Consider the following 115,343-nt stretch of genomic DNA (forward strand, 5'->3'; position numbering starts at 1 on the left):
ATGTCATAGAGGCAAAAAATGAAAACACAGAGGGACGCAATCAAGACGATCCAGTAGAGGTTACGTTGCAGCGCAAAAACAGCCTCCCAGAACAGGGGGCGCAGTATGAAGAACCATATAAACGGACCAAACAGTCCGAACACAAGTATTGCAGCAATGCCAATTACCATAACCAGCACTTGCTTGAGGGGGGACATTCTCATGACATGAACTCACTTGTATAAACGGGAAATGACGGAAAGGTGGAGACGGCAAACATGGCCGGGTATGGCTTGACGTAGAGTCGAGTGGTTGGGCTTCTCAGGCGGACGGGCTCCAGCCCATCGGGCAGTATCTGATGGAGCGCGGGACATTGCAGGGTCAGCAGGGTCAGCAGGGTCAGCAGGGTCAGCAGGCGACGGGAGGATAACAGCGAGGAAAGCATGACAGGGAATCCGTGGCTAAAGGCGGGTTCGATCATGCACAGGATTGCGAAATCGGGAAATTGCCCTTAAGGGTAGAAATGACGCTGGGCGTAGTCCTTTCAACACCGATAATAAAAAAGCCCGCCAATGATGGGCGGGCTTTTTGTTTGGCTGAAGACTAAAGGATTAGTCGGCTTTTACACTGTGCGGGCCGCTGCCATGCACCAGCACAAACAACAGGCCACCGGCCATGGAGATGTTTTTCATGAAATGGATCATCTGATTTTGCGCCATGTCTGGGCTTGCTGCCCAGAAATCATGAAACAGGAATGCGGCTGCCAGGGTGAACAGGAACAAGGCAACAGCGGCCAGACGTGCACGGTAGCCGACGACGATCAGCAAGCCGCCACCCAGTTCAATGATAATGGTGAGGATGGTCACCAGGTCTGGCAGCGGCAAGCCTTTGCTGGCAATGTAGCCGGAGGTGTCAGCAAAGCCGCCGATCTTGGAAAAGCCAGAGAGGATGAAGATCAGCGCGATGAGGATGCGGCCGATCAATGGGCCGTGGCGATGTAGTGCTTGCATGAGAAAACTCCCTTAAAAGTAAAAAAATAAAAACCGAATGCTTCTGAAAATGGCCTGACTCACCCAGCTGAGGCTGAGTCAGGCAGTGCTAACACGATGGATAAACCGAGCGTATTTCTTATGCCAGGCGGCCTTCGCGATAATCGTGAATTGCCTCAAAAATCTGCTCCTGAGTGTTCATCACGAAGGGGCCATATTGCGCGATGGGCTCCTTGAGAGGACGACCCGCGATCAACAACAGACGCGTAGATTCAGACGCTGCAATGACAACGCCATCGCTGTCGCTCGTTGTCTTGAGTATCGCCATGCGCTGCTGTGGCACCTGACGTTCGCCAATGAGCGCCTCACCGCGATACACATACACCAGGGCATTGAACTCGGCAGGTATGTGCTGGGTAAAGCGTGTGCCTGCTGGCAAATGTACATCCAGGTATAGGGGCTCGGTGGTGTCACGCTGGATGGCACCGGCAACGCCGTGGCTTTCGCCGGCAATCACCCGCACCGTGACGCCATCGGCCGTGGTGAACTCCGGAATCTCGTCCGTTTGAATATCCCGGTAGGCGGGGTCCACCATTTTGTCCTTGGCGGGCAGATTGAGCCAAAGCTGGAAGCCTTCCATGGCACCTTCTTCCTGCTCTGGCAACTCGGAGTGAATAACGCCCTTGCCAGCCGTCATCCATTGCACACCCCCAGGGGCGAGCAGGCCTTCGTTGCCAGCGCTGTCCCGATGGCGCATGCGGCCTTGCAGCATGTAAGTCACGGTTTCGAACCCGCGATGGGGGTGATCAGGAAAGCCGCCGATGTAATCTTCCGGCTGATCGGTGCCAAAGGCATCCAGCATCAGGAAAGGGTCAAGCCGGCGTTGCAGGTGTTGCGTCAGCACGCGCGTGAGCTTGACCCCGGCGCCATCCGACGTGGCTTGGCCGATCACGATCTGCTCAATCGCTCTTGGCTGTGTCACGACTTCGTTTTGCAATGCAACGTCAGGTCTTGTGCTCATGGTTGCTCTCCTTTTTATACGATTAAATATGCCTTAGGCAGGGACCAGTTCTTGCAGTTGGCGATAAGCAGTATCCAGCGCGGCTTTTTCCGCGTCCGGGCCCATGGCCAGGCCTTCGGCATGAATGAATTCGACATCGCGCATGCCCAGAAAGCCCAATACCACTTGCAGATATGGCGTTTGGGTATCGGCAGGTGTATTGCGATAAATGCCGCCGCGTGCCAGCACCACATAGACCTTCTTGCCGGTCAGCAAGCCTTCAGGCCCATTGGCGGTATATTGAAACGTCACCTGGGCGCGCGAGATGGCATCAATCCAGTTCTTGAGTTGCACTGACACCCCCAGGTTATACATGGGTACGCCCAAGACCACGATATCGGCGGCCTGGATTTCGCTGATCAGCACATCATCCAGCACGACACGGGCTGCCTGCTCGGCATTGCGCTGGTCCGCAGGCGTGAACAAGGCCTGCAGCGCTTTTTCGTCCAGGTTTGGATGTGGGTTGCGGCCCAGGTCACGCACCGTCAATGTGGCATCGGCATGCTGGGCGAGCAAGCGCTCCACCAGGGCATTGGCCAGATGCGTGGAGTGTGAACCGACCGTACGGGCGCTGGAATTCACTTGCAGAATGTTCATGATGATCTCCTTGGTTAATGTGAAATGACGATGGAGACACTTTACATATTCCCAAATAATTGATTAAGTCGTTAAAATGGATATTATTGTTCCATCAATGGAAATATAAAATGAAGCTGGAAGCCAATGACTTGCTATTGTTTGCCCGTGTGGTGGATGAAGGAAGCTTCAGCCGCGCGGCTGACCGGCTGCATATTCCGAAATCCACCCTATCGCGCCGCATGGCGGCCCTGGAGACGCAACTGGGCGAGCGCCTGTTGCTGAGAACCACGCGCAAGCTGACCGTGACCGACTTTGGCAATGCCGTGTTGGCGCATGCGCATCAAGTAACAGCCGAGGTAGAAGCCACGCTGGCATTGACGCAACACCGGCAGGTTGAGCCCAGTGGTCGCCTTCGACTGTCAATGCCGGGCGATTTTGGGATCGACATCCTGCAGCCCCTGCTTGCCGAGTTTGCCATGCGGTATCCAACAATTTCGCTGGAGATGGATATCTCGCCACGGCGGGTGGATCTGATCGGCGAAAATTTTGACCTGGCGATTCGCATGGGCGATCTGCCAGACGACACATCGCTTGCAGCACGTCGCATCGCCACATTTGAAACCGGCCTCTATGCCGCACCGGCTTATCTCAAAAAACGCGGCACACCGCATGAACCAGAAGCGCTGATGGAACATGACGCACTACACCTGCTCACCCGGCGCGGTGAGCCCGCGCTATGGCAACTCAAACGCGATCAGGCGCAATGGCAAGGCACGCCCATCGGCAAAGTATCCGCCAATTCGCCTGCGGTACTGGTGCGCATGGCGATTTCGGGGCTGGGTATTGCCATGCTGGGTGAGCCGTTTGCGGAGCCTTACGTCAAGGCGGGGGAACTGGTGCAGATACTCGAGGACTGGCAATTACCCAGCGTTACGGCGTGGGCCGTTTTTCCTGGCCGGCGCCTGATGCCCGCACGCACCCGTGTTTTTCTTGACGCGCTCATGGCACGCTTTGCTGCGGCGGACTGCGAAAAGCATAAACGTTAACGCGAGAACGTGACGGCCACGCTACCAAGCTGATGGGATGAAACATGTGCAAACGCATGCGTTTCGAGCAATCTCAAGATACCCATGCCCGGCCAGTCACTTAAGCACACTATCCAGTATTCATCCGCGTAGTTATCCACAGAAATTGTGGACTAGCCAGCAGACTGGAGATGGCCTCAATGCCGCTGCCCATCAGGCGTTGCGTATACCCCCTCGCAACAAAAAAGCCTCGTCAGGTCTGACAAGGCTTTTTTTGAATCGGCGCTTTGGTAGCGCCTGAATAGAACTCGGAGCGCCGCTTTAACCGTATTTGCGGAACTGGCCTACGACTACACCAAAGATCTCCAGATTGCCTTGCGGGCGAATCACGGGATAGGCTTTATTGGCGGGTAGCAATACAAACTGGCCTTTTTCGCGGCCCAGTGTTTTCAGGGTGAATTCATTGTCCACAATAGCCACGACGATATCGCCCACATTCGCCACCTGCCGTTTTTCCACAATCACCACATCATCCGGCACGATGCCCGCATCAATCATGGAGTCGCCCTTGACGGTAATCAGCACAGTTTGCGAGGGGCGCTCGATCAGATAGTCATCAATGCTGAGGGTGTCGTGGCGATCACCACTGGCAGCAGAAGGGAAACCGGCCTGCACGGTACTCTCAGCCAGGATGCGCTCGAAAAAGCGCTTGCCGGGCTTGAGCCGCCGATCAGCAGTGGCATCAAGAAAGCCTTGCAGCTTGAAGCGGGCGACTAACGCTGTCACCGCGTTTTTTGATTTGAAACCGAGCATGTCTGCAATCACCGAATAGGATGGCAGGGTTTTATGCTCGGCGTAGTAGTCCTGGATGCGACCCAGGTAGTCAATATCGTTTCCCATACGCGTTACCATAATGTACGAACGTACACAAAGTCAAGCGTCACGTGTTTGCTCAATCCGCTTAATTGGCACGATAAGGTGCACGCTCTTCCAGTTCATCCTGGTATTGCTGCATATTGCTGGCTTCCATGGCGACAAAGCGGCGAATCGCGGATTCAAACTCCGGATTGGCAATGCGGTGAAACGAGCAGGTGGGCCGCGGCATGAAACCTCGCGCCAGCTTGTGCTCACCTTGCGCGCCTCCCTCAAAAAACCGGATGTTGTGCTCCAGGCAGAATTCTTGCGCCTGATAATAACAAAGCTCGAAATGCAAACCAGGTATGTAGGTCAGCGCTCCCCAATAGCGGCCGTATAAAGTATCGCCATCATATAAATTAAGCGCCGAGGCGATGGGCTTGCCATCCAGCTCGGCGATGATCAGTAACAGGTGCTCCGGCAGTGTGTGACCAATCTGCTCAAAAAATGCACGCGTCAGGTAAGGCGATGAACGATGCTCGTGGTAGGTATTGACGTAGCACGCATAGAAAAAATCCCAATCGGCAGGCTGAATATCCCGCCCCTGCAAGCGTCGGCAAACCACTCCAGTGCTGAGGATTTTCTTGCGCTCCTGTTTGATTTTCTTACGTTTATCGTGCGACAGCTGGCTAATGAATTCGGCAAAATCGCGAAACCCCTCATTCTCCCAGCGGAACTGTACGCCATCTCGCTGCATCCAGCCTTCTGCCTGTAAAGCCTCTGCTGAGGCCTGATCAGGAAACAGGATGTGACTGGAAGACAAGGCATTCTGCTCCATCTGCTGTTGCACGATCCTTGCGAGCAGGCGCTGAACTTCCTGCCGATGACTCAGCAGACGCGGACCGCTAATGGGAGTAAACGGGATCGCTACCAGCAGCTTGGGATAATAGCTGAGTCCATTCTGCTCATAGGCATTGGCCCAGGCCCAATCAAATACATACTCACCATATGAATGCTGCTTGAGGTAGAGCGGCGTAGCGCCTATCAGTTTGCCCTGCTCATGAACCGTAACGGGATAAGATTGCCAGCCAGTATCCTCGCCCACACACTGGGTATCCTCCAGCGCGCTGAAGAAGCGGTGACTGAGCAAGGGTGAGCCATCCGTCAAAGCATCCCACTCTTGCGCTTTGATCTGCGAAAAGCTGGTCGCTATATTCACTTCTATCGTCATAGCACTCCAATCACATGGCCAGGTTTACAGATGAAAGAGAGATATGGCGTGCAAGAGTTCATCGCCATATAGTGCAAGATGACATAAAAAAGCGGCTGATGCATCACATCAGCCGCCCCACCTGTCGTCAATTCACGACAATGTTTCATACCCCATTAAAATACACATACACATCAATGGGATAAGATGTGTAAAAAAACGACAGCCTATTTCTTCTTGCTTGTTGCGCTATCGACACCATGTCCAATGACTCCGCCGATGGCTGCGCCGCCCACTGTCCCAAGAGCACTACCGCCCGTGAGCACAGCCCCTGCTACGCCGCCAATACCCGCGCCGACGGCAGCGTTCTTTTGCTTGGTACTCATGCCTGAGCAGGCAGTGAGCACACCGATAAGCAATGTACTGATGACCAATTGTTTAGTAGCAACCATATTAATTCTCCTTATTACACGATCAATCAATCCTGAATAAAACCGCTTTATCCAGGTACTGCTGAATGACTATATGCAAGGATGATGCCAATAAAAAATGCCATTTAAATTCATACATTTAAATGGCATTCGCAATTAGAGCAGGAAATGATGGCTTATAGAGCGCGCTTTCGGCTATTCACCATGGCGCCTTTTTCCTTTACTTTGGGTGAGGATAGCACCTGCGCTTCCTCCCTGACCACCGGGATGGGACGTTGCTGGCGCTCAATGGCTTTGGCCTGCGCAGACTCCAGCTCTTCCATGGTAATCACGCCATCATTATTTGCGTCTACCTGACTGAAATGACGAGCAATCTGCGGCAGCAGTTCAAAGGCTTCAATACGGGAAATGGCACCGTCGTTATCTTTGTCTGCCTGGTCAAAGCGTGCCTGCAGGCGCTGATGCATTACCCGTCTACGCTCTTCAATCTGAATATGGGCAGGATCTACCGCACGGGAATATTCATACAGATCGCGGCGCAAGCGCATGTTTTCTTCGATGCTGATGTTGCCGTTTAAAGACTTGGCAGGGGCACTGTTATCGGGGGCAAGTACGAGGGAAGGTTTGGGCGCATCATCGTCTGCATTGTCGTTCGCATCCTTGGGAGCGGCGTACAAGACATCCACAGCGCCAATCATCAGGCAAGCAGCAATCGCAACATGCACACAACCAAACCGGGAAACCGATGAGATAGACATCATAGGATTGAAAAATCAGGCCGGACAGGCGCGACAGCCAGACGCCCGACAAAGATTGAAATCAACTACATTCATTGTTCCATTTCTCCACTTCTTGGGGGAGCGTTAATAGCCCCTCGCCTGATTCTGCAAAACATATTGCTTTGAGTGTTGGTGCGCTTGAGAATTCCGCATATTATTATTTGGTACGGTAGCCGTGATTATAATGAAGCAGGAATGTAAATCGAGTGTTTCACTGTGCAGCCCGAATGTAACAATTTGTGACAAAAATCACATTATATTCCCAAACCGCTAGCGGCTAACCGTATAATATTCCACATAATAAATCTCGCGACCCCAGACCATATATTGCTATGAACGCCATGCAAACCAACCCAAAAAAAATCCTGATGGTTGACGATGATCTCCGCATGCGTGAGCTGTTGCAACGCTACCTTAGTGAACAAGGCTTCAGCGTAAAAACCGTCTCCGATTCAACCGAGATGAATACCGTATTGAGCAGCGAGCATATTGATTTGCTGGTGCTTGACCTGATGCTCCCCAGTGAAGATGGTTTGGCCATCTGCCGCCGCCTGCGGGCTGCGGGCAGTACCATGCCCATCATCATGCTGACCGCACGCGGTGATGAAGTGGATCGTATTATTGGCCTGGAAATGGGCGCGGATGATTATTTGCCCAAACCATTCAATCCGCGTGAGCTGCTGGCACGCATCAATGCCGTCATGCGGCGCAATGAGCGCCCTGTGCCCGGCGCCCCCGCCAACAGCACAGAAACCATCAGCTTTGGCGAATTCGTGTTTGACCCATCCACACGCAGCCTGCTTAAAAATGGTGAGCAGATCACGATTACCAGTGGTGAATATGCCCTGCTTAAAGTGTTTGTGGATCACCCGCGCCAACCTTTGTCGCGCGATCGCCTCATGCAGCTGGCGCGTGGCCGCGAGCTGGATGTGTTTGACCGCAGCATTGACGTGCAGGTCTCGCGCCTGCGCCGCCTGATTGAAGCGGACCCTACACACCCCCGCTACTTGCAAACCATGTGGGGTTTTGGCTATGTGTTCATCCCTGACGGCGAAACCATCAAGCATTAATCAGGGCCGTGCCTTGATTGCTGCTTGCCACGACTGTTTATATTTCAATTGAGATTATTCCCGCGCACCCTGCTGGCCAGGGCCATGCTACTGATTGCCATTCTGCTGGTAATCGGCCAGTACGCCTCACTCAAAATCTTCGATTACTTCGAGCGCAAACCACGCGCCACAGCAGTTGCGCTGCAAGCAGTAACCGTCGTGAACTTCACTCGCGCATCGCTGCTTGCCGCTCATGAAAATCGCCGCCTGGCGCTTTTATCGGAGTTGTCGGGCAAGGAAGGCGTTCGCATTTACGCCGCAGACTTGCTGGAAGAAATCGAAAAGCTGCCGGATGATCCGGTGATTGCGCTGATAGCCGCCAAGATCAAGGAAAAGCTGGGCAATGAAACCATTGTGGCGGTGAATCATTTCGGCATCCCTGGTCTGTGGGTGAGTTTCACGATTGGTCAAGATGATTACTGGGTGGTCATTCCACGCATACAGGTGGATAGACCCTTCCCATGGCAATGGCTGGGATGGGGGGCGCTGGTCATCCTGCTTTCCCTGGCAGGTGCCTATTTGCTGGCCGCGCGCATCAACCGCCCTCTCAGCCTGCTAATCCGTTCAGCAGATCGCCTGCGTAAAGGTGAGCAACCGCCCAAGTTGCCAGAGGATGGCCTGGATGAGCTGAGCGATGTGAACCATGCATTTAATGACATGATGGAAGCCTTGGCCCGGCTGGATTCCGAACGTACCTTGCTGCTGGCCGGGGTTTCGCATGATTTGCGCACCCCGCTGGCCCGTTTGCGCCTGTCAGTGGAAATGCTGCCAAATGAACTGGGTGACAGCCTGAAAAACGGCATGATTCAGGACATCACGGACATGGATAACATCATCCACCAGTTCCTGGATTTCGTACGCGGGGTGGAGGGCGAACCGACGCAGATGATCGATATCAATGCCCTGCTGAAGTCGATTTATGATCGCCATACCCGTGCGGGCCGCCGCATGATCTTGCGACTGGCACCCACGCATCTGATACCGCTGCGTCCACTTGCCATGCACCGGCTGTTGGGCAACCTGATTGATAACGCCTTCAAATACGGCAGCAGCGAAGTCTCGGTTGAAACCAGAATCACCGCTGGCACCATTATCCTGAGCGTGCTGGACAATGGGCCTGGCATTCCTCCATCGCAGATCAGCCGCCTGTTGAGACCTTTTGAACGTCTGGACACCGCACGTGGCAATGAGAGTGGCAGTGGCCTGGGCCTGGCCATTGCTGACCGTATCGCCCGCCTGCACAAAGGCCATCTTGAATTGATCAACCGTCAGGAAGGCGGGCTCGAAGCACGCCTGATATTGCCTATCGTCAAGAATGTGGCAAATTAATTCTTATAAGCTCATGCAGGGCGATTAACGACTTGTCGCAAATCGCCTGCAGCTACTCTGCCGGGATCAGTCAGTTTTACCTTCAAACCACGCCAGCTTACTACGCAAACCAACGACACCGCCGATAACGATCAACGAAGGCGATTTCAGATGCGCCTCCGCGACCTTGGCGGCCAGATTCTGCAAACTTTCTGTCACCACGCGCTGACTGGGCAACGTCCCGTGCTGAACGACCGCTGCAGGGGTATCTGCAGAAAGGCCATGGGCAATGAGCTGCTGGCATATCTCTGATAACGCGGCCAGGCCCATGTAAATCACCACGGTTTGCTGCGGCCGCACCAAAGCCGTCCAGTCGAGGTCGACCGTACCATCCTTCAAGTGCCCGGTGGTAAAGATGCAGGTCTGGGCAAAATCACGGTGTGTGAGCGGGATCCCGGCATAGCTTGCCACGCCCGATGCGGCTGTCACACCAGGCACCACCTGGAAAGGAACACCATGCGCCATCAGGGTTTCGATCTCCTCACCACCACGCCCAAAGATAAAGGGATCCCCCCCCTTGAGGCGCAACACGCGTTTACCCTCTTGCGCCAGTCGTACCAATAATTCATTGATCTCCTCCTGCGGAAGGGTGTGCTGATCACGCGCTTTGCCCACATACACCAGCTCGGCATCACGCCGCACCAGTTCCATGACTTCCGGACTGACCAGCTTGTCATACACACAGACATCTGCCTGCTGCATCAGGCGCAAGGCACGAAACGTTAGCAAATCAGGGTCGCCAGGACCACCTCCGACCAGATAGACCTCACCACGAGGAGCATGGGCTGGTTGTTCAAGTTTTTGCACCAGCGCAGCTTCGGCTGCAAGCTCCTGCCCGGCAAGCACTTGTTCCCCTATGGGGCCTTGCAAGACATCCTCCCAAAACATCCGACGTTGCTGGGTAGTAGGAAAATGCTGCTTCACGCGCTCACGGAATCGCGCCGCCAGCGTCGCCAATCGTCCATAAGTCGCTGGCACCATGGTTTCAATCTTGCTGCGTATGCTGCGCGCCAACACCGGCGCAGCGCCACCGCTGGAGATGGCAATGACAATTGGCGAGCGGTCGACAATCGATGGCATGGTAAAGGTACACAAGGCAGGCGCATCGACCACATTGACCGGGATGTTGCGCGCCTGCGCTTGCTCCGACACCGCCTGATTGACCAGCTCATCATCGGTCGCGGCCACCACGAGGCGGGCGCCATCCAGCTGTTGTGGGTGAAAAGTCGCGGCGGTATGGAGAATGTCTCCCTGAGCAGCCAAGGCCTGCAGCTCAGGGTATAGATCGGGGGAACACACCTCAACGGCAGCCCCCGCTTTACGTAGCATGAGCACTTTGCGCGCCGCCACTTCACCGCCGCCAATCACTACGCAGCGCTGTTGCTTGATATTCATGAAAATTGGGAGTGCGTCCATCCCGCTATTTTACACGCGGGCCCTGCCTGCCCGTTTCAATTTTTCTCACGGATGCATCATGAAGCAGGACAAATAAAGGCAAAACATCATCGTAAAAGCCCGTCACCATCAGTCTGTTGACACTGTATTTCCTAAAAAACAGCCCAAGGGGTTTTGTTGTAATAAGAACCATTCTCATTATATAATCACTGCATACATCAACCATTCGATGGTGCAGCAAAGACTGCTCGCCATTAACTGCACCAGCCAGCGATTGCCAGCCCGTGCCTCACAGGAGGACACCATGCACGCCCGGCAGGATGCCATCATTGAAGCTTTTAGCCGCATGCGGCGCGACAGCGGTTTACGCCATAGAGAAATTGCCGCCACCCTGGAAATAAGCGAGGGGGAGCTGATCGCCGCGCATTGTGGCCTGGACACAGCCAGCTCCGATAGCGATATGCAAGCGACACGGTTACGGCCAGATTTCCCCCAGATCATCGCCGCGATTGAACCCTTGGGTGAAGTCATGGCACTGACGCGCAATGAGAGCTGCGTGCATGAAAAATCCGGTATTTATCGCAAGGTCAGCCATCAGGGCCCCGTCGGCCTGGTATTAGGCGGCAGCATAGACCTGCGCTTGTTTTATCAGCAGTGGCGCCATGCATTTGCGGTGGAAGATCACACCAGCAAAGGCTTGCAACAAAGCCTGCAGTTTTTTGATGTCACCGGCACAGCTGTGCATAAAGTCTTTTTGAAATCAGAAAGCCATGCTGCGGCATACGCCCTCTTGATCCAGCAGTTCCGCGCAGACGATCAGTCAGGCGGCATGATCGTGGAGGCCGCCCGTCCATTGGCTGTCGCGCTGGATGACAGCGATATCGACATTGCCGGTTTTCGGCGGGACTGGGCTGCCATGAAAGACACGCACGAATTCTTTGGCTTGCTGAAGCAATACAAGCTGACACGCACACAAGGGCTGCGCCTTGCGGACCCAAGCTTCTCCACAGCGGTGGCTCCCGATGTCATTACCCGCTTGCTACAGTCTGCTGCCGCGGAAAATGTCGCCATCATGGTGTTCGTCGGCAACCCCGGCATCATCCAGATTCATAGTGGCCCGGTGCGCAATATCAAATTGATGGGCCCCTGGATCAATGTGCTCGACGAAGACTTTAATCTGCACTTGCGGCAGGATCTGATCGCCAACGCCTGGGTAGTACGAAAACCCACGGAAGATGGCATCGTCACCTCGCTCGAATTGTTTGATGCACAGGGCGAAAATATCGCCATGCTGTTTGGGGAACGAAAACCCGGCAAGCCTGAGCTTGAATCCTGGCGTGCCTTGATCAACGACCTGACGGAAGCAACATGCAGCGCATGATCTCGGCACATCAGGAAGGGCAGGAAGGGCAGCCAGCCCTGCCATCGCGGCGGGCACATCTGCAACAATGGCTGGGGCTGGGCGCAATCGCATTTGCCGGGCTGCTGCCCCGCAGCGTGCATGCCGCCAATCAACGCCTGGTATGTGTCGGTGGTGCACTGACGGAAATTGTTTACGCATTGGGGGCATCTGCCGACTTGGCGGGCGTCGACACCACTTCGCTTTATCCACCGGCTGCACAGGCACTGCCCAGCGTCGGCTATGCGCGCACCCTGTCCGCCGAAGGCATTCTGGCGCTCGCACCTTCCATGTTGCTGGCAACGGAAGATGCCGGACCACCCACCGTCATTCGCCAGATCGAAAACGCGGGCATTGCCGTGCATGTACTCGCCGCCAACCATCAGTTTGAAGGCTTGCTGCAGCGCGTACAAAAAGTGGGCGAGCTCACCGGCCATGTACGTGAAGCCACCGAGCTGCAAACCCGCCTGCGCACTGAATGGCAACTGGTCCGAACGAATGTTGAAGCGCATTCAGCGGCGTCGCCTCGCGTGCTGTTTATTCTTTCGCACTCCATGTCGCAGGTCATGGTGGCCGGACAAGATACCAGCGCAGATGCCATGTTGCGCTATGCCGGTGCCAGGAATGCCATGCAGGGCTTCACTGGTTTCAAGCCGCTGACGCCGGAAGCCGTGATTGCGGCACAACCCGACATTATCCTGTTAACGGACCTGGGCCTGAAAGCCGCAGGCAGCAAAGCCGCGATTCTCAAGCTGCCAGGCCTGGCGCAAACACCTGCCGGGCGCAAGCAGCGCATCGTCAGCATGGAAACCATGCTGCTGCTCGGCTTTGGCCCGCGCCTGCCGCTGGCGCTGAAAGAGCTGGACCGCTCCCTGCAATCTGCCATGCAGGCAGGATAAGGTGAAAGCCGGCGTCTTCAATCATGCATATTTCATCTGCGGTACTCCCCAAAATACCCCACCGGAATTTTCCAGAAATACCACAGCGAAATAGCGACTTATGCCATCCGGATACCCACCATGCCTGCACTCCATGGGCGACATGGCCGCCCTAGATGCTGAACTTTTCTATGCATATGCATGACGAATATAGAGTAAAAATCGATGCAAGCTGCACAACGGATAGTCCGGCGCGGGCATGGCATAAGGCTGAACGATTGATCCGGGCCTGAGCAATGCGCATTCCCTTTCGCTCAACCCCAAGCGCACACTGGGGTAACAAATGGCATGTAACGTTGCTGCTCGCCACCACCCTGTTGGCACTGGCAATAGCAAGTTCCATCGGCGCTGTGCCCATAAGCTGGCGCGATTGGCTGCCCCCCCTGCATGGCGAAAACACGGGTAATAGTTATGTCCTGTGGGAACTTCGCCTGCCAAGAACCCTGCTCGCCCTGTTGGCGGGCGGCATGCTGGGGGTAGCGGGTGCGCTGGCACAGGGCCTGTTTCGCAACCCTCTGGCAGACCCCGGTTTGCTGGGCGTGAATAGTGGCGCCGCATGTGCGGCCGCCCTGACCATCGTTTTCGCAGACAGCTTGCCTTGGGGGTTGCCAGCCGGACTGCGCCCATGGTTGTTGCCATTGGCCGCATTTGCTGGCGCGCTGCTGGTCTGTTTTACGCTGGATCGCGTGGCGCGGTGGATTACGCCGGGCTCCATCGCGGGATTACTGCTGACGGGGATTGCCCTGAATGCCATCGCAGTCGCTGTGCTGGGGCTTTGCACCTATTTGTCGACGGACGAACAGCTGCGCAGCCTGAGCTTCTGGACCTTGGGTTCACTGGCGGGCGCTGGCTGGACTATCGTCGGAGTGGCGCTGCTGATGCTGCTGATGGCGATCTGGCAAGTACGCAGGCTGGCCCGTGCGATGAATGCACTGGCGCTGGGAGAAGCCGCGGCGGCGCATATCGGAATAGAGGTAGCGACATTGCGCTCCCGCACCATTTTGATCGTGGCCCTGCTGGTCGGCGCCACCGTGGCATGGTGCGGCATGATCAGCTTTATCAGCCTGATCGCGCCACATCTGGTACGCACTTTGCATGGTTCAGACCAGCGACGAGTTTTACCCTTGTCCATCTTTGTTGGCGGATTACTGTTACTAATCGCCGATACCTTGGCAAGGACACTGGCAACACCTGCTGAAATTCCGGTGGGCATCTTTACCGCCCTGCTTGGCGGGCCATTTTTTCTGATGCTGCTTAATCAAACACGTGAACGGATAGGATGAACCCAGCTACCATCAACCTGATCAACCAGCCACTCCTGGTCATGGAGTCAGCCAGCCTGCGCCTGGGACGCCATCACTTTGGCCCTTATACCTTGACCTTGCATGCGGGCGAGCGCGTGGCCGTGCTGGGCCCCAGCGGCGCCGGCAAAACCACCCTGCTCAAGCTGGCATCGCGTGAGCTTCATCACTCTGGTGGCCATATCAGCCTGCTGGGGCGGGATATCCGGCATTACAGCCTGCGCGAGATGAGCCGTCGACGCGCTGTGCTGGCGCAAACCACCCATGTCGCCTTCGGCATGCAGACCGAGCTGGTGGTGTCTCTGGGCCGTGCGGCACTAGAGATTGACCCGCACCTGACCACCATCGTGCACAACGCCATGCAACTGGCGCATGCCGCCCATCTGGCGGGACGCAAGATGGATCAACTATCCGGCGGCGAGCAGGCCCGCATTCATCTCGCAAGGATATTTGCGCAACTATGGGATATAGAACAAGGGCTGGTGATGATGGATGAACCACTGGCGGCGCTGGACCCCGGCTTGCAAGGTGAATTGCTGGACAGCATGCAAAGTTATGCCGAAGCCCGCGGGCATGCCCTGCTCGCCATCCTGCATGACATCAATCAGGCCCTGCATGCGTTTGATCGCCTGCTGCTGGTCAACAATGGCCAACTGGAAAGCCAGGTAAAAGCCGATCTTCACGCGCTGCCCGCCCTGCAATCGCTATATGGCATCCACCTAGGCAGTCTGATGACGCCCGATGGTCAGGCCGTGGTTTACCGCAAGAAGAACGCTGCTCTGACAGCACGTCCGCAGGCACACAGCCATCTGAACAGCTGAGTGTATGCCTGCTGCCATGACCTTGATTGGCATTTAGCCTTGGGCTGGGCTACAATTAGGCCTTAGCGTACTGTTTTTTTAAGATATTTTGCACCGAAACCTCCAGCTCTCCCCCCTTGTGCCGGCCATGCGCACATCCTCTGACTTGCGGTTGCCCACGCAATCATGAACACGCCAAAAAAAGTTTTCATCAAGACATTCGGCTGCCAGATGAACGAGTATGACTCGTCGCGCATGGCCGACATGCTGAATGCGGCCGATGGCATGCAGCCCACCGATAATCCGGAAGACGCAGACGTCATCCTGCTGAATACCTGCTCCGTGCGCGAAAAAGCCCAGGAAAAAGTATTCAGCCACCTGGGCCGTTTCATTCCGCTCAAGGAAAAGAACCCCAACCTGGTTATCGGTGTCGGCGGCTGCGTTGCCAGCCAGGAAGGCCAGCATATTGTCGATCGCGCACCTTATGTCGATGTGGTATTCGGCCCGCAAACGCTGCATCGCCTGCCGGAGTTGATCGCCAATCGCCGCAGCAGCGGATTGTCACAAGTGGATATCAGCTTCCCCGAAATCGAGAAATTCGACCACCTGCCCCCGCCACGCGTGGAAGGGGCGGCCGCGTTTCTCTCCATCATGGAAGGCTGCAACAAGTATTGCAGCTTCTGCGTGGTGCCTTATACCCGTGGCGAGGAGTTTTCGCGGCCATTTGAAGATATTCTGGTGGAGGCCATCCAGCTGGCGGAACAAGGCGTCAAGGAGATCACCCTGCTGGGCCAGAACGTCAATGCCTATCGCAGCACCAGTGCCGATGGCACGGCGGCAGACCTCGCCATGCTGATTGACTACATTGCCGAAATCCCGCAAATTGAGCGCATACGCTTTACCACCTCGCACCCCAATGAAATGAGCGAAGCCCTGATCGATTGCTTCGCCCGCATTCCCAAGCTGGTCTCGCATCTACACCTGCCGGTGCAAGCCGGATCCGACCGGGTGCTGATGGGCATGAAGCGCAATTACACTGCGCTGCAATACAAATCCATCATCCGCAAGTTGCGCCGGGCGCGTCCGGATATCTGCATCACCTCCGACTTTATCGTGGGGTTTCCGGGCGAATCCGAACAGGACTTCACCGCTACGCTCAAACTGATGCAGGATGTGGGCTTCGACTTCAGCTACAGCTTTACCTACAGCGCACGCCCCGGTACGCCCGCCTCCTATCTGCCGGACGACACCAGCGAAGAAACCAAGCTGGAGCGGCTCAGTCGCCTGCAGGAACTGAATGAAGCGCAAGGCAAGGCCGTGAGCGAATCCATGGTCGGCAGCGTGCAGCGTGTGCTGGTCGAAAGCCTGTCCAAAAAAGACAGCGGCGAACTGGCAGGCCGCACCGATAACAACCGTATCGTCAATTTCCCCGGTGACGCCAAGCTGATCAACCAGTTTGTCCATGTAAAAATCACCCAGGCCATGCCGCACACCTTGCGTGGAGAATGCCTTGCCTAAGCGCCTCCTTGCCCTTTTAACTGATGCACCTATTGCCCCTTGGGCGGTCACCCCATAATGGACATTACCCTTAGCCCCGAAGACAACCTGCGTCTTGCCAACCTGTGTGGCGCGCTGGATGAAAACCTCAAGCAGATCGAAGACGCCCTGGATGTTGGCATCGCGCGCCGTGGCGCGCATTTCCGCTTCTCTGGCGAGCAAAGCAATGTGCGCATTGCCGCGCAACTGATCGAAAACTTTTACGATCGCGCCAGCAAACCCGTGAGCCTGGAAGAGATACAGCTGGGGCTGGTCGAGATAGACCGCATGAAGCCGGAAGATGTACAAAAGGAAATGCCGGTGCTGATGACGCGCCGTCAGGATCTGCATGGCCGCACGCCGCGCCAGGTCAGTTATCTGCAACAGATTCAGGACTTTGACATTACCTTTGGCATTGGCCCGGCAGGTACGGGCAAAACCTATCTGGCGGTGGCCAGCGCAATTGATGCCATGACCCGTGACAGGGTGAAGCGCATTGTTCTGGTGCGTCCGGCGGTGGAAGCAGGCGAGCGACTGGGCTTTCTGCCAGGCGATCTGGCACAGAAAGTCGACCCTTACCTGCGCCCTCTGTATGACGCCTTGTACGACCTGGCAGGCTACGATACGGTGAACAAGATGTTTGAACGCGGTGCGATTGAAGTGGCCCCGCTGGCATACATGCGCGGTCGCACCCTGAACCAGAGCTTCATCATTCTGGATGAAGCGCAGAACACCACGCCGGAACAAATGAAGATGTTCCTCACCCGCATCGGTTTTGGCACCAAAGCCGTGATTACGGGCGATGTCACCCAGATCGACCTTGGACGCGGCCAGAAGAGTGGCCTGGTCGAAGCCAAGCAGGTGCTGAAAGACGTGCGCGGCATTGCCTTTACCCACTTCCTGTCGGAAGACGTGGTGCGCCATCCGCTGGTACAGAAGATCATCAATGCCTACGAAAACTTTGATAGCGAGCGGCACGCACAGCCGCATGACCCTGACCGTCGAGGGCGTTCCGATGCCTAGACTGGCCATGGATGTGCAGATAGCCAGCGATGCGGCGGATATTCCCGCAGAGCGCCTGTTTCGCAAATGGGCGCGTGCCACCCTGCGCGTTGACACGGAACTTGCTTTAAGAATCGTGGATGAAGACGAAGGCCGTGCGCTCAACCACGATTATCGTGGCAAGGATTACGCCACCAACGTGCTGACCTTCCCGCTGACGGAAGAGCCCCACCTGATGGGCGATATTATTTTGTGCGCACCGGTGGTTGCCCGCGAAGCTGCGGAACAAGGCAAACCGATAGAAGCACATTACGCCCACCTGACCGTGCATGGCGTACTGCATCTGCATGGCTACGACCATGAAACCGAACCGCAGGCCGAGTTAATGGAAGGCCTGGAAACAGAAATCGTCACAAAACTCGGCTACAGTGACCCTTACGCCGCCGAAAAAACAGAATTGACAAAGAAAGCAATCGCCTAAGATGGCCGAAACCGACAAACCACGATGGCTGGAACTGATCAGCAACTTTTTGCTGCGCGAACCGGAAGACCGTGAACAACTGATCGAGCAGCTACACTCTGCCTACGAAAAAAACCTGCTGGATGCGGATGCCCTCTCCATGATTGAGGGCGTGCTGCAAGTCTCCGAAATGCAGGTACGTGACATCATGATTCCCCGTTCGCAGATGGACGTCATTGACATCACCGATGCGCCAGAGAAATTCATTCCCTTTGTGATCGAAGCCGCGCACTCGCGCTTCCCGGTCATTGATGACGACAAGAACCATGTCATCGGCATTCTGCTCGCCAAGGATTTGCTGCGTTATTACGCTGGCGAAGATTTTGACGTACGCGACATGCTGCGCCCCGCGGTCTTCATTCCAGAATCCAAGCGCCTCAATGTCTTGCTGAAAGAGTTTCGCAGCAATCGCAACCATATCGCCATCGTCGTGGATGAGTACGGCGGTGTGGCAGGCATGGTCACCATTGAAGACGTGCTGGAGCAGATCGTCGGCGACATTGAGGACGAATATGACTTTGATGAAACCGAAGACAATATCATCCGCGATGCGCAGGGCCGTTATCGCATCAAGGCTCTCACCGAAATAGCCGACTTCAACGAAGCCCTGGGCACCCAGTTCAGCGATGAAGAGTTCTCCACCATCGGCGGTCTGGTCGTCAGCAAGTTTGCCCATCTGCCCAAGCGCGGCGAGCAGATCAGTTTTGATGGTTTGCACATCACGGTCTTGCGCGCTGACAGCCGCCGCCTCCACTCCATGCTGGTAGAGATTCAGGCAAAACCCGAGGGCGTGATCGAGTAAGCCAAGCCATTGAATAAGCTTGGAATTGATGCATGGAACCAAGCGCAAAAAAACATCTCATACCCTTTGAGGCTGTACCACATTTTGAAGGGGATAGATCATGAAAACCTTGTTTCTGGCACTGATGCTGGGTATTGCGGGGCAGTCTGTTGCAGGAGTTGCGCAAGAGCCCAACCCAAAAGCCCCGAGTCCCGCCACAGGGGACATTGCCGTTACGGAAAAAGAATTCGTCGCGGGCATTTCCGGTGTCGACAAATCCAAAATCGTGGAGCAGTTTGGCGAGCCCAGCAAACGCGACGATATCACCAACCCTGATGGCAAGGTGATTGCTTCCGTATGGCATTACCACTATCTGAATACCGATGAAAAAGGCGCCTACTACAAGACTACCGAATTGGATATCGTAGACGACAAGGTCGTCATGGTAGTCTTCATGAATCATGATGGCGAAAGCAGCCCGGCAGTTTCACCGGAAGCCCCTCCAGCCAGGTCGACGGATTCCGATATCTGAGTGCCGGAAATACTGGCGAAATGCTGACTTAATTTTAAGTCTCCAGATATTTTTACCGGCATTACAAACAACAAGCCCCGCAATGCGGGGCTTGTTGTTTGTGGCATGTAGCGAACCCTGGCAGCGCAAGGTACGCCAGCAAGCTATTTTTTCAGCGAATCGCGAATTTCACGCAACAGCAGCACGTCTTCTGGTGTCGGTGGTGCATCAGGCGTCAATTGATCGCGGAAGCGATTCATTTGTTTGACCAGCAGGAAAATCACAAACGCCAGAATCACAAAGTTAAGTGCCACGGTGAGAAAATTACCATAGGCCAATAACGGCACACCAGCGGCCTTAAGGGCGGCATAGGTCGGCGGCACGCCAGCCGGGGCATCGGATAACTGGATAAACATATTGGAAAAATCGAGCTTGCCAACCAGCATGCCCACCACTGGCATGATCAGGTCACCCACCAGTGAGTCGACGATTTTGCCAAAGGCGGCGCCGATGATCACACCCACCGCGAGATCCATTACATTGCCGCGCAGGGCAAATTTCTTGAATTCTGTCAAAAGGGCCATGCGTGATTTCTCCTGTTGTGAATATGAAAAGGGATGTTTTTGACTGCTCTTTGACTCGAATATAGGGGCTGCCACGGTGAGCTGTCAACCAGACGGCACCAGATAATTCAGCTTCCTGCTGCCGGTTCAGCCGTCCGCCATCAGGTATACTGGCAGCCAATTTCATCTCTCTGCACTCACGACTTTGCTTACCCTATTCAAGCCCTTATGGGCCAGACATGTGCTGGCCATCCTGCTAGGCGCATCTACCGTCATCGGCTTTGCTCCCTTTTATATTTACCCGGCTGGTGTACTGTCACTCGCCGGATTTTTCTACCTGGTAACCACCGCGGCACATGGTCGACAGGCCGCAGGGCTGGGATTCACCTACGGCCTGGGATTGTTTGGCGCTGGCATTTACTGGATCTACATCAGCCTGCATGATTTTGGCGGCATGCCATTCTGGATGGCCGGGCTGGCCACCTTCCTGCTTTGTGCATTCCTGGCACTTTTCCCGGCAATCGTCGCTGCACTCGCACGCAGTCGCCCAGCGCACCAAGTGCTGATTGCACTGCCCCTGCTATGGGCCCTTTCAGAATGGGTCAGAAGCTGGATATTCACTGGCTTCCCATGGCTGAGCATAGGCTATACCCAAGTACCGGACAGTCCGCTGGCAGGCTATGCGCCGATTATCGGCGCGTATGGTGTATCACTGGTGGTGGCGCTGCTTGCCAGCCTGCTGGTTAGCGTGTACTTGCATTCGGCCCGCAGGCGCATGGGCCTCGTTCTGATGGCCGTACTGATAGGCTGCGGCTTGGCCCTGAAAAAGATCGAATGGAGTCAGCCTGAAGGTGAACCCGTGAGTGTCGCCTTGCTGCAAGGCAATGTTTCGCAAGATAAAAAGTGGAACGAGGAGGAAGTGCTACGCAGCATGCGCCAGTATTACGATATGGCACTGGCGAGCCAGGCCAGACTCATCATCCTGCCGGAAACGGCCCTAGCCGTCCTGCTGCAGCAAGTCCCGCAAAACTACCTTGATGGCCTGAAAAAGCATGCCCAGAGCAATGGCGGCGATATTCTGCTTGGGTTAGTGGAATACGAGCACGAGCAGTACTACAACAGCATGATGAGCGTAGGCCGTGCCGATACCCAGTTTTACCGCAAATCGCACCTGGTGCCGTTTGGCGAATTCATTCCCTTGAAACGGGTATTCGGCTGGATCTACCGTGACTGGCTCAACATGCCGCTGGCCGATGTGGCCCGTGGCGGACTGGATCAGCAACCCATGCAGGTCGCCGGTCAGCGCGTGGCCGTCAATATCTGCTACGAAGATGTGTTTGGCGAAGAAATCATCCGCCAGTTGCCGCAGGCCAGCGTGCTGGTGAATACCAGCAATGACGCCTGGTATGGCGAATCCATTGCGGCGTACCAGCATTTACAGTTCTCGCAGATGCGGTCCATTGAAACGGCACGCATGATGCTGCGCAGCACCAATACCGGCGCCACCGCCATTATCAACCCCAAGGGCGAAGTGCTGGCCCATGCCCCGCACTTTATCGCGACGACACTTGAAGGTGAGGCGCAAGGCTATGTGGGTACAACCCCTTATGTGCGCTTTGGCAACTGGCCCTTGCTCATCCTGCTGGCGGGCAGTCTCGCTCTTTTGTGGGGCCGTAAAACCAAGTAGAATTAGCGGTTATTTGCCTTGCATGCAGGCCGTTAAAAAAACATGAAAATCGGCCCGGCCAACACTGTCTGGCAGCGCACTGGCTGCCGGATCATTCACCAAGATTCAGAAATGGAAATATGCTGACATTTCAACAGATTATTCTCAAGCTGCAGCAATACTGGGATGCCCAGGGCTGTGCCTTGCTGCAACCTTACGACATGGAAGTCGGCGCGGGCACCTCGCATACGGCCACCTTCCTGCGCGCCCTGGGCCCTGAGCCCTGGAAAGCCGCCTATGTTCAGCCCAGCCGCCGCCCCAAGGATGGCCGCTATGGTGAAAACCCGAACCGCCTGCAGCATTACTACCAGTTCCAGGTCGTGCTTAAACCTGCACCTGACAATATTCTGGAGCTTTACCTGGGCTCGCTGGAAGCCCTCGGTTTCGATCTCAAGAAAAACGACATCCGTTTTGTGGAAGATGACTGGGAAAACCCGACACTGGGCGCCTGGGGCCTGGGCTGGGAAGTCTGGCTGAATGGCATGGAGGTGACGCAATTCACCTACTTCCAGCAAGTCGGCGGCATCAACTGCAAACCGATCACGGGTGAAATCACCTATGGTCTGGAGCGTCTCGCCATGTATCTGCAAGGCGTGGAAAACGTGTATGACCTGGTCTATGCCAAAGGACTGCATGGTGCCCGCGACCTGTCTTATGGCGACGTGTTCAAACAAAACGAAGTCGAGCAATCGACTTACAACTTTGAGCACAGCGATGCCGACTTCCTGTTCACCGCGTTCAACGCCCACGAGAAGCAGGCGCAACATCTGATGGAACATCAATTGGCGCTGCCCGCCTACGAGCAAGTGCTAAAAGCCGCCCATACCTTTAACCTGCTGGATGCGCGTGGGGCCATTTCGGTCACGGAGCGCGCTGCGTACATCGGCCGCATCCGCAATCTCGCCCGTGCTGTCGCCGCAAGTTACCTGGATAGCCGCGCCCGCCTCGGCTTCCCCATGGCCCCAAAAGCATGGGCAGATGAAGTATTGGCACAGTTGGATAAGAAGGCCGCCGCATGAAGCAGAATCTGTTAGTTGAATTGTTTGTAGAAGAACTCCCACCCAAGGCCCTTAACAAGCTGGGTGACGCATTCTCCACCACCCTGTTCGAGGTACTGAAATCGCAGGGCTTGACCAGCGAGACATCGCAGGTCACGGCCTATGCCTCGCCGCGGCGCCTGGCAGCGCATATCAGCGATGTGGTCGCCAAGGCAGCGGACAAGTCCTTGTCCCACAAACTGATGCCTGCCACAGTAGGCTTGGACGCCAACGGTAAGGCCACGCCCGCGCTGCTAAAAAAACTGACCGCGCTGGGCGCGGATGAATCCGCTGTCAGCCAGCTCAAGCGTGAGCACGACGGCAAGGCAGACATTCTGTTTCTGGAAGGCACTGCCGCGGGCGCGACCCTGAGCGAAGGTCTGCAGAAAGCGCTGGACGAAGCGCTTGCCAAGCTGCCTATCCCCAAGGTGATGACCTACCAGCTGCAAGATGGCTGGACCAGCGTCAATTTTGTACGTCCCGCCCATGGCCTGGTGGCGCTGCATGGCAGTGAAGTCATCCCGGCCAGCGTGCTCGGCTTGCAGTCTGGCAACACCACGCAAGGCCACCGTTTTGAGGCGAAGGTCAGCCCGGTGACGTTGCGTCACGCAGACCACTACGCCGAGCAATTGCACACCGAGGGCGCCGTGATTGCCAGCTTTGCTGAGCGTCGCGCCGAGATCCTTCGCCAGCTCACAGCCGCTGCCGCCAAGGCCGGTCCCCAGTTAACCCCCATCCAGGATGACGCCTTGCTGGATGAGGTCACCTCACTGGTAGAGCGCCCCAATGTCTTGCTCGGCCAGTTTGAAGACGAATTCCTGCAAGTACCGCAGGAATGCCTGATTCTGACCATGAAGGCCAACCAGAAGTACTTCCCGCTGCTGAGTGCCGATGGTCAGCTGAGCAACAAATTCCTGATCGTCTCCAATATTTCACCGGAGGATGCCAGCGCCGTCATCGGCGGCAATGAGCGCGTAGTGCGCCCCCGTCTGGCCGACGCCAAGTTCTTTTTTGACCAGGATCGCAAGAAAACCCTGGAAAGCCGTCTGGCTTCGCTGGATAAAGTGGTTTACCACAACAAGCTGGGCTCGCAAGGCCAGCGCACTACCCGCGTTGCCAGCATTGCCAGCGCCATCGGCCAGCAACTGGGCGGTGACGCACTGGCAAGCAAGGCCGCGCAGGCAGCACGCCTCGCCAAGGCCGATCTGGTAACGGACATGGTGGGTGAATTCCCCGAGTTGCAAGGCATCATGGGACGCTACTATGCGCAGCATGAAGGGCTGGACAATGATGTTGCCTACGCGATTGAAGACCACTACAAGCCCCGTTTTGCTGGCGATGAATTGCCGCGCAATCAGGTAGGCGTGGTGGTGGCGCTGGCGGACAAGCTGGAAACGCTTGTCGGGTTGATTGGTATTGGTGAAAAACCCACAGGTGATAAAGATCCTTTTGCATTACGTCGGCATGCGTTAGGTGTAATACGATTACTGATTGAAACAAACCTGCCTCTCAAACTGAATGAGCTTTTAACTATTGCTTATGATCAACTTGTAGGCGTTGATGCCCTACAAAATATTACTCAAAATAATGGGGCAAGCTCGACAACATTCTTCGCCCCAGAGACTCCTTCGATCCTTGCTGGCTTTATTTACGACCGCCTCTCTGGCAGCCTGCGTGAACAAGGCTATAGCGCGCAGGAGGTCGATGCCGTGCTGGCGCTTGAGCCACAGCAGTTATCCGATATTGCCAAGCGCCTGGAAGCTGTAAGAGCGTTTGCGGCCCTGCCCGAAGCCGAAAGCCTGGCCGCTGCCAACAAGCGCGTTGGCAATATCCTGAAAAAAGCGGAAGGCGATGTGCAAGCCAGCATTAATCAATCACTGCTTGTCGAGCCTGCCGAGCAGGCCTTGGCGCAAGCACTGGCCAGTGTTACGCCGCAGGCAGATGCCGCCTTTGCCGCCGGGGATTACCGTGCATCATTGCAGGCATTGGCCGCCTTGAGAACGCCCGTCGATGCGTTTTTTGATGGTGTCATGGTGAATGCAGAAGATCCTGCCCTCAAGGCCAACCGTCTTGGCTTGCTGGCCAGCCTGCATCAGGCCATGAACCGGGTGGCTGATCTGTCCAGACTGGCAGGCTGATCATGAAACTGGTGATCCTGGACCGCGATGGCGTGATCAATCACGACTCACCGCACTTCATCAAAAGCCCCAATGAGTGGATTCCCATTGCGGGCAGCCTGGAGGCGATTGCGCTGCTGAACCAGAGCGGATTCCGCGTCGCACTGGCCACCAACCAGTCCGGGATTGGGCGTGGGCTGTTTGATATGGCCACCCTCAATGCCATCCACGACAAAATGCACCGCAGCCTCAGCCAGCTTGGTGGGCGGGTTGATGCCTTGTTTTATTGCCCGCATGCGGCAGAAGCAAAGTGCGATTGCCGCAAGCCTAAAGCTGGCATGCTGGAGGAAATCGGCCGTCGCTTTGGCATGGATCTGAAAGGTGTGCCCTGCGTGGGAGACTCCCTGCGTGACCTGCAAGCCGGAGTGGCGTGCGGTTGCCAGCCCATCCTGGTGCGTACCGGCAAAGGTGAAGCTACATTGCAAGCTGGCGGCCTGCCAGAAAATACCTGGATTTGCGCGGACCTGGCAGAGGCGGTTCAACGCATCATCGCTGAAGACAAATAAATGCTCGTTCTGCGCTCCTTACTTTATACCCTGGGCATGTGGCTGCTGACGCCTATCTATGCTTTCATCGCCATCCTGACATTCCCGTTGCCGCCCATCTGGCGCTATCAAATCATCTCGGGCTGGGCTCGCAGCATGCTCTGGTGGCTGCGCGTCACTTGCGGCATCCGCTATCGCATCATCGGTCAGGAAAATATTCCCGCGACCCCCAGTATCATTCTCGCCAAGCACCAGTCAGCGTGGGAAACCCTGGCCTTCCAGCAAATATTCCCCCCGCAGGTCTGGGTGCTGAAGCGCGAGCTGTTGTGGATCCCCTTCTTCGGCTGGGGACTTGCCATGACATCGCCAATTGCCATCAACCGTTCGGCCGGTCGCGAAGCGCTCAAGCAAATGGTAGCGCAGGGCAAGGACAGACTGAAAAAAGGCTTCTGGGTAGTGATTTTCCCCGAGGGCACACGCATGGCACCCGGTAGCAAGGGCAAATACCATATAGGTGGAGCTTGGCTGGCGACGCATACGCAAAGCAGTGTGGTACCGGTTGCGCACAATGCGGGGACACTCTGGCCCAAGAACTCCTTCATTAAAAAGCCTGGCATCATTACCGTCCATATTGGCCCGGCCATTGCCAGTGCAGGTTTAAAACCAGACGAGCTGAACCAGCGCGTAGAAGCCTGGATAGAGTCCGCCATGTCGGAGCTCGCTGCCATCAATGCCTGAGCTAGCCTTGGCCGACGGCACTCGCTTGCCCTATGAACTCAAGCGCAGCACCAAGCGGCGTTCCATAGGACTGCGTATCAGCGAACATGGCCTGGTTGTGTCCATCCCGCAGCGACTCAGCCTCCGCGAACTTGAAGCCCTGCTTTACAGCAAACGTGACTGGATACAACAAAAAATCCGGCAGCAGGCCGCCGCCAAAGTCCCCGCCCTGAGCTGGCAGAACGGCGAAACGCTGTTGCTGCTGGGCAATAGCCTGCCGCTTTACCTTGCCGCAGACAGCCGCAATCGCGCAATCAGTTGCGATGGTAACCGCATTGATGTCCGCCTCACCGACATCAACGATACCGCCATGATCAAGCGCCGGGTAACGCAGTGGTATAAGCAACTGGCCCTTGTCGATTTCAGCCGCCGCACCGAATTACTGGTGCAGAAACTAGGCCTGCCTATGCCACCGATTGCCTTGTCCAGCGCACGCAGTCGCTGGGGAAGCTGCAACTCCAAAGGTGAAATCCGGCTGAATTGGCGACTCATTCAGGCGCCGCCCCATATCATCCAGTATGTGATTGCGCATGAATTGGCGCATCTCAAGGAAATGAATCACTCTGCCCGTTTCTGGGCGATTGTCGCGCGGCTATTCCCCAGCTACCGCGATGCTGAAGCAGAGTTAAAGCAGCTTTCGCGTCAACTGCATCGCATCGATTAATTCCACCCTCACTTAATTGTTGCAAATATGATGCAACAATAATATGATGCCGCTCATGCAACTGACAAAATTTACCGATCTTGGCTTGCGGGCGCTCATGTATGTGTCACAAAGCACGCATACCCGCATGGTCTCCATTACTGAGCTGGCCCAGCAGTTGAATGTGCCGCGCAACCACCTTATCAAAGTGGTGACTTTCCTCAACAAGACCGGCTGGATACAGGCGACGCGCGGTCCCGGAGGCGGCTTGCGCCTAGGCATGGATCCCGCCAGCCTGTCATTGGGATTGGTCGTGCGTACCCTGGAAGGAAAACAATCCCTGGTGGATTGTGCACAACCGCCCTGCCCTTTGGCCGGCAGTTGTGGCCTGAAGGGTGTGCTGGATGAAAGCCTGGATGTCTTTTACCGGCATCTGGACACCTATACATTGGCGGACGTCACCCCCAAACATACCAGTGAAATTATCGTGCGCTTGCAACAGAAACACCTTCAAACCATGACCGCATAAGCACATGGAGCAGCACCCCGGGTTATCCCGGTTTTTTAATAGCCACATTGTTTCATTTAAAATACAACATAAGGAGTAATGATGCTTTCAGCGACCGCCAGACCCTATATTGACGCCAGCGTACCGGTACTTCGCGAGCATGGCCTTGCCATTACCACGACGTTTTACCGCAGCATGTTTGCGGCACATCCTGAGTTGACCAATCTGTTCAACATGGGAAATCAGGCAAATGGCACGCAGCAGCAATCTCTCGCTGCAGCGGTCTTTGCCTACGCAGCCAATATCGACAATGCCGATGCCCTTGCTCCCGTTGTGAGCCGTATTGTGCACAAGCATGCCGCTGTAGGATTAACGCCTGACCATTACCCTATTGTTGGCGAACACCTGCTGGGGGCCATCAAAACCGTGCTGGGGGATGCCGCCACCCCCGCCCTGATCGATGCCTGGGGAGAGGCATACTGGCTTCTGGCCAACCTGCTGATTGATGAGGAAAAGAAACTCTATGCCAAGAGTGGCGCAGATGCTGGTGCACTCACCAGACTAAGGGTGGTGAAACGCGTACAGGAAAGTGCGGACATCGTGTCCTACCACTTGCAAACCGAAGATGGTCTCAGTCCGGGCCCATTCCTGCCCGGCCAATACATTACAGTGGAAGCTCATCTAGATAAGGAGCGGCGTCAATTGCGCCAATACAGCCTGTCGGATTCGCCGCAACAACCTTGGTGGCGTATCAGCGTAAAACGCGAGATCGAAAATGCCGGCAAACCGGAGGGTACAGTATCCAACTGGCTGCACATGCATATCACGGAAGGTGATTTTATCAACGCCAGCAAACCATTTGGTGATCTTAAGGTAGATTTGTCTGCTAGGAAGCCCATTGCATTGCTGTCGGCAGGGATTGGCATCACCCCCATGCTATCCATCCTGAATACCTTGCGCGACCTCGGGAGCACTCGCCAGATATTGTTCAGTCATGGCAATCGCGGAACAGAACAGCATATCCTGCAAAACGAACTGGAAGCCGCAAAACGTCGACTTCCTGGTTTAATTGTCGAGCGTTTTTACCAGACGGGAAATGCCATATCGTCAGGCGATGAAATGCGCCCTACTGCAGCGTGGCAACCGTTCTTGGCTGAGGGTGAGTTTTACTTGTGCGGACCTGCCGGATTCATGCAACAGCAACGGCAGCATTTGCTGGATGCAGGTGTCAGCGCTGATCGCTTGCACAGGGAGGTATTCGGCCCGGAGTTATTGGAGCATCTGCTTTGATGTTGATAGGCACGGAAGACTAATGTAAAACGCCAGCTTGAAGCTGGCGTTTTACATTAAAAGAATGGCTTGAGATCACCCGAGCGACTAAGCCTGATATCGAACGCTCAGTTAAGCGTAGCCCAAGCCCGGTGCATGCAAGGGAATGATGTTGGCGACAGTCGAGGTCTCCTGATGCGCTTCGCGCAAACATTGCTTGGCGCAACTGGCGCAACGGCCACATTCTGTAGCTACGCCCAGCTCATGCTTCAAGTCTTTAAGATTTTTTGCCCCGGCACGGGCTGCTTGAAAAATTTGACGCTCAGTTACCGCACGACAAACACATACATACATATAATTTAGGCCGACTGTATATCAGTTAAAATAAATTGAGAACCATTATCATTCATAGAGCAATGCGTGTCAATATAGTTCCAAGTGACTGACATTTTTGGACAATAAAAAACCGCAGACAGGCTGCGGCTTTTTATTCTGCGACATCGTCAGTACTAATCGGATTCGATATGCGCCTGCAGGTAATTCGGCAAGCTGACATCTGCAATCAGCGTTTGCTGGGTTTCCAGCCAATCAATCGCTTCTTCGCAGTGCTCCAGCAGATCCTGCAGCAAATCACGGCTGACATAATCCTGCATCTCTTCGCAGAGGGCGATCGCTTCAATCAGCTGCGGACGCTGAATGTCCTTTTCGTACTTCAGATCGCCATTCAGACACTCCACCACGTCTTCGCCAATCAGCAATTTGCCAAGATTCTGCAAATTGGGCAGGCCTTCGAGAAAAAGGACGCGCTCAATCACCTTGTCAGCTTCCTTCATCACGCGGATGGACTGCTTGTATTGGTAATCGTTGAGCTTTTCCAGACCCCAGTTGCGAAACATGCGAGCATGCAGGAAATACTGATTGATGGACGTAAGCTCGTTCTTGAGCACTTTGTTCAGTATTTCAACGACTTTCTTGTCACCCTTCATCTTCTGCTCCTTAACGCTCAAACCGCACCAGATGACTTCATCTGGCTCTGCAGGTAGTTTTCCAGACCGACCAGATTGATCAGGCGCAATTGCTGTTCAAGCCAGTACGCGTGGTCCATTTCGGTATCATCCAGTTGGGTCAGCAGCATGTCGCGCGTGACATAATCCTGTGCTTTTTCGCATTCCGCCATTGCTTTTTTTAGCGATCCCACTACATGGTATTCCAGGGCCAGATCGGACTTGAGCATCTCGGGAATAGACTTGCCGATGTTCAGCGGGTCGCGCTTTTCCAGATTGGGCTTGCCTTCGAGAAAGAGGATGCGCTGAATGATCGCGCGTGCATGGGAGCGCTCATGTTCGGATTCGTGCAAGCTTTTATCCGCCAGTTGCTGCAAACCGAAATCCGCATACATCTCGCCATGAATCAGATACTGATCGACCGCAGTCAACTCGCCCGCGAGCAAGTCATTCAGTATGCCGACTATTTTTTTATCACCTTTCATACCAACCTCCATTCCAAATTTGCATCATGCAAAGCATGACATTGGGGTGGATGATAACGTAAAAAGCTTAAAAAAGCACTCGGAAAAATTCACTATCTTATTGTTTATAAATGGGTTTTGTAACAATAACACCAATAGCAATCATTCCTGCTAAGATCGCGATGCATATTATCCGGCCAGAATGGGGGACGAGCCAATGATACTGCAAGCGTATTCTGAGCCGCGCTACCGCAAGCGCAGGGCATTGAGGACGACGATCAAGGAGCTGACAGACATACCGATCGCAGCCATCCATGGCGATAGCAGACCGCTGGCGGCAAAAGGCAATGCAACCAGGTTATATGCCAGCGCCCAGGCAAAATTCTGACGGATGATCTGGATGCCGAAACGGCTGATTTGCAAAGCATGCTCGATTTCAGGCATATGCTCCGTCAGCAGCACAATATCCCCACTGGCTCTGGCCATTTGTGTACCGCTACCCATGGCAATGGAGACCTGCGCGCCAGCCAGTACAGGCGCATCGTTGATGCCATCCCCTACCATGACCACCACTTCGCCCTGCTCCTGCAATGCTTGCAGGGCTTGCAATTTCATCGGCGGCGACATTTCAGCGCGGCGGTCTGTCACGCCCATTTCATCGGCAAAATAATCCACCGAGGCCTTGGCGTCCCCACTGAATATCGATACCCGCAGGCGTTGATTTAGCAGGCGCTGTATCAGCAGGTCCGCCTCGGGACGTGGCTGATCCGCCAGCACAAATGCGGCCAGCAATTGACGACTGTCACACAGCCACACTATCGAAGCCCCTGCGGGATATTCATCCAGTGGCAATTGGATGCCTGCTGCGGCAGGATTGAGGCGCACATTGCCCAAACTGTAGCGCTCACCCTCGATCTCACCCACCACACCTTGCCCGGGAATATTGGCACTATCGGTCACCGTCAATAATGGCTGCGCGTGAATCGCTTCAATAAAACTCCGCGCCAGCGGGTGTTCAGAGCTTTTTTCCAGGCTGGCTGCAATCCGCAGGCAAGATTGCGCGTCCATGTCGGCAAAGCATTCCGTATGCACCAGCACGGGCTTGCCCATGGTCAGCGTGCCCGTTTTGTCGAAGACAAAATGCGTTGCCCGGGCCAGGGTTTCCAGCGCATGTCCACGCGTGAACAGCACCCCACGACTCACCAGATGCGAGCCTGCGGCGGCAAATGCAGCAGGAGCCGCGAGTGAAAGTGCACAAGGGCAACTCACCACCAACACCGCCAGTACAATATCCAGCGTGCGTTCAGGCTCGATACGCCACCAGATCCAGGCAATGAGAATAACGGCCAGCAACAGAGCCGTTGTAAAGTAGGCTGCAACACGATCAGCTACATGCGCCAGACGCGGTTTCTCGGCTTGCGCACGGTCCAGCAAGCGGGAAATACTCGCCAGCATAGTGTTTTCGCCCACACTGGTCACTTCAATAACCAGCGGGCTTTCATAATTGATACTGCCCGCGTATACGGTATGGCCAATGGTTTTATGAACTGGCTTGCTCTCGCCACTCAGCAGAGACTCATCCGCACTGCTTTCACCTTCAATGACCACGCCATCGGCCGCCACCGACTCTCCTGGACGCGCCAGTATATGGTCCCCGGCTTTCAGCTCGACCACCGGAACGACTTCCTGTTCCTGTCCGCGCAAACGCGTTGCCATGGCGGGAGCAAGCCTGAGAAGGTTTTCAGCCGCCTCTATGGATTTAAGCCGGGCATTGCGCTCGAGATATCGGGTAGATAACAAAAAGAAAATCAGCATAGTCAGTGTGTCGTAATACACAACCCCATGCCCCTGCAAAGTCGCCCATATGCTGCCAGCAAACCCGGTCAACAGACCTAATACAATCGGCACATCCATGCCCGGGCTGCGGTTGGCCATACTGCGCCAGGCAGCCCGATAAAATGGCCACGCGGCATAGGTCATGGCCGGTACGCTCATCAGCAAGCTGAACCAACGCAGAATCTGGGCAGTAGCAGGCTCCAGGCCCTGTGCAGGTCCTGCGTACAGGGCCACGGCGATCATCATGACCTGCCCGGCTGACAGCCCGGCCACCGCCAAGCGACGAAAATCGCGTTTCTTCTGCTGCTGGCGGACGTCATCCTGCTGCTGGGCACTGAAGGGATGGGCGTGATAGCCCAGCTTGCGGATTTCGGCGAGGATTTCGCTCAGATGAATCTTGGTATCGTCCCAGCTGATGCGGGCCCGTTGCGATGCATAGTTGAAAGAAACCGCATGCACACCAGGCAGTTGCTGCAGATGGCGCTCATTCAGCCAGATACAGGCGGCGCATGTTATGCCCTCAATGATGAGAGCAGCCTCCTTCAGAGAGTCAGCGGCTTCATGCACAAAGCTTTTTTGCACATCGGGATGATCATAAAGGGCAAGCTTGCGCAGCTCATCGGGAACCAGCTCTTCGGCAGTTTTGGGAAGCTCGGTGCGATAGCGGTAATAGTCCTCAAGGCCATTGTCGACAATGGAATTCGCCACCGCCTGGCAGCCATGGCAGCAAAGACGCCGACGCGCGCCCAATACATCAAGTGTATAGCGCTCGCCCGTCATCACGGGCAAGCCGCAATGATAGCAATCCACCACGTCCGTCATACGCGCAGCTTAATCGCCATCAATGTAAAGGGTTTGCTGCTTGATGTAGGTATCTTCACCATGTTGGATATAGAGATCCAGTATCCATCTGCCCGAGTCATTCAAGGTCATGGTCGTCTGGTAAACGCCAGGACTGACCTCGGACAGGGAAAATTTCTGATCATCACGGCTATTGGCCATGCGCCACAAGCCCATGGTCACTTCAGCACCGGCAATGCCTGTGCCTTGTGCATCGTCAAGTTTGAGGGTGATGACAGATGGAGTCTTGCTTCTCATGGTATCCCACCCCTCAATACCAATCTTCCAGCCCAGATGACGTTGCTGCTCAAGTCTGGCAAGGTGCGGTTCGTAGAGTTTGTTGCGATCATGCGGAATGAGGCCAGGAAAGGCAGTATGCACCGTTTCATTCGCAGGATGCGGCAAAAACAGGTTACTGATGCTATCTGGCAAGCCACGGCTGGAAATGGATAACAGCACGGCATTCAGCACGACCAGACCAATAAAAAACCCGATGATGAGTCGCGGTGCCCAGTGCAGCTTCTGCTTTTTCTGCTGCATGCCGCCAAATACCATCAACAAGCCAGCATTGGCCAGATAAACCGCAAAGTGGATCGCCAGGACATCCCCCCCGGTCCAATGCTGCTGGCTATACGCAAGATACAACAGGAACGGCAAGGCGCCACTCAGGATACCCGCCCAGAAATTGGGCAAGCCCAGGCGTCGACTGACAAAAAACAGGACGGCCGCAAGGAGCAAGCCACCAAACAGGGTTTCCGTCATGGACACTTGCGGCAGAGCAAACAAATTCACGGCTAAACTCACTTACTGTTGAAATTGGTAGGAAGAGTGATGGTTTCTGCCCCAGCGGTCTGCGGCTGGATGACAAAGTTGAAGGTTTTGGTGCGCTCGGCCAGTTCATGCTCAAGATTGACCTTGGCATTCACCGTCAAATCCTTGCCTGCACGTACATGCACTTGCGGGATATTTCCCATATCGAGCGCATCTGCCGGTATTCCGCTAACACTGATCTTGTATATCTCGTCGTGCTCGGTCTTGTTGACGATATGAATCTGGTAACGATTACGGAAGCTGCCATCAGACAACATGATGAACATGGGCTGCCTTACCTGTTGTACAGACACTTCCACATTGGTACGGGTGCCGATATTGTAAAAAAGCGTCCCGGTCATCACTACAATAGCGACGGCATAGCCCAGCACTTTAAGGCGCTTCCACTCCAGGCGGGGCGCATGTGGCGTTGCATCTGCCAGGTTTTTCTCGGAATCGTAGCGGATAAGACCACGCGGATAGCCCACGGAATCCATGATGTTGTTACAGGCATCAATACACAGGCCGCAAGAGATGCATTGATATTGCAAGCCATTGCGGATATCAATACCGGTCGGGCAAACCTGCACGCAGAAGCCACAATCAATACAATCACCATGGCCTTTGGCCTGGCGTTCTTCGCGGGTTTTCAAGCCAGCGATGGGCAGCGTGCGACCTGCAAGGCCTTCGCCACGCTTGGCGTCGTAACTGACTGCCAGCGTATCAGGCTCATACATCACGCCCTGAAAGCGCGCGTACGGACATGCCAGCGTACAGATATTTTCACGTAACAGGCCAGCAGCCACATAGGTAGTCACTGTTAAAGCAGCGACCGTAATATAGGCGGCATCTGCGGCATGCCCCGTAAACAGGTTGACCAGAAAATCCGGGGCGTAATTGAAGTAGGCGGCAAACGTGAACGCCGTCCAGAAGGAAATCAGCAACATCAGGAAATGCGAGGAGCCTATCTTGAGGATTTTTTCCGCATTCCAGGGCTGCTTGTACAAGCGGAGCCGTGCCGGACGCTCACCCTGGATGGCCTTTTCCACCATGATGAAAAGATCAGTCCACAAGGTCTGAAAACAGAAATAACCACACCAGGCACGGCCGATCAAGCCAGTAGCAAAAAACAGCAAGGCAGCTGCGATGAACAATAACATTGCCAGCCAGAAAATATCCTGCGGGTAGACAATCAGATCAAAAATAAAAAACCGGCGGGTGCTCAAGTCAAACAGCAATGCCTGACTGGGAGAACTGGCCCGCTCCCAGGGCATCCACGGCAACAGGAAATAAACACTGTAAGCGACGATCATGACCGCAGTCTTGAAGTTACGGTACTTGCCTTTGACCGAGCGCGTAAAAATCGGAATATGCTTGGCGTAGAGGGCAGATTGACTGGCTTTGCTTGCTTCCATGGCTGTTTCTGACTCGCTTTGAAAATAACCGCTAAAAAACGACAAAGGCCCACATTAGGGCGTGAGCCTTTGATTAAGTTGCATCGTTCAGATTGTACTTGGTGTAAAACGTACTACTTACCGCCACCCAGACTATCGTGTACATACACCGTCAACAGTTTGATCTGCTCAGGCTTCAAGCGGTGATCCCAGTTTGGCATTACACCACGATCCAGACCACCAGAAATCACATGTTTGACAGCGTCCAGCTTGGCCGCTGCATCCTTGGCAGCAGGCACATCAGCCCATAACCAGATTTTGTCGGTCAAGTTGGCAGAGCCCAATTCGACGCGGCCTTTGGCATCGGCGCCATGGCAATAGTAACAAGCGGCCGAATCGCCCTTGAAAATATTGGCACCGGCAGCAGCAGCGGTTTCATCATGGGGTTCGCCAGACAGGCTCAACACATAATTGGCCAACTGGGTGATCTGCTGGTCATTCAATACTTCCTTGAAAGGAGGCATGTAACCACGACGGCCACCCACAATTGTGGTGTGAATCTGGTCATACGTACCGCCATATTGCCAGTGGTCATCGGTCAGGTTAGGCGAGAAGCCGACTTTACCCTGACCACCAGACTGGTGACATGGTGCGCAGTTATCCGAGAACAAGGTCTTACCGGCCGAGTTAACGAACTGCATCAGGTCAGCATCCTTGGATACGTCTTCATAAGAAGCACCCGCTACCTTGTCGAACCATTTCTTCTGCTCGGCTTGTTGCTCATTCATCTCATGCATGAACTTGGAGCGCATGTTCCAGTGCGTGGTTTTCTCGACTTCCTTACCATCGACTGTCGTAGCCGTGTAGGTGATGCTGTTCCAGCCAGGAATACCTTTGGTGTAGGTATGCCCAATCGGCCAGGCTGGGTAAAACAGCCAATACACAATGGTGAATACAAACGTAATGTAAAACCCCCATACCCACCAGTTAGGCAATGGATTGGTAAGCTCCTGAAGATCGTCGTCCCACACGTGTCCTGTGGTGGTCGGTGTCTTGATTTTGTCCTGACTCATGATTCGTCCTAATTAAATCTAATCGTCTTGCAGAGGAATGTTCTTGAAGTTTTCCAGCTTCTCGCCGCGGGAGCGGCTACCGTAAAGGTAGACCATGACCCCGCAGAACAAGACAAAGAAAATCACCAATGAAACCGGCTTGGTATTCTCAAACTTGGTAAACCACATCAACCATTCCATCATGAAGCCTCTTGCAGTCTATTAACGGAATTTAACGAAGTAATCGTCGTCGTATTTCTTGAAGTCGACCATGGTACCCAGCACCTGAAGGTAAGACACCAGGGCATCCATTTCACTCAACTTGCCAGGATCCGTGTCGTAGTTACCCAACTGGGCCTGCGCGACCAGATTCTTTTCAGCATCAGGAATATGCAGACTCTTGGCAACGTCTTCACCGAAGTCTTTCACATTACGGTCATATTCTGCCTGTGTGAGAGAGTAAGGCACGCCAGTCGTACGCAAGGCTTTCATGCGCAACTCGATATCGGAGTAATCGAGATCGGTCTTCAGCAGCCATGGATAGTTAGGCATCACAGACTGAGGCACCAGCGAGCGAGGTGCATTCAAGTGCTGGGTTTGCCAGTCATTCGAATACTTGCCGCCAACACGGGCCAGATCAGGACCAGTACGCTTGGAACCCCATTGGAACGGGTGATCGTACTTGGACTCGGCAGCCAGTGAGTAGTGACCATAACGCAGCGCTTCATCGCGGAATGGGCGAATCATTTGCGAGTGGCACAAATAGCAGCCTTCACGCACATAGATATCGCGACCACGCAGCTCAAGAGGGCTATAAGGACGAACACCCTCTACATTCTCAACCGTTTCCTTGATAAAAAACAGGGGAACAATCTCAACCAGGCCACCAGCACTGATAGCCAGCATAGTCAGTACCAGCAGGATGCCTAGGTTGCGCTCAATATTATCGTGTTTCATTTTGACTCCAATACCCTCTATTCCGTATTAAGCAGCCACTGGGCTGACTTCAACCTGTTGCTCGGTACTGCCTTTGCGGATGGTTTTGTACATGTTGTAGCACATCAACAACATACCGCTCAGGAAGAACGCACCACCCAATGCACGCATGACATAGAAAGGATGGGCTGCCGCAACAGATTCCACGAAGGAATACTGGAGGTTGCCGAAATCATCAAACGCACGCCACATCAGACCCTGCATGATGCCGGAAATCCACATGGCAACGATGTACAGAAGAATACCGATAGTCGCCAGCCAGAAGTGCACGTTGATGAGCTTTTGGCTATACATCGGGGTATTCCACAGGCGTGGTGCCAGGTGGTACAGCGAACCGAAGGAAATCATGGCTACCCAGCCCAGAGCACCGGAGTGCACGTGACCAATGGTCCAGTCGGTGTAGTGCGACAAGGCGTTCACATCCTTCAGGGACATCATTGGGCCTTCGAAGGTGGACATGCCGTAGAACGACAGCGCCACAATCAGGAATCGCATGACAGGATCAGTACGCAGCTTGTCCCAGGCACCGGACAGCGTCAGGATACCGTTAATCATACCGCCCCAGGATGGCAGCAACAGCATGATGGAGAACGTGGCAGCCAGCGTGGATGTCCAGTCAGGAATGGCCGTCCAGTGCAAATGGTGCGCACCGGCCCACATATACAGAAAGATGATCGCCCAGAAGTGCAGCACTGACAGACGATATGAGTAAACAGGGCGACCAGCCTGCTTGGGCACGAAGTAGTACATCATGCCGAGGAAGGCAGCCGTCAGGAAGAAGCCCACGGCATTGTGACCATACCACCACTGCGTCATCGCATCCTGCGCGCCAGAGAACAGGCTGTAGGATTTCATGGAGAACAGGCTGATAGGCACGGCCAGGTTATTAAAGGTATGCAGCAAGGCAGTTGCCAGGATGAAGGCGAGGTAGAACCAGTTGGCAACGTAGATATGAGGTTGCTTGCGCTTCATCAGGGTGCCAACGAAGATGATCAGGTAAGTTACCCAGACAACTTCAATCATCAAGTCGATCGGCCATTCCATTTCCGCATATTCACGGCCCTGGCTATAACCCAGCACGTTACCCAGTGCGGCACAGACGATAATGGCCTGCCAGCCCCAGAAGGTAAAGCTTGCCATGCCATCACTGAACAGGCGCGCCTGACAGGTACGCTGAACCACATAGTAAGACGTAGCAAACAGCGCGCTACCGCCAAACCCGAAAATCACAGCACCTGTGTGTACAGGACGCAAGCGACCAAAGGTAATGTAAGGAATATCAAAATTGAGGAAGGGATAAGCCAGTTCCGAGGCGATATACACCCCGACAAACATACCTATCGCACCCCATACCAACGTCATGATGGTGAATTTGCGAATAACATCGTAGTTATATTGTTCGCTCACTGCACTCACATTGACGCCAGAAGTTGCGACGCTCGCCGTTGCCATTACTACGTCTCCCGATCAAAAACCGCTAAAGTAAAGAGTTGCGATTATATTCTGTAACAGCTTTACAGAACAACATAAAAACCCTTTTTACTACATGAGTTTTCGCACATTCATATTCCAGACTTGTGCAGATTCGCTGAAAGTTCACTCGCCAATGCACTTTCCACTAGCGTGACAGGCGTCACAAAAAAGCAACACCTGCCACACACGGACTCATCTATTTTTTTATAACTTAGAACTTCTTGCCGAAACCTACGCCGACCACCCATGGATTAATATCCAGGCTGTCAATTTTGGTCCATTGATTACCGCTACGCATTTTCACATCCGTGTCCATCCAGATGTATTTGACATCGGCATTGATCAGCCAGCCACCTTCCAGATTAATATCAAAACCGGCCTGTAATGCTGGCCCTACGCTATCGCGGTCAATCTTGATCTTGGTTCCATCCGTGGCTCCTGAAGAAAACTGCAGATTGCGATCCAGAATGGCAGTGTAATTCAAGCCAGCACCGACATAAGGATCAAATGTCTGATCAGGCCGGAAATGCCATTGCAAGGTCAGGGTAGGTGGCAGCAAGTTGACCGAGCCCAGCTTCTGGTTGCCGATCACACCAGCCGAATCGCCATGAACACTCACATCGTGGCGCGTACCCAGTGCCAGAATCAGTTCGGCAGCGATATGCTTTGTAAAGTAATAAGAGATATCCAGCTCTGGAATAGTATTGCTATCCACCTCAAGCTTGGCACCTGGGCTCATTACATTCCCTACATTACTATTTACTGTGCGCCCTAATTTACTATCTTCGTTAGGACTGACATTCACCGCCCGGGCACGGACAACCCAGTCACCAGCCTCGGCCATCGCGGCCACAGGCGTCATTAATGCCAGCAAAGAAACCAGAATTTTTTTATGCATGATAATCCCCTCTTGAAATGACCATAAAAAGAACATGGGTTAACTTTACACGCATTAACCATATTTTAAAAGTGGTTTATACTTGACCATAATGCTCGACTTTAGCCATGCCACTGGCCTATGCCCCATCCTCCATGACCTTTCTTTAGCCGAAACCCCTACATGGCGCCGATTTCGGCTATTCAAATACAAGGGCTTGCGATTACAATGATGCTTTTAATAGCTTTAGTATTGATGGAGAACTGAAGATGTCGATGGCTGACCGTGATGGTCTAATTTGGTATGACGGCAAAATGGTGCCATGGCGTGAGGCAACCACGCATGTTTTAACCCACACACTGCATTATGGGATGGGGGTGTTTGAGGGCGTGCGCGCATACAAAACTGATAAAGGCACAGCCATTTTCCGCTTGAAAGAACATACGGATCGCCTGTTTCGTTCCGCGCATATTCTTGGCATGAAAATGCCTTTTGACAAAGCGACTGTTGTTGAAGCGCAAAAAGCAGCTGTACGTGAAAACAACCTGGAATCCGCCTACATGCGCCCGATGGCATTTTATGGTGCTGAAGCGATGGGCATTTCAGCCAAGACATTGTCTACACATCTGATCGTCGCTGCATGGAAATGGGGCGCCTACATGGGCGAAGAAGCCCTGCAAAGCGGCATTCGCGTCAAGACATCATCCTTCTCGCGTCATCATGTCAACATCACCATGTGTAAAGCCAAGGCAAATGGCAACTACATGAACTCCATCCTGGCGCATCAGGAAGCCGCCGCTGACGGCTATGATGAAGCCCTGCTGCTGGACGTGGATGGTTTCGTTGCCGAAGGTTCGGGCGAGAACATCTTCATCGTACGCAATGGCAAGATTTACACGCCAGACCTGACCAGTGCGCTGGAAGGCATTACGCGCGACACCATTGTGCAGTTAGCTGCCGAGCTTGGTTATACCGTGATTGAGAAGCGCATTACCCGCGACGAAGTCTACTCTGCTGACGAAGCGTTCTTCACTGGCACCGCCGCTGAAGTTACGCCTATTCGCGAGCTGGATAATCGCGCGATTGGCTTAGGCAAACGCGGCCCGGTTACCGAGCAACTGCAGAAGATGTATTTTGACGTGGTTACCGGAAAATCCGCCAAGCACATGGATTGGCTCACCATCGTTTAAAGCAACAGAGGGAACATCATGGCATACGAAGCAAAAGAGATTGAAGTCACGGCCAGCGATCTGCCGCTGCACTGTCCTACCAAGGAAGTCTCGTTGTGGTGTTCCCACCCCCGCGTATTTCTCGACATCACCGCCAGCGGCCAAGCCATGTGCCCATATTGCGGCACCAAATACAGACTGAAAGCGGGCGAAGCTGTCGCCCATCATCACTGAGATTTGTTGGCCATGCGCTTAATCTGGCAAGCGCATCACGTCAACGGATGCACCCCATAACAGGCTGATCACTGACTGTGCTGATGCAGTATCCGCATTACTCCAGAACTCCGTCGCACCGGACTCAACTGCCAAACTATCGACAAGCAGGTTTGCCTCCCGCAAGCGATATTTGAGCTGGCGGGCCACGGCGGCTCCTGTATCGATAATCACCACATCCGGCCCGGCAATATCTTCAATCAGCGGTCGCACGAAGGGATAATGGGTGCAGCCAAGCACCAGCGTATCTGCGCCGGCATCCAGCAAGGGGTGGATATACCTTTGCAATAACTGCCGCGTTGCAGCATCTTGCAACTCCCCTCGTTCAATACACTCCACCAGGCCAATACACGCCTGTGTTTCCACCCGCACCTGACGGCCATAGCTTTCAAGCAAGGCGGCGAACTGCGCACTTTGCAAGGTGCCACTGGTTGCAAGCACGCCGACCACACCTGAGCGTGTAGCGGCGGCGGCGGGTTTAACCGCGGGTTCCATACCGATAATGGGTATCGCATAGCGCCGTCGCAATTCCCCGATGGCCGCGGCCGTAGCCGTATTGCAGGCCACCACCAAGGCCTTGGCCCCACGCGAGATGAGGAAATCAGATAATTGTATGGAACGATCAACAATAAACGCCTGCGACTTGCTGCCATAAGGCGCGTGCAAGGAATCTGCCGCATAGATAAGAGACTGCTGCGGCAGCACATGCCGAATATGGGCAAGCACCGACAAGCCGCCGACGCCGGAATCAAAGACCCCAACCGGGATATCCTGACCAGCAAAAGATAAGGTAGCCACCACAGTAAAATTAAGTCGTAAAAAATAATGAATCGCGCCAGTGTAGCCGAACTTGCAGGGGCATGGCACAGTCATTCAGCCGCATGTACTACAATTCAGCCTTCTTCAGGAGATCATCATGGGCAATCGACTTAGTAAAATCTACACACGCACCGGCGATGAAGGCGACACCGGCTTAGGCGACGGCTCACGCATTGCCAAGGATAGTCTTCGGGTACATGCCATGGGCACCGTGGATGAGCTGAATGCAATTATCGGCATCCTGCTGACCGAATCACTACCCGCAGACATTACGCCTCACCTGACACGCATCCAGCATGATCTTTTTGATCTGGGCGGTGAACTCTGCATTCCCGGCCACAGCATGGTCAAGCCAGAGCGCGTGGATGCTCTGGAAAAAACACTGGATACCCTGAATGAAACCCTGAGCCCGCTCAAAGAATTCATTCTTCCTGGCGGATCGCGCGCTGCCGCATATTGCCACCTGGCGCGCACAGTATGCCGCCGGGCTGAACGTGAGGTGGTCGAGCTCGCGCGCACTGAGCAAGTCACACCGATTGCGCGTAGCTATCTCAACCGGCTTTCAGACCTGCTTTTCGTGCTTTCACGCTATCTGAATAAAGAACAAGGTGTAAATGACGTTTTATGGCAGAACGATAGCCGCTAATAAAACCTGGACTGACCGGAAAGCCCGACGCATGTGTTGGGTTTTTATTTTGATCTTTATATTCACTTAAATTATAAAATTATAAAAACAAATTATTTTTTATTATTAAACAGAATTGGTAAAGTGCGCAGCATTCGATTCATCTTTGCTGGAGCATCATCATGCCATCACCGTTTCAAACCGCCCTCCCTGCCGATGTCGTACAGGAAATCCTGCGTGCAGTAGAGCAGCTTCGCTTTGGTGCTGTCGAGATCACGGTACACGACGGCCGTGTGACTCAAATCGAGCGCCGTGAAAAAGTCCGCTTCAGTAACGAATCACAAAAATCCAAGCCTACTGCAACTGCAGCGGCCGCAATCTAGTTAAAAAATCTCGATGACCTGACCGGACCGCCGGAAGCAATACATTTACAGGGGATCATCATGCAATTCAAAATCAACAAAATCACTTCCGCACTTCTTGCTAGCGGTCTCTTACTGGCCACGCACAGTGCATTCGCTGCCGATCCAGAAATCGAAGCATTGCGTCAAACTATTTTAGACCTCGATCAAAAGATCAAGGTCTTGGAGCGTAAAAATGAAATCGCTGCAGAAGAAGCTGCCGCCAAAAAGAAAGAAACACCCGTCGTCGTAGCCGGACCAACTGGCTTCGGCATCAAGTCGGCCGATGGCCAGTTTGAATACAGCCTGAAAGGCCTGATCCAGCTGGATTATCGCCAATTCGACAACCCGGACCATACCACCAACGCCGATGACGGTTTTACCGCACGCCGCATCCGCCCGACATTTCAGGGCACCCTGTTTGGCAAATATGATTTCCGTTTTACACCTGAGTTTGGGGAAACCGACAACACCAACACAGGCACCGGCAATATCTCACGCGTGATTGATGCTTATGTGGATGGTCGTTTTGACCCGGCATTCAAAATCCGCGCTGGTAAATTCAAGCCATTTGTTGGGCTTGAACGTCTGCAAGGTGGCGGCGACATCAAGTTCATCGAACGCAGCTATGTCAGCAATAACATCCTGCCTAATCGTGGCCTCGGCACCTCAGTCTATGGCGACTTGCTGGATAGCAAGTTGAGCTACGCTGTGGGCTTTTTCAACGGCACAAATGATGGTGGTGAAGAAACCACCCGTGTGGATGCGAATAGCGACAAGGATTACACCGCGCGCGTTTTCACCACACCCTTTAAAGGCAGCGACAGCGTACTGGAAGGATTGGGATTCGGTGTAGCAGGCACATACACCAACTCGTCTACCGGCACATTGCCCAGCTACAAAACGCCATCGCAGCAACTTAACTTCTTCCAATACACCACGGGCACCGTGGGTGACGGCACGCGCGTACGTGTATCGCCTCAGGCGTATTACTACTACGGCCCGTTCGGCGTGATTGCTGAATACGCACGTGTATCACAAGAAGTCCGCAATGCCGCTGGTACGGTGAATGACACCTTGAAAAATGACGCCTGGCAAATCGCTGCCTCGTGGGTATTGACCGGGGAAGATGCATCCTTCAAGAGCGTAAAACCGAAAAACCCGTTTGAAACCGGTAAAGATGGTTGGGGCGCATGGGAACTGGTTGGCCGCTATCAGGAAAACAATATTGATGGCAGCGCCTTCAACACGGCATCAGGTAACCGTTTCGCCAATCCGCTGACAAGCGCAAAGGAAGCCAAAACCTGGGGCATCGGCTTGAACTGGTACCTCAATCAGTGGGTACGCCTGGCAACCAACTACGAACAAACCAAATTTGAAGGTGGCGGCGGCGGCACACTGGCCAACATCCGCGACCGTGAAGACGAGCGCATTCTGTTCAGCCGCTTGCAATTCCAGTTTTAACCAGACAACTAGAGAGACAGGAAAAACCAATGAAAACAATTATTCATCATTTGCGTAGCGCTGCGGTAGCGCTTGCCCTGGCGGCACCTTTGGCGGCATCGGCGGCGGATATCAGTCTGCTGAATGTATCTTACGATCCGACACGCGAACTGTATCAGGACTTCAACGCGGCATTTGCCAAATACTGGAAAGCCAAGACCGGCGACAATGTCACCATCAAGGCTTCGCATGGCGGCTCTGGCAAACAAGGTCGTGCCATCATTGATGGTCTGGAAGCTGACGTTGCTACCCTGGCACTGGCGTATGACATTGATGCGCTATATGAGAAAGGCAAGCTGATCCCCAAGGATTGGCAAAAGCGCCTTCCCCACAACAGCTCGCCCTACACATCCACCATCGTATTCCTGGTGCGCAAGGGTAATCCGAAAAACATCAAGGATTGGGATGACATTGCACGCCCAGGCATCTCGGTCGTGACCCCCAACCCCAAGACTTCTGGCGGCGCACGCTGGAACTACCTGGCGGCATGGGCCTATGGTCAGCGCAAGTTTAACAACGACGAAACCAAGACCCGTGAGTTCATCGGCAAAATCCTGAAGAACGTGCCGGTACTGGATTCCGGTGCACGTGGTGCCACTACCACTTTTGTTGAACGTGGAATCGGCGATGTCCTGCTGGCTTGGGAAAACGAAGCCTTCCTGGCACAAAAGGAACTCGGTCCGGACAAGTTCGAAATCGTGGTGCCTTCGCTGTCCATCCTGGCTGAACCACCTGTCACCGTGGTCGACAAGGTAGTCAACAAGCGTGGTACCCGTGCCGTGGCTGAAGCTTACCTGCAATATTTGTATACCGAAGAGGGTCAGGAAATTGCCGCCAAGAACTACTACCGCCCTACCCTGGAATCGGTGGCCAAGAAGTACGAAAAGAACTTCCCCAAACTGAATCTGGTAACGGTGGATAGTGAATTCGGTGGTTGGCAAAAAGCGCAGAAAACGCACTTTTCTGACGGCGGTACGTTTGACCAGATTTACCTGAAATAAACACACTTCCAATATCAGGGGCCTTCCGGACAAAATTCGGTGGCCCCGTTTCAACAGGAGACTCTCACCATGAGTACAGCATTGATAGTAGGCGGCGACCAGATAGACGGCATCAAGCAAGTGCTAGCCCAACACGGCATTACCCGCATTGACCATTGGTCAGGGCGCAAGGTCGGCGATGGCAAGAAAACCATCCCACACAACACAGAACTCATTGTGCTGGTCACCAACTGGATCAGCCACACCTTTACCCACAAAATCAAGCAGACGGCAGCCAAACGCGGCGTGCGGATTGTCTACACGCCCAATGGTCCGGCTGCTCTGCAGGCCAGATTGGAAAAATTGAATCTAGACAACTTGTCGGAGGGCGAATGTCCATCCGACAAACATCACTGGGCCATCGCAGCCTGATCACGCCCAACGCAGCACCCCCGGACTGTCTTTTACTGCCGCAAAGGAGGCTCCCATGACCATCAAAGCCATTAATGTGCGCAACCAACTACGGGGGCGCATCGTTGAAATTCTCACTGGGCCGGTATTATCCGAAGTGGATATAGAAACGGCTGGAGGCATTGTCACGTCGGTGATTACCACCCGTTCAGTCACCGAGCTGAATCTGCAAGTGGGAACAGAAGTGCTGGCGCTGATCAAAGCCACCGAAGTTTCCATCGCCAAGATATAAATCTCAGCCTTTAAATTAAAGAAAACAAAAAGCCGATGGCAATATGCCACCGGCTTTTTTGTTTTGCTGCTTGAATAGCTGAGCTGGAGAAGCTTGCCTAGCGGGTACGCGCCAGCTTTTGCAATACATCCACCATCACATCGACTTCCTGAGCGGTGTTGTAAAACGCCAGCGATGGTCGCACCGTTGTTTCCACACCAAAGCGACGCAGAATAGGCTGAGCGCAATGATGCCCGGAGCGCACCGCAATCCCCTCTTCGTTCAGGGCGGCACCGACTTCCTCACTCTTATACCCAGGCAAACTGAAGGACAACACGCTGGCTTTTTCACGGGCGGTACCAATCAGGCGCAAGCCCGGCACCTTGCACATGGCGGCCGTGGCATACACCAGCAAGTCATGCTCATACCGTGCAATGTTGTCGATACCCAAACGCTCTACATATTGCAGCGCCGCGCCCATGCCCACCGCATCGGCGATATTGCCCGTGCCAGCTTCGAACTTGGCGGGCGCTTCGTGATACACGGTTTTTTCAAAGGTGACATCCTGAATCATATTGCCGCCACCTTGCCATGCGGGCATCTCGGCCAGCACATCCACTTTGCCATACAGCGCCCCAATGCCCGTCGGGCCAAACACCTTGTGACCAGAGAACACGAAAAAGTCACAATCCAGGGCCGTCACATCACTACGCATGTGCGATACAGACTGCGCACCATCCAGCAGGACTTTTGCCCCTGCCGCATGGGCCATCTGGATCATTTCGCGTGCAGGCGTCACAGTACCCAGTGCATTGGAAACCTGGGTGAATGACACCAGCTTAGTACGCGACGTCAGCAGCTTCTGGTATTCATCAAGCAATACCTGACCGCTATCATCCACGGGGGCCACACGCAGCCTGGCCCCGGTTTCCTGACATAACTGCTGCCAGGGCACAATATTGGCATGGTGCTCCAGATGTGAAATCAGGATCTCATCTCCCTCGCGCAGATGTTTCTTGCCCCAGGTTTTGGCCACCAGATTAATCGCTTCGGTCGTCCCGCGCACAAACACCACATTATTGACCGAAGGTGCGTTGATGAATCGACGCACTGTTTCGCGCGCCTCCTCATACGCATCGGTAGCGCGCGCGGCCAACGCATGCGCGGCCCGGTGAATATTGGAGTTTTCATGCTGGTAGAAATACGCCAGGCGGTCGATGACCACTTGTGGCTTTTGCGTGGTCGCTGCGTTGTCCAGCCAGATAAGTGGACGGCCATTTACCTGCTCACGCAGGATAGGAAAATCCTTGCGTACCAGATTCACATCAAAGGGAGGATGCGCCGAAGGTGCGACCCCGCCACCCGCTTGCGCGCCTGGATTCAGTGAGCTGACCGAAGCACCTTGCAAAAAGTAATACGGACTCACCGCTGGCTGCGCGCTCGCAGCGGATGTAGGCGTGCTCAATGATGTCAACAAATCCTGCAGATCGCTCGCATAGGGAATCTCAACGTTGCCCAGCAAACGACTGATCTCCAGATCACCGCCAAATGGCACGCTCAGAGCGGGTTGATATTGCCCGCCACTTACTGTCGCCGCAGCACTGGCAATATCCAGCTGCGGTGGCACCAAGGATGGATCCGTTAACTGAATGCTTTCGAGTCCGACCGAAGAGGCATGCGGATGCGACGTCACTGGAGCAGTTGGGCCCGGTGAGCCGGAACGAATACCAGCGGCCTGGCCTGAGCTGTCGGGCAAAGCAGTGGTGGTGTACACATCGGGCGTACTGCTGAAAGGCGCTCCCGCAGGAAACCCCTCGGCATAGAGCTCATTGGCAATACGTGCCAGCTCGCTCACATCCAGGTGTCCGGACTCTGTTGCGGCCCGGCCAACCGCCAGACCTGCCGCCATGCGGGGATGCTCCCCCGGCAAAGCCGCCAGAATAGCTTCCGGCTCAAAGGCCGAAAGATCGTTGAAATTACTTGTAGTCATAGTAGTTGTCCACGCTGACATTCTCCAGCACGGCAATCGCATCATCGGTCAGAACAGCGACCGAGCAATACAAGGACACGAGGTAGGAGGCAATCGCCTTGTGGTTGATCCCCATGAAACGCACCGACAGGCCCATGCTTTGCTGACCTGGCAGATTAGGCTGATACAGACCCACCACGCCCTGACGGCTTTCACCCGTACGCAACAGCAGAATATTGGTTTTACCCTTGGTGACCTTCAGCTTGTCGCAAGGAATCAGGGGAATACCACGCCATGTCAGGAACTGCGAGCCAAACATGGAAACAGTCGGTGGAGGCACACCACGGCGTGTACATTCACGACCAAAAGCCGCAATTGCCTGTGGATGGGCCAGGAAGAAGGCTGGCTCTTTCCATACCTTGCTGATCAGTTCGTCGAGGTCGTCTGGTGTTGGAGCGCCAGTGCGGGACTTCACCTTTTGCGAGTCAGCCACATTGTTCAGCAAGCCATACTCGGCATTGTTGATCAGTTCGCTTTCCTGACGCTCTTTGACGGTTTCAATGGTGAGGCGCAACTGTTCACGAATCTGGTTGTGCGGGCTGCTGTACAGGTCGGATACGCGGGTGTGTACATCGACCACGGTATTGACGGCGTTCAGCACATACTCACGGCCCCACTCTTCGTAATCAACAAAGGTCGCAGGCAACTCGCGCTCATCCTTGTTGGAGCAATCCACTTCAATCGCATTCGGATTCTTGGCCTTGTTAACGCGATAGATACCAGCTTCTACAGGCACCCATTGCAACAGATGCACCAGCCAGCGGGGGGTAATCGTGCTGAGCATGGGCACCGTTTTGGTGGCATTGGCTAGCGTACGTGCTGCGACATCGCCTAATGCCGTTTGTCCTTGATGAATATCCGCCATTTAAATCTCCTGTGTAGTGTGGTTTAGGTGTTGCAAGGGGTAAAAAAAGGCCTAGCCGTATTGGGCAGGCCCGGAGGGATTAGCGCCTGGAGTGGCATTGGCGGCCATCTGGCCTTCAGGCAGAGGCAGCACACCGCTGCGCATTTGCGCCTGGGTGATGTTGCTGCCTGGTGGCACGCTGTGGGTCAACCAGACATTGCCACCGATGGAGGACCCACGACCGATGGTAATGCGGCCCAGTATCGTCGCACCGGCATAGACGACGACGTCATCCTCAACAATGGGATGGCGTGCATTGCCTTTAATCAGCACACCACTTTCATCGGCAGGAAAGCGTTTTGCGCCCAAAGTCACTGCCTGATAAAGCCGTACGTGATTACCGATGATGGTGGTCTCACCGATCACCACGCCGGTGCCATGATCGACAAAGAAACTGTCGCCAATCGTGGCGCCGGGATGAATATCAATACCAGTACGTGAATGGGCAATCTCGGCAATCATGCGCGCGACGAGTGGCACGCCCAGTGTGTAGAGTTGATGGGCAAGACGATGGTGAATGATGGCGGTGATGCCTGGGTAGCATACGAGCACCTCATCGACACTGCGGGCAGCGGGATCGCCCTCATACGCCGCAAGAATATCGGTATCCAGGGTTTGGCGTATGCCGGGAAGTGCAGCAGCGAACTGGCTGACGATGCCACGCGCTGAAGGCGCTTCGTCATCCGTCTTGTCAGACTCAAGAGAAGACGCAAATGCCAGCTCCAGCCGAATTTGCGTGTGCAGGTCCTTTAATGCGACATCCAGAGTGTGGCCGACAAAATAATCGAGACCGTCTTCTTTCAAATCGGGCAAGCCGAGACGATTGGGAAACAAAGTGGCGGCCAGGCCATCCACAATCGCTTCGAGCGCTTTGCGCGAAGGCAGTTTGGGCGGGTTTTGCCTGCGCTTGCGATTCTCCAGCGCATTCAGCCGCACGGTACGAAGTGCGTCCACAATACTGGCAATATCCCAATCAGCCTCCGCTTGAGGTGCTGTCAAATCCACTGCATCGGTCATCTCGTTATCCCCAAATCGGCGGCCCTAAAAACAAAAAAGCCAGCGGCCTCGGTTGAGGCGCACTGGCTTCCGGTTGTCCGGTCAGCAACTGGCTATAACAATCAGTTATAAGCTAATTCTATTTAGTTATTTAAAAAACCGCAAGGTTGCATGAAGTAAAGCATGGCTAAAAATGCATTGTTCCACGGCAACTCAGGTAATTTATAATAAATATTATGAATATAAATATATTTTTATATTCTTTTACATTATTTAAATGCCTGCTTATCATGGCGTCCATTCCTAACTTATTCATCTACGGAGCCCGCATGTTGAAGCGCATCGCCATCATTGCCCTGCTGTTTACCCCATCCGTCTGGGCAGACACCTCAATCCTGAATGTTTCTTACGATGTGACGCGCGAGTTTTACAAGGACTTCAACCCGGCCTTTGCCAGTTACTGGAAACAAAAAACCGGTGAAACAGTCACCATCAACCAGTCGCATGGGGGCTCCAGCAAACAGGCACGCGCCGTTGCCGATGGACTGGAAGCAGATGTCATCACCATGAACCAGAGCAATGACATTGATATTCTGTACGAACGCGGCAAGCTGATCCCCAAGGATTGGCAAAAACGCCTGCCTTATAACAGTTCCCCGACTGCCTCCACCACAGTATTTCTGGTGCGCAAGGGCAACCCCAAGAAAATTCAGGATTGGAACGATCTGGTAAAACCCGGCATTGCCGTCGTGGTGCCCAACCCCAAAACCTCGGGCAATGGTCGTTACAGCTACCTTGCCGCCTGGGGATATGCCGTGCGTAATGGCGCGGACGAAACCAAGGCCAAGGAATTTGTCGGCAAGCTGTTCCGCAATGTGCCGGTGCTGGATACCGGCGGCCGCGGTGCTACCACGACCTTTGTGCAACGCGGCATCGGTGATGTGCTGCTGACCTTTGAAAATGAAGTGTTCCTGATTAAAAAGGAGTTGGGCAATGATCAATTTGATGTGGTGTATCCGTCATCCAGCATCCTCGCCGAGAATCCGGTAAGCGTCGTCGACAAAGTCGTCAACAAGCGCAATACCCGCGCAGTTTCTGAGGTCTACCTGAATTATCTGTATTCGGAAGAAGGTCAGGAAATCGCAGCGCGCCATTACCTGCGCCCCAAGCTGGAGAGCGTGGCTGCCAAGCATAAGACCGACTTCAAGTCGATAGACCTGTTTACGGTAGAAGAGGTATTTGGCGGCTGGGCCAAAGCACAGAAAACGCATTTTGCAGATGGCGGCATCTTTGACCAAATTTACGCAAAATGAAGGAGCATCAATATGAGCATTCCCACACAAGATCTGAGTTACCTTGAAACCCTGAAATCCCAGCTGCGCGAATCGCTGCATCTGGACCTGGACGATTATGGCCTGGACGAGCTGTCACGCGGCGAGTTCAGCAATACCTTCCTGGGTATTCAGTTGCACACCGCCTTCCAGCCGATTTATGACAGCGAAGCGGGCGACCTGTTTGGCCACGAAGCTTTACTGCGCCCCTCTTTGGGTGGCGTACAGGAAGTCAGCCCGCACTTTGCGTTTTACTACGCCGAGCAATCAGGCAAGCTGGTGAAGTTTGACCGCGTCAGCCGTACCTTGCACGTGCTGAATTTCCGCCAGCTACATGCCGAAAACGGCCTGTTGTTTTTGAATGTGCATACCAAGCTGCTGGCCAGCGTGAATGCCCATGGCAAGGTGTTTGAGCGCATTCTGCACAGCAATTCGGTGCCGACCAACCGCGTGGTGATTGAGATTCAGGAAAGTGCGGTTGATCAGGAAAAGCCCCTGGTGGAAGCCGTGGAAAACTACCGCGATCGCGGCTACAAGATCGCGATTGATGGCTTTGGCAGCAAGCATTCCAATCTGGACCGCTTGTGGACGCTCTCCCCTGATTTCGTGAAACTGGATATCCAGTTGATTCAGGAAGCGGAACGCAACCCACGCGTACGCAAGATCATCCCCAAACTGCTCGGCATCATCAGCGACCTGGGAGCGCAACCCGTGATTCAGGGTATCGAAACGCAGACGCAATTCGATATTGCCATTGAATCGGGCGCCAGCCTGTTGCAAGGTTACTTCCTAGGCAAGCCAGTGACGGCGAAGGAACTGCAACCCGTGTCGGTATTCAAGCCCAGCATTCGCGTCGCGGCCTGATTATCTTGCCTTACCCAGTTTACATCTCCTCCTCAGTCCGGGACGCATGCATGGCATGCCCCGGTCATTTTTCACCGCTCCTTTTATAGCAATTCAGTTATATAAATATAAAAACATATTATTTTTAATATATAAGGAATTTTGCTACATTGGCGCCCGATTACCGCACTTTAATGCATCTATTAACTGACGAAAAAATGGCGAAAAGACACCACGTTCTACCTGGATTCAACCTCTCTCTCGGCTACACCATCCTCTATTTGAGCCTGATTGTGCTGATACCGCTGGGAGCGGCCTTCCTGAAAACCACAGAACTCAGCTTTGCCGAATTCTGGACCACCGTCACGGCACCACGCGTGCTGGCCTCCTACAAGCTGACGTTTGGCGCCTCCTTGATCGGTGCCTTCATCAACGCGATATTCGGCCTGCTGACCGCCTGGGTGCTGGTGCGTTACACCTTCCCCGGCAAACGCCTGGTGGATGCGTTGGTCGATCTTCCCTTCGCACTTCCGACAGCCGTCGCTGGCATTGCGCTGACAGCGATCTATGCAGGCAATGGCTGGATAGGTTCATTGCTGGAACCGTATGGCATCAAGGTCGCCTTCACCCCATTGGGTGTGGTCGTCGCCCTCACCTTTATCGGCCTGCCGTTCGTGGTGCGTACCGTACAACCGGTGCTGGAAGATCTGGAAGCCGAGACAGAAGAGGCCGCTGCCAGTCTGGGCGCCAACCGTTGGCAAACCTTCCGCAAGGTAATTCTGCCTGCAATCTGGCCTGCGCTGCTGACCGGTTTCGCATTGGCCTTCGCCCGTGCCGTTGGCGAATACGGCTCAGTGATTTTCATCGCAGGCAATATGCCCATGGTGTCTGAAATCACTCCGCTGATCATCATCACCAAGCTTGAGCAATACGACTACACCGGTGCCACTGCGATTGCCGTGGTCATGCTGGTGATCTCCTTCATCCTGTTGCTGGCCATCAATGGCTTGCAATGGTGGAGCAGCCAGCGCAACGCCAAATCCGCCGAATAACCCTTACATAGCCAAAGGCAAAGCACGCATGTCTTCTACTGTTTCCAATCTGGGCCACTACCAGGCCAAGGTCGCCCGCAGCCGCGCCACCTCTGAACCGGCGTGGATACGCTGGTCATTGATCGCCATTGCACTGGCATTCCTCAGCCTGTTCCTGTTCATTCCGCTGGCAGCGGTGTTTACCGAAGCCCTGCGCAAGGGGTTTGAAACCTATATCGCGGCCCTGGTCGAGCCAGATGCGCTTTCCGCCATCAAGCTCACCGTGATCGCTGCGGTCATTTCCGTCCCCTTGAATTTGGTATTTGGGGTAGCCGCCGCCTGGGCGATTGCCAAATTTGATTTCAAGGGCAAAAGCGTGCTGATCACGCTGATTGATCTGCCGTTTGCCGTATCGCCCGTGATTGCCGGTCTGATCTATGTATTGATCTTTGGCCTGCAAGGCTGGTTTGGCGAATGGCTGATCGATCATGATTACAAAGTTATTTTTGCCATCCCCGGCATTGTGCTGGCCACCGTTTTCGTTACTTTCCCGTTTGTGGCACGTGAGCTGATTCCGCTGATGCAGGCGCAAGGCAAGGAAGAGGAGGAGGCGGCTCTGGTACTGGGTGCCTCCGGCTGGCAGATACTATGGCGTGTGACTCTACCCAATATCAAATGGGGTCTGCTGTATGGTGTCATCCTGACCAATGCCCGTGCCATGGGCGAGTTTGGCGCGGTATCCGTGGTTTCCGGCCACATCCGCGGCCTGACCAACACCATGCCGCTGCATGTCGAGATTCTCTATAACGAATACAACTACGCTGCCGCGTTTGCCGTGGCATCGCTGCTGGCCTTCCTGGCGCTGGTTACCCTCGCCCTGAAAACCTTCATCGAATGGCAGTCCGCCCGCAGCGCACGCACTAACGAACAATCTTCTGAAGAATAAAAGAGGCCGCAATGAGCATCGCAATTCGCAATATCCATAAACGCTTCGGCAAATTCCATGCCCTGAACAACATCAACCTGGATGTTCCTACCGGTGAACTTGTGGCCTTGCTCGGCCCGTCCGGTTGCGGCAAAACCACGCTGCTGCGCATTATTGCCGGCTTGGAAGCCGCAGATGAAGGCAGCATTCTGTTTCACGGCAGTGATGCCACCAGCCGCGATGTGCGCGAACGTGAAGTGGGCTTTGTCTTCCAGCATTACGCCCTGTTCCGCCACATGACCGTCTTTGAAAACGTGGCCTTCGGTCTGCGCGTACGCCCACGCAAAACACGTCCATCCGAAGCAGAAATCCACCGTCGCGTGCATGCCCTGCTTGAGCTGGTACAGCTTGACTGGCTGGCTGGCCGCTATCCACCCCAGCTCTCTGGCGGTCAGCGTCAGCGTATCGCGCTGGCCCGCGCCCTTGCAGTGGAGCCCAAGGTACTGCTGCTGGATGAGCCCTTTGGCGCGCTGGATGCCAAGGTCCGCAAAGACTTGCGTCGCTGGTTGCGTCGCCTGCATGACGAACTGCACATCACCAGCGTATTTGTGACCCACGACCAGGAAGAAGCGCTGGAAGTCGCTGACCGTATCGTGGTCATGAACCAGGGCAATATCGAGCAGATCGGCAGCCCGCAGGAAGTGTATGACAAACCGGCCTCGCCTTTCGTCTACAAGTTCCTGGGCAACGTCAACCAGTTCCATGGCCGTGTGCACGCCGGCAAGGCGCATATCGATACGCTGGCGCTGGATATCGACGGTCATCACGAAACCGACAACACGCCTGCGCATGCCTTTGTTCGCCCACATGACATTGAAGTGCTACGCGAGCGCGGCACCCAGCCCGCATTCAGCGCCGTGGTCAACTATATCAATGCAATCGGCCCACTGGTGCGCATCGAGCTGCAGCGTCAGGACAACCAGAGCATCGTCGAAGCCGAGCTGACGCGCGAACGCTTCCGCGAGCTGGCCTTGCAACAAGGTGAAGCGGTGTATATCCAGCCGCGCAATGTCCGCGTGTTTCTGGATGTGCCAAATTAAACACCCCAGCTAAACACCAGGCCTGACAGCACACGCCAACCAGACCACTGGAGGCTAGTACGCAAGTACTAGCCTCTTTTTTTTCGAGTCGCGCTATCAAAGCCGACCGCCTATAACACCAATCAACAGGGAATCATCATGCAAAAACAACAGCAGGTATTCAACAAGGTATCGTCCGCCTCTTCGTCTTCTTTACTTTGGCTGGCCCTGGGCGCCGCCATTCCGCTTCAAGCCCATGCGACCGATGGCTATTTTTCCCATGGCTATGGCGTCAAGGCCCAAGGTGCGGGCGGCGTTGGCATTGCATTGCCGCAAGACACCTTGAGTATCGCGGCCAACCCGGCAGGCCTGGCAGCCATTGGCAATCGTCTTGATATTGGCGCCACCTGGTTCAGACCAGTACGCGATGCTGAAATCGAGGGCAGCCCAGCCCCCATTAATGGCAAGTACGATGGCAACGATACCCAGAATTTTCTGATCCCGGAGTTTGGATACAGCAAGCAGCTGAATGACACCACCACCGTCGGTGTCGCCCTCTATGGCAATGGCGGCATGAACACCGACTACAAAAATGGATTCCCCCTGTTCAACAACACCGGCAGCCGGGTAGGGGTCAACTTCATTCAGGCCTTCCTCACCCCCGCCATCGCCTGGAAGCTGAGCCCGACGCAATCCGTGGGCATCGGTCTCAATCTGGCCTATCAGCGTTTTGAAGCCAAGGGCCTGCAAAACTTCGCCAACAGCACCTTCTCTTCATCGCCAGACCATGTCACCAATAAAGGCGCAGACAGCGCCTACGGCGCAGGCCTGCATCTTGGCTGGCAAGGCAAGATCAACGACCAGGTAACCCTGGGCGCGCATTACCAGACCCGGACCTACATGACCAGATTTGACCGCTACGCAGGTCTGTTTGCCGAGCAGGGGGATTTTGACGTCCCTGCCAGCTTTGGCATCGGCATTGCCGTCAAGGCCACCCCAGCCCTCACCCTGGCAGCCGACATCCAGCGCATACGCTACAGCGAGGTCGATGCCGTTGGCGCCAGCATCGCCAACTTCTTTACAGCGCAACTAGGCACGGACAATGGCGCAGGCTTTGGCTGGCAAGATGCCACGGTGTTCAAACTGGGAGCGCTGTATGCCTATAGCGAGCAACTGACCCTGCGCGCAGGTTACAACCACGTCAACCAGCCTATCCCCAGCAGCCAGACCTTGTTCAATACGCTGGCGCCAGCGGTGGTGGAAGATCATGTCTCCCTCGGCGCCACCTGGAAATTTGCCAACAGCAGCGAGCTATCGTTCAGCTATACCCATGCCTTTGAAAACGAGATCAAGGGCAGCGGCTCCATCCCGGCGGCGTTTGGGGGTGGCGACGTCAATCTCAAGATGTACCAGGATTCGCTGGGGCTTGCTTACAGCTGGGCCTTGTAAAAGCCTGGACGAAGGTGTGCGGACAGATGGCGTGCTTTGGCCTAGAATAGCCGCCATCCGCCGTCCCTTTATTTAGGAACCCTCATGATAGCCTGGGCAAACTTCACCCCTGTCCCCGCCTTTGTTGGCGGCTTGCTGATTGGCGTGGCCGCCGCCATGTTAATCCTCCTCAACGGTCGCATTGCCGGGGTAAGTGGCATTCTGGGTCGCCTGCTGCAAAGCTGGGGCAAGGAAAGCGCCTGGTCCGTGGTGTTTGTTTTGGGCCTGGTATTGGCGCCGTGGTTTTACAGTCTGGCAGCCCCGTTGCCAGAAGCACAGATAGAAGCAGGTCATGCGCGCCTCATCATCGCCGGTTTGCTGGTCGGCATAGGCACACGCCTGGCTTCTGGCTGCACCAGCGGGCATGGCGTATGCGGGCTTTCGCGGTTGTCACTGCGTTCACTGGCGGCAACCATTACCTTCATGCTGGCAGGCATCGTCACTGTGTCTGTCGTTCGCCACCTGCTGGCATAAGCTTTCCTGACGGGACAACCACCATGCGCTTATTGACCGCGTTTGTTTCCGGCCTGATCTTTGGACTGGGCCTCATCATTTCCGGCATGACCAATCCGGCCAAGGTCATCGGCTTCCTGGATATTTTCGGCCATTGGGATCCTTCGCTCGGCCTGGTGATGGGCGGTGCCATCCTGGTCGGCGTGTTTGCCTTTACCTATGCAAAATCCCGAAAAACCAGCCTGCTGGGCAACACCATGCAGCTCCCCACCAACAGCACCATTGATAAGAAACTGCTGGGCGGCAGCCTGCTGTTCGGCATCGGCTGGGGGCTGGCAGGCTACTGTCCCGGCCCGGCCATTGCCAGCCTGCTGAGTGATTACACTCAACCGCTGATTTTCACCACCGCCATGCTGGGCGGCATGTGGATCAGCAGCAAACTTTCCTGACCGTCTTCCGTCCTGCCATACCGGCGCGCAGGAATTAGCCTGCGCTGCCAACATATCCGCAACACCTTAGGCTATAATCGCATCATTTAGCGCTTCTGGACCTCAGGCTAAACTTCATAATGATCAGAAAACTGCTGCAACGCGTTTTTAAAGGCTCACCCTCTTCCCCAAAAGCTGGCACGCGTACCGCTAAAACCAGCGGTTCCGTCAATCGCATTCCGGTCAAGACGCATAAAATCAACCGCAAACTGCTGAGTACAGGGGCTATCAAAACCACCGAAGGCCTGCAAAAAGCCGGGTTTGAGGCATTCATCGTCGGCGGCGCCGTGCGCGATCTGCTGCTGAAAAAGCGCCCCAAGGATTTTGATGTCGCGACCAATGCCACGCCCGAGCAGGTAAACCGCGTGTTCCGCCGCTCGCGCATCATTGGTCGGCGCTTTCGCCTCGTGCATGTCCTGTTTGGTGATGAAACGGTGGAAGTGTCCACCTTCCGTGGCAGTCACCTGAATGATGACGGCGATGCCAAGATTGCCGACAGCGGCCGCATTCTGCGCGATAACGTCTTCGGCAGCCAGGAAGACGATGCCCTGCGACGCGACTTTACCGCCAACGCCTTGTATTACGACCCATCCAGCGAAGATGTGCTGGATTTTCACCATGGTTACGAAGATATCGAGGCCGGCATCCTGCGCATGATAGGCGATCCAGTCACGCGCTACCGCGAAGACCCGGTGCGCATGCTGCGCGCCATTCGCCTGTCTGCCAAACTCGGCCTCAAGCTGGATAAAGCCACCGAAGCGCCTATCCCCAAACTGGCAGATGAATTGCAGGAAGTCCCCGCTTCGCGCCTGTTTGATGAAATGCTCAAGCTGTTCCTTTCCGGCCACGCCATGGAAAGCGTCAAGGCCTTGCGTCAGCATGGTCTGCATCACGGGCTGTTGCCGCTGCTGGATGTGGTACTGGAACAACCGATGGGCGAGCGTTTTGTCACACTGGCGCTGAAAAACACCGATGAGCGGGTGCTGCAGGACAAGCCGGTGTCGCCCAGCTTTCTGTTTGCCACACTGCTCTGGCATGAAGTACTCACCGCCTGGCAGCAATACCAGGACAATGGCGAGCGCCCTATCCCTGCGCTGCATCTCGCCATGCATGAGGTCTGCGATATCCAGGCCGAGAAACTCGCCATACACAAACGCTACAGCACCACCATGAAGGAAATCTGGGGCATGCAGCCACGCTTTGAGCAACGCTCAGGCAAGCGGCCCTATGCCTTGCTTGAGCACCCACGTTACCGTGCCGCTTATGACTTCCTGCTGTTGCGCTGCGAGTCAGGCGAATTACCCATGGAACTGGGCCAATGGTGGACTGACTTTGCCAATACCGATGGCGAACAGCGTAGCGCCATGTTGCAGCCCGCCACCGCCGAACCCAAGAAACGTCGCCGCCGTTCGCGCAAAAAACCGGCGGCCAAACCTGAAGCGGCATGAGTCGCGCCTTTGTAGCACTGGGCAGCAATCTCAAGGATCCGCAAGCGCAGGTGAGTTCGGCGCTAACCGCGCTGAACACCTTGCCTGAGACGCAGGTCGTTCGCCCCTCATCCCTTTACCGCACCGCGCCTGTGGGCTATGACAACCAGCCTGATTTCATCAATGCGGTTGCCGAGGTGGAAACCACGCTTACCCCGATTGCCCTCCTGCGCGCCCTGCTGGCCCTGGAAAATCAGTATGGACGTGAGCGGCCTTTCCCCAATGCACCGCGCGTGCTGGACCTGGATTTGCTGCTATACGAAGATGTGCAGATGCAGAGCACCGAACTGACGCTACCCCACCCGCGCATGCATGAACGTGGCTTTGTGATGCTGCCCCTGGCCGAAATTGCACCAGAACTCAAGATTGCCGAGTACGGCACGGCCAGCGAGCTGGCTAAAGCCTGTGGCGATCAGGGCGTTATCAAAATAAAGGCTGAAGGTTAGCACCATGAGTTTGATCGACAAATTTCCATATATCGTCATTGAAGGCCCGATAGGCAGCGGCAAAACCACACTTGCGCGCAAGCTGGCGGATAAATTTTCTGCCAATTTGCTGCTGGAAAATGCCGAGAGCAATCCCTTCCTGCCGCGGTTTTACCTGGATGCGCCACGTTACGCCCTGCCTACACAGCTGTTTTTCCTGTTTCAGCGTTGCGAGCAGATCCGCGACCTGAGCCAGCGCGACCTCTTTGGCAAAGCCACCATCGCCGATTTCTTTCTGGAAAAAGACCCGCTGTTCGCCCGCATGAACCTGGATGACGAAGAGTTTGCCCTTTATCGCCAGATCTACCAGCACCTGCAAGTACAGGTATCGACGCCAGACCTGGTGATCTACCTGCAAACCCCCGTCGATGCGCTGGCCGAGCGCGTCAATCAGCGCAACATCAGCTACGAGCAGGAGATTCCGCGCGAATACCTGAAGCGGCTGGCCGATGCCTACAGCGAATTTTTCCACCAATACGATGCGGCGCCAGTGCTCATCGTCAATAATGAAAACCTCGACATCACCAAACGTGAAGGCGCGCTGGACCTGCTGATCGAGCGCACCATGCAGATGCGCGGCCGTCGCGAGTTTTTCAACCCTAATCTGGAATAGGCGTGACCGTACACGATTTACAGACCATGGCGGCGCGCGGCGAGAAAATCGCCATGCTGACCTGCTATGACGCCAGCTTTGCCAAGCTGATGGAAGCCGCTGGCGTGGATGTGCTGCTGGTGGGCGACTCTCTGGGCATGGTATTGCAAGGGGCTGCCGATACCCTGAGCGTCAGCATGCAGGACATGATTTATCACACGCGCAGTGTGGCCACCGGTAGTCGCCACACATTGATCATGACCGATATGCCGTATGGCAGCTATGAAAGTAGCCTCGAAGAAGCGCTTGATAATGCGCAGCAATTGATCGCCGCTGGCGCCCATATCGTCAAGATCGAAGGCGGCGGCCACATGGTGGCGACAGCCCGCCATCTGGTGGAACATGGCGTTCCAGTGTGCGCGCACCTGGGCTTCACCCCGCAATCGGTCAAGCAGTTAGGGGGCTACAAGATTCAGGGCAAAACCGAGGATAGCGCCAGCCAGATCATGGCCGATGCCGAAGCCATGAGCGCAGCAGGCGTATGCCTGGTATTGATGGAAATGGTGCCAGCTGCGCTGGCGGCCGAGATCACCCGGCGCATTGCAGCCCCTACCATCGGCATAGGCGCTGGCGCGGACTGTAGCGGGCAGGTGCTGGTCATCCAGGACTTGCTGGGCATTTACACCGGTCCGGCAGACAAAGACCCGGCCAGCTTCAAATCGCCCCGTTTCGTGCGCAATTTTTTACAGGAAAGTACCAGCATTCAGGATGCCGTCCGCCGCTATGTGGAGGCGGTCAAGTCTGGTGAATTCCCCTCCGCGGCCCACGCTTATTGAGCCTGGCCATTCTCCATCGAGCATTTATGGACATCATACATAGCGTTACCGAACTCCGCGCCCGCCTCGCTGGCGAGACCCGCATCAGCTTTGTGCCCACCATGGGCAATCTGCATGATGGGCACATCCATCTGGTTAACCTGGCGCGCGAACATGGCGACTGTGTGGTCGTCAGCATTTTCGTCAACCCCCTGCAGTTTGGCCCCAACGAAGATCTGGACAACTACCCGCGCACGCTGGAGCAGGATTGCGCACGCCTGCAAGCGGCTGGTGCCGATGTGGTGTTCGCGCCCTCGGTCAGCGAGATGTACCCCACCGCGCAAACCATGACCATCAGCGCACCACCCATTGCCGACAGCCTCTGTGGCGCCAGCCGCCCCGGCCATTTTTCCGGGGTCGCCACCGTGGTGATGAAGCTCTTCAACCTGGTGCAGCCGCAAGTCGCCATATTCGGTAAAAAAGATTACCAGCAGCTCAGCGTCATCCGCGCGCTGGTGCAGCAATTCAATCTGCCAATCAGCATCATCGGCGGCGAAACCGTGCGCGAGGCCGATGGCCTGGCAATGAGCTCACGCAATGGCTATCTGAGTCCAGCGCAACGGCAAGAGGCCAAGCGCCTGCATGCCGCTCTGCAGCTGGTAAAGCAGGCGATCCAAAAAGGCAATCATGATTACCCCGCCATCTGCGAGCAGACGCGCCAGTATTTGACGCAGCTCGGCTGGATCGTCGATTATATTGAGGTGCGGGCCGCATCTACCCTGCAACCCGCCACCGCCACAGATACCCAGCTGGTCGCACTGGCCGCGGCCCGCCTGGGCAAAACGCGGCTGATCGACAATCTGGAATTTGACGCAAGCCACCAGGCTTGATGTATCGCAACCAGCCGCGGCTAAAAGCCGGCTGGTCGCGCTAACCCTCTCACCCGGGAGCTCACCATGCGTTTGCTGGCATTGGTTTTAAGCAGCATGCTCTTGCTCAGCCATATGGCGGAGGCCGGCCCCCTGCGCGACCTGATCAACAAGCGCGCCGATGCCCGCAGCAGCGAGATGGAAGCGGAAGATGCCGCAGACAGCAGCACAGCGCTTCCCGCAGGTGTAAAGCTGCTGGCCGACATTGCCTACGGCCCAGACAAGCTGCAAAAAATGGATGTGTATCTGCCACCCCAGCTCGCTCAGGTTGCCATGGCCCAAGCCCCGATCATTGTCATGGTGCACGGCGGCGCCTGGCGCATAGGCGACAAAACCCACAGCAAGGTCGTCACCAACAAAATAGCCCGCTGGGTGCCCAAAGGCATCATCCTCGTCTCGCTCAACTACCGCATGCTGCCCGGCACTGCCCCCTTGGCACAGGCTGAGGATGTCGCCCTCGCCCTCTCGGTGATCCAGCAAAAAGCGCCCGGCTGGAAAGGTGACTCAGGCCAGCTCATCCTGATGGGCCACTCCGCAGGTGCGCATCTGGTGAGCCTGCTTTCATCACAGCCGTCCATCGCTACCGCCTTCGGTGCCAAGCCCTGGCTGGCGACCATCTCGCTGGATAGCGCCGCACTGGATGTCCCCACCATCATGCAGCGCCGTCACCCACGTTTTTATGACCAGGCCTTTGGCAAGGACGCCAACTACTGGCGCGCCACCTCCCCGCTGCAGCAGCTCACCCAGCAGTCACTTCCCCTGCTCGCCGTATGCTCCACCCAGCGTCGGGACAACCCTTGCGAACAGGCCTACAGCTACCAGCGGCGCGCCCAGGAACTCGGCGTGCGCGTTGATGTGCTGGAGCAGAATCTCAACCATGGGGAAATCAACGGTCAGCTAGGGCTGGAAAGCCCCTATACCAAGCAGGTGGAAAAATTCATATCCGAGCAATCCACAAGCCTGTCTGAAAAAATGAGTAGCAAGCCTTAGCTCTCCTGCAAGGCACTACCAGCGCCATTCATCATGGCGCGACTGTCAGGATGACAACCGAGTTATCGGTCACCTGCTAAAAACTTCGTTTATTCAGCGTGTTGTTTACCTTATAATGATCGGCCGAATTGAACAAACCCAGACCAACCATGCAAAGAACCATGCTCAAATCCAAATTGCACCGTGTGCGCGTGACGCATTCGGAGCTGGACTATGAGGGCTCCTGTGCGATTGACGAGGCATTGCTCGATGCCGCGGATATTCGCGAGTACCAGCAGATCGAGATTTACAATATCAACAATGGCGAGCGTTTCACCACCTATGCCATTCGTGCCGAACGCAATTCCGGTGTTATTTCGGTCAACGGTGCTGCCGCACGCAAGGCAAGTCCTGGCGATTTGCTGATTATTGCGACCTATGCCACTTACAGCGAAGTTGAGCTGGAAAAATTCAAGCCCCAGCTGGTGTATGTTGATGCCCAAAACCGCATCAAGGACCAGCGTCAGGCAATCCCCGTACAAGTATCTTCACAGGCCGCCTGAATGTTAGAACTCGAAGCAATGAAACTGGCCATCATCGACGCGCTGGAAGATATCAAAGCCTTTGATATCACCGTGATGGATGTGCGCAAGCTGACCTCCATGACCAATTACATGATCGTCGCCAGCGCCAATTCCACGCGCCAGGCCAAGGCGATCGCCGATAACGTGCGAGAAAAACTGCGCGAAAAAGGCGTGCCACTGCGTGGCACCGAAGGTGAAAAAGAAGGTGAATGGGTCCTGGTCGATCTGGACGATATCGTCGTTCACATCATGATCCCGACCGCCCGCGCCTATTACAATCTGGAACAACTCTGGGGCGAAACCGAAAGCCGTCGCTCCGCTTCCCAGGCAGCCAGCGCCTGAGTTTCCTCCCTTGAAGCTGCGTATTCTCTCGGTCGGCCACAAGATGCCCGACTGGGTGGAAAGTGCCTGCAGTGAATATCTGAAGCGCATGCCGCGCGAAGCAAGCGTTGAGATCATCGAGATCAAGCCGGACAAGCGCGCCTCTGGCAAAAATGCTGAGGTGGTGCAGGAAGCAGAAGCCAAGCGCATTCTGGAAGCCGCAGGCAAGGATTATCTGATCGCCCTGGACGAGCGCGGGCAGGAAGTCACCACGGTGCAGCTGGCTGCCCGCATGGAAACCTGGCTGACCAGTGGACGGGATATTGCCTTGGTCATTGGCGGCGCCGACGGTTTGCATGCCAGCGTCAAATCCCGCGCCGACTGGTTGTGGGGCTTGTCCAAACTGACCCTGCCGCATGGCATGGTGCGCGTATTGCTGGCCGAGCAACTTTATCGCGCCTGGACAGTCATTCAGCATCATCCTTACCACCGCGAATAGCGGGCATGCACTTTTATGACACCCTCGTCCTCCGCCCTGGTCTGGTTCCGTCGCGACTTGCGCGACTTTGACCACGCCGCGCTCTATCACGCCCTCAAAGCGCATGCTCAAGTGTATTGTGCCTTTGTGTTTGATACCGACATTCTGGATACCCTGCCAGACCGCGCCGACCGCCGGGTTGAGTTTATCTGGGAAAGTGTGCGTGAACTGCAGCAGGCGCTGAGATCGCAAGGCGGTGATCTCATTGTGCTGCATGCTTCCGCCAGAAGCGCTATCCCGGCATTGGCGGTTAAACTCAAGCTCAGCGCCGTTTACAGCAATCGCGACTATGAGCCTGATGCCATCGCGCGGGATGCCGAGATAGCCGCCAAGCTAGCCAGCCACGATATCGCCTTTCATCAGTACAAGGATCAGGTGATTTTTGAGCAGGATGAAGTGCTGACACAGGCCGGCAAACCTTATGGCGTATTCACTCCCTACAAAAATGCTCACCTGAAAAAGCTCAATGCCTTTTATCTGCAAGCCTATCCGGTAGACCGCTATCGCCAGCATCTGGCCGTTTCTGAGAAAACGGAGATGCCGACCTTGGCATCCATGGGCTTTGCCCGCACCAATCTCGGCGAGATGAAATTGCCCACCGGCATGTCCGGCGGCCAACAGCTGTTTGCAGAATTTCAGGAGCGCATGGACCGTTACAAGGACGCGCGCGATTTTCCTGCCGTCAAAGGCCCATCCTATCTTTCCGTGCATTTGCGCTTTGGCACGGTGTCTATCCGCCATCTGGCGGGCACCGCTTGGCAACAACATAATGCGGGTGCAGAAACCTGGCTGAACGAACTGATCTGGCGCGATTTTTATTTCCAGGTATTACATCATCACCCGCAGGTAGCTGCTGGCCGCGCCTTCAAATCCGAGTTTGATGACCTTGCATTCCCACCAAACCAGCAGGCGCTTTTCGATGCCTGGTGCGCAGGCCGCACCGGTTATCCGCTAGTCGATGCGGCGATGCGCCAACTCAACCAGACCGGCTACATGCACAATCGCTTGCGCATGGTCGCTGCCAGCTTTCTGGTCAAGGATCTGCTGATCGACTGGCGCTGGGGCGAACGTTACTTTGCCGAACGGCTGATTGACTTTGATCTTGCCGCGAATAATGGCGGCTGGCAGTGGGCGGCCTCGACCGGCTGCGATGCGCAGCCCTGGTTCCGCATTTTCAATCCCGTCACGCAATCCGAAAAATTTGATGCACAGGGCAAATTCATCCGCAAATATGTACCGGAATTGGCAGCCTGTCATGATAAGGAAATTCACGCACCGTGGTTGATGCCGCCCTTGCGCCAGCAGAGTCTGGGCCTGATCATCGGCAAAGACTATCCCGCGCCTGTGGTAGAGCATAGCGTGCAGCGCGAAAAAGCGCTGGCCCTCTACAAAAATGCCTCCGCCACCCCGGCGCCTGAGCGTTAATCGCCCAGCGAGCGCAAGGCCTTGCCACTGAGGAGATTGCGTTCGATACGCTCCAGCGATACGCCACGCGTTTCCGGCACCAGCAGCAGCGTCAGCAAAATAAACAGCAAATTGCATCCGGCGTAGACCCAGAAAGTATGCGCACTGCCCAGCACATTCAGCATGGTCAGGAAAGTCGCACCAACCACCATGTTGGCAATCCAGTTGGTGAAGGTGGACACGGCAATACCAAAGTCACGGCCGCGCAAGGGCTGTATCTCGGAACACAATACCCAGACCAGCGGCCCGGCAGACATGGCAAAGCCCGTGATAAAAATCAGCAGCATCGCCACCGCCGCCATCTGCTGCGCCTGGCTATCAATGCCAAGATGCATCAATAAGCCCAGCACACCGATGCCCAGGCCCATAGTCAGAAAGCCGACATAAAGCACCGGCTTACGGCCCCAGCGGTCCACCAGCGCAATGGCAATAAAGGTGGCCAGCACATTGGTCAGCCCCACAATCACCGTGCCCCACATCTGGGCCACGGGGTCGTTAAAGCCGGCCAGGTCAAAAATGCGCGGCGCATAATACATGACCACATTCATGCCGGTCAGTTGCTGCATGATCTGCAACAGCATGCCGAGATACACGGCCCTGCGCACGTGCCGATTGGCAAAGAACAAGCCCCAGCCCTGCTGCTTTTGCGCAAGCTGTTGCTTGATTTCATCCAGCTCGTTTTCAACTTCGCTGTCATTCACGCGCAACTGCTGCAAGACGCGGCGGGCATGGTCTTCCCGCCCGCGCAGCATGAGCCAGCGCGGACTGCGCGGCAGCAATAAAACCCCGAAAAAGAGCATCACGGCCGGGATGGCAATAATACCCAGCATCCAGCGCCATGCGCCGCTGTAGCTGAAGAAGGTATTGGAAAGAAACGCCAGCAGAATGCCGAGCGTGATCATCAGTTGATAAAGCGAGATCATGGATCCCCGCACCTTGCCGGGCGCGATTTCAGACAAATACAAAGGCGCGGTAAATGAGGCGATGCCCACCGCCAGCCCCAGCAACACGCGCGCCAATATCAGCGGAACGGGTCCCCAGGCGACCGCACACAGCAGCGAACCAGCGACGAACAGCAATGCGCCCAGCAACAGGGAGTATTTGCGACCGAGTCGGTAAGATAACCAGCCCGCAGCCAGTGCGCCGAATGCGGCACCGAACATCATGGAACTGACGATCCATTCCTGCACCTGGTCGGGCACATCAAACTCGCGGGCAATGAATGGCAGCGCACCGGAAATCACCCCGATATCGAGTCCAAACAGCAAGCCCGCCAATGCACCCAGCAGGCCGGTCATGAACACCTTGCGCCTTACCTGCGTGGCATGATGGCGGGTAGCAGAGAGTATTTCGCTCACACAACAACTCCTGTGCCGGGTTGATGCCGCATGTTAGCATGGGCTGCGTCAAAAGCTTCTGAACAAAGCGCGCTTTCCATAGTCATTCAGACAACATTCGCCAACCTACAGGAGTCTTTATGTCACACAATCAAGCCGCCATTGAAGCCATTGCCGACCGTTTTACCGAACTGGTACAGCAAGCCTTTGATAACGCCTATGAAGTTAACGATACCGACACCACCTTCAGCGAGTTTGTTGAAGAGCTGTTCGAAAACATTGAACAGGTATTCTCTGAACACGTGGCTACCGAGGTGCTGCAATTTACCGATAAAGAGGTAGAAAGCTATAACGGCGGCAGCGGTCTTTACCTGGACGACATTCAACCCTTGCTGGATGATGATGAAGACGACGAAGAAATCGAAGACGATTACGACGACGAGACCGAGCACTAAGCAACAGCTAGCCTCAACCAGCACCGTTACTCGGCGCTGAAATAGTCCTGCACCCGCTCAACCTCATGGCGCGAGCCCATCATCACTGACACGCGTTGGTGCAAAGCTTGCGGTACAAGTTCCAGCAGACGCTGACGGCCTGTGCTGGCCAGGCCACCAGCCTGCTCCACCAGCATCGCCATGGGGTTGGCCTCATAGAGCAACCGTAACCTGCCGCCCTGTGCGGCATTTTTATTATCCATGGGGTACATGAAAATGCCGCCGCGCAACAGAATGCGATGCACCTCGGCCACCATGGAAGCCACCCAGCGCATGTTGAAATCCACCCCGCGTGGCCCGCTGGCACCTTGCACGCACTCATCCACATAACGCTTGATGGCGGGCGGCCAATGACGCTGGTTGGACATATTGATGGCAAATTCACGGCTGTTCTCTGGTATCCGCATTTGCGGATGGGTCAGCATGAATTCGCCAGTCCCATGATCCAGCGTAAACCCGTCCACCCCACTCCCCGTCGTGATGACCAGCATGGTGGAAGAACCATATAAAGCATAACCCGCGCATACCTGCTGCACGCCGGGCTGCAAAAAGTCCGCCAGTTGCGGCTGGACGACGCCTTCCGGGCAACGCAATACCGAAAAAATGGATCCCACCGAAATATTGACGTTGACATTGGACGAGCCATCCAGGGGATCAAACAGCAGCAGATAACGCCCACGCTTACCCTCCTGCACCAGATATGGGTCGTCCATTTCTTCGGAGGCCATGCCCGCGAGCAAGCCACTGATCTGATTACTCTCCAGGAAAATCGTGTTGGCAATGACATCCAGCGCCTTTTGTACTTCACCTTGTACATTCTGGCTGCCAAGGTCACCCATGGTACCTAGCAAAGCCCCTTGGTTTACCGCTTGCGCCACGCGCTTGCAGCTGGTCACAATATCGTTAAGTATCAGCGTCAGCTCGCCCGTCGCCCCGGCATGCTGTTGCTGGGCGCGGGTCAGGTAATGCTGTATGGTCATCAGGGACATGGGACAAGACTCCTCTGCAAGGTATGGTGAATGCACAGCGCGTAACAGGCAAAACGATCACGAGGATAGCAGTGACCATTCTCGTCACCACTGTCAGATTTTCGCAACTGAATCTCTGGTGATGCACAGCAAAAAAGTGGACAATGCACAGGCCGTCGGTTAAAGTCCGATGTGGTTTCCGGCCTGGGCCGGTCGTCCAACGCAATAATATCAATCATACAGTTTGGAACAACGCATGCGCACCAAATCATATGCCGTCATTGCCAGCCTCGTCTTGGCCTCCCTGTTATCAGGCTGTGCCTCGCAAGCGAACAAAGACCCGCTCGAAGGCCTCAATCGTGGCGTTTACAAATTCAATGACACTGCTGATAAAGCCGTCATCAAGCCAATCGCAGGGGCATACAAGGCTGTGCTGCCATCCCCCGTACGTTCTGGCGTAAGCAACTTCTTCAACAATCTGGGCACGTTTGTGTCTGTGATCAACAATTTGCTGCAATTCAAAATTGATAATGCGATGAGTGAAGCTGGCCGCTTCGTCATCAACAGCACATTCGGTGTCGCAGGCCTGATTGACGTGGCATCCAAAGATGGCATTGAGCGTCACCCGGAAGACTTCGGTCAAACGCTGGGTTACTGGGGTGTAGGCAATGGTGCTTACCTGGTCCTGCCTTTCCTCGGCCCAAGCACACTGCGCGACACCGGCGGTCTGGTCGTTGACACACTGGCCTTTGATCCGATCAGCTATGTGGACAACCCCCGTACACGTAACCAGGCTCGCGTGCTTAACCTGATCGACAAGCGTTCACAATATCTGCCAGCGAGCGACTTGCTGGACGACGCAGCACTGGATCCGTATGCATTCATGCGTGATGCTTACCTGCAACGTCGCGCCAACCAGATCAACGATAACGTCAGTGTAGACAATGACGACGACGACGATCTGCCAGAGCCCAACGTCAATGGCGACAAGAAATAAGCCAGACCTGATCTGACCAAACAAAAAGCCCGGCATGCCGGGCTTTTTGTTTATCTGAATCAGCCTATCAGGCTGGCTGCAGCCAGATAGCCTTCTCTGGATGATCAGTCTCCTGCCACCGTCATCTGCTCAATCAGGATGGACCCGACCTGCTTGGAGCCCTGTATCAGCACGTCACTGCCAATGGCCACAATCTGCATGAACATATCGCGCAGGTTGCCAGCAATGGTGATTTCTTCTACCGGATGCACAATCACCCCATTCTCTACCCAGAAACCGGCAGCGCCACGCGAGTAATCTCCGGTCACCATATTGATGCCGTGCCCCAGCAACTCAGTCACCAGCAAGCCGGTGCCCATTTGCCGTAGCAAGCCATTCAGATCTTCGGCAGGCTTGCCTTGCTGGCTCACCAGCAGATTATGGTTGCCGCCGGCATTGCCTGTGGTTTGCATGCCCAGCTTGCGCGCGGAATAACTGGAGAGAACATAGCCTTGCAATACACCGTTTTCAACCAGCATTCTTGGCGTTGTGGCAACGCCTTCGTTATCAAACGGGGCGCTGGCCAGCGCGCCGGGAATATGCGGCTGCTCGCTGATATTCACAATGGATGACATCACTGGCTTGCCGAGGGAGTCGAGCAGGAAGGATGACTTGCGATACAGACTGCCGCCAGAAATGGCGCTGACCAGATGGGAAATCAAGCCGGACGCCAGCGAGGCATCAAACAGCACGGGCACCTGCGCGGTCTTGATCCGACGGCAGCCCAGGCGACGCACGGTCCGCTCACCGGCCAGTTGCCCGATGTTTTTCGGGCTATCGAGCCAATCTGCACTGCGGGCCGTGCTGTACCAGTAATCACGCTGCATGGCATCGGCCTCCTCTGCGATCACCGAGCAACTGATGCTGTGCCGTGAACTCAGGTAGCCGCCAGAAAAGCCATGGCTATTGGCATAGGAAAACAGGCCTTCATAGGTAGAGACAGAGGCCCCTTCCGAATTGGTAATGCGCTTATCCACTGCACGCGCTGCATCTTCACATTCGGTAGCCAAACGCACGGCATCATCCACCGAAATCGTCCAGGGATGATGCAGGTCCAGATCCGGCACATTGCGCGCCATCAAGGCGGCATCGGCCAGACCACAAAACTCGTCTTTAGCGGTGTAACGGGCGATATTGCAAGCTGCGGCTACCGTGTCCTGCAAAGCTTGCGGATTCAGGTCCGAGGTGCTGGCATGGCCTTTTTGCTGGCCAAAATACACCGTGACCGACATGCCTTTATCGCGGTTGTACTCAATGGTTTCTGTCTCGCCCATGCGCACGGACACATTCTGCCCGACACCAAAACTGACCTCCGCCTCAGCGGCACTGGCGCCCGCGGTCTTGGCCAGTGCCAATACGCGCGCGCTCATCTCGCGCAGGTCATCCAGCGTATGACTGAATCCGGTGGTTGGGGCAACGTGGGTTACGCTCACATTAAGTCTCTTGGGGAAAAACTGCTATCATACCCCAGCATGAAACCTAATGAGACAAACAACGCCGCCGAGGCGGATATCGAAGACAGCCCGCTCAGCAAGACCAAGCGCAAAGCGGCCATGGACGCACTGCAGGATCTGGGCGTGACGCTGGTCGGCCTGCCCAAGGAAAGGCTGGCCAAGCTGGATCTGCCAGAAGCGCTGAATGATGCGATACGCGAAGCCAAGCGTATTACCGCCAACGGGGCGATCCGGCGCCAGATGCAATACATCGGCCGCCTGATGCGCAATGTGGATACTGCCCCCATCATCGACCAGCTGCAACGCTGGGAGGGCAAGCACAACGCCGAAACCGCCTACTTCCATCAACTTGAGCGCTGGCGCACCCGCCTGATCGAAGAAGAAACCGCGCTGCAAGACTTCATGTCGCACTTCCCGGCAGTGGATATTCAGCAATTGCGCACCCTGATACGCAATGCACGCCGTGAAGCCGCCGCTAACAAACCGCCGAAAAGCAGCCGCGAATTGTTCAAATTGCTGCGTGAAGTAACCGCGCCCGGCGCAGTTCCTGAGGAAGAACCCGAAGACGAAACGGAAGAGTGACGAGCCAACATACCCAGGCTCCACATCGCCGCATAAAAAAAGCCCGCTTGAACCAGCGGGCTTTTTTTACATGACATTAATGCCCATGCCCAGAGTCGGCCTGTGACTCACTCCGCGGCGGTGGCAGGAAAAACTTGCCAGGCTCATTGTTCAAGCGCTTGAGCAAGGTCACCAGAAAGCGGCGCCATTGCACAAAGCTCACCTTGCGCGACTTCATCGCCACATACAGCGCCAGACTGAAACTCACCAGCAGATTGACGGTGCCAATAAGCAAGACGCTCACGGCGGCGATGGCAGCCAGTTGCCAGGTAATATTGAAATCGAGGGCGGTAAACGAGAAGCCGACAAACGCAGATGAAAATGCAATGTGCCGGATATCAATCGGCAAGCCCAGCAAGACGCCCAGCCCTGACATGCCGCCCAACAGGCAGCCGAAGTAGAAGTTGCCCGCCAGCGCCCCCAGATTGTTTTCCACATATTTCGCCACGCGTTCCAATCGAGCAGGCCCCAGCAACCTCCGCAGCCAGCCGAGGGCTTTCAGACGTTGCGGAATCTTGTTATAGATCGCGAGATTGTCGTGATACCCCGCAATCAGTCCCGACAGGAACAGGCAAACCCCGGCAATACCGGCGTAAATCAGCGCCCCGCTGTGCCAGGGGTGTATATCCGCCAGTAACTTGTGCGCCTTTTCCGGTGGAATAAAATGACTGCCGGTGAGGCTGTAGATAGCCCAGCCAATCAGCATCGCCACCGGCACCGCCAGCGACACATTGCCGATAATGGCAATGGTCTGGCTGCGTATGGTCTGCGCGATGATATTCACCAGGTTATCCATCTCCCGGCTCTTGCCATCACTGGCATCGATACTGGCGGCAATGGCAGCGGCAGTCATCGCAGGCTGCTTGGTTGCTACCGTAAAGTGCAGGATATGAATGATGACAAAACCCAGGCCATAATTGAGGCTAAACAGGATGGCTTCGGTCAGCGGGGCATAATGTTTGCCCGCGGTGATGATCTTCAGCATCGCCATGAAAGCGATAATGATGCCCGCGCCCATGGCTGACCGCATCAGGCCATAGTATTCGCGGCGATTGTTGGTGATGTAATGCTCGCCGGTACGGCTGGCATTTTCCGTCACGCGCAGGGCCAGCAGCTCCATGTTCTCGCGCCAGTGCTTGCGCACATCATTTTTGTGACACTCGGCGGAAACCAGCTCTTTCAACAGATGCACGAACTCAAGATTCGCGCTCTCCCCGGCGCGCTGGCTGGCAATAATGCGTAACAGGCGCTCCAAGCGGCGTATCTGCTGCGTCATGCGTTGCAGCAAAAAGGTCAGGTGGATGCTGGTCCCGGTTTGCGAGCTGTTGCGCCGTATCTTGCCGATCACTTCGCGGCACTGATCCAGCATGACCAGAATATGCCGTATGTCATTTTTGTCGTCGTCGGGCGCCTCCAGAAAATTACCCAGTTCCACATTCTGGATGATGAAGGGCGATGCATGGTTTTCCAGCTCAGGGTGACTGCGTATCAGCTCAGGCTCCAGACCCGAGGCCGACAGACGATAGGAAAGTACCTGCACAGCATCCAGCAGGCCACGTTTGCAGGCATCCAGCAGACGGGTATCCGCCTCGTCAAAGCGCATGGCGTCCAGCAGCTGCAGCCAGACCTCGTCGGGCACCGCAATGACCCACAGCTCATCTTGCCGGCGCCGGAAAATCTGCCCGAATACATCTTTCACATATTGCGGGTCTACGGCTTCGGGCAATAATTTGTGGCCAACGCGCCGGAACATTTCGGTAAAGAATCCGCTACTGGGCTGAATGCCCGCATCCACATACAGCGAGACCGGGCGACGGCCGCCCAACAAGCCCAGCACGGCTTCATGCAAGGCCTGGGCCAGCACGGGTTCGCGATTCAGTACATGGCATAGCGCCTGGATGGCATGGGCGGCATGGTCACGGTGGTCGCCACGTGCCGGGCGTATCTGATCCACCAGATCGGCCAGCAGGCGCACAGGCTCGCTTTTGTGTTGCAGATAATCGTGGAGGATTTTATCCATCATGGCTTATTGCTTTTGTTATGGGGTTAGCTGGATTGTAAGCATGCACGAACGTGCCTGCCAAATGAGAATAAAGCTGAATGCGTCCGGCACACTTGCTGAGGTGCCGGACGGCAAACACTATTGCGAACGCTGATTCAGGGTAATCATGGCTTTGCCCGGGCTGCCGCTACGGCGGAAATCCACCTCCACGGTTTGACCGGCATACTGCCTGGCGGCGCGCGTCAGGGCTTCCGGTTTGTCGAGGTTGACGTCCCCCAGACGGGTCAGCACATCACCATCCACCAGCCCGGCCTTGTCAGCAGGCGACTGCTTCACCACAGCCACCACAGGCAAGCCAGGCTGATCTTCCGCCAGTGGCCCATTCACATGCACACCAATTAATGGCGGCGCCAGCTTTACCCAATAGGAAGCAAAATAATGATAACGCTGCTTCGCGTCATCCACCGGAGCAGGGGCTGCGCCTGCGGCTTTCGGCTCGGCAGCAGCGGCTTTTTGAGCGGCAGCCTGCTGGCGCAATTGCTGCAACTTCATACTGGCGGGAGTACTGCCGGTCAGCTGGGTATAAACCAGTACCAGATCCGCTTTTACCCGTTTAGCCTGCTCAGTCGCCAGCTCTGGCGCCACGTCACCGGATTCAAAACTGGAGTAGCCCAGCATGTCATAGCCTTGCTCCAGCATGCGCTTGTAATCGTCTTCTTTCTTATCTCCAAGATAGAGCTTTGGCCCGGCAGGGTCTGGCGCCAGCAGCGTGGCCGGCTGCGGGTGGCTGACATAGGTATCCGAATATGGGTTGCCATTGCTGGCCCGTGTATTATCCACCGGCACTGGCTGGGGCTTCTGACTGGCACAGCCCACCAGCGCAACGGCTAGCAACAGGCTCGTGATGTATTGCATGGTGACTCTCCTCGGAGGTTCAGCCGAGAGCGTAAGTCGGCTGATGTTATGATAATGGCATTCTTGATTTTGTTATTACGATTGCGTAGACAACCACTATGTCAGAACAATTCCTTACTGTCGGCTTAGTTTCCGTGAGTGATCGCGCCTCCGCCGGCGTCTATGAAGACAAAGGCATACCCAGTCTCAAGGCATGGCTGGACAATGTGCTGCTCACCCCATGGCAGGCTGTGGCACGCATCATCCCCGATGAGCAGCTCGAGATTGAAAGTACCCTGCGCGATCTGGTCGACCACGAAGGCTGTGACCTGGTGCTCACCACAGGCGGTACTGGCCCGGCGCTGCGCGATGTCACCCCCGAAGCGACACTGGCTGTCGCTGACAAGGAAATGCCAGGCTTCGGCGAGCAGATGCGACAAATCAGCCTGAACTTTGTGCCCACCGCCATCCTTTCGCGCCAGGTGGCCGTCATCCGCAAGCAGAGCCTGATCATCAATCTGCCTGGCCAGCCAAAAGCCATACAGGAAACCCTGGAAGGCTTGAAGGATGGCGATGGCAAGACCGTGGTGCCCGGCATTTTTGCCGCGGTGCCTTATTGCCTGGACCTGATTGGTGCGCCGTATATTGAAACTAACGAAAACATCGTCAAGGCGTTTCGCCCCAAATCCGCCATCAAGCCACAAACCTGAACATCCGCTGCATGACACCTGAATTCGACCTGATCGCCCGTTACTTTACGCGTCCACAGCAGAATACCGACCTGGGCATAGGTGACGATGCCGCCTTGATCACCGTGCCTCCAGGTCATCAACTCGCCATATCCGCCGACATGCTGGTCGCGGGCACGCATTTCTTTGCGGACGCCAACCCTTATGGCATCGGCTGGAAATCGCTGGCGGTCAATGTCTCGGACATGGCCGCCATGGGTGCGGAGGCTCGCTGGGCCACACTGGCTATTGCCCTGCCAGAGATCAAGGAGGCCTGGCTGGCCGAATTCAGTCGTGGTTTTTTTGATTGCGCAGAGCGTTTTGGCGTTTCGCTGATCGGCGGCGACACCACACGCGGCCCGCTCACCATCAGCGTACAAATCATGGGCGTCGTGCCGCAGCAGCTGGCACTTACCCGTAGCGGCGCCAAGGCGGGGGATGACATCTGGGTTTCCGGTCCGCTTGGCACTGCCGCATTGGCACTCGCCGCCATGCAAGGGCGCTACCCGCTGACACCCGATACGCTGGCCGAATGCAGCGTAGCACTGCATCAACCGCAGCCGCGCGCGGCACTCGGACTGGCATTGCGCCAGATTGCCCACAGCGCCATTGATATTTCCGATGGTTTGCTGGCCGATCTCGGCCATATTCTGAAAGCCTCGCAACTCGGTGCCGATATCCGGTTTGCCGATATTCCCCTGTCACCTATTACGCGCCAGCATGTGGCTGACACAGCCGTGCAGGGCATGGTGCTGGCAGGCGGGGATGATTACGAGCTCTGCTTTACTGCGTCCCCCGCCAAGCGTGATCAGATTGCCGCGCTAGGCAGACAGCTAGGCTTAAGCCTGGCCGTGATTGGGCAGACGAGAATTCAGGCCGGTGTGGATGTTTACGATGCAGACGACACGCGGCTGGAGATCAAAAAATCAGGGTTTGATCATTTCATATAAGTTACCCCCACCCATTGATTTGCTTTTAAAATCAAAATATTAGTCATGATATATTCTTTTAGAGCGAGATTAGTGCATTAGGACTATATCCGGCAAATTTGCACAGGCATACGATCAGTTCCTCGCGCTATCCGGGGAGAATTACCATGAAAGTGATTTCTGGAATTGTACTGCGGAGAGTTATCGGCTCTCTTATCGCCTTGTTGGCGTCCGTTGGCAACCTGCATGCTGCGCCAATTTATAACCTCACCTCGATTTACAACCCCTCCTTAAGCAATCCCTATGGCACCCCGTATATCAATGACTTGGGGGAAATTGCCGTCAGCAATGGCGTTCGCAGTGCGTCAGGCAATTGGAGCTACCTTAACCCCCTAGGCTCATTTGACTCCGGGGATGGATATGCCTATGTCACTGGCATTAATAATCTCGGGCAAACCGTAGGCTCATCAACGACCACGGGCATGTATATGGGTGCGGTGGTCTGGAATGGCACCACCCCCACTGGCATTGACGATGGCACAGCCCGGGGAAGCACCCTGACAGACATCAACAACCATGGACACTGGGTCGGGTATGGAGAAAACCACGAGTTTGCCTACCCCTTGGCAGAAGGCATCACATTAGGGTCTGCCACCTATTATGGAAGAGCAACACTGCACGGTCTTAACGATATGGGGGTTGCGGTTGGCCAAGCCATTACGCATGAACAGATCCCCGCGACCCAGGCAATATCGTGGTCTGCTTCTGGCATGCAACTCTTGGACAATCGGGTTATTACGGATGTCGATAACAATATTGTGGCGTATTGGCAGAGTATAGCCAATGACATCAATAACGCCGGACAGGTCATCGGCCAGGCGGAATACGAAGCCGGACTGCATGCCACCTTATGGGAAAACGGCAGCATGCTGGATCTTGGCACACTGGGAGCATCCGACTATAGCAATGCCTATAAAATCAATGAGGCGGGAATCGCGGTAGGCGACTCCAATGACCGGGCGGTGTCTTTTCATGCCGGACAGGTGCTGGACCTTAACCTGCTGGTAGACCCGTCCATTCTGGCGAGTGGCTGGATACTCAGCAAAGCAACCGACATCAATGAGTTGGGCTGGATAGTTGGCATCATGAACAATACCCTCTCGGGGCAAACCCAGTTATTCCTGCTCAAACCCATCAGCGCGGTACCTGAGCCCAGTACATGGTTAATGATGCTGATTGGGGTGATGGTGGCCTGGCGAAGACGTTCTATGGCATAACGCCGCCCGCGTCATATTGCTGACCAAGGTTGGCAGCACCTGAGATGAATGCGCTATGATGACCAATCATGCATGTCATTCAGGAATAAAGATTGATCCACTGGCCAGACCGTCACTTTCTGCTACGACACCCGGCGCATTTCCTGGCGCTGGGGTTTGGCAGTGGCCTGCCACGCAAGGCTCCCGGCACATGGGGCACGCTGGTTGGCATACCCTGTTTTATCGGCCTCATGCAACTGGCCGAACCACTGCATTATCTCATTCTCGCCGGCATGTTCGTGCTAGGTATTTATATTTGCGGCATTGCAGGCAAAGCCCTAGGCGCCTCTGATCATGGCAGCATCGTCTGGGATGAGATTGTGGCCTTCATGCTGGTGCTGGAATTCACGCCACTGAGCTGGCAGGCATGGCTCGCCGCCTTCTTGCTGTTTCGTCTGTTCGATATCTGGAAACCCTTCCCCATCAACCTGAGCGATCGGCATATCAAGGGCGGCCTGGGAGTCATGCTGGATGACTTGCTGGCAGCAGGGTATGCCATTGCCTTTTTGCAAGGCGGCTTATGGATAAAACTGAATTACTGGAGCTGACCCGCAGCCTGGGCAACACCCTGCAGCAGCAAGGCTTGCTGCTGTCGCTGGCGGAGTCCTGTACTGGCGGCATGGCGGCCAGCCTGATTACCGAGATTCCGGGCAGCTCGACCTGGTTTGAGAGCGCGCATATCACTTACAGCAACGCTGCCAAAATAAGCATGCTGGGCGTAAATCCCACCACGCTTGACACTTACGGAGCAGTGAGCGAGCAGACCGCGATTGAAATGGCTCACGGTGCGCTACATCGCGGACGTGCCCATATCGCGGCGGCGATTACCGGCATTGCTGGCCCGGGTGGCGGCACTCAGGCCAAACCAGTCGGCATGGTGTGCTTTGCCTGGGCCACCCCCGGCCACATCGTAAGCACCACTCGCCACTTCAGTGGCAATCGCCAGCAAATCCGGGCACAAGCCGTGCAAGCTGTTTTCGAAGGTCTGCTACAACTGCTCAAGCAACCCATGCAGGCGTAAAAACAGCTGACGATCAGACATAAAAAAGCGACTGCTTTTCAGGCAATCGCTTTTTTACCTTGTGGGCGAAGACCGCCCTTTTTATCGCCAGCCACCATGGCGACCACGGTCATGATGGTGGTGTCTTCCACCCCCATCATAATATTCCCGATAGTAAATGCGTGGCTCATATGGCCGGTAGTACACAGGAGGGGGGGCGCCAAAATACACCACTGGCGGTGCACGATAAATCACTGGAGGGGGTGCGTAATAAGCCCCGGGAGGCGGGCCGTAATAACCTGGCCCACCAATGTTCAGACCAATACTGAAGGAATCGTGGGCGTGGGCGGCACCCATGCTAGCCATTGTCAGCGTCAGCCCCAGCAGCAAGCGTTTGAATAATCTCATTTTCATCTCCTCATCACTTCCATGTTTGGAAGTCATGCTTAAAACGTGTTTGCCCCGAATCCTGTTACCACTTTAAAACTCAGTACTTTTTATTTTTATACCCAACTGTTGTGTACCTATGACCGCATTCAACGCATGAGGTTCGCTTGCAGTGATGCATGTCATTTATCTTGAGTCAGCGGAGCTTAAAGGCGACAGCAATGCGCGTCTTTGCTTACTTTAAGTACTGAATTATGAAATAATTACAGGCTTTATCAGGCACTCCAACAAAGGCAGATTCATGGACGAAAACAAAAGCAAAGCGCTCGCCGCAGCCCTCTCGCAAATCGAGAAGCAATTCGGCAAAGGTTCTATCATGCGCATGGGCGATACGGATGTCGCAGCCGACATTCAGGCCGTATCGACCGGCTCGCTCGGCCTCGACATCGCGCTGGGCATTGGCGGCTTGCCTCGCGGCCGCATTATTGAAATCTACGGTCCGGAATCTTCCGGCAAAACCACACTGACGCTGTCTGTCATCGCGCAAATGCAAAAAATGGGCGGCACCGCCGCCTTTATCGATGCGGAGCACGCACTCGACCCGCAATATGCCCAAAAGCTCGGCGTTAACGTTTCCGACCTCCTGATCTCGCAACCCGACACTGGCGAGCAAGCCCTGGAAATCGCCGACATGCTGGTGCGCTCAGGCTCGGTGGATATCGTGGTAGTGGACTCGGTGGCCGCACTGACCCCCAAAGCCGAAATCGAAGGCGAAATGGGCGACTCCCACATGGGTCTGCAAGCCCGCCTGATGTCGCAAGCGCTACGCAAGCTGACCGCCAACATCAAGCGCACCAATACCCTGGTCATTTTCATCAACCAGATCCGCATGAAGATCGGCGTGATGTTCGGCAACCCTGAAACCACGACCGGCGGCAACGCCCTGAAGTTTTACGCATCGGTTCGTCTGGATATCCGCCGCACTGGCGCCATCAAGAAGGGTGACGAAGTCATTGGCTCCGAAACCCGCGTCAAAGTGGTCAAGAACAAAGTCGCGCCTCCATTCAAGCAGGCTGAGTTCGATATTCTGTACGGCGAAGGCATTTCGCGCGAAGGCGAAATCATCGAGATGGGCGTTAACCTGAAACTGGTTGAAAAATCCGGTGCCTGGTACAGCTACAAGGGTGAGAAGATTGGTCAGGGCAAGGATAATGCCCGCGAATACCTGCGCGAGCATGCTGACATTGCCAATGAAATTGACGCCAAAATCCGTGCCAATTCCAATCTGGCCGGTGCCGCCATGACCGTCGCACCGGATGACGACGGCGAAGAGTAAAGCCATTGGTGCGTTGCGTGAGCGCGCCTTGGCCTTGCTGGCCAGGCGCGAACATACAGCGCTGGAACTGAAACGCAAGCTGATGCGCAAACCGCAGCAGCCTGGCAGTAGACGTTTCCCCCGGCAAGATACTGAAGATTTTTCGGCGGACGCCGATGTAGTAGCGCAGGCCGATGTCCCTGAGCAGCCCGCAATACCAGCCGATGAGCTGGAAGAGCACGTGGATCAGCTGCTGCAGGACTTCAAACAGCGTGGCTGGTTATCCGAGCAACGCTTTACCGAGCAGGTGGTGCATGCGCGCCAGCAGAAATTTGGCAGCATGCGCATTGCGCATGAGCTCAAGCAAAAAGGCGTGGATGACACGCTGATTGCCGAAGCCATGCAGCAGGTAAAGCAGGATGAATTCAGCCATGCACTGCAGATTTATCGCAAGAAATTTTCGCAGCCGCCAGCCAGCAGCGAAGAGTGGGCGAAGCAGGCCAGATTCATGCAGGGCCGTGGTTTCAGCATGGACATGATCAAGCGGGTGATCAACGCGGGTAATCAGGTCGAAACAACAGACAGTGAAGACAGGTAGCGCACTGCGCTGCCAAGCATAAGGCACAACATGAAGAGCAAAGAAATACGTCAGCAGTTTTTGGACTTTTTCGCGTCCAAGGGGCATCAGGTCGTGGCATCCAGTTCGCTGGTGCCGCATGGCGACCCTACCCTGCTGTTTACCAATGCGGGCATGAACCAGTTCAAGGATGTGTTCCTGGGTTTTGACAAGCGCCCCTATACCCGCGCAGCCAGCAGCCAGAAGTGCGTACGCGCAGGCGGCAAGCACAATGACCTTGAAAACGTCGGCTACACCGCCCGCCACCATACCTTCTTTGAAATGCTGGGCAACTTCAGCTTTGGCGATTACTTCAAGCGTGATGCGATTGCCTATGCCTGGGAGCTGTTGACCGAAGTCTACAAACTGCCCAAGGAAAAACTGCTGGTTACGGTCTACGCCGAAGACGACGAAGCCTACGACATCTGGACCAAGGAAATGGGCGTGCCCGCCGACAAGGTGATTCGCATTGGCGATAACAAAGGCGCGCGCTATGCCTCCGACAACTTCTGGATGATGGGCGACACTGGCCCCTGCGGCCCCTGTACCGAGATTTTCTACGATCACGGCGCGCACATCTGGGGCGGCCCTCCCGGCAGCCCGGAAGAAGACGGGGACCGCTTCATCGAAATCTGGAACAACGTGTTCATGCAGTTCAACCGCGATGAACAAGGCGTGATGCATCCCTTGCCCAAGCCATCGGTGGACACCGGCATGGGGCTGGAGCGTATCTCCGCTGTGCTGCAAGGCGTACATGCCAATTACGAGATTGATCTCTTCCAGGCACTGATCAAGGCCGCTGCCCGCGAAACCAAAACGACCGACCTGGAAAGCCCATCGCTCAAGGTATTGGCTGACCACATCCGCGCCTGCAGCTTCCTGATTGCCGATGGCGTGATTCCCGGCAATGAAGGCCGCGGCTACGTGCTGCGCCGCATCATCCGCCGCGCCATTCGCCACGGCTACAAGCTGGGCGTGCGGGCTGCCTTCTTCTACAAACTGGTGCCCGACCTCGTCATCGAAATGGGCGAAGCCTACCCCGAGTTGGTAAGCAACCAGACCCGCGTGATGGATACCCTGAAGCAGGAAGAAGACCGCTTCTTTGAAACCATTGAAAATGGCATGGCGATTCTGGAGACCGAACTGGCCGACATCGCCGCCAAGGGTGGCAAGACCTTCAATGGCGAAACCGCCTTCAAGCTGCATGACACCTATGGCTTCCCTCTGGACCTGACCGCCGACGTTTGCCGTGAACGCGACGTTACCGTTGATGCGGCCGCCTTTGACGCCGCCATGGCGCGCCAGAAAGATCAGGCACGTGCCGCTGGCAAGTTCAAAATGTCCGCCAATCTGGAATACGAAGGTGCCGCTACCCAGTTCCATGGCTACGAAAAACTGGAAAGCGATGCGCTGGTGCTTGCGCTGTACAAAGATGGCGCGGCTGTTGACAGCCTGAGCGAAGGCGAAGTTGGCGTGGTCGTGCTGGACAATACACCGTTCTACGCCGAATCCGGCGGCCAGGTAGGCGATAGCGGCGAACTGCGCGCCAGCGATGGCATCTTTACCGTAGAAGACACCCAGAAAGTCCAAGCGAGCGTGTTCGGCCACCATGGCGTGGTCACCACCGGCAAAATCAGCAAAGGCGACAGCCTGAAAGCCCGCGTTAATACCCGCGCCCGCGCCGCCACCATGCGCAATCACTCGGCCACCCACCTCATGCACAAAGCCTTGCGCGAAGTATTGGGCGGCCACGTGCAGCAAAAAGGCTCGCTGGTGGATAGCGAGAAAACCCGTTTTGACTTCGTGCACACTTCACCGATGACGGACGACGAAATCCGCCAGGTCGAAGCGCTGGTCAATGCCGAAATTCTGGCCAATGAAGCCACCCAGGCCCGCGTGATGGGCATTGAGGATGCGCAGAAAACCGGCGCCATGATGCTGTTCGGCGAAAAATACGGCGATGAAGTGCGCGTGCTGGATATTGGCAGCTCGCGCGAACTGTGCGGCGGCACCCATGTCAGCCGCACCGGCGATATCGGCCTGTTCAAGATCACCGGCGAAAGTGGCGTAGCCGCAGGCGTGCGTCGCGTGGAAGCCACTACAGGCGAAAATGCGCTGAAACTCATGCAGCAGCAGCAAGCCCTGCTGGGTCAGATCGCTGCAGAACTCAAGGCACCCGCCAGCGAAGTCCCGGCAAAACTGGGCCAGCTGATGGACAACGTCAAAACACTGGAAAAAGAACTCGCCCGCCTCAAATCCAAGCTCGCCTCCTCGCAAGGGGATGATCTGGTGAATCAGGCCGTGGATCTCGGCGGCATCAAGGTGCTGGCAGCCACGCTGGAAGGCGCAGACGCCAACACCTTGCGCGAGACGATGGACAAGCTGAAAGACAAGCTGAAATCGGCTGCCATCGTTCTTGCAAGCGCCAACGACGGCAAGGTCAGCCTCGCGGCTGGCGTGACGGCCGACCTGATCGCCAAGGTAAAAGCGGGCGAACTGGTCAACTTTGTCGCCGGGCAAGTGGGCGGCAAGGGCGGTGGCAAACCCGACATGGCAATGGCAGGCGGCACGGACGCCAGCAAATTGCCAGAGGCACTCAGCAGCGTTGAAGGCTGGGTAAAAGCAAAGTTGAATTAAGCTCCCGCATCGACAAGGCTTCACGCCCTGTCGGTAAAGGCGCGCATCTGCAGTTTAATTAATTAGGCTACAAGACACATGGCACTTATCGTACAAAAATACGGCGGCACTTCCGTCGCCAACCCAGAGCGGATCAAGAACCTGGCGAGCCGCGTGGCCCGCTACAAAGCGCTTGGTCATCAGGTCGTGGTGGTGGTTTCGGCCATGTCCGGCGAAACCAATCGCCTGATTGCCCTGGCCAAGGAAATCATGCCCACACCAGACCCACGCGAGCTGGATGTGATGGTCTCCACCGGCGAGCAAGTCACCATCGGCCTCACCGCCATGGCGCTGATGGACCTGGGCCTCAAGGCCAAGAGCTACACCGGTAGCCAGGTGCGCATTGTGACCGACAGCGCCTTTACCAAGGCACGCATCCTGAATATCGATGAATCACGCATCCGCGCCGACCTGAATGCAGGCTATGTCGTGGTCGTTGCAGGCTTCCAGGGCGTGGATGAACACGGCAACATCACCACTCTGGGCCGCGGTGGCTCAGACACCACCGGCGTGGCGATTGCCGCCGCGCTCAAGGCCGATGAATGCCAGATCTACACCGATGTAGACGGCGTCTATACCACCGACCCGCGCGTGGTCCCCGAAGCGCGCCGGCTCAAATCCATCACCTTTGAAGAGATGCTGGAACTCGCCAGCCAGGGCTCCAAGGTATTGCAGATTCGCTCGGTCGAGTTTGCAGGCAAATACAAGGTCAAGTTACGCGTGCTGTCCAGCTTTGAAGAAGAAGGCGACGGCACCCTGATTACGTTTGAGGAAAATGACAACATGGAACAACCTATCATCTCCGGCATCGCCTTCAACCGCGACGAAGCCAAAGTGACCGTGCTCGGCGTGCCCGACCGCCCTGGCATCGCTTACCAGATCCTCGGCCCCATCGCCGATGCCAATATCGACATCGACATGATCATCCAGAACGTCAGCGCCGATGGCACCACTGACTTCACCTTCACCGTGCATAAAAACGAGCTGAGCAAGGCGCTGGACATCCTGCGCGGCGTACAAGCCCACATCAACGCCCGCGAAATCGTGGGCGACGACAAAATCGCCAAGGTATCGGTAGTCGGTGTCGGCATGCGCTCGCACGTCGGCATCGCCAGCCAGATGTTCCGCACCCTGGCCGAAGAAGGCATCAATATCCAGATGATTTCCACCAGCGAAATCAAAATCGCCGTCGTCATTGACGAAAAATACATGGAGCTCGCCGTGCGCGTTCTGCATAAAGCATTTGATCTGGAAGAAGCTTAAAAAGATAAGCGCCACGAGCGTTGATTTTTGGGGCGTAATCAAGTATTGTTACGCCCTCGTGCGGAGAGCTGGCCGAGTGGTCGAAGGCACTTCCCTGCTAAGGAAGCATACGGGCTTAAACCTGTATCGAGGGTTCGAATCCCTCGCTCTCCGCCAAAGTTTCAAAGGCACATCATCAAGTTTTACTGGAATAAAATCCTGCTTCTTGTATAATGCACGCCTCACGCGCCCGTAGCTCAGCTGGATAGAGTACTTGGCTACGAACCAAGGGGTCAGGAGTTCGAATCTCTTCGGGCGCACCAAACATCAAGGAATTAGGCCACCACCTCGGTGGCCTTTTTCTTTTCCGTAGTAAAAACGTCAGTACCTTGTACTACGCGCAATCCAGTACGACGATTTACCCATTGAGCTAGATGCTCCGTTGAGAGGTGTGCATAACGCTGCACCATCTCCGCCGAAGCCCAGCCGCCTAGCTCTTGCAACACGTTCAACGGCGTTCCATCTTGGGCGTGCCAACTTGCCCAGGTGTGCCGAAGATCGTGCCACCGAAAACCTGCGGCAATTCCAGCTGCTGTTACTGCATCCCGCCACGCTTTAGTTGATGTCTGCGTTACAGGTTTACTACGATATGGAAACACCCATATTAAATGTTTCCCTTCTTGCCCCTTAAGGAGAACGACAGCCTGATTTGACAACGGGACGCCAATAGCTTTCTCAGCTTTTGCTTGATCAGGATGTATCCAAGCAACGCGCCGTTCCAGATCAACCTGAGACCACTCCAGATGCGTCACATTATTTCGCCGCAATCCGGTCTCCAGTGCAAAAAGCATCATTGGCTGCTGATGCCTCGGCAACAAACCCAACAATATTTCGGCTTGCTCTCTGGTGATCCATCGCACCCGCTTTGCTGGTTCCTTCAACATTGGAATATTAGGGCAGTTAGCTATCCACTCCCAATCATCTCGCGCCTTACGAAGAATGGCACGTATGATTTCCAATGTGCGATTCACAGTTGTCGGCTTTGGGTCAATCCAACGCGGTGGACCCTTTTTGCGTGGAATCTCATATGGTTCCTGACGAGCAGCAGTGATTTTTGCAATCAAATCACGGTTGATCTCTTCAAGGCACTTTCCACGCATAAATGGATCAAGCCAACGTAAATGTGACTTGTCTGCATCCAATGTCGTTTTCTGTGACTTCTCAGACAAATAACGCAACACTGCTTCCTGCCAAGTACGGCGCGGCTTAACCCCGAGCCTTTTTTGGTCCCACATTTGCGCTTTCAAGCGATCATGCAGTTCCTGAGCTTTTAGCTTATCGGCAGTCCGAGCGCTTTGCTGTAATCGTCGTCCATCCGGGGCAGTAAGTTCGATCCACCATGACGGTGAATCTTTACGTCTATAGAGTGACATGTGTTTCTCCTTTCATCAAAGTCACTCACCGACGCCTGCGGTTGATACTTTGACCGAATCCATTCAATCAAGTCAACATCGATGAAGACCCATTTTTTTCCTGGCTTTGCAGCAGGCACCTCCCCACGTTCAGCCATGCGGTAAAGCGTGACAGGATGGACCATTAGAAGTGCAGCTGCCTCCTTAATACCCATGGTTCTCATTGGTAAATTGATTCCAGCCTCAGGCCTAAACTTCCGCTTCCAAGCCACGCTCGTGCCCGACAGGACTAAGCTCCAAAGCAGAAGACTTTTCATACTCTCGGCTCATTGCAATAGGTAGCATTTCACGGTCATCGGTGTAGATTTTGGCGGCCTGGCGTGCCCGGCTGATTGCCACATAGAAAGATTTTTGATTGGACGTCAGACTGTGGGCATCGGCCTCTACCAGCACCCGATCACAGGTCTGACCTTGCGCCGAGTACACCGTCGAACAATAGCCATAATCCATGGTTAATGGCTGGGAGCTATCCAGCGACACTTGCCGTCCGTCACTCAACTCCAAAGTCAGACGGTTGGTGTCAGGATAGATGGCCACCACCTTGGCCAGATCGCCATTGACCAAGCCCCGTGCACGGTCATTGGCAGTTACACGTATCAGATCACCTGAGGCCAAGGGTTGCCGCTGCGGCACGAACGCCGTCAACCGCGTCATGGTGGACGGCTGCCAAGCGACCTGCGCTCCATCCTCACACTTCAGTACTATCCGATGGTTTAGCCGATCCACGACTTGAGCGAACTCGCCACGCTTCAACCGCAAGGATGGGTAATCGACCTCGGCTTGGACCACGTCGCCGATCTCGTAACCCAACGTCGAGCGCCGCCCGGACTCCGTCAAGTCCTTCCTGGTCAGCATCGTGACACCATAATCCTCACCACCAAACTGAAGCCGGTCACGGATGCGCCGGTTGATCTCAGCCCGCGCAAACCGGGTGCCTGCAATGACACGAGTCTGATCTCGTTCCGCCGGTGACAAAGTCACGTAGTCATTGGCTATCTGGTCAAATCGCTCGGCCGCTGCCTTGATCTGGGTAATGTCCTTGTCCAGAAGTTCCGCCGCCAGCGACACTTGTCCATTGACCGCATGCTCTACGGCTTGCTTGAGAAACGGATTTCTCTGGCGCTGGATTTGACTAACCAAGGCTGTAGCCATACCGTTGGCCTGTAGCTGGACGAAAGGTTTTCCGGCCTCCACCGCATTCAGTTGGGCCGTGTCACCCACCAACAGCACCCGGCAATGCGCCTCCTTGGCCGCTGTCAGCACATCATGCAGTTGCTTGGTCGAGACCATCCCTGCTTCATCAACGATTAATAAGGTTTTAGGTGTTAGGCCTTTGTGCTTGCGCTGGCTAAAGGTGGCAATGGTTTCCGCCGCCATGCCTGTCTCCGCCAGTTCACGCGCGGCGCTGGCGCTTGGTGCCAGACCCTGTACCTTGTAGCCGCTGGATGTGACAATCACTGCAGTCTTCTCCAGCAAAGTTGTTTTGCCGACACCGGCCCGGCCCTGAATCCCAAGCACCTGATGCCCCGTCAGCAACACGCCCAGCGCAGCCTGCTGCTGCTCTATCGTCAGACCGGCCAGTCGGGTATGCAATTCGGCACGGTCGCCAACATGGATTGGGACCAGCGCATTCCGGCCGGCCACTTCAATATCCAGGATTTTCGCTTCGCGCTGCTGCGCGGCCAAGGTGGTATAGCGGTCGCCGCGTTGGATCAGTTCACTCCCAGCCACACCCGCGTCCAGGGCGGTTTCCAGTTCCGCCAACGTTGCCACCCCTACGCCGCGTTCCAAGGCAACACGCAGCAACTCCGCACGACCGAACACAGATTCGCGTTCAGCCAAGTGCGCCACGGCCGCATGCAATACGGCTTGCACCGCATCATTCGCAACCGCCGGCAACTCATGCGCCTCGGGGAAGGCGTAGTTGATGCATTTTTCCCGGCTTAATGTCGTCCACTCATGCCACAGCAGCGCTCGATCAACGGAGCTCTTTTTTTCGCGAGTCACAACGGCTGCCAGCTTCTTGAACCATGCGCCAGCTACGCTACGCTCCTGACCATTGTCCTTTAAATACGCTTCAATCGAAGCACTGCGCTGGGAGAATGCCATGATCTGGTGATCATGGATGTGGGCCAGCTCGAAGCGGCCATCCAGATGCGTGGCACGTACCTCATACCCCAGCATCTGAACTTCACGCGCTAACTCACTTCGGTACATCGCGCCAAGCAGCATCTTATGGCGGTACAACGTCTCATTGTCCATGGCTCGCCATTGGCCATCTGAGCGTTGCGTGGCATTGATTATGACGCAATGGGTATGCAACTGCGGATCGCAAGCCCGGCTCAAGTCGTGCTCAAACTTCGCCACTATCAGATTGCCAGTATGTTGAGAGCGAGTTTCCCCGCTCTCAGTCACCCGACAGGCTGCAAGTGATTCCGCATAGGCCAGCGCGCTATTCACTGCGTGCTGATGGGCTTCCAGCAGACGGCAATCACCCCCGACTAATGCTTGTAGTGAAATCGACTTGGGCGCAGAGAAGGTGCCATCGGTGCCACCACGCCTCCCCTCCGCCGCATTGTGTATTAAGCTACCATCCGGCATCTTGCCATCAAGCAAGTCAGCAAACACCACAGAATCGACTGGACCGACCAATCCCAGTACTACAGCTCCTTTCCCCCACCAATCGCTGGGACTGCAATCAGCGGTATAGTAATCGTCGACCACTTCATAATACTCGGCCGCCACTGCACCAGTACCAACGTTCGAAAGGCTCAGCATTTCAACGCTCCACGAACGGCTTGTTGCGCATTGGCAGGTCGCGCGGAACCAGTTGAACCCTCGCTACCGGATTGTCGCCAGCCAGGGCGAGGAACCCATGCAGCGGCGGCAGCCCCATCAACTCCGATGGCAACACGAGGGTTTCGTTGCCGCGCTGCGTGTGGCTGCTCGTCGTCGTGCCGGTTGGGCCACTGTTGTATGTCACCTGCGTGCGCTCTATCTCCGCTTGGCCCAGACCTTTCGAGATGGCCTCTGCCGTATCAGGATCGGCATTAGAACAGCCCAAGGCCAACAGGCTGCGGAAGCAGGAGCGCAAGGTCTGGGCGCTATCGCGACCATAGCGCTTTTCCAGTTGCGAGGTCGCCTGCAACCCAGCCACCACCCTCAATCCATGCTTGCGGCCACGCGTCAGCCCATCCTCTAGGCTGTTCAAGTGCTCCAGGCCGCCCAACTCGTCCAGAACCAACCACAGCCGGTTGGTACCTTGGGTCGGCAAGATCAAAATGGCAGCCATCAGGATGTCCACCCAGCCGCTGATCAGCGGGCGCAGACTGTCCATCATATCTTCGCGCCAAGTGAGGTAGAGATTGCCTGTTCCCGACTCAAGCCAGTCGCGCAGACTGAAATCGCCAGGTCGCAGGTGCTTGTATGGGCCGATGTAGTGCGTAATGATGAACCGGGTATTGGACAGGGGCTTTTCTGAGCCTGGTTGAAACAATCCAGCAGACGCAGTTCCGGTCAAGAAACTGCCCAACTGTTCGGCCGATGCCTGCGTCGCCCAGTAAACTAGGCGCTCAGTCGTGGTTTCTCCCCCTTGCGCCAATGTCTCCATAATGTCTGCCAGCAACCGCTGAGCGTACGCATGCCATTGCTGGTTGGCGGCGTCGGCAGCATCGGACACCACACTCTTAGCCAGTCGCTCGTAATCGTAATAGCCCCTGATTTCGTTGAACAAACACCACCCCGGAGAACGGCGATCAAATGGGTTCAACACCGTGTCGCCCTTCTTGGCGAAACTGGACAGGGCATGGCCGTCGGGATCGACTACGATGCAGCGGTCCCCGCGCGCCAGAGCGAATGACAGCAGCTCGTCAATACCCGTGCTTTTGCCGGTACCTGTACTGCCGACCAGCAAGAAGTGACCAGTTTCGCATGCAAGCGGGAGGGGCACTCCGGCCATTTCAACTTGCACTGGGGCAGCATCTTTTGTTCGTCTGATACGGGTACGGTTGGCAAGTTCTGCCCCCCTCACCACCCGGCTGCCGCGCAACACACGTTCGCCACTACCATCCCAGTCCCCTAGCGCATACAACAATATGCCTATGGTGGCAAAGCCGAAGAAGAGAGATTGCCATGCAATCGGGCGGAGGCTGGGGTAGCTGAAAGTATGCAGCAAGCCATCAGGTAAGCCGGTCATGGGATGGGCAAAGTCGAATTGGTGCAACACCAGCCAGAACCAGGCGGCAAGCGAGAGAACGATGGCAGCCAACAGGGCCAGGCCTAAGGTTTTGAGTGTGACTTTCATGTGAAATTGCTTTTAAGGTTTTTGGGTAAGTTTGGCCCTGGCTTGAGCAACAAGCTGGGGATTCAGGTGGGCGGCAATTGCGCGGCACAGCAGCAGTACTTCTTCGCCAGTCGTGGCAATTTGGCGGTCCGGCCAGGCCAATCCATCCAGGCGACCGAGCAGTTCGCGACGTAGATCATCGATCTGTTCGGCCTCGTGTTCGCGTTCGATGAGCCGTCTGGCGTGGGCAGACACAGAGATTCCGGATTCTCCGGCATCACGGCAGAGCGTGTTGTACAGAAGCCTTGGAACTCGTAGGGTCAAGATTTTAGTTGTCATGTAGTAAACTCCTTTTAAATCAATTACTGATGCGCTTTGTATGCGCTCCTCTTTCCTGCGCGTATCTGCTACCAAGCCACAGGTGACGGGGGTTTCATGGCAATGTGCCCATTGCGTCCGGTGTGTGTGCAATTCCCAATATGGCTGGCTAGACCAATTTTTAGCCGGACATACCACCACCCCATCACTCCAATGATCGATGGAGGTTCCTTATTCGATCCAGCTTGGCTTCCATTCTCTTGGCTGAACGTTTATTCCTTTTTTCCACTGACAGCCTCTTTCTCAGCAACCGCTTTGGCGGCAGCAGGAATAAATTTCATCCATTCCGGTCCGATTCGCTCGATAGCCTCAGCAATGGTGTAACTCATTGAATTCAACCAATCCGAACGATTGAGAATCAGTGCCACGGCAAGCTTTTCTCCTGTCGATAGGCAGCCGAATCCGCCATGTGCTGCGTGCCTGGATTTCATTACTAAGTGCTCAAGCTCTTGCATCGTGATCTCCTGTAATCGATACTTTTTATGACCATATTTTGTGTGCTTCGTGGCCTTTTCCTCCATTAGCTACCGGTGATGAAGAGCAGTATAATTTTCGTTGCAACCTACTGACAGGACGTGATTTAATTGATAACTGTCCAATATAGGTTAAAAAAATGCCTCGGCCCCGGCGCAGTAGAATTAACCAGCTAAGAACCCAGGTTTGGTACGAAGTTATCCGTGCCAAATTGAAGAAAGAAACTGCTTATGAGATGGATGCGGAGTTCGGCACTGGCACCGATAGGCACTGGTATAAATATCGAGCTGGGACAAGAGTCCCGACGAAAGCAACACTTGCCGCTGTGGAAAGAGTTTGCCCAGGCAGTCGTTCAGTGTTCGATCAAGGGCCAGGAGGTGTAAGGTTGTGGCAAGCTTTAGCTAGTCCCCATATCGAGCTATGGGATTTAATCGATCTGTCATTTCCTAAACTTCAGGAACTGCGGAGGGTTGGACTGGCGGGAATTGCTCAATATGCGATTGAGTTTGAAAGGCGCTTGATCCCTCAGCAATACAAGTCAAAGCTGGATTACATTGATCATGCCAAGGGACTTCAGAGAAACGCGATATATCTTGCACACACCACGGAGGAAATTTCCTTAACGCCTGAAATCGCTGTGAGTGTGATTGCCTTCTGGCGACTGTGCTCACTCGTGCTATTTAATATGTTGAGCGCTGACTATTTATTATCGGGTGTTATGGCGGCAATGTCTCATGGGGAAATTTTTGGCCCAGAAATCGACGAGCTTCTGCGCAAATATCTTAACGATCAGTTAAGGGAGGAGTACCCTGTTGATCATAATTTGAAGGATGCATATTCGTTAAGTAGTGATAACCCTATGACTGGCTTCTGAATACTGGATTCCATCCCTATTGGAAAAATTATTTACTACGTAATACGAATAGATTTAATAAAAAAAACATTAAAAACCATCATGAAAATTCTCACGAACACAGGGACGGATAGAGTTATTGACCTTATTCGCCCGCGCCTATTGAGCGGGCATGGCCTAGACTTAGCCGCCTCCAGTTTTTCGCTATTTGCGTTTGAAGAGCTGCTGAATGAGCTATTCAGACTTCAGAACATCAAGCTACTGCTACCAGGTAGCGATGTTGACCTGGAACTGATAGGCAATGAAGGGGATCGTGCAGCGCGCAACCGTCTGCAATCCCGCTGGTTGGCAAAACGATGCCTTGAATGGATCAGCCAACGTATAGTTGTCAGGTATGCAAGCGGCAGCGTGCCCCAAGGGGCTGCGATTGTCCATGACGCCGCCAACCAGGCTACTCAGGCAGTATTTGGGTCTTTTTCTTTTAGTACTGATGGATTGGGAGTTGCGCCAAGCAATCCGCTCAACCTGATTCAGGCCACTGAAAACCTCACCGAATCGGATCATCTCGCCAAGTGGTTCAATGCGCAGTGGTCAACTTTATCTGATGCGCCGGAGAAAAAGGCACAGCTACTCCAGGCACTGCAATCCATTTCCGAATTGCAGGAGCCGTTTACCCTTTACACCCTCATCCTTTCCAGCCTGCTACGGGATGGCGATGGCGAGATGGACGAAGAGCGCATCGTCAAATCAGCAACCGGAATCCGCAATACAGTCGTCTGGAAAAAACTGTTCAAATTCCAACGTGATGGGGTGATTGGTGCAATCGACAAGCTCAACCGTTTTGGTGGTTGCATCATTGCCGATAGCGTAGGCCTTGGCAAAACATTCGAAGCGCTGGCCATCATCAAATACCATGAGCTTCGCAATGATCGTGTCCTGGTACTTTGCCCCAAACGCCTGCGTGACAACTGGACACTCTATAAGGCCAACGACAAGCGCAATGTGCTGGCCTCCGACCGATTCAATTACGACGTGCTTAACCATACCGACCTATCAAGGGATGGGGGCACATCCGGCGATATTGATCTGACTCATGTGAACTGGGGAAACTACGACCTGGTTGTTATCGATGAATCGCATAATTTCCGTAATAAGGCGACACACAAGGGCAAGGAATCCCGCTATGACCGCCTCATGCGGCGGATCATCAAGGAAGGCGTCAAAACCAGGGTGCTGATGTTGTCTGCAACCCCGGTCAATAATCGCTTGGCCGATTTGCGTAACCAAATATCCTTCGTGACCGAAGGTGACGATTCCGCTTTGCTGGAGCATGGCATTGCCAGCATCGAAGCGACTACACGCAAGGCGCAGGCCCAATTCAATCGCTGGCTCGACATGGATGAGGCGGAGAAAACACCGTCACGCTTGGTCGAGATGCTGGGGTTTGACTACTTCACCTTGCTGGATCACCTCACCATTGCCCGTTCCCGACGGCATATCGAAAAGTATTACGGCACCAGCGAGACCGGCAAATTCCCGGACCGGCTGCCTCCAGTCAACATCAAGTCGGATGTTGATCTGAGCGGTGCATTCCCGGCCATTCGCGACATCAATCTGGAAATCCGCCGTCTTAATCTGGCGAGCTACGCGCCATTGCGTTACGTGCTGCCGCACAAGCAAGCCGCCTACGATGCCAAATACAGCACCCAGATTCGGGGCGGCGAAAGCTTCTTCCGCCAGGTAGACCGTGAAGAAAGCCTGATTCACTTGTTGCGGGTGAACGTACTCAAACGTATGGAAAGCGCGGTATCCTCATTTGCGCTGACTGTGGAGCGCCAGTTACGCGATGTGGAGGCCATGCTTGCCCACATTGAAGCTCATGATCAGGACATTGAAGAAATCGACATCGCCGATGTTGATATTGATGATCCAGCATTCGAAACGTTACTGGTCGGACGCAAGGTCAAAGTGCTGTTAAGTGATGTCGATTTGATTCGCTGGAGACAGGACCTGATCGAGGACCGTAACCGGCTGGCGACACTGCTGGCGGCAGCAAATGAAGTGGATGCAGCGCGCGATGCCAAGCTGGCAGCATTACGGAAGATGATTGAGCAGAAATGCACCAATCCCATCAACGCTGGCAATCGGAAAGTCATCATCTTTACCGCATTTGCCGATACCGCACACTATCTGTATGAACAGCTGTCGCCATGGGCTAAGGCAAATCTTGGGATTGAGTCTGCACTAATGACGGGGGCTGGTGGCAACCAAACTACGCTGACAGGGCTGCGCAAGGATTTGGCCTCCATTCTCACGGCGTTTTCTCCAAGGTCAAAAGAGCGTCCAGAAGAACTCTCTTACGAGGGTGAACTGGATTTGCTGATCGCCACCGACTGCATCTCCGAAGGCCAGAACCTCCAGGACTGTGACTGGCTCATCAATTACGACATTCACTGGAATCCAGTGCGCATTATTCAGCGCTTTGGCCGTATAGACCGTATTGGCTCACCCAACCAGCATATTCAACTGGTGAATTTCTGGCCCAATATGGAGCTGGAGGAATACATCAACCTGGAGCAGCGCGTCAGCGGTCGCATGGTTCTGCTGGACGTTTCCGCAACCGGTGAAGAAAACCTGATTGAACAGCAGTCCGGCAATCCGATGAACGATCTGGAATATCGCCGCAAACAGCTACTGAAGCTTCAAGATAGCGTCATCGACCTGGAAGACCTCTCCAGCGGGGTTTCCATTACCGACTTAACCCTCACCGACTTCCGTATCGATCTGGCGCAATACCTCAAAGCACATCCTGGAAAGCTGGAAACATTGCCACTTGGTGCTTGCGCTGTGACTTCATCCATTGATGAGGATATTCCGCCTGGCATTATCTTCTGTCTACGGGCAGAAGGCGTGGCTGCACAGAAGCCAATCGACCCCAGCTATCCATTGGCTCCGCATTATTTAGTACACGTATCGGAAGATGGCAATGTGGTACTACCCTACACTCAGGCGAGACGTATCCTGGACCGATTGAAACGCCTCTCTTTGGGGCGCGAAATGCAGGATGCCGGTGCAACGGCCATTTTTGAGAAGACCACCAAGAATGGTGAAGACATGCGACAGGCCCAGCGTCTATTAGCATCAGCAGTAGCGTCAATTGCCGGCAAGAGTGAAGAGCGCGCGGTTGCCAGCTTATTCAATCCAGGTGGTACGCATGCCATGCGGGGTGAGTTTGCAGGTATCAACGATTTTGAGGTGGTCGCCTTTCTGGTGGTGCTGCCCCCCGTACAACGAAAGGATCATTGAGCAATGAGTTTCAGAACAGCCGAGCCAGCCCTCAAAGATGTGCTGGATAGCATCGCCAAAGGTGATACGCAATTACCGGATTTTCAGCGCGGCTGGGTTTGGGATGATTTGCATATCCGCTCGTTGATCGCGAGTCTTTCGCTTTCTTATCCGATTGGCGCAGTCATGTTTTTGGAAGCAGGTGGCGTCCCGTTCAAACCGCGTTTGTTTGAAGGCGTTACCTTACAGCCAGCACCCAAGCCAAAAAAATTGGTGCTGGACGGGCAACAACGCCTGACCTCAATGTATCTTTCCTTGCGCAGTGGCTTGGCCGTTAAGACCAGAACAGAGAAAGGCGCAGATATTCACCGGGTGTACTTCCTGGATATGGCCAAATGCTTGGACATCAATGAAGACCGTGAAGATGCGGTAATTTCCGTCCCGGAAACATTACAGGTGACTTCTGATTTCGGCAGAAAAATCGATCTCGATTTAAGCACCCATGAACTCCAGTACCAGCAGCGGATGTTCCCTGTTTCGCTGATGTTTAATACCGAAGGCTTCATGCAGTGGAAGATGGGCTATGCCGCCTTTCACCAGAATGTAGCCGACGCCATGATGTTCCTGATGCGCTTCGAGCAAGAAATTTGGCTGAGCTTCCAGCAGTTCAAAGTGCCCGCGATTGAACTTTCTCAGGACACCCCTCGCGAAGCAGTCTGCCAGGTATTTGAGAAGGTCAACACAGGTGGCGTGACGCTCACCGTGTTTGAGCTCATGACGGCAACCTTCGCCGCCAATGAATTCAATTTGCGAGAAGACTGGGATGCCCGCGAACAGCGGCTGACTGCCAAGCATGACGTGCTGACAGCGGTAGATGGCACGGGGTTCCTGACAGCAGTAACCCTGCTCGCCAGCTATGAGCGTCATCTCGCCACTAAATCGGCAGTCTCGTGCAAGCGTGCCGATGTGCTACGCCTGGAGCTTGCTGATTTCAAGAAGCTGGAAAGCCGCATCGAGGCTGGCTTCAAGAAGGCGGCGGAGCTGTTGGCCGAGGAAAAGATTTTTGATGCGCGCAGCCTCCCGTATGCCACACAAATGATTCCCCTGGCAGCCATTTGCGCATTCCTGGCCGACAAAATTTCTCAACATGGGGTCAAGCAGAAATTGCTACGCTGGTACTGGTGCGGAGTGTTTGGTGAGTTGTATGGTGGTGCCAATGAAACACGTTTTGGCATGGATTTGCCCGAGGTAGTCCAGTGGGTAGAAGGTGGTTCTGAACCGCGTACCGTCCGTGATTCGAGCTTCGCGCCAATTCGCCTGCTCTCGCTGCAATCGCGCCTAGCAGCAGCTTATAAAGGTCTCGCGGCCTTGTTGATGAAGCATGGCGGCAAGGACTTCATCAGCGGCACGCCCATCGATCTCAACACTTACTTCAATAACGCCATTGATATTCACCATATCTTTCCTCGGGTGTGGTGCGAGAACAACAAGCTCCCGCGTGAAAAGTGGAACAGCGTCGTTAATAAAGCTCCGCTCGCAGCAGGGACGAATCGTTTTATCAGTGGCGATGCTCCCAGCATTTACCTGTCACGCATCCAGAAGAACAAACAGGTCAGCCAAGAGCACCTGGATGAGTTTCTGAATAGCCACCTAATTCCAGTGACTGAGCTACGTGGTGATGACTTCGACAGTTTTATCCGATTGCGTGCATCATTCCTACTCGGACTCATAGAAAACGCCACAGGCAAGGCAATCAGCGGGCGCGATAGCGAAGAGACCGTCAAGGCATTTGGGGCGGCACTCGGCTAATGGCAGAAACGACAGCCGACAAAATCATTGATGCCTTACGGCTGCCGGAAAGCTGCCGGGTAGATCAGCGTGTCCCCAAAAAGCTGCTGGCAGAAAATGGTGCGCCGACCTCAACAGATAAGCGGCTTATCCATGATGGTGTCGATGAAATACAATGGTTGGCCGCACTCAAGCCAGGCACTACCGGCATTGCCGAATATCGCGATGATGAGCGGGAATACCTGGAAATTGCGCTACTGTCTGTGAGACTTAGACCCGAAGCCAGCTCACAGGCGAAGGTTGGCCGCCTGGAAGAGCTGGTCCACCGTGCCGTGCCTTACCCGGTATTTTTATTGTGCGACTTTGAGGGCAGGCTGTATCTGTCACTTGCCAACAAACGCTGGGCGCAGAATGAGGCAGGCAAGGTGGTGCTGGATGATGGCGTTATTGCAACGCAATTCCCGGATGGCTTGGATGCCAGCATTCAGTGCTTATTCCTGGAAGCACTTCCACTGGGTCAGCAACCTAATGTGTCATTGCTGACGGTATATCAGGGATGGATGGATGCCCTGCAAGCGCTGAATGTAGCTAGGATCACAGGGGTATTTACCAAGGCTGGCACCCTCGAACAAGCAGCCAAGCAAAGACATGCATTACAGGAAATACAGCAACTCAATGCTGAGATGGCTCGCCTGCGTGCAGCCGCAGGCAAAGAAAAACAACTGGCTCGCCAGGTAGAAACGAATCTTGAACTGAAGCGTCTGCAAGCGAAAATAACTGAAGTACGCTCCAGTCTGTAATTACAGGGAAACATCGATGGAAAAACTCACGCCCCAAAACCCGGAAACCCAATCAGCTGACATCATTACCGGCAACATTGCGCAGCTCAAGGCACTATTCCCGGAGCTCATCACCGAAAGCGCGGATGGCACGACGGTCAACATCGATATCCTCAAGCAACTGATAGGCGATAAAACAGTTACTGATGTCGAAGAGAAATATGGCCTCAACTGGCATGGTAAGCGCCGCGCCCGGCAATTGGCACTGACGCCATCAACCGGAACCCTGCGCCCCTGTCCGGAAGACAGCGTGGACTGGGACACAACCCAGAACCTGATGATCGAGGGTGACAATCTGGAAGTGCTCAAGCTCTTGCAAAAGAGCTATGCCGGCAAGGTGAAGCTCATCTACATCGACCCTCCTTATAACACTGGGAAGGATTTTGTGTATCCAGACAACTTTCAGGACAACATAAAGAACTATCTTGAATTGACGGGGCAAATTGAAGGCGGGCAGAAGATCAGCAGCAACACCGAAGCCAGCGGCCGGTTCCATACCGACTGGCTGAACATGATTTATCCACGACTTACTCTTGCAAGGAATCTCTTGCGTTCCGATGGAGTAATAGCAGTACACATAGATGAGAACGAGTATCCCAATCTAGAAAAGTTACTAAACGAGATATTGGGTGAGGAAAACAATCTTGGGACTGTTGTGTGGGACAAACGCAATCCGAAAGGAGAAGTGGTAGGTGTCGGTCAACAGCACGAACTAATCTCTATCTACTGCAAGAACAAGGACGCTTTTGCGGCCAATGCCAACCTTTCAAGGAAGAAGGAAAATGCAGAGGCGATGCTCAACAAAGCAGCTTCATTGATCAAAACAGCTGGAACTGTTAACGACGAAGTTAAAGCCTTTTACAAGAAGTGGCTTAAGGAGCGAAAAAATGAGCTCAGTGGCGGAGAACTGGCCTATAGCGAAATCGACGAAAACGGTGATGTATATCGCCCTGTATCAATGGCCGCGCCAGACAAACCAGAGACTCGTTCTCACCGCCCCTTGATCCATCCAACAACCGGAAAGAATTGTCCCGTTCCTGCAAAAGGATGGCGCTATCCAGATAAGACGATGGATGATCTTCTAAGCCGTGGCAAGATTCTATTTGGGGTGGATGAGACTACACAACCAACACAAAAGTATCTATTGCGTGAAAACATTCGCGAGAATTTCCCTTCCCTTCTGTATTTTGGAGGCAGTGGCGATGCATTAGATATTCCTTTTGAAAACCCCAAACCGCTCAAGGTCGGTGCTCTGGTGGTTGATGCTGCAAGTAGTGAAGCCGACATTGTTCTTGACTTCTTCGCCGGCTCCGGCACCACCGGCCATGCGGTCATGGCCCAAAATGCTGTCGATGGGGGCAAGCGCCGCTACATCCTCGTTCAGCTACCTGAACCACTCGACCCCGAGAATAAAGATCAAAAGGTTGCAGCTGATTATTGCGACAGCTTGCATAAGCCAAGAAATATTGCGGAATTAACAAAAGAGCGCTTACGTCGCGCCGCAGCTAAAATCGAAGCCGAGAACTCATCCTGGCATGGCGATACTGGCTTTCGCGTCTTCAAGCTAGACTCGACCAATATTCGCGCATGGGAGCCTGATCGTGACAACTTGGCCACCTCACTGTTCGATGCCACTGAACACTTAAAATCCGACCGTACCGAGCAGGACATTCTGTTCGAGTTACTGCTAAAGCTGGGCCTGGACCTCACCGTGCCGATGGAAACCAAGGTTATTGCTGGCAAGACGGTTTACAGCATCGGTGCCGGTGTGCTGATGGTGTGCCTGGCCGACACGATTGCATCCGCTGATGTTGAAGTACTTTCGACTGGCATCGTCGCCTGGCACGCAGAGCTGGCACCAGTGGGTGACACCCAGCTTGTCTTCCGTGACAGCGCATTTTCGGATGACGCCGCCAAGGCCAACTGCACGGCCATCCTCCAGCAGCACGGGCTGATCAATGTCCGCAGCCTATAGGTGAAATCTGATGGATTCAAACGACCTTCTCGATAAGCTCAGTCAGCTCCTCGGTAGCGCCAGGGAAACTGCAACGATTGAGTTCAAATCGAACTGGGACAAACCTGGCGATATTGCTGAATACATATCAGCCTTGGCTAACTCTGCAATACTTGACCGGCATGACAGGGCTTGGTTGATATGGGGAGTGGACAACCAGACCCATCAAGTGAAGGGCACAACCTTTGACCCTTTTAACGCCAAAGCTGAAGGCAACCAGCCACTCATCATGTGGCTCACGCAAAAAATATTGCCCAGGCCAGACTTCACATTCCATGAACTCAGCAATCCTTATGGAAAAGTGATCATGCTGGAAATTCACCCACCAAGGTCTGCCCCCTTAGCCTTTAGCGGTGTCCGGTACATTCGGGTCGATAGTCACAAAGTAAATCTGGCGCAACACCCAGACAAGGAGGCTCGGTTGTGGGATGCGCTGGGGGTCAAAGACGACTGGTCAGGTGAACTGGTCACCGAAGCCACTCTGGATGACCTGGACCCTGAAGCGATTGAGGCAGCACGCAAACGGTTCGGCGAATATTTACTCAAGAATGAGCCGGATACCAGCCGGCATGAACAAATCCGCAATGATGTGGCCAGCTATGATGTGGCAACTTTGCTAAATAAGGGGCGCATTACCAAGAGTGGAAAAATCACGAGGGCGGCACTTTTGCTTTTAGGCAAGGATGAGTCCGCGCATTTTCTCTCGCCGGTGGATGCAAAAATTAGCTGGATTCTCCGGGATGCCAGCAATAAAACAGAGTCCTCACAGCATTTTGGTATTCCCTTGATTCTGTCCACGGATAAGGTTTACAGCCGAATCCGAAACGTAACCATTGAGCATATGCCTGATGGCACTTTGTTCCCGACGGCGATCCAAAAATATGATGCCTGGGTGATGCGAGAAGCTCTGCATAACTGTATTGCGCATCAGGATTATCGCCTGGGCGGGAAAGTTAACCTGGTTGAGCATCCCGATCGCTTGGTGTTTAGCAACTTGGGACAGTTTATTCCTCCCAGCGTGGAATGGATGCTGGAGCACCAGTCGCCACCGGAGCACTACCGTAATCAGTGGCTAATCGATGGCATGATCCGCTTAAGAATGATCGACCAGGTTGGTAGCGGTATTCGACGGATGTTTGAAACTCAACGTGAACGGTTCTTTCCGCTGCCTGATTACACCTTTGATACAACTGAGCAAGGTTATCCGCGTATTGAAGTCACCATCAGTGGCCACGTGCTGGATGTGAAATACACGCAGATGCTCATGAAACGCAGCGACCTGGAACTGCGCCAGGTTCTACTGCTTGATCGAGTACAAAAGCATCAAGCCCTTTCCAGCGATGAGGCAAAACCTTTGAAGGCCATGAAGCTGATTGAAGGGCGGTCGCCGAATTATTTCATCTCAGCCAAAGTGGCGGATTGGACCGGTCAAAAAGCCCGTTATATCAGGAATCGTGGCTTGGATGACAACCATTATCAAGGGTTGGTTAAAGGCTATTTGGAAAAGTATGGTGAGGCAAGCCGCAAGGATATAGATGATCTGCTGCTCTCCAAGCTTCCAGACATTTTGGATGCTGAGCAAAAGGCCCATAAGGTCCGTAATCTACTACAAGCAATGCGGCGGGATGGCTCAATTCACCGTGTCGGCGCCAGAGCCAGTGGCGTTTGGAAACTTGGGCCCGAAGAATAGCTAAATTTGATTGCTAAGAACATTTTCTAGCAATTAATTTAGCAAAGAGAAATTACATAACCTAATGATTTTATTGTTTTCTAACCCTGTTAAATAGATTTAATTCGCGAATGAAACTACATTTCGAGCCAAACCTGGACTACCAGCTGCAAGCCATTGATGCCGTCTGCGATCTGTTCCGGGGGCAGGAAGTTTGTCGCACCGAGTTTACGGTCACAATGAAGGCTCCTGTCGAGGAGTCATCGGACCTGTTTCCGGGAACCACGCCACAGCAGATGTCGCTGGGCGTTGCTGAAACCGATCTGGGCGTGGGCAATCGCCTGACCTTGCTGGATGACGACCTGCTGAGAAATCTGAATGACGTGCAGCTCAGGAATGGCCTGGCACCATCGACGGCGCTAACCTCCGGTGACTTTACCGTGGAAATGGAAACCGGCACAGGTAAAACTTATGTGTACCTGCGGACGATCTTTGAGCTGAATAAGCGTTACGGGTTTACCAAGTTCGTCATCGTGGTGCCCTCGGTAGCAATCAAGGAGGGTGTCTACAAGTCCCTGCAAATCACTGAGGACCATTTCAAGGGCTTGTATGCCGGGGTGCCATTTGATTACTTCCTTTACGACTCCGCCAAGCTCGGCCAGGTACGCAATTTCGCGACCAGTTCCAGCATCCAGATCATGGTGGTCACGGTCGGGGCTATCAACAAAAAGGATGTGAACAACCTTTACAAGGATAGCGAGAAGACTGGTGGGGAGAAGCCAATCGACCTGATTAAGGCGACACGCCCTATCGTCATTGTCGATGAGCCTCAAAGTGTGGACGGTGGGTTAGAGGGGCGCGGCAAGGAAGCACTGGACGCCATGAATCCGCTTTGCACCCTGCGCTATTCAGCTACCCATGCAAACAAGCATCACATGGTATTCCGCCTGGATGCGGTTGATGCCTATGAGCGCAAGCTAGTGAAACAGATTGAAGTTGCCTCTGCCACGGTCGATGGCGCATTCAACAAAGCCTATGTACGTTTGCTCTCCACAAATAACCAGCGTGGCGTGATTTCTGCCAAGGTGGAATTGGATGTGGAAACGGCCAGTGGCATAAAGCGGCAAGAGGTGACTGTCCAGGATGGCGATGATCTTGAGCAAACGACCCACCGTGCGATCTATGCAGACTACCGCATTGGCGAAATCAAGACAGCCAGGGGCGATGAGTTCATGGAGCTTCGCTTCCCTGGCGGAGAAACCTATCTGCGTATTGGTGAGGCGCATGGGAATGTTGACGCGATGGCCGTGCAACGGGAAATGATCCGCCGCACCATCAAGGAACACCTGGACAAGGAAAAACGCCTCCGGCCACAAGGCATCAAGGTGCTATCCCTGTTCTTCATCGACTCGGTTGAGAAGTACCGCCAGTACGATGCGGATGGCAATGCGCTCAAGGGGCCATATGCTCAAATCTTTGAAGAAGAATACCGCCGCTACGCCAAGCACCCAGACTACAAGAGCCTGTTTGAAGAAGTCGATCTGAATCACGCCACCGAGGATGTCCATAACGGCTATTTCTCAATCGACAAAAAAGGCGGCTGGACCGATACCGCCGAGAATAATGCTGGCAACCGGGAAAACGCCGAGCGTGCCTATAACCTGATCATGAAAGAAAAGGAAAAGCTGCTGGGCTTTGAAACGCCTCTCAAGTTCATCTTTTCCCATTCTGCGCTCAAGGAAGGCTGGGACAATCCCAACGTATTCCAGATATGTACGCTGCGTGACATCCAGACTGAACGTGAGCGCCGCCAGACCATCGGGCGTGGTTTGCGCTTGTGCGTCAATCAGCATGGCGACCGGCTGCGCGGTTTCGAGATTAACACCCTCACCGTGATTGCCACGGAAAATTACGAGCAGTTTGCCGAGAATTTACAGAAGGAAATCGAAGCTGATACAGGTATTCGCTTCGGCATTGTGGAGCAGCACCAGTTTGCGACGATTGCGATCCCGGATGCTGATGGCAAGCTAATTCCGCTTGGCGTTGAGCAATCCAAGACCCTATGGGAACATCTGAAAGCTACTGGCTACATTGATGCTAAGGGCAAGGTTCAGGATTCACTCAAAAAAGCGCTCAAGGATGGAACGCTGGCATTGCCAGCTGAGTTTGAAGCCCAAAAGCCCCAAATCAATGAGGTGCTGCGCAAGATTACCGGCAAGCTGGAAATCAAGAATGCTGATGATCGCAAGCCAGTCGCAACCCGCAAGGCTGTTCTATATAGCGAGGAGTTCAAGGCGCTGTGGGATCGAATCAAGCACAAGACCACTTACCGCGTGCAGTTTGATTCTGAGAAATTGGTTACTGATTGCGTATCCGCGTTGCAGAAAGCTCCCCCAATTACCAAAACACGACTGGTGTGGCGTAAGGCAGAAATTGCTATTGGCAAGGCTGGAGTGGAGGCAACTGAGACCACTGCTGCTATGCCTGTAGTGCTCGATGAAGCTGATATTGAATTGCCTGACTTACTGACGGATTTGCAGGATCGGACTCATCTCACCCGCCGCACCATTGTCCGAATCCTGACTGAGAGCGGTCGCCTCGATGATTTCAAGCGTAATCCGCAACAGTTCATTGACCTGGCTGGTGATGTAATCAATCGCTGCAAACGAATGATTCTGGTTGATGGAATCAAATATCAGCGCATCGGGGACGAGCACTATTACGCGCAAGAACTGTTTGAGCAGGAAGAGCTGACCGGTTATATGAAAAACATGCTCAAAGACACGCAGAAATCAGTCTATGAGCATGTGGTTTATGACTCCAATACAGAACGCGACTTTGCCGACGAGCTGGAAAAAAACGAGAACATCAAGGTATACGCCAAGCTACCTGGATGGTTCAAGGTCCCAACCCCCCTGGGCACCTACAACCCTGACTGGGCTGTGCTGGTTGAGGATGGTGGCGCTGAACGCCTTTATTTCGTGGTGGAAACGAAGAGCACCCTCTTTGATGATGAGTTGCGTGATCGGGAAAGCGCCAAGATTGCTTGTGGAAAGGCGCATTTCCATTCGCTCGCAGTTGGTGAAAATTCGGCTAGATTTATTGTCGCTAAGTCTATCGAAAACTTATTTACCAATTAAGTGGCATGAGATCCCAGAATGTTTAATGAGAAGCAATGCGAAGCGCTGTTTTTAATGGCGAAGCAACATGCAGAAGCAACGCCAGCAATAGGGAGTAGATTGGCATGCAATTGTGATACCGTCTCGTTTGGGATGCTTGGGATTGCTCGTGATTTTGTGCCTCCAGAAATTAAGCTGGAAATTCAACTAAATATAGGTTGGATTACCATTGATGGAAAAGAGGTTTATCACTTTACCGAAAATGACTGGAAATCATGGAGGCGTGATAACAGGCCGAAAAAATTCCCGGGGCATGCGTGGCTTTCATTTGGAAATGAGATTTTAGACCTCACACTTCCATCTACACTTTTAATTGGCGATTTGCTTGACAGTAGGCGTAAGGAGAAGCTTCAGTCTTTTACGTACATGACAAAGAAAATTGCTGCTGATTTGGGTATCGAATACTTCCCCGTTGTTAAAGGGGATGATGTACTGAATGTATTTTTGGGAAGATGAATTGCCACATAGAGAAAGATGCCTGGTATGTAAAAATGTATACCTTAGCGTAGGGAAAGCGTAACAAAACGGCCCTAAATCCAGATACTACAATGCTAAACTCAGCTAAAAATAAAGTTTGCAGGCGTCGTAAGTGACTGTTTTTAAATGCGCCAATATCTGAGAACCGTCCTACGAACCAAGGGGTCAGGAGTTCGAATCTCTTCGGGCGCACCATTTTTCCGAAAGGGTCTGATTTTTCAGGCCCTTTTTTCATTTTAAAGCCTCACTCACTCTAAGTGCTACACAATACTGCTACACAGCCTCTCATAGGCTATGGAGCATGCTTGGAGTGCAAGCGGTGAAAACACAAACAAATCTAGTAAGGCGTGGCGCTGTTTATTATTTCCGCGCAAGGTTCCCGTCTGATCTGGTTGACCACTATGGCAGGCGTGAGATACTCGCCTCGCTTAAGACCACTGACAAACGGGAAGCCCTCTGCAAGGCGCGCAGGGAGCGCATACGCTTCGATCTTGAGCTCTCCCAGGCCCGAGCATCAATTGCCTCAGGGAACCCCGTTACGCACCCTGTGCCATCACCCACAGAACCCCTTCTCCATCCGCCAGAGTCTCGACAATTAATCAAGACAATCAAGAGACCGGGGGACACTCTCCGAGCACTGTTCGATTACTGGAAGGTGCAAGGACAAAAGCGGCCTCGATCCATCCTCGAAGCTGAGACTGCAATCAATCGGCTAGCAAAACAGACTGATGGTAAGGCGGCCTCAGAGATCAGCAAGAGCGACATAGTTACATTCAAAGATAACCTAATTGCCAATGGTAAAGCACCAGCCACGGTAGCCAAGCAAATCAACCTGCTAAAGGCGGTATTCCAGACTGCTACCGATAACGACAAGCTCCCTAACAACCCAGCAAGCAAAGTGAAAGTACCCAAGCCAAAAGCCGTCTCTAAAGCCAGAGTTCCATTCTCTGCCAAAGACCTACAGAAGATATTCACTTCCGACATCTACACCTGGGGAGAGCGTCCTAGAGCAGGTGCAGGCGAGGCCGCGTATTGGATATGGGGCGGAGTATTACCCCTTAAAGCCTTTGAGCGAGGCCCTGCGCCATTTGAAGTACGAGGGCTTAGACATGTCACACATGGATTGTCACTGACTACTACGGTGTCGCCATTCCCAAGGAGGTGTAGGCTCAGATTGGGCTGACACCCTCTATACGAACTCCCCGAGCCTATCCGCCGTGCAGCCCTTGAGAAACTTGTGAAACCTCCTCGAATCCAAATCCGTAGAATCGTCGTAGAATCGAATAAAAACGGCTGATTGATACCATGTATCAACTAGCAAAAAAAATCGCCTCAGGGACTCACCTCGACTATCCCTTCGCGTGCTCGGAGATATTGATAAAGGGTTTCTCGGGAGATGCCGAAATCCCGAGCCAGTGCAGCACGGTTCTTATGCCCGTTTGCCTTATCTCTAGCCATTAGCTCTGCAATTCTCTCAGTACTCAGGGTCGGCTTACGACCTGCATAGGCTCCCCGGCCCTTAATGCATCACTAAAAGATTAGCAAACTCCGACTGGATCAATGGTAGAAAATCTTTATCCTGTTTGCTCTGCAAGGTGCAGCAATCTGCGACTTCCTGCAAACCAAGGAGGAAGGAGCCCGGATATCTTCGCGCGGACTAATATAAAAAGACACCTACGCCGATTTACTCGCCACTCCAAATGCCCAGCCGAGAGCTATGCATCTCATTCCTTCGCTAAGTAATAGTCTGCCACTTTTTCCTCACAAATTTCCAAATTTGCAGAGGCCAAATCCAGGGATTGGGTCGGTGTCACTGTGTAATCATGGTAATGAAAGCTATCGGTTGCGTGGACATAGACCAGTTTCCCAACGATATTTTCATAAGAATAAGCGTCATAAATCTCCTCTGATATATCTAAGTTTCTGACAAATTCCAAATGCTCTCTTGGGTTGGATTCCATGGATTCTCCTGAATTGGTTTAAATCGATTTCTACAATTGTAGAGCTGGGTAGGTTAATTATCTTTGCTAACTAAATCAAAACGCATCCAGCACAATATGATCATTCGTCCAATCTAACACCCATTGCGAGCGTATGCTATTGACCGATAGCCCAAACAAAAGGCTAGCTTATGCTAGCCTTTTATCATTTATGGCCTTCAGGGCTATTAGTTGGCCTCTCAGTCCCTACAAACAACAAAATCCACTGCCCATCAACTACCCCAAGTGGAAATCTTCGTAGGCAAGCGCCGTATTGGCCCCTAAATCTGCAAATAGGGTTTTTGATTGGCCGCCCACCCCATCCGCATCGTAATAAAGCTTGCCTGACGCCTGGTCATAGATCATGTGGTCCTCGGCGCTTTGCGCCTCTGTTCCGACCAAATACATATCTTCAGTAAATCCACCTTCAAAAGCTGAAAATGTAGAGTGCGAAATTTGCAAGGTGTCTTCCCCGGAGACGAAGTCAGTGATTCTATCGACGCCGTTGAAAGGCAACAGAATATTGAATATATAAATATCCTGCCCCTGTCCTCCAGTAAATGTATCGTTGCCATTGCCAGTGAAGATGGTGTCATTACCATCCCCTCCGGAGAACGAGTCATTCCCCAGGGAATGCTGAAAGAGGTCATTTCCACTGGTCGCAGTGATATTGTCGTTTTTATCGCTGCCTCCATATATGTTGCCGGTGGAGGACGTCAGAATGACATTCGGAGCATCATATGCAATGAATGCGTATTCAATAGTGGGATATAAATCGAGGTCGAGGCTGGTATAAGCCACGATGCGATCAGTGCTGTATTCACCCTCAGCCTCAATGATGATGTCGCTGGTACTACGGACATAGTAAGTATCACTACCAGAGCCGCCAATCAGCACATTGCTACCGAGTCCACCATCCAGGGTATCTTCGCCTTCGCCGCCCTCTAGTGTGTCGTTTCCACTATCGCCAAATAAATAATTCGAGTCACTGTTGCCGGTAAGTCGGTTGTTTAACTTGTTTCCATATAGCGTTATTCCAATGCTGGTTGTCAGGCCGTCATGTGATAGCTGGCTTGCATCTAAATTCTCAATATTGGCACCAGCAGAAATGGCTGGAAGTGTGTATGAAACTGAATTACCAATCAGGCTAACCGTATCTATCCCGCCATTCACGGATTCGACGATGGTGTCTTCAATGGTGACTGTGTCATTACCTGCGGGGCCCTTTACGGCTAGAGTCACAAGGTAAGTGTCATCCCCCAGTCCTCCCGTTAATGTGTCTTTTCCGGAATCGCCTTTTAAGGTGTCATCCCCTGCATTTCCATACAATCTGTCATTGCCCGCACCACCGTTCAGGACATTATCGCCAGCATTGCCGATGATGTCATTGGCAATGCTGTTGCCTGTAGCGTTTATATCGCCGCTAGCCATCAGTGTGATGTTTTCGACATTGTCGGCAAGTACATAATTGGCTGCCGTGGATTTGACCAAGTCAGCCCCTGCATTGAGCCCTTCAACAATTTGGTCGTTTTCATCATCGACTATGTATGTGTCGTTTCCCGTGCCACCTGCCAGATGGTCGGCGCCCAAGCCACCATCCAAGGTGTCGTTTCCTGCCAAGCCACTGAGCGTATTGGTAGAGTCGTTACCAATAAGATAATTTGCCGAACTCGTCCCCGTACCATCAATACTATCGACACCAGTAAGGGTCAGATTCTCAATATTACTGAGAATACCAAGACTGAAACTTTCATCAATTAGAACGGTGTCCGTGCCTTCGTTTGCCTTCTCAACAATTAACGCTCCACCCTCGCCAAAATAGTCAGAGCTTCCCTCAAATACATAACTATCGTTGCCCGACCCACCAATCAAAGTATCGTTATAGCCGTTCCCTATCAGGGTGTCATTACCAGAACCACTTTTAATAAGCTTGTTATATGAGCTCCCTGTAATGATGTTATTTAGTGAGTTTCCGATAATGATTAAATTTTCCAAACTCACATTGGAGATATCCATATTCTCAACATTGTCAGCAAGTGTAAATGTAGTCGTCGAATACGAGTTTGAACTTTCACCCACAATTACAATAGTATCGATACCTTGAGACTTTCCCTCCACAATGACATCTTCAAATCGATACACTGCATATTCAGGATCTTCATTATTGGTATAGATATTAACAATATAAGTATCGTCTCCTGCACCACCCTTGAATGTATCTTTACCGGCACCGCCAGATAACACATTATTACCGGCATTGCCTGTCATAACATTGTTTAAGTCATTTCCTACAGCATCAATATTGTCATTGCCAAGCAAGGTCACATTTTCAACCTCTGACCAGTCTGCCAAAAAAAGACCAAGAACAGAATAAACAAGATCAATACCTTCATCAGGATTTTCCCCAATCTGATCATTAATCTGATTATCTGAGTCAACATCGACGAAGTAGTAAGTGTCGTTACCCAGCCCTCCTTCCAGATAATCACGCTCTGAACCACCATTTAATACATCGTTACCATCACCGCCATATAAAATATCAATGCCTTCGCCACCTTTTAATACATCATTTCCCGACATCCCATATAACTCATCATCGCCACCTTGGCCATCGAGTGTATTAGCAGCTTTATTCCCCTGAATGATATTGGTCAACTCATTACCAACACCATTGATAGAGTTACTACCTTGCAGGTAAAGATTTTCAATATAAGCCAGACCTGGCATATTGCTATTCGACAAACTATAAGAAACTTGAGTAACTATCGAATCCTCATAGTCTTGTTCATTTTCTGTCTCGATAACAGTATCGTTGCTATCAACAACATATACGTCACCGCCACTCCCGCCAACCAGGGTGTCCCTGCCTGCTCCACCATCCAGATGGTCATACCCAGCAAACCCATAAATGATATTATTTGCAGCATTACCAATCAGGGTGTTATCGCCTCCATTCCCTATCAAATTCAACTTGGTTGCGCCTGTTTTTGATACATCCAGCCCTTGAAATTCATCGGACAAAGTAAAGTCTACGTTTTCCTGAAATGACAAATTACCTCTCAGCACCAACCCACCTAATTGGTCAGAATCACTAATCACATCCTGCACAACAGCGGTTTGATTAACGTTTAAAATATCCACCACATAAGTATCATATCCAGACCCGCCATTTAGTGTATCAATCGCGGCAGAACCCTTGGTGCCAACGCCACCATCCAGGACGTCGTCCCCATCACTCCCTGTAATGACATTAGCAGATTGATTACCGGTAAGTTTGATATGCAAATTTACTTTATTGCTATCAAAGTAAACATTGCTTACATCAATATTTTCATTGTTAGGATTAAGGCCAAGATTTAGCGTTATATCGATTAACTCAACATCATCCAGGCCTGTAACATCCCCTCTGATAACGACCGTATCTATGCCTTGGTTTGCATTTTCAACTACCGTATCTTCATTGCCTATTCTGAAGGATGATCTGGTAGTTCCTGACTGGATCATATCCACATAATAAGTGTCATTCCCCCTGCCACCTATCAGAGTGTCTTTTCCGCTCAAACCATCCAGAACATTATCCTGATCATTTCCAGTAATTACGTTATCAAGCTCGTTTCCTCTGCCATATATGGCTTCACCTAACAACTGAAGATTATCCAAATTCAATCCGAGTACGTAATCGACAGAAGCTTTGACTAAATCAACTCCACCTTTTTCTTCCCTAGCGAACTCCTCATCAATCCAATCGCTATCAGAATCTACGATATACGTATCCGAGCCTTGCCCACCCGAAAGATAGTCACCACCAGCTCCACCATCAAGCGTGTCATTTCCACGCCCCGTCCCGATAGCATCATCGCCAGCATATCCATAAATTAATGCCGGAGAAGTCGGGGAAGAGTTTGCTGTTAACTCGTCGTTATTCGCAGTGCCTTTGATAATCTTTGCCACAAAATTCTCGCTTAAAAATATTCTGTAATCTGTCGAACGTGTAAATATACGTTAAATAGCTTGACTTGATATTATCAGATGCAGATGGCTATCGCGCCTCCATGTGCGTGCATTTCGCGTTTTATTTCTTCTGCAGACGCTCCATCCAGCCAACCTCGCGAGGCCATCGTCCCAGCCCTTTCCCGCCAAATCTTCCTACACCCATTTAGGACTTTACCGATGGGGTGTCATCCCCTTCCCGCCTATGCTCTGGGTCTTCATGCGGAAACGCATTCCCCTCCAATGCATAAGGAGCAGTCATGGCAACTCAAGGTAAGGCTAAAAATTCGATTGGTACAGGCGCAGCACAGGGGACGGTGTCGGGCCCTTCCACGCACACGCCGCCGGCTACCCCCAAGGCGGCCGGGCCGGCCAAGCTGGTGGAAAAAGTCGCGGGCACGGATCAGCTGTCAGCTTCGATTCCGCATAACCCATCCAAGGCCGACGAATATGGCGAGGCGGCGCGTTGCCCTTACACCGGGGCATTCAGTTTGCCGGATTCTCCTGCGGCTACCAGCAGCACGGTGAATGAAACCGTGGCATCGCCCAAGACCGGCGAAGGCAAAGCGCCTGCCGGTGAAAACCGCATGAAGGGTGATCTGGACCGGGTGCGGGTAGACTCCGCCGGGCAGATGCTGACGACCAATCAGGGTGTGAATGTCGCCAGCAATCAGGATTCGCTGAAGATCGGTCTGCGCGGGCCGACAGCGATGGAAGACTTTATCCTGCGTGAAAAGCTCACGCATTTTGACCATGAGCGCATCCCCGAGCGCGTGGTGCATGCGCGTGGCTCCGCGGCCCATGGCTATTTTGAGAATTACAAACCGCTCACCGACCTCACCAAGGCCGCGCCGTTTAGCGAGGCGGGCAAGCAAACGCCGGTGTTCGTGCGCTTCTCCACGGTGGCGGGCGAGCGTGGCTCCATGGATACCGCGCGCGATGTGCGCGGCTTTGCCGTCAAGTTTTATACCGACGCAGGCAATTGGGATCTGGTCGGCAACAACATCCCGGTGTTTTTCATCCAGGATGCGATGAAATTCCCTGACCTGGTCCACGCCGTGAAACCCGAGCCGCACTTTGGCATGCCACAGGCCTCCAGCGCGCACGATACCTATTGGGATTTTGTCTCGCTCATGCCCGAATCCACCCACATGCTGCTGTGGCAGATGTCCGACCGCGCCATTCCGCGCAGCTACCGCATGATGCAGGGTTTTGGCGTGCACACCTTCCGCCTGGTGAATGACAAAAACGAATCCGTGTTCTGCAAGTTTCACTGGACCCCCATTGCTGGCGTGCACTCGCTGGTGTGGGATGAAGCCGTGAAACTGGGCGGCGCCGACCCCGACTTTCACCGCCGTGATTTGTGGGAAGCCATTGAAGCAGGCGCCTACCCCGAGTGGGAGCTGGGCGTACAGGTATTCACCGAAGCGCAGGCCGAGGAATTCAGCTTTGACGTGCTGGACCCGACCAAGCTTATCCCCGAAGAAATGGTGCCCGTCACCCCCATCGGCAAGATGGTGCTAAACCGCAACCCCGACAATTTCTTTGCCGAAACCGAGCAAGTGGCGTTTTGCACCGCCCACATCATCCCCGGCATCGACTTCAGCAACGACCCCCTGCTGCAAGGCCGCATCCACTCTTATCTGGATACGCAGATCAGCCGCCTCGGTGGCGTCAACTTTCACGAGCTGCCCATTAACGCCCCGCTCAAGCCCGTGCACAACAACCAGCGCGATGGCATGCACCGCCAGTCCATCCCGCGTGGCCGTGTCGCCTATGAGCCCAACTCCCTGGCGGGCGGCTGCCCATTCCAGGCCGGTATGCAAGGCTTCACCAGCTTCCCCGAAACCATCACCGAAGACAAAGTGCGCGGCCGCCCAGAGAAATTTGCCGACCACTACTCGCAAGCGCGGCTGTTCTGGATCAGCCAATCCCCACCCGAGCAGCAGCACATCATCAACGCCTTCCGCTTTGAGCTCACCCGCGTGCAAACCCAGGCCATACGCGAGCGCGTCGTCTCATTGCTGGTAAATGTGGATGAAGAGCTGGCCGCAGGCGTCGCCGCCGGGCTAGGCATTGCCCTGCCCGAGGCCGCCCCGCTCGCCAGCAGCACAGACTTCCCCGTGCCACCACCCTCCACCGCCCTCTCCGAGCAACACTTCCCCGGCAACGGCATGCTGCTCGGCCGCCGCGTCGCCATACTCGTGGCCGATGGTGTAGATGGTGACAGCGTGCAAACGCTTTACGATGCCATCCTCGCCGAAGGCGGCGTACCCCGCTTGCTAGGCCTGCAGCTAGGCCCGGTAAAAGCAGATAGCGGCGCAGCACTCGATGCCGAAGGCAGCATAGAAACCATGCCCAGCGTATTGTTCGACGCCGTCGCCCTGCCAGATGGCAAGCTCGTCGCCGAAAACCTCGCCGCCAGCGGCCAAACCCTGGAATTCCTGCGCGACCAATACCGCCACTGCAAACCCATGCTCGCCATCGGCGCCAGCCAACAGCTGTTGAAAACCGCTGGCATCCCGGAAACCCTGGTTGATGGCTCGCCAGACCCAACGTTGCTCGCAGTGAATGCCTTGGAAGACGCACTGCAAAACTTTGTGCAGCTAGTGGGTAGCCCTAGAAGCTTTGCGCGGGAGACGGATCCGCCTATGGTTTAGGTATACAAAATAAGCACCTTAATAGAGTGCTTGGGAAAGAAAGTTATAGGCATTCGTATGAATGCCTTTTTTCTATTAGCGCGTCATAGGGAATACGCAACCTCATGAATACTAGCGGACTTTATAAATTGTCAGCTATTATGCAGTGAATATTAAAGCTAAGCTCAATAAAGTAAGAGAACTTTTATGCAGGAATTATAAATCTAGCAAACGCGAGAAAGCGATTATTCAATTCTTATCCAATATAAAAGAACTGAAATCCGATAAATTTAATGAACCAGTCAGAATATCTTCACAGTAATAATAAGTAATAAATCAATAAAAATTTTACACATTAGCATCCTTTAAAAAGAAGAGGCGAACATGTCCAAGATTGAAAATTTGATTAAAAGGGGAATGTTTCCATCACAGCTACCGCCAAGCTTCACAACTACTCAATTTGGAGAAAAGCACTTATCCTTCACCAGAAGAATAAAAACCAAGGAAAAACTTTCCAATAGGCTATTTTCCACTGTTAGGCCTGAGATATTTAGCGTTGCAAGATATGGTCATTTTAGAAGACTTACGACCATTGTAAATCCAATTGCCTATCATCACATAGCCCAGCTATTGTCGAACAATTGGAGAGCTGTAGAACGGCAATTCAAAAAAGCCAAACTATCAAAAAGCAATCCTAAAATAACAGACAAAGGAGGGCGATCAATTGAATTTACCCCAATCAAAGAACTTCAAGAAATAAAAATAAAAGAATCGGCCGGTTATAAGTATGTTTTAAAAAGCGATATATCTCAGTTCTTTCCGACTTTATATACTCACACTATCGGGTGGGCATTAGATGGAAAAGACATAGCCAAGAAAAAACAATACAAAAGAAACTTACATTCAAATGATTTTGGGATATTACTTGATAAATCAGTTGGATTTTTTCAATCCAATCAAACAATAGGCCTCCCAATTGGTCCTGATACATCTCATATAATAGCAGAACTAGTCGCCACAGGAGTAGATGAGCAACTGATAAAGAAACTTGGCTACATACCAGCAGGCTTTAGGTTTGTTGATGATTACTATCTATTTTTTGAGTCAAAAGACAAAGCGGAAGATTCTTTAGCGAAACTAACTAGCTCTATGTCTTATTATGAGTTGAAGATAAATTCAATCAAGACAGAAATTATGGAGATTGAATTACTAGCAGAAGAGACTTGGAAGTATTCATTACAGCAATTCTCTTTTGAATACTCCAAAAAGAATCAAAGAAATTCAATAAATCACTATTTCGACCTCGCAT

Annotated in this window: 109 protein-coding genes and 2 tRNA genes (1 of these 111 running past the window's edge); 71 read left to right on the top strand and 40 right to left on the bottom strand. The window is 54.0% G+C overall.

Annotated features, from left to right (window positions below):
* The 5 genes from LG203_RS10415 to LG203_RS10435 form a co-directional block, all read right to left on the bottom strand.
* Nucleotides 1-197: hypothetical protein (locus LG203_RS10415; protein WP_230345703.1), on the bottom strand; the 197-nt coding region annotated here is incomplete at its 3' end.
* Nucleotides 198-199: 2 nt separating this feature from the next.
* Entirely contained in the window at nt 200-424 is a 225-nt protein-coding gene (locus tag LG203_RS10420; protein WP_230345704.1) for a hypothetical protein, read from the bottom strand.
* Nucleotides 425-590: 166 nt separating this feature from the next.
* Entirely contained in the window at nt 591-989 is a 399-nt protein-coding gene (locus LG203_RS10425) for a DoxX family protein (RefSeq protein WP_230345705.1), read from the bottom strand.
* Nucleotides 990-1,107: 118 nt separating this feature from the next.
* Nucleotides 1,108-1,989 (bottom strand): pirin family protein, encoded by an 882-nt coding sequence (locus tag LG203_RS10430; protein WP_230345706.1) that lies wholly within the window; start codon nt 1,987-1,989, stop codon nt 1,108-1,110.
* Between the two features lie 33 nt (nt 1,990-2,022).
* The gene (locus LG203_RS10435) at nt 2,023-2,625 is read right to left on the bottom strand and encodes an FMN-dependent NADH-azoreductase (RefSeq protein WP_230345707.1); all 603 of its coding nucleotides are present in this window, start codon (nt 2,623-2,625) and stop codon (nt 2,023-2,025) included.
* A gap of 110 nt (nt 2,626-2,735) precedes the next feature.
* Between LG203_RS10435 and LG203_RS10440 the strand changes: the two genes are divergently transcribed.
* Nucleotides 2,736-3,653: a LysR family transcriptional regulator gene (locus LG203_RS10440; protein ID WP_230345708.1), complete on the top strand. Its 918-nt coding sequence runs from the start codon at nt 2,736-2,738 to the stop codon at nt 3,651-3,653.
* Between the two features lie 300 nt (nt 3,654-3,953).
* Here LG203_RS10440 and LG203_RS10445 read toward each other — a convergent pair whose 3' ends face one another.
* From LG203_RS10445 to LG203_RS10460, 4 genes are all read right to left on the bottom strand, one after another.
* Complete coding sequence (locus LG203_RS10445) at nt 3,954-4,532, bottom strand: LexA family protein (protein WP_230345709.1); 579 nt, start codon at nt 4,530-4,532, stop codon at nt 3,954-3,956.
* A 61-nt stretch (nt 4,533-4,593) separates the two neighbouring features.
* Nucleotides 4,594-5,718 carry a GNAT family N-acetyltransferase gene (locus tag LG203_RS10450; protein ID WP_230345710.1) on the bottom strand — a complete coding sequence of 375 codons (1,125 nt, stop codon included), beginning with the start codon at nt 5,716-5,718 and terminating at the stop codon, nt 4,594-4,596.
* A gap of 206 nt (nt 5,719-5,924) precedes the next feature.
* Nucleotides 5,925-6,149 carry a glycine zipper 2TM domain-containing protein gene (locus tag LG203_RS10455; protein WP_230345711.1) on the bottom strand — a complete coding sequence of 75 codons (225 nt, stop codon included), beginning with the start codon at nt 6,147-6,149 and terminating at the stop codon, nt 5,925-5,927.
* A 155-nt stretch (nt 6,150-6,304) separates the two neighbouring features.
* Nucleotides 6,305-6,889 carry an EF-hand domain-containing protein gene (locus LG203_RS10460; RefSeq protein WP_230345712.1) on the bottom strand — a complete coding sequence of 195 codons (585 nt, stop codon included), beginning with the start codon at nt 6,887-6,889 and terminating at the stop codon, nt 6,305-6,307.
* 359 nt (nt 6,890-7,248) lie between these two features.
* On the opposite strand from LG203_RS10460, the gene ompR reads away from it, so the two are divergent.
* Both ompR and LG203_RS10470 read left to right on the top strand, forming a co-directional pair.
* A complete protein-coding gene (gene ompR / locus LG203_RS10465) occupies nt 7,249-7,977 on the top strand; it encodes an osmolarity response regulator transcription factor OmpR (RefSeq protein ID WP_041362827.1) in 729 nt (242 codons plus the stop codon).
* An 84-nt stretch (nt 7,978-8,061) separates the two neighbouring features.
* The gene (locus tag LG203_RS10470) at nt 8,062-9,345 is read left to right on the top strand and encodes an ATP-binding protein (protein ID WP_041362305.1); all 1,284 of its coding nucleotides are present in this window, start codon (nt 8,062-8,064) and stop codon (nt 9,343-9,345) included.
* A 66-nt stretch (nt 9,346-9,411) separates the two neighbouring features.
* On the opposite strand, the gene cysG is transcribed toward LG203_RS10470, so the two are convergent.
* Nucleotides 9,412-10,800, bottom strand: coding sequence for a siroheme synthase CysG (gene cysG / locus LG203_RS10475; protein ID WP_230345713.1), 1,389 nt, complete (start codon nt 10,798-10,800; stop codon nt 9,412-9,414).
* Between the two features lie 208 nt (nt 10,801-11,008).
* Between cysG and LG203_RS10480 the strand changes: the two genes are divergently transcribed.
* The 9 genes from LG203_RS10480 (at nt 11,009) to LG203_RS10520 (ending at nt 19,588) form a co-directional block, all read left to right on the top strand.
* Complete coding sequence (locus LG203_RS10480) at nt 11,009-12,160, top strand: hemin-degrading factor (RefSeq protein ID WP_230345714.1); 1,152 nt, start codon at nt 11,009-11,011, stop codon at nt 12,158-12,160.
* Nucleotides 12,148-13,077, top strand: coding sequence for a heme/hemin ABC transporter substrate-binding protein (locus LG203_RS10485; protein WP_230345715.1), 930 nt, complete (start codon nt 12,148-12,150; stop codon nt 13,075-13,077). The genes LG203_RS10480 and LG203_RS10485 overlap by 13 nt, the downstream gene beginning before the upstream one ends.
* A gap of 335 nt (nt 13,078-13,412) precedes the next feature.
* Complete coding sequence (locus LG203_RS10490; protein WP_230345716.1) at nt 13,413-14,399, top strand: FecCD family ABC transporter permease; 987 nt, start codon at nt 13,413-13,415, stop codon at nt 14,397-14,399.
* A complete protein-coding gene (locus tag LG203_RS10495; protein WP_230345717.1) occupies nt 14,396-15,238 on the top strand; it encodes an ABC transporter ATP-binding protein in 843 nt (280 codons plus the stop codon). Before LG203_RS10490 ends, LG203_RS10495 begins: the two co-directional genes overlap by 4 nt.
* Nucleotides 15,239-15,403: 165 nt before the next feature.
* Nucleotides 15,404-16,735, top strand: a complete 1,332-nt coding sequence (gene miaB / locus LG203_RS10500; protein WP_230345718.1) for a tRNA (N6-isopentenyl adenosine(37)-C2)-methylthiotransferase MiaB — start codon at nt 15,404-15,406, stop codon at nt 16,733-16,735.
* Nucleotides 16,736-16,792: 57 nt separating this feature from the next.
* A complete protein-coding gene (locus LG203_RS10505) occupies nt 16,793-17,776 on the top strand; it encodes a PhoH family protein (RefSeq protein ID WP_230345719.1) in 984 nt (327 codons plus the stop codon).
* Entirely contained in the window at nt 17,769-18,236 is a 468-nt protein-coding gene (gene ybeY, locus LG203_RS10510; protein WP_230345720.1) for an rRNA maturation RNase YbeY, read from the top strand. The genes LG203_RS10505 and ybeY overlap by 8 nt, the downstream gene beginning before the upstream one ends.
* A 1-nt stretch (nt 18,237) precedes the next feature.
* Nucleotides 18,238-19,077 carry an HlyC/CorC family transporter gene (locus LG203_RS10515; protein WP_230345721.1) on the top strand — a complete coding sequence of 280 codons (840 nt, stop codon included), beginning with the start codon at nt 18,238-18,240 and terminating at the stop codon, nt 19,075-19,077.
* Nucleotides 19,078-19,177: 100 nt separating this feature from the next.
* Entirely contained in the window at nt 19,178-19,588 is a 411-nt protein-coding gene (locus LG203_RS10520) for a hypothetical protein (RefSeq protein WP_230345722.1), read from the top strand.
* A 143-nt stretch (nt 19,589-19,731) separates the two neighbouring features.
* Here the strand turns inward: LG203_RS10520 and mscL are convergent, their stop codons facing one another.
* Nucleotides 19,732-20,151, bottom strand: coding sequence for a large conductance mechanosensitive channel protein MscL (gene mscL / locus LG203_RS10525; protein WP_230345723.1), 420 nt, complete (start codon nt 20,149-20,151; stop codon nt 19,732-19,734).
* 184 nt (nt 20,152-20,335) lie between these two features.
* Between mscL and lnt the strand changes: the two genes are divergently transcribed.
* From lnt to LG203_RS10565, 8 genes are all read left to right on the top strand, one after another.
* On the top strand, nt 20,336-21,817 hold the full coding sequence (gene lnt / locus LG203_RS10530; protein WP_230345724.1) for an apolipoprotein N-acyltransferase: 1,482 nt from the start codon (nt 20,336-20,338) through the stop codon (nt 21,815-21,817).
* 119 nt (nt 21,818-21,936) lie between these two features.
* Nucleotides 21,937-22,875: a glycine--tRNA ligase subunit alpha gene (gene glyQ / locus LG203_RS10535; RefSeq protein WP_159355208.1), complete on the top strand. Its 939-nt coding sequence runs from the start codon at nt 21,937-21,939 to the stop codon at nt 22,873-22,875.
* Complete coding sequence (gene glyS / locus LG203_RS10540; RefSeq protein WP_230345725.1) at nt 22,872-25,031, top strand: glycine--tRNA ligase subunit beta; 2,160 nt, start codon at nt 22,872-22,874, stop codon at nt 25,029-25,031. Before glyQ ends, glyS begins: the two co-directional genes overlap by 4 nt.
* A 2-nt stretch (nt 25,032-25,033) precedes the next feature.
* Nucleotides 25,034-25,576 carry a D-glycero-beta-D-manno-heptose 1,7-bisphosphate 7-phosphatase gene (gmhB, locus tag LG203_RS10545; RefSeq protein WP_230345726.1) on the top strand — a complete coding sequence of 181 codons (543 nt, stop codon included), beginning with the start codon at nt 25,034-25,036 and terminating at the stop codon, nt 25,574-25,576.
* Nucleotides 25,577-26,293 carry a lysophospholipid acyltransferase family protein gene (locus LG203_RS10550; protein ID WP_230345727.1) on the top strand — a complete coding sequence of 239 codons (717 nt, stop codon included), beginning with the start codon at nt 25,577-25,579 and terminating at the stop codon, nt 26,291-26,293. It abuts the gene before it with no gap.
* Entirely contained in the window at nt 26,286-26,996 is a 711-nt protein-coding gene (locus LG203_RS10555; protein WP_230345728.1) for a M48 family metallopeptidase, read from the top strand. The genes LG203_RS10550 and LG203_RS10555 overlap by 8 nt, the downstream gene beginning before the upstream one ends.
* A gap of 55 nt (nt 26,997-27,051) precedes the next feature.
* Nucleotides 27,052-27,504: an Rrf2 family transcriptional regulator gene (locus tag LG203_RS10560; protein ID WP_230345729.1), complete on the top strand. Its 453-nt coding sequence runs from the start codon at nt 27,052-27,054 to the stop codon at nt 27,502-27,504.
* An 81-nt stretch (nt 27,505-27,585) separates the two neighbouring features.
* Nucleotides 27,586-28,773 carry a globin domain-containing protein gene (locus LG203_RS10565; RefSeq protein ID WP_230346368.1) on the top strand — a complete coding sequence of 396 codons (1,188 nt, stop codon included), beginning with the start codon at nt 27,586-27,588 and terminating at the stop codon, nt 28,771-28,773.
* 111 nt (nt 28,774-28,884) lie between these two features.
* On the opposite strand, the gene LG203_RS10570 is transcribed toward LG203_RS10565, so the two are convergent.
* From LG203_RS10570 to LG203_RS10620, 11 genes are all read right to left on the bottom strand, one after another.
* A complete protein-coding gene (locus LG203_RS10570; protein WP_230345730.1) occupies nt 28,885-29,106 on the bottom strand; it encodes a (2Fe-2S)-binding protein in 222 nt (73 codons plus the stop codon).
* Between the two features lie 155 nt (nt 29,107-29,261).
* Nucleotides 29,262-29,738 (bottom strand): bacterioferritin, encoded by a 477-nt coding sequence (bfr, locus tag LG203_RS10575; protein WP_230345731.1) that lies wholly within the window; start codon nt 29,736-29,738, stop codon nt 29,262-29,264.
* A gap of 17 nt (nt 29,739-29,755) precedes the next feature.
* On the bottom strand, nt 29,756-30,241 hold the full coding sequence (bfr, locus tag LG203_RS10580) for a bacterioferritin (RefSeq protein WP_230345732.1): 486 nt from the start codon (nt 30,239-30,241) through the stop codon (nt 29,756-29,758).
* A gap of 225 nt (nt 30,242-30,466) precedes the next feature.
* Complete coding sequence (locus tag LG203_RS10585) at nt 30,467-32,878, bottom strand: heavy metal translocating P-type ATPase (RefSeq protein ID WP_230345733.1); 2,412 nt, start codon at nt 32,876-32,878, stop codon at nt 30,467-30,469.
* A gap of 9 nt (nt 32,879-32,887) precedes the next feature.
* A complete protein-coding gene (locus LG203_RS10590) occupies nt 32,888-33,688 on the bottom strand; it encodes a FixH family protein (RefSeq protein WP_230345734.1) in 801 nt (266 codons plus the stop codon).
* 8 nt (nt 33,689-33,696) lie between these two features.
* Nucleotides 33,697-35,121, bottom strand: a complete 1,425-nt coding sequence (ccoG, locus tag LG203_RS10595) for a cytochrome c oxidase accessory protein CcoG (protein ID WP_230345735.1) — start codon at nt 35,119-35,121, stop codon at nt 33,697-33,699.
* 113 nt (nt 35,122-35,234) lie between these two features.
* Complete coding sequence (gene ccoP / locus LG203_RS10600) at nt 35,235-36,173, bottom strand: cytochrome-c oxidase, cbb3-type subunit III (protein ID WP_230345736.1); 939 nt, start codon at nt 36,171-36,173, stop codon at nt 35,235-35,237.
* Between the two features lie 18 nt (nt 36,174-36,191).
* A complete protein-coding gene (locus LG203_RS10605; RefSeq protein ID WP_015830719.1) occupies nt 36,192-36,353 on the bottom strand; it encodes a cbb3-type cytochrome c oxidase subunit 3 in 162 nt (53 codons plus the stop codon).
* A gap of 21 nt (nt 36,354-36,374) precedes the next feature.
* The gene (ccoO, locus tag LG203_RS10610; protein ID WP_230345738.1) at nt 36,375-37,109 is read right to left on the bottom strand and encodes a cytochrome-c oxidase, cbb3-type subunit II; all 735 of its coding nucleotides are present in this window, start codon (nt 37,107-37,109) and stop codon (nt 36,375-36,377) included.
* 27 nt (nt 37,110-37,136) lie between these two features.
* A complete protein-coding gene (gene ccoN, locus LG203_RS10615; RefSeq protein ID WP_230345739.1) occupies nt 37,137-38,600 on the bottom strand; it encodes a cytochrome-c oxidase, cbb3-type subunit I in 1,464 nt (487 codons plus the stop codon).
* A gap of 232 nt (nt 38,601-38,832) precedes the next feature.
* On the bottom strand, nt 38,833-39,519 hold the full coding sequence (locus tag LG203_RS10620) for an OmpW/AlkL family protein (protein WP_230345740.1): 687 nt from the start codon (nt 39,517-39,519) through the stop codon (nt 38,833-38,835).
* A 248-nt stretch (nt 39,520-39,767) separates the two neighbouring features.
* Here LG203_RS10620 and LG203_RS10625 point away from each other — a divergent pair, with 248 nt between their 5' ends.
* Both LG203_RS10625 and LG203_RS10630 read left to right on the top strand, forming a co-directional pair.
* Nucleotides 39,768-40,688: a branched-chain amino acid transaminase gene (locus tag LG203_RS10625; protein ID WP_230336643.1), complete on the top strand. Its 921-nt coding sequence runs from the start codon at nt 39,768-39,770 to the stop codon at nt 40,686-40,688.
* An 18-nt stretch (nt 40,689-40,706) separates the two neighbouring features.
* Nucleotides 40,707-40,901: a zinc-finger domain-containing protein gene (locus LG203_RS10630; RefSeq protein ID WP_013442869.1), complete on the top strand. Its 195-nt coding sequence runs from the start codon at nt 40,707-40,709 to the stop codon at nt 40,899-40,901.
* An 18-nt stretch (nt 40,902-40,919) separates the two neighbouring features.
* Here LG203_RS10630 and murI read toward each other — a convergent pair whose 3' ends face one another.
* A complete protein-coding gene (gene murI / locus LG203_RS10635; RefSeq protein WP_230346369.1) occupies nt 40,920-41,741 on the bottom strand; it encodes a glutamate racemase in 822 nt (273 codons plus the stop codon).
* A gap of 115 nt (nt 41,742-41,856) precedes the next feature.
* Between murI and LG203_RS10640 the strand changes: the two genes are divergently transcribed.
* From LG203_RS10640 to LG203_RS10665, 6 genes are all read left to right on the top strand, one after another.
* On the top strand, nt 41,857-42,405 hold the full coding sequence (locus LG203_RS10640) for a cob(I)yrinic acid a,c-diamide adenosyltransferase (protein ID WP_230345741.1): 549 nt from the start codon (nt 41,857-41,859) through the stop codon (nt 42,403-42,405).
* A 161-nt stretch (nt 42,406-42,566) separates the two neighbouring features.
* The gene (locus LG203_RS10645) at nt 42,567-42,767 is read left to right on the top strand and encodes a YezD family protein (protein WP_230345742.1); all 201 of its coding nucleotides are present in this window, start codon (nt 42,567-42,569) and stop codon (nt 42,765-42,767) included.
* Between the two features lie 60 nt (nt 42,768-42,827).
* Complete coding sequence (locus LG203_RS10650; RefSeq protein ID WP_230345743.1) at nt 42,828-44,249, top strand: OprO/OprP family phosphate-selective porin; 1,422 nt, start codon at nt 42,828-42,830, stop codon at nt 44,247-44,249.
* Between the two features lie 29 nt (nt 44,250-44,278).
* Nucleotides 44,279-45,289, top strand: a complete 1,011-nt coding sequence (locus tag LG203_RS10655; protein WP_230345744.1) for a sulfate ABC transporter substrate-binding protein — start codon at nt 44,279-44,281, stop codon at nt 45,287-45,289.
* A gap of 69 nt (nt 45,290-45,358) precedes the next feature.
* Complete coding sequence (locus LG203_RS10660) at nt 45,359-45,700, top strand: DUF2325 domain-containing protein (protein ID WP_230345745.1); 342 nt, start codon at nt 45,359-45,361, stop codon at nt 45,698-45,700.
* A gap of 55 nt (nt 45,701-45,755) precedes the next feature.
* Nucleotides 45,756-45,971, top strand: coding sequence for a TOBE domain-containing protein (locus tag LG203_RS10665; RefSeq protein WP_013442876.1), 216 nt, complete (start codon nt 45,756-45,758; stop codon nt 45,969-45,971).
* A gap of 97 nt (nt 45,972-46,068) precedes the next feature.
* On the opposite strand, the gene LG203_RS10670 is transcribed toward LG203_RS10665, so the two are convergent.
* From LG203_RS10670 to epsC, 3 genes are read right to left on the bottom strand one after another with little or no spacing between them, the layout of a single operon-like run.
* Nucleotides 46,069-47,940, bottom strand: coding sequence for a family 2A encapsulin nanocompartment cargo protein cysteine desulfurase (locus LG203_RS10670; RefSeq protein WP_230345746.1), 1,872 nt, complete (start codon nt 47,938-47,940; stop codon nt 46,069-46,071).
* Entirely contained in the window at nt 47,927-48,844 is a 918-nt protein-coding gene (locus LG203_RS10675; RefSeq protein WP_230345747.1) for a family 2A encapsulin nanocompartment shell protein, read from the bottom strand. Before LG203_RS10675 ends, LG203_RS10670 begins: the two co-directional genes overlap by 14 nt.
* A gap of 51 nt (nt 48,845-48,895) precedes the next feature.
* Nucleotides 48,896-49,900, bottom strand: a complete 1,005-nt coding sequence (gene epsC / locus LG203_RS10680) for a serine O-acetyltransferase EpsC (protein ID WP_230345748.1) — start codon at nt 49,898-49,900, stop codon at nt 48,896-48,898.
* 308 nt (nt 49,901-50,208) lie between these two features.
* On the opposite strand from epsC, the gene LG203_RS10685 reads away from it, so the two are divergent.
* The 18 genes from LG203_RS10685 to LG203_RS10770 all read left to right on the top strand — a co-directional run bounded on the left by LG203_RS10685 (nt 50,209) and on the right by LG203_RS10770 (nt 65,662).
* On the top strand, nt 50,209-51,192 hold the full coding sequence (locus LG203_RS10685; protein WP_230345749.1) for a sulfate ABC transporter substrate-binding protein: 984 nt from the start codon (nt 50,209-50,211) through the stop codon (nt 51,190-51,192).
* 12 nt (nt 51,193-51,204) lie between these two features.
* Nucleotides 51,205-52,074, top strand: a complete 870-nt coding sequence (locus LG203_RS10690) for an EAL domain-containing protein (RefSeq protein ID WP_230345750.1) — start codon at nt 51,205-51,207, stop codon at nt 52,072-52,074.
* Between the two features lie 197 nt (nt 52,075-52,271).
* Nucleotides 52,272-53,105: a sulfate ABC transporter permease subunit CysT gene (gene cysT / locus LG203_RS10695; protein ID WP_230345751.1), complete on the top strand. Its 834-nt coding sequence runs from the start codon at nt 52,272-52,274 to the stop codon at nt 53,103-53,105.
* A 28-nt stretch (nt 53,106-53,133) separates the two neighbouring features.
* The gene (cysW, locus tag LG203_RS10700) at nt 53,134-54,030 is read left to right on the top strand and encodes a sulfate ABC transporter permease subunit CysW (protein WP_230345752.1); all 897 of its coding nucleotides are present in this window, start codon (nt 53,134-53,136) and stop codon (nt 54,028-54,030) included.
* Nucleotides 54,031-54,041: 11 nt separating this feature from the next.
* Complete coding sequence (locus LG203_RS10705; RefSeq protein ID WP_230345753.1) at nt 54,042-55,109, top strand: sulfate/molybdate ABC transporter ATP-binding protein; 1,068 nt, start codon at nt 54,042-54,044, stop codon at nt 55,107-55,109.
* Nucleotides 55,110-55,247: 138 nt separating this feature from the next.
* Nucleotides 55,248-56,537, top strand: coding sequence for an OmpP1/FadL family transporter (locus LG203_RS10710; RefSeq protein WP_230345754.1), 1,290 nt, complete (start codon nt 55,248-55,250; stop codon nt 56,535-56,537).
* Nucleotides 56,538-56,621: 84 nt separating this feature from the next.
* Nucleotides 56,622-57,050 carry a YeeE/YedE family protein gene (locus LG203_RS10715; protein WP_230345755.1) on the top strand — a complete coding sequence of 143 codons (429 nt, stop codon included), beginning with the start codon at nt 56,622-56,624 and terminating at the stop codon, nt 57,048-57,050.
* A 23-nt stretch (nt 57,051-57,073) separates the two neighbouring features.
* A complete protein-coding gene (locus LG203_RS10720) occupies nt 57,074-57,478 on the top strand; it encodes a DUF6691 family protein (RefSeq protein ID WP_230345756.1) in 405 nt (134 codons plus the stop codon).
* 119 nt (nt 57,479-57,597) lie between these two features.
* A complete protein-coding gene (pcnB, locus tag LG203_RS10725) occupies nt 57,598-58,965 on the top strand; it encodes a polynucleotide adenylyltransferase PcnB (RefSeq protein ID WP_230345757.1) in 1,368 nt (455 codons plus the stop codon).
* A complete protein-coding gene (gene folK, locus LG203_RS10730) occupies nt 58,962-59,450 on the top strand; it encodes a 2-amino-4-hydroxy-6-hydroxymethyldihydropteridine diphosphokinase (protein ID WP_230345758.1) in 489 nt (162 codons plus the stop codon). The genes pcnB and folK overlap by 4 nt, the downstream gene beginning before the upstream one ends.
* A 4-nt stretch (nt 59,451-59,454) precedes the next feature.
* Nucleotides 59,455-60,102 carry a deoxynucleoside kinase gene (locus tag LG203_RS10735; RefSeq protein ID WP_230345759.1) on the top strand — a complete coding sequence of 216 codons (648 nt, stop codon included), beginning with the start codon at nt 59,455-59,457 and terminating at the stop codon, nt 60,100-60,102.
* Between the two features lie 2 nt (nt 60,103-60,104).
* Nucleotides 60,105-60,917 carry a 3-methyl-2-oxobutanoate hydroxymethyltransferase gene (gene panB, locus LG203_RS10740; RefSeq protein ID WP_230345760.1) on the top strand — a complete coding sequence of 271 codons (813 nt, stop codon included), beginning with the start codon at nt 60,105-60,107 and terminating at the stop codon, nt 60,915-60,917.
* Nucleotides 60,918-60,943: 26 nt separating this feature from the next.
* Nucleotides 60,944-61,786 (top strand): pantoate--beta-alanine ligase, encoded by an 843-nt coding sequence (panC, locus tag LG203_RS10745; RefSeq protein WP_230345761.1) that lies wholly within the window; start codon nt 60,944-60,946, stop codon nt 61,784-61,786.
* Nucleotides 61,787-61,852: 66 nt separating this feature from the next.
* The gene (locus tag LG203_RS10750; RefSeq protein ID WP_230345762.1) at nt 61,853-62,815 is read left to right on the top strand and encodes an alpha/beta hydrolase; all 963 of its coding nucleotides are present in this window, start codon (nt 61,853-61,855) and stop codon (nt 62,813-62,815) included.
* Between the two features lie 149 nt (nt 62,816-62,964).
* On the top strand, nt 62,965-63,357 hold the full coding sequence (gene panD / locus LG203_RS10755; RefSeq protein WP_230345763.1) for an aspartate 1-decarboxylase: 393 nt from the start codon (nt 62,965-62,967) through the stop codon (nt 63,355-63,357).
* Nucleotides 63,358-63,720, top strand: coding sequence for a ribosome silencing factor (gene rsfS / locus LG203_RS10760; protein ID WP_230345764.1), 363 nt, complete (start codon nt 63,358-63,360; stop codon nt 63,718-63,720).
* A gap of 10 nt (nt 63,721-63,730) precedes the next feature.
* The gene (gene rlmH, locus LG203_RS10765) at nt 63,731-64,198 is read left to right on the top strand and encodes a 23S rRNA (pseudouridine(1915)-N(3))-methyltransferase RlmH (RefSeq protein ID WP_230345765.1); all 468 of its coding nucleotides are present in this window, start codon (nt 63,731-63,733) and stop codon (nt 64,196-64,198) included.
* Between the two features lie 15 nt (nt 64,199-64,213).
* Nucleotides 64,214-65,662, top strand: coding sequence for a cryptochrome/photolyase family protein (locus LG203_RS10770; protein WP_230345766.1), 1,449 nt, complete (start codon nt 64,214-64,216; stop codon nt 65,660-65,662).
* Here LG203_RS10770 and LG203_RS10775 read toward each other — a convergent pair.
* Nucleotides 65,659-67,059, bottom strand: a complete 1,401-nt coding sequence (locus LG203_RS10775) for a sugar porter family MFS transporter (protein ID WP_328486979.1) — start codon at nt 67,057-67,059, stop codon at nt 65,659-65,661. The two genes, LG203_RS10770 and LG203_RS10775, sit on opposite strands and share 4 nt — an antisense overlap.
* A 119-nt stretch (nt 67,060-67,178) precedes the next feature.
* On the opposite strand from LG203_RS10775, the gene LG203_RS10780 reads away from it, so the two are divergent.
* Entirely contained in the window at nt 67,179-67,493 is a 315-nt protein-coding gene (locus LG203_RS10780; RefSeq protein WP_230345767.1) for a hypothetical protein, read from the top strand.
* A 26-nt stretch (nt 67,494-67,519) separates the two neighbouring features.
* On the opposite strand, the gene LG203_RS10785 is transcribed toward LG203_RS10780, so the two are convergent.
* Complete coding sequence (locus tag LG203_RS10785) at nt 67,520-68,521, bottom strand: class 1 fructose-bisphosphatase (protein WP_230345768.1); 1,002 nt, start codon at nt 68,519-68,521, stop codon at nt 67,520-67,522.
* A 235-nt stretch (nt 68,522-68,756) separates the two neighbouring features.
* Here LG203_RS10785 and LG203_RS10790 point away from each other — a divergent pair, with 235 nt between their 5' ends.
* Entirely contained in the window at nt 68,757-69,497 is a 741-nt protein-coding gene (locus tag LG203_RS10790; protein WP_230345769.1) for an MlaA family lipoprotein, read from the top strand.
* Between the two features lie 104 nt (nt 69,498-69,601).
* Here the strand turns inward: LG203_RS10790 and pmbA are convergent, their stop codons facing one another.
* Nucleotides 69,602-70,969 carry a metalloprotease PmbA gene (pmbA, locus tag LG203_RS10795; protein WP_230345770.1) on the bottom strand — a complete coding sequence of 456 codons (1,368 nt, stop codon included), beginning with the start codon at nt 70,967-70,969 and terminating at the stop codon, nt 69,602-69,604.
* Between the two features lie 39 nt (nt 70,970-71,008).
* On the opposite strand from pmbA, the gene yjgA reads away from it, so the two are divergent.
* Nucleotides 71,009-71,572, top strand: coding sequence for a ribosome biogenesis factor YjgA (gene yjgA / locus LG203_RS10800; protein ID WP_230345771.1), 564 nt, complete (start codon nt 71,009-71,011; stop codon nt 71,570-71,572).
* A 76-nt stretch (nt 71,573-71,648) separates the two neighbouring features.
* Here the strand turns inward: yjgA and LG203_RS10805 are convergent, their stop codons facing one another.
* Nucleotides 71,649-73,634, bottom strand: coding sequence for a site-specific recombinase (locus LG203_RS10805; RefSeq protein ID WP_230345772.1), 1,986 nt, complete (start codon nt 73,632-73,634; stop codon nt 71,649-71,651).
* Nucleotides 73,635-73,751: 117 nt separating this feature from the next.
* Nucleotides 73,752-74,528 (bottom strand): PDZ domain-containing protein, encoded by a 777-nt coding sequence (locus LG203_RS10810; RefSeq protein ID WP_230345773.1) that lies wholly within the window; start codon nt 74,526-74,528, stop codon nt 73,752-73,754.
* 98 nt (nt 74,529-74,626) lie between these two features.
* Here LG203_RS10810 and mog point away from each other — a divergent pair, with 98 nt between their 5' ends.
* The 11 genes from mog to LG203_RS10865 all read left to right on the top strand — a co-directional run bounded on the left by mog (nt 74,627) and on the right by LG203_RS10865 (nt 85,039).
* Nucleotides 74,627-75,217 (top strand): molybdopterin adenylyltransferase, encoded by a 591-nt coding sequence (gene mog / locus LG203_RS10815; RefSeq protein WP_230345774.1) that lies wholly within the window; start codon nt 74,627-74,629, stop codon nt 75,215-75,217.
* A gap of 11 nt (nt 75,218-75,228) precedes the next feature.
* Nucleotides 75,229-76,185 carry a thiamine-phosphate kinase gene (gene thiL / locus LG203_RS10820; protein WP_230345775.1) on the top strand — a complete coding sequence of 319 codons (957 nt, stop codon included), beginning with the start codon at nt 75,229-75,231 and terminating at the stop codon, nt 76,183-76,185.
* Nucleotides 76,186-76,331: 146 nt separating this feature from the next.
* On the top strand, nt 76,332-77,441 hold the full coding sequence (locus LG203_RS10825; protein ID WP_230345776.1) for a PEP-CTERM sorting domain-containing protein: 1,110 nt from the start codon (nt 76,332-76,334) through the stop codon (nt 77,439-77,441).
* 92 nt (nt 77,442-77,533) lie between these two features.
* Nucleotides 77,534-78,028, top strand: a complete 495-nt coding sequence (locus LG203_RS10830; RefSeq protein ID WP_230345777.1) for a phosphatidylglycerophosphatase A family protein — start codon at nt 77,534-77,536, stop codon at nt 78,026-78,028.
* The gene (locus LG203_RS10835; RefSeq protein WP_230345778.1) at nt 78,001-78,501 is read left to right on the top strand and encodes a CinA family protein; all 501 of its coding nucleotides are present in this window, start codon (nt 78,001-78,003) and stop codon (nt 78,499-78,501) included. Before LG203_RS10830 ends, LG203_RS10835 begins: the two co-directional genes overlap by 28 nt.
* A gap of 667 nt (nt 78,502-79,168) precedes the next feature.
* A complete protein-coding gene (gene recA, locus LG203_RS10840; protein WP_013442912.1) occupies nt 79,169-80,203 on the top strand; it encodes a recombinase RecA in 1,035 nt (344 codons plus the stop codon).
* Complete coding sequence (locus LG203_RS10845) at nt 80,184-80,780, top strand: regulatory protein RecX (RefSeq protein ID WP_230345779.1); 597 nt, start codon at nt 80,184-80,186, stop codon at nt 80,778-80,780. The genes recA and LG203_RS10845 overlap by 20 nt, the downstream gene beginning before the upstream one ends.
* A 30-nt stretch (nt 80,781-80,810) precedes the next feature.
* Complete coding sequence (gene alaS, locus LG203_RS10850; protein WP_230345780.1) at nt 80,811-83,435, top strand: alanine--tRNA ligase; 2,625 nt, start codon at nt 80,811-80,813, stop codon at nt 83,433-83,435.
* Nucleotides 83,436-83,513: 78 nt separating this feature from the next.
* Nucleotides 83,514-84,737: an aspartate kinase gene (locus tag LG203_RS10855; RefSeq protein WP_230336600.1), complete on the top strand. Its 1,224-nt coding sequence runs from the start codon at nt 83,514-83,516 to the stop codon at nt 84,735-84,737.
* Between the two features lie 62 nt (nt 84,738-84,799).
* Nucleotides 84,800-84,893, top strand: a tRNA-Ser gene (locus tag LG203_RS10860).
* 69 nt (nt 84,894-84,962) lie between these two features.
* Nucleotides 84,963-85,039, top strand: a tRNA-Arg gene (locus LG203_RS10865).
* Nucleotides 85,040-85,051: 12 nt separating this feature from the next.
* Here LG203_RS10865 and LG203_RS10870 read toward each other — a convergent pair.
* From LG203_RS10870 to LG203_RS10890, 6 genes are all read right to left on the bottom strand, one after another.
* Complete coding sequence (locus tag LG203_RS10870; protein WP_230345781.1) at nt 85,052-86,149, bottom strand: tyrosine-type recombinase/integrase; 1,098 nt, start codon at nt 86,147-86,149, stop codon at nt 85,052-85,054.
* Nucleotides 86,047-86,445: a helix-turn-helix domain-containing protein gene (locus LG203_RS14475; RefSeq protein ID WP_407665397.1), complete on the bottom strand. Its 399-nt coding sequence runs from the start codon at nt 86,443-86,445 to the stop codon at nt 86,047-86,049. The genes LG203_RS10870 and LG203_RS14475 overlap by 103 nt, the downstream gene beginning before the upstream one ends.
* The gene (gene mobF, locus LG203_RS10875) at nt 86,378-88,966 is read right to left on the bottom strand and encodes a MobF family relaxase (RefSeq protein ID WP_230345782.1); all 2,589 of its coding nucleotides are present in this window, start codon (nt 88,964-88,966) and stop codon (nt 86,378-86,380) included. Before mobF ends, LG203_RS14475 begins: the two co-directional genes overlap by 68 nt.
* A 1-nt stretch (nt 88,967) precedes the next feature.
* Nucleotides 88,968-90,491, bottom strand: coding sequence for a type IV secretion system DNA-binding domain-containing protein (locus LG203_RS10880; RefSeq protein WP_230345783.1), 1,524 nt, complete (start codon nt 90,489-90,491; stop codon nt 88,968-88,970).
* A gap of 12 nt (nt 90,492-90,503) precedes the next feature.
* Nucleotides 90,504-90,809, bottom strand: a complete 306-nt coding sequence (locus LG203_RS10885; protein WP_230345784.1) for a hypothetical protein — start codon at nt 90,807-90,809, stop codon at nt 90,504-90,506.
* A gap of 251 nt (nt 90,810-91,060) precedes the next feature.
* Complete coding sequence (locus LG203_RS10890) at nt 91,061-91,303, bottom strand: hypothetical protein (protein WP_230345785.1); 243 nt, start codon at nt 91,301-91,303, stop codon at nt 91,061-91,063.
* Nucleotides 91,304-91,533: 230 nt separating this feature from the next.
* Here LG203_RS10890 and LG203_RS10895 point away from each other — a divergent pair, with 230 nt between their 5' ends.
* The 9 genes from LG203_RS10895 (at nt 91,534) to LG203_RS14480 (ending at nt 106,609) form a co-directional block, all read left to right on the top strand.
* Entirely contained in the window at nt 91,534-92,196 is a 663-nt protein-coding gene (locus tag LG203_RS10895) for a hypothetical protein (RefSeq protein WP_230345786.1), read from the top strand.
* Between the two features lie 81 nt (nt 92,197-92,277).
* Nucleotides 92,278-95,481 (top strand): helicase-related protein, encoded by a 3,204-nt coding sequence (locus LG203_RS10900; RefSeq protein WP_230345787.1) that lies wholly within the window; start codon nt 92,278-92,280, stop codon nt 95,479-95,481.
* A 39-nt stretch (nt 95,482-95,520) separates the two neighbouring features.
* Nucleotides 95,521-97,269 (top strand): GmrSD restriction endonuclease domain-containing protein, encoded by a 1,749-nt coding sequence (locus LG203_RS10905; protein WP_230345788.1) that lies wholly within the window; start codon nt 95,521-95,523, stop codon nt 97,267-97,269.
* Nucleotides 97,269-98,048 (top strand): DUF4391 domain-containing protein, encoded by a 780-nt coding sequence (locus LG203_RS10910; protein ID WP_230345789.1) that lies wholly within the window; start codon nt 97,269-97,271, stop codon nt 98,046-98,048. Before LG203_RS10905 ends, LG203_RS10910 begins: the two co-directional genes overlap by 1 nt.
* Before the next feature lie 16 nt (nt 98,049-98,064).
* Nucleotides 98,065-100,062, top strand: coding sequence for a site-specific DNA-methyltransferase (locus tag LG203_RS10915; protein WP_230345790.1), 1,998 nt, complete (start codon nt 98,065-98,067; stop codon nt 100,060-100,062).
* A 10-nt stretch (nt 100,063-100,072) separates the two neighbouring features.
* Complete coding sequence (locus tag LG203_RS10920; protein WP_230345791.1) at nt 100,073-101,791, top strand: RNA-binding domain-containing protein; 1,719 nt, start codon at nt 100,073-100,075, stop codon at nt 101,789-101,791.
* A gap of 110 nt (nt 101,792-101,901) precedes the next feature.
* Nucleotides 101,902-104,910: a type III restriction-modification system endonuclease gene (locus LG203_RS10925; protein ID WP_230345792.1), complete on the top strand. Its 3,009-nt coding sequence runs from the start codon at nt 101,902-101,904 to the stop codon at nt 104,908-104,910.
* Nucleotides 104,911-104,928: 18 nt separating this feature from the next.
* On the top strand, nt 104,929-105,405 hold the full coding sequence (locus LG203_RS10930) for a hypothetical protein (protein ID WP_230345793.1): 477 nt from the start codon (nt 104,929-104,931) through the stop codon (nt 105,403-105,405).
* Between the two features lie 322 nt (nt 105,406-105,727).
* Nucleotides 105,728-106,609 (top strand): DUF6538 domain-containing protein, encoded by an 882-nt coding sequence (locus LG203_RS14480; protein ID WP_407665399.1) that lies wholly within the window; start codon nt 105,728-105,730, stop codon nt 106,607-106,609.
* A 149-nt stretch (nt 106,610-106,758) separates the two neighbouring features.
* On the opposite strand, the gene LG203_RS10935 is transcribed toward LG203_RS14480, so the two are convergent.
* The 3 genes from LG203_RS10935 to LG203_RS10945 form a co-directional block, all read right to left on the bottom strand.
* Entirely contained in the window at nt 106,759-106,950 is a 192-nt protein-coding gene (locus tag LG203_RS10935) for a helix-turn-helix domain-containing protein (protein ID WP_456085642.1), read from the bottom strand.
* A 200-nt stretch (nt 106,951-107,150) separates the two neighbouring features.
* Entirely contained in the window at nt 107,151-107,387 is a 237-nt protein-coding gene (locus LG203_RS10940; RefSeq protein ID WP_230345794.1) for a hypothetical protein, read from the bottom strand.
* Between the two features lie 255 nt (nt 107,388-107,642).
* Nucleotides 107,643-111,356 carry a beta strand repeat-containing protein gene (locus tag LG203_RS10945; protein WP_230345795.1) on the bottom strand — a complete coding sequence of 1,238 codons (3,714 nt, stop codon included), beginning with the start codon at nt 111,354-111,356 and terminating at the stop codon, nt 107,643-107,645.
* Nucleotides 111,357-111,655: 299 nt separating this feature from the next.
* Here LG203_RS10945 and LG203_RS10950 point away from each other — a divergent pair, with 299 nt between their 5' ends.
* The gene (locus LG203_RS10950) at nt 111,656-114,055 is read left to right on the top strand and encodes a catalase (RefSeq protein WP_230345796.1); all 2,400 of its coding nucleotides are present in this window, start codon (nt 111,656-111,658) and stop codon (nt 114,053-114,055) included.
* Between the two features lie 363 nt (nt 114,056-114,418).
* On the top strand, nt 114,419-115,343 hold the 5' portion of the coding sequence (locus LG203_RS10955) for an RNA-directed DNA polymerase (RefSeq protein WP_230345797.1). It continues 803 nt past the right edge of the window; only the first 925 of its 1,728 coding nucleotides appear in the window; its start codon is at nt 114,419-114,421; its stop codon lies beyond the right edge, outside the window.

This window comes from Methylovorus mays (genome assembly GCF_020531915.1).
GTDB classification, from domain to species: domain Bacteria; phylum Pseudomonadota; class Gammaproteobacteria; order Burkholderiales; family Methylophilaceae; genus Methylovorus; species Methylovorus mays.

What these genes read in the sequence shown, in the direction of transcription:
- LG203_RS10805 (WP_230345772.1), bottom strand. Translation starts at nt 73,634, where the DNA reads ATGATGGATAAAATCCTCCACGATTATCTGCAACACAAAAGCGAGCCT.
- LG203_RS10885 (WP_230345784.1), bottom strand. Translation starts at nt 90,809, where the DNA reads ATGACAACTAAAATCTTGACCCTACGAGTTCCAAGGCTTCTGTACAAC.
- LG203_RS10430 (WP_230345706.1), bottom strand. Translation starts at nt 1,989, where the DNA reads ATGAGCACAAGACCTGACGTTGCATTGCAAAACGAAGTCGTGACACAG.
- LG203_RS10450 (WP_230345710.1), bottom strand. Translation starts at nt 5,718, where the DNA reads ATGACGATAGAAGTGAATATAGCGACCAGCTTTTCGCAGATCAAAGCG.
- LG203_RS10470 (WP_041362305.1), top strand. Translation starts at nt 8,062, where the DNA reads ATGCTACTGATTGCCATTCTGCTGGTAATCGGCCAGTACGCCTCACTC.
- LG203_RS10425 (WP_230345705.1), bottom strand. Translation starts at nt 989, where the DNA reads ATGCAAGCACTACATCGCCACGGCCCATTGATCGGCCGCATCCTCATC.
- ccoN (WP_230345739.1), bottom strand. Translation starts at nt 38,600, where the DNA reads ATGGCAACGGCGAGCGTCGCAACTTCTGGCGTCAATGTGAGTGCAGTG.
- LG203_RS10790 (WP_230345769.1), top strand. Translation starts at nt 68,757, where the DNA reads ATGCGCACCAAATCATATGCCGTCATTGCCAGCCTCGTCTTGGCCTCC.
- epsC (WP_230345748.1), bottom strand. Translation starts at nt 49,900, where the DNA reads ATGACCGATGCAGTGGATTTGACAGCACCTCAAGCGGAGGCTGATTGG.
- LG203_RS10925 (WP_230345792.1), top strand. Translation starts at nt 101,902, where the DNA reads ATGAAACTACATTTCGAGCCAAACCTGGACTACCAGCTGCAAGCCATT.
- LG203_RS10665 (WP_013442876.1), top strand. Translation starts at nt 45,756, where the DNA reads ATGACCATCAAAGCCATTAATGTGCGCAACCAACTACGGGGGCGCATC.
- LG203_RS10890 (WP_230345785.1), bottom strand. Translation starts at nt 91,303, where the DNA reads ATGCAAGAGCTTGAGCACTTAGTAATGAAATCCAGGCACGCAGCACAT.
- LG203_RS10720 (WP_230345756.1), top strand. Translation starts at nt 57,074, where the DNA reads ATGCGCTTATTGACCGCGTTTGTTTCCGGCCTGATCTTTGGACTGGGC.
- LG203_RS10835 (WP_230345778.1), top strand. Translation starts at nt 78,001, where the DNA reads ATGGATAAAACTGAATTACTGGAGCTGACCCGCAGCCTGGGCAACACC.
- ccoP (WP_230345736.1), bottom strand. Translation starts at nt 36,173, where the DNA reads ATGAGTCAGGACAAAATCAAGACACCGACCACCACAGGACACGTGTGG.
- LG203_RS10780 (WP_230345767.1), top strand. Translation starts at nt 67,179, where the DNA reads ATGTCACACAATCAAGCCGCCATTGAAGCCATTGCCGACCGTTTTACC.
- LG203_RS10520 (WP_230345722.1), top strand. Translation starts at nt 19,178, where the DNA reads ATGAAAACCTTGTTTCTGGCACTGATGCTGGGTATTGCGGGGCAGTCT.
- LG203_RS10640 (WP_230345741.1), top strand. Translation starts at nt 41,857, where the DNA reads ATGGGCAATCGACTTAGTAAAATCTACACACGCACCGGCGATGAAGGC.
- LG203_RS10565 (WP_230346368.1), top strand. Translation starts at nt 27,586, where the DNA reads ATGCTTTCAGCGACCGCCAGACCCTATATTGACGCCAGCGTACCGGTA.
- LG203_RS10690 (WP_230345750.1), top strand. Translation starts at nt 51,205, where the DNA reads ATGAGCATTCCCACACAAGATCTGAGTTACCTTGAAACCCTGAAATCC.
- LG203_RS10605 (WP_015830719.1), bottom strand. Translation starts at nt 36,353, where the DNA reads ATGGAATGGTTGATGTGGTTTACCAAGTTTGAGAATACCAAGCCGGTT.
- LG203_RS10625 (WP_230336643.1), top strand. Translation starts at nt 39,768, where the DNA reads ATGTCGATGGCTGACCGTGATGGTCTAATTTGGTATGACGGCAAAATG.
- LG203_RS10420 (WP_230345704.1), bottom strand. Translation starts at nt 424, where the DNA reads ATGCTTTCCTCGCTGTTATCCTCCCGTCGCCTGCTGACCCTGCTGACC.
- LG203_RS10480 (WP_230345714.1), top strand. Translation starts at nt 11,009, where the DNA reads ATGGTGCAGCAAAGACTGCTCGCCATTAACTGCACCAGCCAGCGATTG.
- LG203_RS10560 (WP_230345729.1), top strand. Translation starts at nt 27,052, where the DNA reads ATGCAACTGACAAAATTTACCGATCTTGGCTTGCGGGCGCTCATGTAT.
- LG203_RS10870 (WP_230345781.1), bottom strand. Translation starts at nt 86,149, where the DNA reads ATGTCACTCTATAGACGTAAAGATTCACCGTCATGGTGGATCGAACTT.
- folK (WP_230345758.1), top strand. Translation starts at nt 58,962, where the DNA reads ATGAGTCGCGCCTTTGTAGCACTGGGCAGCAATCTCAAGGATCCGCAA.
- LG203_RS10435 (WP_230345707.1), bottom strand. Translation starts at nt 2,625, where the DNA reads ATGAACATTCTGCAAGTGAATTCCAGCGCCCGTACGGTCGGTTCACAC.
- glyS (WP_230345725.1), top strand. Translation starts at nt 22,872, where the DNA reads ATGAAGCAGAATCTGTTAGTTGAATTGTTTGTAGAAGAACTCCCACCC.
- LG203_RS10495 (WP_230345717.1), top strand. Translation starts at nt 14,396, where the DNA reads ATGAACCCAGCTACCATCAACCTGATCAACCAGCCACTCCTGGTCATG.
- miaB (WP_230345718.1), top strand. Translation starts at nt 15,404, where the DNA reads ATGAACACGCCAAAAAAAGTTTTCATCAAGACATTCGGCTGCCAGATG.
- LG203_RS10645 (WP_230345742.1), top strand. Translation starts at nt 42,567, where the DNA reads ATGCCATCACCGTTTCAAACCGCCCTCCCTGCCGATGTCGTACAGGAA.
- LG203_RS10920 (WP_230345791.1), top strand. Translation starts at nt 100,073, where the DNA reads ATGGATTCAAACGACCTTCTCGATAAGCTCAGTCAGCTCCTCGGTAGC.
- LG203_RS10855 (WP_230336600.1), top strand. Translation starts at nt 83,514, where the DNA reads ATGGCACTTATCGTACAAAAATACGGCGGCACTTCCGTCGCCAACCCA.
- LG203_RS10660 (WP_230345745.1), top strand. Translation starts at nt 45,359, where the DNA reads ATGAGTACAGCATTGATAGTAGGCGGCGACCAGATAGACGGCATCAAG.
- thiL (WP_230345775.1), top strand. Translation starts at nt 75,229, where the DNA reads ATGACACCTGAATTCGACCTGATCGCCCGTTACTTTACGCGTCCACAG.
- LG203_RS10710 (WP_230345754.1), top strand. Translation starts at nt 55,248, where the DNA reads ATGCAAAAACAACAGCAGGTATTCAACAAGGTATCGTCCGCCTCTTCG.
- LG203_RS14480 (WP_407665399.1), top strand. Translation starts at nt 105,728, where the DNA reads ATGCTTGGAGTGCAAGCGGTGAAAACACAAACAAATCTAGTAAGGCGT.
- LG203_RS10825 (WP_230345776.1), top strand. Translation starts at nt 76,332, where the DNA reads ATGAAAGTGATTTCTGGAATTGTACTGCGGAGAGTTATCGGCTCTCTT.
- ccoO (WP_230345738.1), bottom strand. Translation starts at nt 37,109, where the DNA reads ATGAAACACGATAATATTGAGCGCAACCTAGGCATCCTGCTGGTACTG.
- LG203_RS10770 (WP_230345766.1), top strand. Translation starts at nt 64,214, where the DNA reads ATGACACCCTCGTCCTCCGCCCTGGTCTGGTTCCGTCGCGACTTGCGC.
- LG203_RS10950 (WP_230345796.1), top strand. Translation starts at nt 111,656, where the DNA reads ATGGCAACTCAAGGTAAGGCTAAAAATTCGATTGGTACAGGCGCAGCA.
- ccoG (WP_230345735.1), bottom strand. Translation starts at nt 35,121, where the DNA reads ATGGAAGCAAGCAAAGCCAGTCAATCTGCCCTCTACGCCAAGCATATT.
- LG203_RS10445 (WP_230345709.1), bottom strand. Translation starts at nt 4,532, where the DNA reads ATGGGAAACGATATTGACTACCTGGGTCGCATCCAGGACTACTACGCC.
- LG203_RS10670 (WP_230345746.1), bottom strand. Translation starts at nt 47,940, where the DNA reads ATGACTACAAGTAATTTCAACGATCTTTCGGCCTTTGAGCCGGAAGCT.
- LG203_RS10570 (WP_230345730.1), bottom strand. Translation starts at nt 29,106, where the DNA reads ATGTATGTATGTGTTTGTCGTGCGGTAACTGAGCGTCAAATTTTTCAA.
- LG203_RS10735 (WP_230345759.1), top strand. Translation starts at nt 59,455, where the DNA reads ATGAGTTTGATCGACAAATTTCCATATATCGTCATTGAAGGCCCGATA.
- LG203_RS10455 (WP_230345711.1), bottom strand. Translation starts at nt 6,149, where the DNA reads ATGGTTGCTACTAAACAATTGGTCATCAGTACATTGCTTATCGGTGTG.
- LG203_RS10440 (WP_230345708.1), top strand. Translation starts at nt 2,736, where the DNA reads ATGAAGCTGGAAGCCAATGACTTGCTATTGTTTGCCCGTGTGGTGGAT.
- LG203_RS10940 (WP_230345794.1), bottom strand. Translation starts at nt 107,387, where the DNA reads ATGGAATCCAACCCAAGAGAGCATTTGGAATTTGTCAGAAACTTAGAT.
- LG203_RS10845 (WP_230345779.1), top strand. Translation starts at nt 80,184, where the DNA reads ATGACGACGGCGAAGAGTAAAGCCATTGGTGCGTTGCGTGAGCGCGCC.
- LG203_RS10785 (WP_230345768.1), bottom strand. Translation starts at nt 68,521, where the DNA reads ATGTCCCTGATGACCATACAGCATTACCTGACCCGCGCCCAGCAACAG.
- LG203_RS10750 (WP_230345762.1), top strand. Translation starts at nt 61,853, where the DNA reads ATGCGTTTGCTGGCATTGGTTTTAAGCAGCATGCTCTTGCTCAGCCAT.
- LG203_RS10630 (WP_013442869.1), top strand. Translation starts at nt 40,707, where the DNA reads ATGGCATACGAAGCAAAAGAGATTGAAGTCACGGCCAGCGATCTGCCG.
- bfr (WP_230345732.1), bottom strand. Translation starts at nt 30,241, where the DNA reads ATGAAAGGTGATAAAAAAATAGTCGGCATACTGAATGACTTGCTCGCG.
- pcnB (WP_230345757.1), top strand. Translation starts at nt 57,598, where the DNA reads ATGATCAGAAAACTGCTGCAACGCGTTTTTAAAGGCTCACCCTCTTCC.
- LG203_RS10485 (WP_230345715.1), top strand. Translation starts at nt 12,148, where the DNA reads ATGCAGCGCATGATCTCGGCACATCAGGAAGGGCAGGAAGGGCAGCCA.
- gmhB (WP_230345726.1), top strand. Translation starts at nt 25,034, where the DNA reads ATGAAACTGGTGATCCTGGACCGCGATGGCGTGATCAATCACGACTCA.
- recA (WP_013442912.1), top strand. Translation starts at nt 79,169, where the DNA reads ATGGACGAAAACAAAAGCAAAGCGCTCGCCGCAGCCCTCTCGCAAATC.
- LG203_RS10620 (WP_230345740.1), bottom strand. Translation starts at nt 39,519, where the DNA reads ATGCATAAAAAAATTCTGGTTTCTTTGCTGGCATTAATGACGCCTGTG.
- LG203_RS10715 (WP_230345755.1), top strand. Translation starts at nt 56,622, where the DNA reads ATGATAGCCTGGGCAAACTTCACCCCTGTCCCCGCCTTTGTTGGCGGC.
- ybeY (WP_230345720.1), top strand. Translation starts at nt 17,769, where the DNA reads ATGCCTAGACTGGCCATGGATGTGCAGATAGCCAGCGATGCGGCGGAT.
- LG203_RS10910 (WP_230345789.1), top strand. Translation starts at nt 97,269, where the DNA reads ATGGCAGAAACGACAGCCGACAAAATCATTGATGCCTTACGGCTGCCG.
- LG203_RS10915 (WP_230345790.1), top strand. Translation starts at nt 98,065, where the DNA reads ATGGAAAAACTCACGCCCCAAAACCCGGAAACCCAATCAGCTGACATC.
- glyQ (WP_159355208.1), top strand. Translation starts at nt 21,937, where the DNA reads ATGCTGACATTTCAACAGATTATTCTCAAGCTGCAGCAATACTGGGAT.
- cysT (WP_230345751.1), top strand. Translation starts at nt 52,272, where the DNA reads ATGGCGAAAAGACACCACGTTCTACCTGGATTCAACCTCTCTCTCGGC.
- LG203_RS10810 (WP_230345773.1), bottom strand. Translation starts at nt 74,528, where the DNA reads ATGCAATACATCACGAGCCTGTTGCTAGCCGTTGCGCTGGTGGGCTGT.
- LG203_RS10900 (WP_230345787.1), top strand. Translation starts at nt 92,278, where the DNA reads ATGAAAATTCTCACGAACACAGGGACGGATAGAGTTATTGACCTTATT.
- mobF (WP_230345782.1), bottom strand. Translation starts at nt 88,966, where the DNA reads ATGCTGAGCCTTTCGAACGTTGGTACTGGTGCAGTGGCGGCCGAGTAT.
- LG203_RS10650 (WP_230345743.1), top strand. Translation starts at nt 42,828, where the DNA reads ATGCAATTCAAAATCAACAAAATCACTTCCGCACTTCTTGCTAGCGGT.
- alaS (WP_230345780.1), top strand. Translation starts at nt 80,811, where the DNA reads ATGAAGAGCAAAGAAATACGTCAGCAGTTTTTGGACTTTTTCGCGTCC.
- yjgA (WP_230345771.1), top strand. Translation starts at nt 71,009, where the DNA reads ATGAAACCTAATGAGACAAACAACGCCGCCGAGGCGGATATCGAAGAC.
- LG203_RS10705 (WP_230345753.1), top strand. Translation starts at nt 54,042, where the DNA reads ATGAGCATCGCAATTCGCAATATCCATAAACGCTTCGGCAAATTCCAT.
- panC (WP_230345761.1), top strand. Translation starts at nt 60,944, where the DNA reads ATGGACATCATACATAGCGTTACCGAACTCCGCGCCCGCCTCGCTGGC.
- LG203_RS10655 (WP_230345744.1), top strand. Translation starts at nt 44,279, where the DNA reads ATGAAAACAATTATTCATCATTTGCGTAGCGCTGCGGTAGCGCTTGCC.
- LG203_RS10685 (WP_230345749.1), top strand. Translation starts at nt 50,209, where the DNA reads ATGTTGAAGCGCATCGCCATCATTGCCCTGCTGTTTACCCCATCCGTC.
- rsfS (WP_230345764.1), top strand. Translation starts at nt 63,358, where the DNA reads ATGTTAGAACTCGAAGCAATGAAACTGGCCATCATCGACGCGCTGGAA.
- LG203_RS10555 (WP_230345728.1), top strand. Translation starts at nt 26,286, where the DNA reads ATGCCTGAGCTAGCCTTGGCCGACGGCACTCGCTTGCCCTATGAACTC.
- mscL (WP_230345723.1), bottom strand. Translation starts at nt 20,151, where the DNA reads ATGGCCCTTTTGACAGAATTCAAGAAATTTGCCCTGCGCGGCAATGTA.
- cysW (WP_230345752.1), top strand. Translation starts at nt 53,134, where the DNA reads ATGTCTTCTACTGTTTCCAATCTGGGCCACTACCAGGCCAAGGTCGCC.
- LG203_RS10930 (WP_230345793.1), top strand. Translation starts at nt 104,929, where the DNA reads ATGTTTAATGAGAAGCAATGCGAAGCGCTGTTTTTAATGGCGAAGCAA.
- LG203_RS10880 (WP_230345783.1), bottom strand. Translation starts at nt 90,491, where the DNA reads ATGAAAGTCACACTCAAAACCTTAGGCCTGGCCCTGTTGGCTGCCATC.
- LG203_RS10675 (WP_230345747.1), bottom strand. Translation starts at nt 48,844, where the DNA reads ATGGCGGATATTCATCAAGGACAAACGGCATTAGGCGATGTCGCAGCA.
- LG203_RS10585 (WP_230345733.1), bottom strand. Translation starts at nt 32,878, where the DNA reads ATGACGGACGTGGTGGATTGCTATCATTGCGGCTTGCCCGTGATGACG.
- mog (WP_230345774.1), top strand. Translation starts at nt 74,627, where the DNA reads ATGTCAGAACAATTCCTTACTGTCGGCTTAGTTTCCGTGAGTGATCGC.
- ompR (WP_041362827.1), top strand. Translation starts at nt 7,249, where the DNA reads ATGCAAACCAACCCAAAAAAAATCCTGATGGTTGACGATGATCTCCGC.
- bfr (WP_230345731.1), bottom strand. Translation starts at nt 29,738, where the DNA reads ATGAAGGGTGACAAGAAAGTCGTTGAAATACTGAACAAAGTGCTCAAG.
- panD (WP_230345763.1), top strand. Translation starts at nt 62,965, where the DNA reads ATGCAAAGAACCATGCTCAAATCCAAATTGCACCGTGTGCGCGTGACG.
- LG203_RS10505 (WP_230345719.1), top strand. Translation starts at nt 16,793, where the DNA reads ATGGACATTACCCTTAGCCCCGAAGACAACCTGCGTCTTGCCAACCTG.
- LG203_RS10515 (WP_230345721.1), top strand. Translation starts at nt 18,238, where the DNA reads ATGGCCGAAACCGACAAACCACGATGGCTGGAACTGATCAGCAACTTT.
- LG203_RS14475 (WP_407665397.1), bottom strand. Translation starts at nt 86,445, where the DNA reads ATGAAAAGTCTTCTGCTTTGGAGCTTAGTCCTGTCGGGCACGAGCGTG.
- LG203_RS10550 (WP_230345727.1), top strand. Translation starts at nt 25,577, where the DNA reads ATGCTCGTTCTGCGCTCCTTACTTTATACCCTGGGCATGTGGCTGCTG.
- cysG (WP_230345713.1), bottom strand. Translation starts at nt 10,800, where the DNA reads ATGGACGCACTCCCAATTTTCATGAATATCAAGCAACAGCGCTGCGTA.
- LG203_RS10460 (WP_230345712.1), bottom strand. Translation starts at nt 6,889, where the DNA reads ATGATGTCTATCTCATCGGTTTCCCGGTTTGGTTGTGTGCATGTTGCG.